Raw genomic sequence first — 112,340 nt, 5'->3', positions numbered from 1 at the left:
GCCCTGGCTCACCACGGCACACCCGGAGATCCTCCCGGTGACCGCCTCGGGTGAGACGGTGTGGCCGGGGGCGCGGCAGCACTGGCGTCCCACCTCACCGGTCTTCCGCGATCACGCGCTGCGTCTGGTGCGCACGATGGCGGGCCGGTACGCGGACCATCCGGCGCTGGTGGCCTGGCACGTCTCCAACGAGCTGGGCTGCCACAACGTCTACGACTACTCGGACGACGCCGCCCGCGCCTTCCGCGACTGGCTGCGCGCCCGCTACACCACGCTGGACGCGCTCAACCACGCCTGGGGCACGGCCTTCTGGTCGCAGAGGTACGGCGACTGGGAGCAGATCCTGCCGCCCCGGCTGGCCGCCTCCCACCCCAACCCGACCCAGCAGCTGGACTTCAAGCGCTTCTCCTCCGACGCGCTGAAGGAGTACCTGCGCGCGGAACGGGACGTGCTGCGCGAGTTGACCCCGGACGTGCCGGTCACCACGAACTTCATGGTGATGGGCGGCACCAAGGGCATGAACTACGCGGACTGGGCCGGTGAGATCGACTTCGTCTCCAACGACCACTACGTGGTGCCGGGCCCGCAGGACCGCGACGAGCTGTCCTTCTCCGCCAACCTGGTCAGCGGTATCGCCAAGGGCCGCCCCTGGTTCCTGATGGAGCACTCCACCAGCGCCGTCAACTGGCAGCCCGTCAACGTGGCGAAGCGGCCGGGCGAGCTGGCCCGCGACTCGCTGGTGCACGTCGCGCACGGCGCCGACGCCGTCTGCTTCTTCCAGTGGCGGCAGTCGGCGGCGGGCGCCGAAAAGTACCACTCGGCGATGGTGCCCCACGCCGGACCCGACAGCGAGCTCTTCCGCGCGGTGTGCGAACTCGGCCGCACCCTGCGGACGCTGGCGCCGGTCGCCGGCACCGAGCGCGAGCCCGCCCGGGTCGGGATCGTCTTCGACTGGGAGTCGTGGTGGGCGAGTGAGCAGGACTCCCACCCGACCTCCCGCCTCGACTACCGCCAGGAGGCCCTCGACTGGTACTCCGCCCTGCTCGCGCTCGGCGTCCGCGCCGATGTCGTCACCGCGCAGGCCGACCTGGACCGGTACGAGCTGCTGATCGCGCCCGTGCTGCACATGGTCCCCGCCGCGCTGGCCAAGGACCTCACCCGGTACGTCGAGCAGGGCGGCCACCTGGTCACCACGTACTTCTCCGGTGTCGTCGACGAGAACGACCACGTATGGCTCGGCGGCTACCCGGGCGCCCTGCGCGAGCTGCTCGGCATCCGGGTGGAGGAGTTCGGCCCGCTGCTGGACGGCGACACAGTCGACCTGGACCTGGACGGCGCCGCGACCGGCACCCTGTGGACCGACCGGATCACCGTCACCGAATCCGGCGTGGACGTGCTGGGCCACTACCGCAGCGGCCCGTACGCGGACCTGCCCGCCGTCACCCGCCGCACGGTGAACCGGGGTTCCGCCGCGTACGTGTCCACCCGGCTGGGCGTGGACGGCCTGACCGGGCTGCTGCCGAGACTGCTCGCTGCGGCCTCAGTCACCGCCGAACTCCCCGAGGGGGCACGGGGAGACGTCGAACTGATCGTGCGCCGCGACGCCGACAGCCGCTATCTGTTCCTGGTCAACCGGACCGACGAGACGGTCCCGCTGGCCGGACTCGCCGGGGACCTCCTGATCGGCCGGACGGACGCCGACGGCGCGCTCCTCCTGCCGCCCCGGGACGTCGCCGTCCTGCGCCGGCCCGCCCTTCGACACCCCTGAGTCGCGCCTGGTCCACGCCTGATCCACGCCTGATTCGAGGGTCACACCGTCGTGCCCCGTGACGGGGCACGACGGCCCACCGCAGCGACCGCAGACGAGTTGGGAGCACACGTTGGCACGCCGTACCCGCACACGACGGCTTCTGGGACCCCTCGGGGTCACCGCTCTGACCCTCGGGGCGACCCTGGTCACCGCACCACCGACGCACGCGGAGCCGGTGACCTCGGCCGTCACCGTCTCCCCCGACCCCTCGTACAAGGCGCCGAGCTTCGAGGGCTGGGGCACCAGCCTCGTCTGGTTCGCCAACGCCACCGGCGACTACCCGCCGGAGATCCGCGAGAAGCTCGCCGCCCTGCTCTTCGGGGACGACGGCCTCGCCCTCAACATCGCCCGCTACAACATAGGCGGCGGCAACGCCCCCGACGTCGAGGACTACCTCCGCGCGGGAGGGGCCGTCGAGGGCTGGTGGAAGGCTCCGGCGGGCACCACCCGCGAGGACACCGGCTGGTGGAGCGCCGAGGACGCGGCCGACTGGAACCCGCAGGCCGACGCCACGCAGCGCTGGTGGGTGGACCGCATCAAGAAGGACATCGACCACTGGGAGACGTTCAGCAACTCGCCCCCGTGGTTCATGACCGGAAGCGGGTACGTCTCCGGCGGTTTCGACGCCGACGCCGACCAGCTGAAAGCCGACTCCGTCGACGACTTCGCCGCGTATCTGGCGGGCGCGACCAAGCGGCTGGAGAAGGCACACGGCATCAAGGTCGACACCCTGGACCCGTTCAACGAACCCGGCACGGGTTACTGGAGCACGCGCCTGGGGGCCGACGGGCGGCCGGTCGGCGGTCGTCAGGAGGGCGCCCACATCGGTCCCGAACTCCAGCAGAAGGTGATCAAGGCGCTGGCCCCCGCCCTGCGGAGGGCGAAGACCGGCACGGAGATCTCCGCGATGGACGAGACCAACCCGAGCCTGTTCACGCAGAACTGGAACACCTACCCCGACGACGTGCGCGACCTCGTCGGGCAGATGAACGTCCACACCTACGGAACCGGCGGCCGTACCGGCGTCCGCGACCTGGCCAAGGCGGCGGACAAGCCGCTGTGGATGAGCGAGGTCGAGGGTGACTGGGGCGACGGGCAGAGTTTCACGGACATGCGGCCCGGACTCGGCCTCGCCCAGCAGATGGTCGACGACCTGCGGGAACTCGAACCCAGGGCCTGGGTGTTCTGGCAGCCCGTCGAGGACCACGACAACATGAAACCCGGCGGCGAGTCGGCCGAGGGCGGCAACTGGGGCAGCATCCAGCTCCCCTTCAGCTGTACGTCCGCGGACACTCTGGCGACCTGCCCGGTCCGCACGAACACGAAGTTCGACACCGCGCGCAACTTCACCCACTACATCAAGCCCGGAGACCGGCTGATCAAGACCGACGACACGTCGAGTGCCGCGGCGGTCACCAGGAAGGGCGACGCGGCGACGGTCGTCCACGTCAACAGGACCGCCGACGCCCGCGCGGTGACGCTCGACCTCTCCAGGTTCGGCCGCGTCGCACGCAACGCGACCGTGACACCCGTGGTGACGAGCGCCGGAGGCAAACTCGACCGAGGAGCCCCCGTCAGGGTCACCGGCGGGCGGGCCACCCTGACCGTGCCCGCCCAGTCCGTGACGTCCTTCCTCGTCAAGGGCGTGTCCGGCGTCGCGAGGGACGCCGCGCTCGCGCAGCCGGGTCACACCTACCGGCTGACCGGCGTGCAGAGCGGCAAGGCGCTCACGGTCGCGGAGGACGGCACCAGGCTCGTCATCAGGTCCGCGGGCACGGACACGGGCAGCGGCGGGCAGCAGTGGCAGCTGCGCCGCACCGGCCACGAGACCGGCAGCCTCCAGCGGTACGTCCTCACCAGCCCCGCGGAGGGCAAGCGGCTGGCCGTGCGCGACGGTGCCCCGGTCCTGGAGGCCGACGGCCGCCGGAGCGACAACGCGAGCCGCTGGATCCTGTCGACTACCGGTGACGGCACCTGGACCCTGGTCAACGCCGCCACCGGCCGGCTGCTCGAAGTGGGCGGCCAGGCCACCTCGGAAGGCGCCGCCGTCACGGTCTGGACCCCGAACTCCGGCTCCAACCAACGGTGGAGGATCTCCGACGTGACCGGCCGCACCAACTCGTAGACCCGGCGGAACCACCGCCCCGCATGCCTCCGCACCCGCGACGAACAGGGGGCGGAGGCATGCGTGACACCCCCACCGCCACCCGCGCCGCCCTTAATCGGTCGACAGAGGTGCGACGCGCCGGGCAGGGTGATTGATCGTGACGAGCAGCGAAGTGTGGAGCCGAGCGACCGCCGAACGCTACGACGCCGAGGAGGGCGAGCGGACCTCGGCCGCCTTTCTCGCCCCCGCCCTCGACTTCCTCGCCGAACTGGCGGGCGACGGACGGGCGCTGGAGTTCGCGATCGGAACCGGACGTGTGGGCGTCCCCCTCCGCGCACGCGGAATTCCGGTGGCGGGCATCGAGCTGTCCGAGCACATGACGGCGGTCCTGCGGCGCAAGGCCGACGAGGACACTCTTCCGGTCACCCTCGGGGACATGACCACGGCCCGCGTACCCGGCGAGTTCACCCTGGTCTACCTCGTCTACAACACCATCTCGAACCTGCTCACCCAGGACGAGCAGGTCGAGTGCTTCCAGAACGCCGCGCGCCACCTCGCCCCCGGCGGGCGTTTCGTCGTCGAACTGGGCGTACCCCCGCTGCGGTTCCTGCCGCCCGGGCAGACCGCGGTGCCCTTCGACGTCTCGGACGGCCACCTCGGCTTCGACACCTTCGACCTTGTCGAGCAGATCCTCGTCTCGCACCACTTCACCAGGGACGGCGACGACGGCCGCTATCGCCGCGACGCGTCCCGGCACCGGTACGCCTGGCCCGCCGAGCTCGACCTGATGGCCCGGATCGCGGGCCTCACGCCGGAACGCCGCGTCGCGGACTGGGACGGGTCGCCCTTCACCCAGGATTCACCGCAGCACATCTCGGTGTGGCGCAAGCCGTGAGTCCTTGCCGCGACGGCACACCCAGCCGCACGGTCCAGCACCACCGGCCCGCCCACTGACGGGAGCCGGGCACCGTACGGCAGCTCCTGGGGGCGGCGGACACGGCGCCCGACAGCTCGCCAGTGAAGGCCGCCATCCACGCGGTCAGCGGCTTCGAGGTGGAGCCGGTGGCCTCGATCCTGCCACCCGAGCCACCAGGGCTAACCGGGCTACCCGGGCTACCCGGGCTACCCGAGGAACGACAGCCGTACCTTCCGGTCGGTGTTGTCCTTGTTCGTGTCGACCAGGCACACCGACTGCCACGTCCCCAGCTCCAGCCGCCCGGCGATCACCGGCAGGGTGGCGTGCGGCGGGACGATGGCCGGGAGCACGTGGTCGCGGCCGTGGCCCGGGCTGCCGTGCCGGTGCTGCCAGCGGTCGTCGGCGGGCAGCAGCGTATGGAGGGCGGCGAGGAGGTCGTCGTCGCTGCCGGCGCCGGTCTCGATGACGGCGACGCCGGCGGTGGCGTGCGGGACGAAGACGTTCAGCAGGCCGTCACGGCCGGCCGCCACCTCGTTCAGGAAGGCCTCGCAGTCGCGGGTGAGATCGACGACGTTCTCGGCGGAGCCGGAGGCGATGTTCAGGACACGCGTGGTGAAGGCATCGGACATGACCCCATCCTGACCCACGGGCCGGGTTTCACACCCGACCTGCCGCCCGTCGGCTGATACACGGGGTCCATTCCGCGAGACACCATTGACCCCGCCCGCGCGCACTGGCTACTTTCTGCCGCATGTTGCGTTCAGCCCTGCTCACCACGCGCGGTCACATCGACCTGCTGCGGGTGGCCTCCGCCGCGTGTCGCCGCGGCTGCTGACGCCCTTTCACCCCGCTCCTCCCACGCCACCGCGCGCCGCCCACCCGCGCGACAGGTCACCCGTAGGTGCTCCGACCCGTTGATCTCCCGACGCGGCGGTGTTCCGACGCGCTGATTCCCTGACGCGGGCGGTGTCCCGGCACTCCCCCCGGTGGCGCCCTTCCGCAAACCCCTCACCGGTCGCCGGTCGCTCTCCCTCTCGTGGAGCACTCATGAGCATCAGCCATGCCCCGCCGGACTCAGCCGAGTCCGACATATCAGCCATAGCCAGGAATGGCACCGCCACGCACCACGCGGCGCCCGAACTCGAACCCCTCGTCCCCGCCTCCGCCCGCCGCACGCGCGTCCCCCGCTGGGTGCGTCGCACCTCCGGCCCGCTCCTGCTGCTCACCCTGTGGCAACTCCTCAGCAGCACGGGCGTGCTGACCGCCGACGTCCTGGCCTCGCCCGGCACCATCGCCCGGGTCGGAAGCGACCTGATCGCGGACGGCTCGCTGCCGAACGCCATGGGCGTCTCGCTCCAGCGCGTCGCCCTCGGCCTGCTCCTCGGCACCGTCGTCGGCACGGGACTCGCCCTGCTGTCCGGGCTGTTCCGGGTCGGCGAGGACCTGGTCGACGCCGGCGTCCAGATGCTGCGGACCGTGCCGTTCGTCGGTCTGATCCCGCTGTTCATCATCTGGTTCGGCATCGGTGAGACGCCGAAGATCGCGATCATCACGCTCGGCGTGTCCTTCCCGCTCTACCTCAATGTGTACGCGGGCATCCGAGGCGTGGACTCCCAGCTGATCGAGGCCGGGGAGTCTCTCGGACTGTCCCGGTGGGGGCTGGTACGCCATGTCGTCCTGCCCGGCGCCCTGCCCGGAGCGATGACCGGCCTGCGCTACTCCCTCGGCATCGCCTGGCTCGCGCTCGTCTTCGCCGAGCAGATCAACGCGGACGCCGGCATCGGCTTCCTCATGGTCCAGGCCCGCGACTTCCTGCGCACCGACGTGATCGTGGTGTGCCTGGTCGTCTACGCCTTCCTCGGCCTGTTCGCCGACTTCGTCGTCCGCTCCCTCGAAAGGCTGCTGCTGCAATGGCGACCGACGTTCACCGGCCGGTGAGTACCGACCAGACCGCACCCGCTCCCGTGTCGGCGGTACGCGTGGACGGGCTGACGCGTTCCTTCGACGGCCGCGCCGTCATCGACCGTCTGCATCTGGATGTCAGGCCGGGCGAGTTCGTGGCCCTGCTCGGCCGCAGCGGCTGCGGCAAGTCCACGCTGCTGCGCATCCTCGCCGGACTCGACCGGGACATCGAGGGCACCGTCCTCGTGCCGCGCCGCAAGGCCGTCGCGTTCCAGGCCCCCCGGCTGATGCCGTGGAAGAAGGTCTGGCGCAACGTGCTCCTCGGGCTGCCCGGCAAACCCGCACGCGCTGTCGCGGAACAGGCGTTGACGGAGGTCGGCCTCACCCACCGCTCGGACGCCTGGCCCAAGACCCTCTCCGGAGGTGAGGCCCAACGCGCCGCGCTGGCACGTGCGTTGGTCCGGGAGCCCGATCTGCTGCTGCTCGACGAGCCGTTCGGCGCGCTCGACGCCCTCACCCGCATCAAGGCGCAGCGGCTCGTCGGGCATCTGTGGCAGCGCCGTGGCTGCGCGGTCCTGCTGGTCACCCACGACGTCGAGGAAGCGGTGCTGCTCGCGGACCGCGTCCTGGTCATGGACGACGGGGTCATCGCGTACGAGACCCAGGTCGATCTGGACCGGCCACGCGACATCACCGACCCGCGGTTCGCCGAGCTGCGCGCCGAGCTTCTGCAACGGCTGGGCGTCGACACCGCCGCGGAAGCCGCCTGACCCTCCCCCGGGCTCCCTCGCGTGCGGGTGAGCCGAACACACCCTCCCCCGGATAAACCGGAAATCAACCGGAAATCAACCGAACGGAATCACCATGCGTCGTAGTCTCGCCCCGGCCGCTCTGCTCCTCCCCCTCGCCCTGCTGCTCGCCGCCTGCGGCGGAAACTCGGCGGCCGACACCGCGACCGGCGGCGGCACCGACGGCAAGGGCTCCCTCACGCTCGACGTCGGGGACCAGAAGGGCGGCTCGGAAGCCGTCCTGCGGGCCGCCGGGGAACTCAAGAACCTCGACTACAAGATCAAGTGGTCGACGTTCACGTCCGGTCCACCCCTGCTGGAGGCGGTCAACGCCAAAGCCGTCGACATCGGCGGCGTCGGCAACACCCCGCCCGTCTTCGCGGCGGGCGCCGGCTCGAAGATCAAAGTCGTGGCGGCCTGGCACGGCACGTCCAGGGGCGACACCATCCTCGTCCCGAACAACTCGTCACTGAAGAAGCCCGCGGAACTCAGGGGCAGGTCGATCGCGGTGGCGCAGGGCTCGTCCGCGCACTACCAGCTGATCGCCTCCCTCCGGAAGGCCGGACTGGAGCTGGGCGACGTCAAGGTGAAGTACCTGCAGCCCGCCGACGCACTGGCCGCCTTCACCAGCGGCAAGGTGGACGCGTGGGCGGTCTGGGACCCGTACACCTCTCAGGTGCTTCAGGCGAAGCAGGGGCGGGTCCTGACCGACGGCGACGGCGTGGTGAACGGCCTCACCTTCCAGGTGGCCGCGCCCGAGGCGCTGAAGGACACGAAGAAGGCGGCGGCCGTCAAGGACTACCTGGAGCGGCTGCGGCGCGCACAGGACTGGGTCTTCGCCCACCCCACGGCCTGGGCGAAGGTGTGGTCGAAGGACACCGGACTGCCGTACGAGGTCGCTCTCGCGTCGGTGAAGCGCACCAACGCCTCCCGCGTCCCGGTGGCCGTCGACGAGAAGGCCGTCGCCTCCGAGCAGGAGATCGTCGACACCTTCGCCGGCCTGAAGCTGATTCCGCGCAAGGTCGATTTCGGCGACTTCGTGGACACCCGGTTCAACGGTGATCTGCCGGCGTCGACCACCGCGCCCCGCGTCAGCAAGGAGTCGTGAGCACGGCCGGGCCGCTGGGAACCGTCGGCCGGGAAGACAACGGACCCCGGTCCGGTTGGCAGAGGCGTGAACAGCACCGGGGCAGCAGCACGCGAGGTCGACGTGGTCGTCATAGGCGCAGGGCAGGCGGGCCTGTCCAGCGCCTATCACCTGCGGCGCACCGGATCCGAGCCGAAGCGTGACCTCGTGGAGCACGACCTCGTGGAGCACGACCTCGTGGAGCACGACCTCGTGGAGCACGACCTCGTGGAGCACGACCTCGTGGAGCACGACCTCGTGGTGCTGGACCACGCACCGCAGGCCGGCGGTGCCTGGCAGTTCCGCTGGCCGTCGCTGACGTACGGCAAGGTGCACGGAATGCACTCCCTGCCGGGCCTGGAGCTGACGGACGCGGACCCCGACCGTCCGTCCTCCGAGGTCATCGCGGAGTACTTCGCCACCTACGAGCGCACGTTCGATCTACGGGTACGGCGGCCGGTCGACGTCCACGCGGTCCGCGAGGGCGCGGCCGGGCGGCTGCTTGTCGAGACGTCGGACGGTACGTGGTCGACGCGGGCGCTGATCAACGCGACGGGGACCTGGGACCGGCCGTTCTGGCCGCGCTGTCCGGGCCAGGAGACCTTCCGGGGGCGCCAGCTGCACACCGCGCAGTACCCGGGACCGGAGGAGTTCGCCGGACTGCGGGTCGTCGTCGTGGGCGGCGGAGCCTCCGGCACCCAGCACCTGATGGAGATCGCCCCGTACGCGGCCGGGACCACCTGGGTGACCCGGCGGCCCCCCGTCTTCCGGGAGGGCCCCTTCAGCGAGGACGTGGGCCGGGCCGCGGTCGCCCTCGTGGAGGAGCGGGTCCGGCGGGGGCTGCCGCCGCAAAGCGTGGTGTCGGTGACGGGACTGCCCCTGAACGACGCGATCCGGCAGGCTCGCGCGGACGGTGTCCTGGACCGGCTCCCCATGTTCGACCGGATCACCCCGGACGGCGTCGCCTGGGACGACGGGCGGCACGTGGACGCCGACGTCATCCTGTGGGCCACCGGGTTCCGGGCGGCGATCGACCACCTGGCTCCGCTGCGACTGCGTGAGCCGGGCGGCGGCATCCGGTTGGAGGGCACCCGGGCGGCTGCCGATCACCGTGTCCACCTGGTCGGCTACGGCCCTTCGGCCAGCACGATCGGCGCCAACCGGGCCGGTCGCTCGGCGGTACGGGACATCAGGAGGCTGCTGGCGGAGGTGCCGGCCACCGCGTGACGCCCCGTCGGCCCCTGGTGCGGACGGGCGCGACGTGCCGGCCGGTCAGTGCGCGGGCGAGGCACTCTTCCGGTTCCGGTTGAACTCGGCGACGTTCCTCCGGTGCTCCTCGTAGCCTGCCGTGAAACGGGTGTCGCCCGGCTTGACGGTGACGAAGTACAGCCAGTCGCCCGGGGTGGGGTTGATCGCCGCGCGCATCGCCTCCTCACCGGGGTTGGCGATGGGTGTCGGCGGCAGCCCCATGCGCTGGTACGAGTTGTACGGGTTGTCGAGCTTGGTGTCCTTCTCGGTGGTGGCCAGGGTGCTGCGGTTCAGCGCGTAGTTGACGGTGGAGTCCATCTGCAGCGGCATTCCGCGCTCCAGCCGGTTGAAGATGACCCGGGCCACCTTGCCCATGTCTTCCTTGGTGGCGGCCTCCGCCTGGATGATGCTCGCGATCGTGACCGCCTGATAGACGTTCATCGCGTTGCGCTGCGCTCCGGCCGTGATCTGGCCGCCGTTGAACTTCTTGTTCGCGGTGGCGACCATGTACGACAGCAGCGACTCCGGGGTGGCCTTCTTGTCGAGCGGATACGTGGCCGGGAAGAGATACCCCTCCGGGTTGCCTTCCGCTTCGTTCGGCAGCTTCAGGGCCGCCTTGCCCAGGGACTTCTTCGTACTGCCGGCCGGCAGTCGGAGCGCCTTGTCCACGGCGTCGTAGACCTGGCCCGCTCGCCAGCCCTCCGGGATCACCAGGGACGCGGGCCGCTCGTCCTCCCCCTCCGTGGTCAGCAGCGGCACCGCCACGGCGGTGGCCGCGACAACGGCTCCGGTCGCGATGAGGGCGATCCGGCCCCGGCGCGTCAGTCGAATCGTGCTCCGTGGCGGAGTGTTGGTCTGCATGGGGGCACGGTAACCCGCTAAAGCCTACAAACCCGACATATCTTTATCCTGTCGGCTCCAGTTGAGCGTCTCGGCGGACGAGGGCGGCATAGCGGCCGTCGCGCTTCAGCAGTTCTTCGTGCGTGCCCCGTTCGGCCGCGCGCCCGGAGTCCAGGACCACGATCTGGTCGGCGCCCCGGATGGTGGACAGCCGGTGCGCGATGGTGAGCGTGGTCCGGTTGGCCGACAGCGCGTCGATGGCTTCCTGGACGGCACGCTCGGTGCGGGTGTCCAGGGCGCTGGTCGCCTCGTCGAGGATGAGTACGGGCGGGTCGCGCAGAATCGTGCGGGCGATGGCCAGACGCTGCTTCTCACCCCCGGAGAACCGGTGCCCGCGCTCCCCCACGACGGTGTCGTACCCGTCGGGCAGGGAGGCGATGTGCTCGTGGATCTGGGCCGCCCGGGCCGCCGCGTACAGCTCCTCGTCGGTGGCGTCCGGCTTGGCGAAACGGAGGTTGTCGGCGACCGACGCGTGGAACAGGTACGTCTCCTGGGAGACGACGCCGACCGCGCGGGCGAGCGTGTCGAAGTCCAGGTCGCGCACGTCGACCCCGTCGAGGGTGACGCGCCCGCCCGTGACGTCGTACAGCCGCGGCACCAGATAGCTGAGCGTGGACTTACCGGATCCGGTGGGGCCGACGACCGCGAGACTGCCGCCCGCGGGGACGGTGATGTCGATGCCCTCGAGGACGGGGCCGCCCTTGCCGTCGTAGCGGAACTCGACGTCCTCGAAGCGGATCTCGCCCTTGACCTGGTCGAGGTGGACCGGCCGCTCGGGCTCCGTGATGTCGATGGGGAGGTCGAGGTACTCGAAGATGCGCTGGAACAGGGCGAGCGAGGTCTGGATCTGGACCCCCGTCGACAGCAGGCTCACCGTCGGCCGGAACAGGCCCTGCTGGAGCGAGACGAACGCGACGAGCGTGCCGATGGAGATGGCCGGGCCGCCGAACTGGAGGGCCATGCCCGCGGTCCAGTAGATGACGGCGGGCATGGCGGCCATGACGATCGTGATGACGGCCATGCGCCAGCGGCCCGCCATGTTCGACCTCACCTCGAGGTCGACCAGGCTCTCGGACTCGTCCGCGAAGGACCGCGTGAGCGAGTCGGCGCGGCCCATGGTGCGGCCGAGGAGGATGCCGCTGACGGACAGCGACTCGGTGACGGTGGCGGCCATCGTGGCCATCTGCTTCTGGCGCTGCGTCGCGATCTTCTTGCGCTCCCGGCCGACCCTGCGGCTGATCCAGACGAAGACCGGCAGCAGGAGCAGCGAGACGACGGTGAGCCGCCAGTCCAGCGCGATCATCGCGACGATCGTGGCGACGACGCTCGTGAGGTTGGATACCAGCGAGGTGGCGGTGGAGGTGACCGTCGCCTGCATGCCGCCGATGTCGTTGGCGATGCGGGACTGGACCTCTCCGGTGCGGGTGCGGGTGAAGAACGCGAGCGACATGTGCTGCAGCCGCCCGTAGACGGCGGTGCGCAGGTCGTGCATGACGCGCTGGCCGACCGTCGTGGAGATCAGCGTCTGCAGCACGCCGAAGACGCTGGTGACGACCGCGCTGAGGATCATGCCGAGCGCGAGCAGGCTCAGCAGGCCGGTGCGGCCCTCGGGGATCGCGACGTCCAGGATCTCCCGCAGCAGGAAGGGCGTGGCGACGGAGACCAGGGACGCGGCGCCGACCAGGAGGCCGACGACGGCGAGACGCCCGCGGTAGGGGCGGAACAGCTTCAGGATGCGGCGCACCTGACGCGGCTGTTCGGCCTCGGCGGGTGGCGGGGTCCAGGTGGGGTGATCGGGACGCATGGGCTCCTACGGGAGGTGAGGCGACGACGATTGACGGAGCATAGCTCATTGTTACCTATACTCACAATGAACGGCATCCTGATATTGTTCCCGCATGACCACCCCCGATGCCGACGGCCTGCTCGCCGAGCAGCTGCTGCGGCTGACCCGCCGCGTGCACCGCATCCAGAAGCGCCATCTGGAGCAGCGCGCCCTGGGGATCACGCCGGCCCAGTCGCGGCTGCTGCGCACCCTGGCGCACTACGGCTCGCCGCCCCGCATGGCCGATCTGGCCGAGCGCCTGGAAGTGGTGCCCCGCGCTGTGACGACCCTGGTCGACGGCCTGGAGGTGAACGGCAAAGTGCGCCGGGTGCCCGATCCCACCAACCGCCGGGTGATCCGGATCGAGGTCACGGACGAGGGGCGCAAGGCGCTGCGGGAGCTGCGCGGCGCGCGCCGCTCGGCGGCCGAGGAGATCCTGGCCCCGCTGACGGACGAGCAGCGCGAGGTGCTCGGCGGGCTGCTGGACACCCTGGTCGACGGCACGCCGATTCCGGAGCCGCCCTGCTGACCGCGCGCAGGGGGGCGGGCGTGGTCTGCGCGGCCCGTCCCGATGCGTGCGACCGGTGCCCGGGACGGGCCCCCCGGCTGTTCCGGGTCCGTCCCGATGCGATCGGCTGACACGCAGGGCGGCCCCTCGGCCGCTCTGCCACCGGTGCTCGGTCAGCAGCGGTGCCGGTCCTCGGTGAGCGTCCCCTGTACGGTGACCAGGCTGCGGTCGTGACATCCGTCCGAGCCGTACAGGCGGTAGCGTTCGCGCGTGGTGGCGACCGCGTGCCGCTGGTCGCGCGGGACGTTCGCCGTGTACGTCGCGTCGCCCGTGTAGGTGTCGTCCAGTCGGGCCCAGGCGGTTCGACGGCCCCCGCGCGACTCGTCGACCGACGCCCGGTCCCCGAGGGTCAGCACGGTCCGCAGCCGGTCGCCGTCGCCGAGCGTCGTCGTACCGTCCATCGTGTATGTGCGGTGCGTGCGCGTCACGGAGGCCGGCCCGCGCCCGTCGACGGTGACCTGCTCATCGTCCGTCCAGGTGGCCTCGAGGCCGTCCGCGTTCTCGCCGTCGGTCCAGCGGTGCACGGACGTGTTGGCCAGGGTGTGGACCACGGTGGTCGTGACGCGCCCGTGCGAGGTGTCGACGTATCCGGAGACCGTCAGCCGGTGGCCGCCCTCGGTGTCCAGCCGGTGCCGGGAACCCGGCGTGTACGTCACGGAGTCGGCGACCTCTCCCGCCCTCACCTCGGTGAGTGCGCCGGAGACCTGCGCCCGCTCGGCGTCCTGCCACACCAGCACGTTGACCGGGGTGCTCCAGCCGCTCCCGCCCTCGGGGACCCCGGTCACGGAGACGTCGACCCGGTGCGGTCGCCCGTCGTTGAGAAGTCCGGCGAACGGAGTCAGGTCGTACTCGATCGGCTTGATGTCGAAGGCACGCGGGCCCGGGACCACGTACCAGAGGAAGGGGTTGGACCAGCCGCCGGTCCACACGGTCGGGAACGGTGCCGCGATGCCGGCGAGCCGGCCGTCCACCATGATCTGCACCTCACGGTAGGGGCCACGGGCGGCCTTGCAGGAATAGGGCGCGGCGTCCGGGACCGTCAGGTACCAGTACTCCTCGCAGCCGCCGCCGGATCCGGTCGCGTACACCTCGGCGACGATCCGCTCGCTGTTGCGGGGCGTGGTGAGCGCGCCGTCCCGCAGGGTGAGCACGCGGTCGGGGGGCGGGGCGGAGCCGGCCGCTGACCTGACGCGGGCGGCGGGCTCAGCGGGCCGACCAGGCCCGTCCGGCGTGCCCGGCCCGGGCTTCCCGGCCGCGTAGAAGGTCAGCGCGACCTTGACGTCGATGACTCCCGTGTACGTGTCGTCGACCACGTTGCCGATGAGCATCTCGACGTCACTGCTTCGCCGGAACGTGTCGCGGTAGCGCGTCACGTCCTTCTCGACGGACCACGCGATCCCGTCGGGCGAGGGCTCCGGGGTCGACGTGCGGAAGATTTCGACCCCGCCGATGTGCAGGTACCCGAGGCGGTCGAACTGCCGCCCCTCGACGGTGCCGTCGAGCCTCAGCACCACCTTGCTCCAGCGGGCGCCGCAGCCGCTCGGCGGGGTGTACCTGCCGCGGTACGGCGTGAAGTCACGGAACCGCGCCTCGGCGACGGTGACCCGGCAGGCACGGGTTCCGGGCTTCACGACGGGAGGGGCGGCCGTCAGCGGATCGTGCCAGTCGGTGCCGAACTCGGCGGGCGGGTCCGCCCCTTCGACGCTCTCGGCGCCTACGGTGCTCTCGGCGGCTGCGGCACCGGTGGGCGGGACGGCCGCGGGAACCGCCGGAGCGGAACTCACCCGGTGGGCCGAGGTGATCGCCGCGGCCGGATGCGCTCCGAGGAGAGTGCTGGCCGCAAGGATCGCTCCGGCGAGCATGGACATGATGACCGGTCTTCTCATGTGCGGTGTTCTACGGGGGAGTTGCCCCGCCCGCAACGAGAACCCGCGACTTGGCTCCCGGACGCCCGGTCACCCGTGGACGTCGGCAGGCCCCGACCTGGCGCGGCCGCTAGGCCTTCAGGCCCGCCTTGTCCCCCATCACCACCACGGGATGCCGATCCGGGTCGAGCGTGCGCAACAGGTAGTTCATACCGGGCTCGGAGAGGCTCACACAGGCTGACGTACCGCTGCCGTGGTCCATGTGGAGCCAGATGCTCCCGCCCTTGGACTGGCCCTCGGGCCGGGTCGGGTCGTTCGGCGAGGTGCCCTTGACGCGGTTGTAGTCGATGGCGATGACGTAGTCGAAGTCGTGCCAGTGCGACTTGGCCCAGTAGTGCGGCGCCTGGAAGGACGCGGACCGCGTGTACGGAAGCCGGGCCCCCGGGTCCGCGAGGACACCGCCCGCGTCGCTGAGGGTGAACACGCCGACGGGGCTGCGCTTGTCGCCCTCGTGATGGTCGGTGGTCCAGCCCTTCTTGCCGTTGTGGCCCTTCCAGGTGCGGGTCCGGTCCCACGTGGCGCCGTGCTTCGTGTAGAGAACGACAGTCGAGTCGGCGGAGTCCTTGCCCTCGCCGTAGACCGCCACGACCTGGCGGGAGTTGGCGGGAATCTGCTTGTACAGCCGGTCGCCGACGTCCGGGATGCGCTTCAGATCGACGGTGCGCGCCTCGGCCCCACCGGCCTTGCGGGCGGACCCGCCGTCGCCCTTCGATCCGCTTCCCCCGTCCGAGCCACCACAGGCCGACAGGGACAACAGAAGAACACCGCAGGCCGCCGCAGCGACCCCCTTGCACATCGAACCGCTCGTACCGCCTGTTTGCATGCGGTACATGGTCGCACCACGCGTCGGCCCCCTGTCCCCGACCCCCTCGCTTCCCGGCCAAAAGCGGGCAGTTCGGGCCGATTCTTTGCCCTGCGGTGAAAAACCGTTTGCCTCCGACCACGCTCCGACGCGAACCTTTCACGGTTTGCTGTCGGCTTTCACGACCGGATCCCCGGCGGCCGTCCTGGCAGTCCGGTGCCCGTCCGCGCGGCCCGCCACCGGTCGGGGCCGGTGCCCACCCGGCCCGCGGGCCGGTCCGCCGTCGGCCCTCGCGCCCTCCACCCCCTGACACGAGCCACTGGGACACCATGCAGATCCAAGACCTTCCCTACCCCGACCCGGGAGTGCCGGACGCACGCTCGGGACCCCGATTCCTGTGGTGGCTCGGCCGCAATCAGCTGGGCGGACAGCTCAAGGCCCTCGCCTGGGGTCTGCTGCACTTCGTCGCCGTCTCCGGGCTGCCCTTCTGTGTGGGCCTGGCCGTCCAGGCCGTCGTCGACCGGTCCGGCACCCGGCTCGCCCTCACCGGCGGGCTGATGGTGCTCTGCGGCGCGGCCATCGCGCTCGGCGAGACGATGCTGCACCGCACCGCCGTCACCAACTGGATCACCGCCGCCGCCCGCGTCCAGCAGCTGCTGGCCCGCAGGACGGCCCAACTGGGCTCGGCGCTGACCCAGCGCGTGGCGGCCGGAGAGGTCGTCGCCGTCTCCACGGGCGACGTCGAGAAGATCGGCTGGTTCGTCGAGGCCCTGTCCCGGTTCGTGGCGGCCGCGCTCACCGTCGTGCTGGTCTGCATCGGTCTGGTCGTCTACCAACCCGCCCTCGGTGTCGTCGTGGCCGTCGGCGTGCCCGTCCTGGCACTCGCCGTGCTGCCTCTCCTGCCGCCCGCCACCCGCCGCGCCGACCAGCAGCGCGAGAAGGCGGGACGCGCCACCGAGCTGGCCTCCGACACGGTCGCGGGCCTGCGCGTGCTGCGCGGCATCGGCGGCGAGGAGCTCTTCCTCGACCGCTACCGGCGGGCCTCCCAGGAGGTCCGCCGGGCCGCCGTGCGCAGTGCCCGGATGTGGGCGCTGATCTCGGCGATCCAGGTGCTGCTGCCCGGCCTGCTGCTCGTCGCGGTCGTCTGGCACGGGGTACGGCTGGCCCGCGACGGGCGGATCTCGGTCGGCGAGCTCGTCACGGTGTACAGCGCGGTCATGCTCCTCACCTATCCGCTGAGGCACTTCGAGGAGATCGCCATGGCGTACTCCTTCTCGCGGCCCTCCGCCAAGCGAGCCGCTCACGTGCTGTCCCTGGAACGGGTCACGGACACCGCCGGCTCACGCGACGCCGTCGTGCCGGCCGGCGACCTGTACGACCCCGCGACCGGGCTGCTGGCGCCCTCCGGCCGGTTCACCGCCGTGGTGTGCGGCGACCCGGACGCGGCGGGCGTACTGGCGGAACGGCTCGGCGGGCATGCGACGGGCGAGGAGACCACCGTCTCCGCGCTGCTGGGCGGGGTGCCGCTGGACGAGCTGCCGCTCGACTCCGCCCGGACGGCCGTCCTGGTCCAGGACAAGGACCCCGTGCTCCTGTCGGGCTCGCTGCGCGAGCTGCTCGACGTGCCGTCGTCCGGTGCGGTGAGTGCCGCCGAGGCTCTCACCGCGGCGCAGTGCGGCGACGTCCTGGACGCGCTGACCCAGGGGTCACTGGACGCCGGTGATCCGATGGACGCACGGATCACCGAGCGCGGCCGGTCGCTGTCGGGCGGCCAGCGCCAGCGGCTGGCTCTCGCCCGGTCCCTGATCACGGACCCGGAGGTGCTGGTCCTGGACGAGCCCACGTCCGCCGTCGACTCGCACACGGAGGCACGGATCGCCGACGGTGTCCGCTCCCTGCGGGCCGGCCGTACCACGGTCGTCCTCACCTCCTCGCCCCTGCTCCTGGACCGGGCGGACCGGGTCGTGCTCGTCGACGGAGGCGGGGTCGCCGCGGTCGGCGTGCACCGCGACCTGGTGCACAGCGAGCCCCGGTACCGCGCCGTGGTGACACGGGAGACCGACGACGAGCCCGCATCCGGCACCGCCCGGCGGGACACGCACGCTCTGGACGACGCGCCCGGCGGCCGGTCCACGGGGCGCCCCGCTCCGGAAACGATCGACGCACTGGAAGAGATCGAGGAGACCGCATGATCGGCCTGGCGCCACCGGCGTACGACCCGGCGGCACCGACGACGGCGAACACGCTGCCCGTCGGAGCCCCCGAGACCGTCCGCGCCTACGTGACCGAGCTGTTCCGACGGCACCGCCGGCCCTTCCTGCTGCTCGTCACGGTCAACACGATCGCCGTCGTCGCCTCGATGGCCGGGCCCTACCTGCTCGGCTCGGTCGTCGAGGGGGTATCGGACGACGCCCGTGAACTGCATATGGAACGCACCGCGGCGCTGTTCGTCCTGGCCCTCGTCGTCCAGGTCTTCTTCGTCCACCAGGTCCGGCTGCGGGGAGCCGTGCTCGGTGAGCGGATGCTGGCCGACCTGCGCGAGGACTTCCTCGTACGGTCCGTGGGACTGCCGCCCGGAGTCCTCGAGCGGGCGGGCACCGGCGACCTGCTGTCCCGGATCACCACGGACGTCGACCGGCTGGCCAACGCGATGCGCGAGGCCGTGCCGCAGCTGTCCATCGGTGTGGTGTGGGTGGCGCTGCTGCTCGGCGGACTCGCCGTGACCGCTCCGCCGCTCGCCCCCGCCGTACTGGTCGCCGTGCCGCTCCTGGTCATCGGCTGCCGCTGGTACTTCGACCGAGCGCCCGCCGCCTACCGCTCGGAGGCCGCCGGCTACGCCGCGGTCGCGGCCGTCCTCGCCGAGACCGTGGACGCCGGGCGCACCATCGAGGCCCACCGCCTCAGCGAGCGCCGCATCGACCTGTCGGACCGCCGGGTCAAGGAGTGGACGGCGTGGGAGCGCTACACCCTCTGGCTGCGCTCGGTCCTCTTCCCCGTCATCAACGTCACGCACGTCACGGTCCTCTGCTCGGTCCTGATGATCGGCGGTGTCTTCGTCCTCCAGGGGTGGATCGGCGTCGGCCAGCTGACGACGGGCGCGCTCATCGCCCAGATGCTCGTCGATCCGGTGGGTCTGATCCTGCGGTGGTACGACGAGCTCCAGGTCGCGCAGGTGTCGCTGGCCCGGCTGGTGGGCGTGCGGGACATCGAGCCGGACGAGGGCGATCCGACGGTGGTCCCCGAGGGACGCGACGTGCACGCGGACCGGGTCCACTTCGGCTACCGCGCCGGCGTCGACGTCCTGCGCAAGGTCTCGCTGGAGGTCGCCCCAGGCACCCGGCTCGCCCTGGTCGGTCCGTCCGGCGCGGGCAAGTCCACGCTCGGCCGGCTCCTCGCCGGCATCTACGCGCCCCGCGACGGCCGGATCACCCTGGGCGGTGCCGAACTGTCCCGCATGCCCGCCGAGCAGGTGCGCTCCCACGTCGCCCTCGTCAACCAGGAGCACCACGTCTTCGTGGGTTCTCTGCGCGACAACCTGCTGCTCGCCCGGACGGCCGCCGACGACGTTGAGCTGTGGGCGGCGCTCGGCGCGGTCGACGCGGACGGGTGGGCACGGGCGCTGGACGACGGTCTGGACACCGAGGTCGGCTCCGGCGGGTTCGCGCTCACCCCGGCGCAGGCCCAGCAGGTCGCGCTGGCCCGCCTGGTGCTCGCGGACCCGCACACCCTGGTCCTGGACGAGGCCACCTCGCTCCTGGACCCGCGCGCGGCCCGCCACCTGGAACGCTCGCTGGCCCGCGTCCTCGACGGCCGCACCGTCGTCGCCATCGCGCACCGGCTGCACACCGCCCACGACGCCGACGTCATCGCCGTGGTCGAGAACGGCCGCATCAGCGAGCTGGGCAGCCACGACGAGCTGGTCACCGCGGACGGCGCGTACGCGGCACTGTGGCGGTCGTGGCACGGGTGAGCAACGGCGGCCAACACCGGAAGTCCGGTGGGCGCCCGGACGTCCACCGGCGGCCGGTACCGGTACTCCGGTGGGGGCGGGCCCGCCGAAGTACCGGTGGACCCGCCCCCACCGGCTCCGGTCGCCCCGGCGTCCGGGGGCGGTGACGTCCGTCTGCCACCACGTCCCGTTGCGCGCTGTCGATGTTGGGTGGAAGGCTGGAAACCGGCACCGGCTCGTGGAGTGCCCCTGAACCTTCCGGTTCGAGAGGGGCGCGGCCTGTGCCACGCGGTCCCCGCTCCGCCGTGCGGTACGGCGGGACCGGATCCGCCCCACCACCTGGAGGTACCCGTGGACAGCGCCGACGGATGGGGAGACGACGTCTACCAGCCCGACGGCTCCGAGGTGCAGGACGACGCGGGGCTGCTCGACGCCGAGGACACCCTGGAGACCGACGGCGTCGACGACCCTCTGGACCGGGGCTGGTCTCCGCCCGAGCGGCCCTGGGCGGTGGAACACACCGGTGTGACCGCCGAGGAACGCCGGCACGGCGAGACCCTCGACCAGCGCCTCGCGGAGGAGCTGCCCGACCTCGCAGTGGGTGACGGAGACGGCATCGGAGACTCCGACGACACCGACGGCGAGCCTTTGGACAACGAGGTGGGCGCCGCCCGCTCCGGCCGCCTGGTGGCACCCGACGAGGGTGCGCACGAGGACGAGGAGAGCGGGCTGATCGCCACTGACGTGGGCATCGACGGGGCCGCGGCCTCGGCCGAGGAGGCCGCGATGCACGTGGTCGACGAGGACACTCTCCCGGGCTGAGACCGCCGCCCCCTGCCTCACCCGCCCCGCCCCACCCGAGGAGCTGCCATGCAGCAGGACAAGCACCCCGACTACCATCTGGTCGTGTTCCGCGACCGCTCCGCCGGCTACGCCTTCCTCACCCGGTCGACGGCGGACAGCAGCCAGACCATCGACTGGGACGACGGGAACACGTACCCGGTCGTCGACGTGGAGATCTCCTCGGAGAGCCACCCCTTCTACACCGGCAAGGCACGGACCGTGGACTCGGAGGGCCGTGTGGCCGCGTTCGAGCGGCGGTACGGGGGCGCCGCCTCCGCGCCCGGCGACGCCGGCTGACCCCGCCTGCGGCCGGACCGGCATGGCAGTCCGCGTCGCCCACGGGTCCGGGCCGGGCGCGGGTCCGGTGCGGCCGGTTCCGCCTCGGAGCCGGTACGGGCGGATGCGGCTCAGATGAAGTTCAGCGCCGCCGCGCAGCCCACCCCGCCCAGGAGCATGAACGCCGGCATCAGCACCTTCAGCTCGACCCAGCTGCCGGCCCGGAACCGCATGACCTTCGGCGGACCGATCGGGTACCACCGCTTCCGTCCGACGGGGATGGGCCACAGGATCGGGCAGCCCGACACCGTCAGCGCGTCCCCGATGTCGTGCACGAGGGCCCCCAGCAGGATCGGCAGCCCCAGCCACAGGTACTCCTGGCCCGGTTCGGTGAACAGCCAGTCCGCGCCGTTGCCCGGCTTGTCCAGGATCCCGGCCAGGATCCAGGCACTGGTCGCGGCCAGCAGCCAGACCAGCACGTCGCTGCTCGACCCGCGGGCCGCGCGCCACAGCAGGCCCTCGATGGCCAGCACCAGATGGACGAACAGGATCGTCAGGACCGCCCAGCGTCCTCCGGTGACCGCGGCCGCCGAGCTGCCCGCGCCTATCAGCACCGCCCAGAGCCAGGTGTGCGTCAGCGTGCGGTGTCCGCCGGAACGACGCGGGTCGCCTTGCTTCCGAGTCGACTTGTAGACGGCGTAGGAGAGCTTGTCGACGATCTCGCACAGGCCTCGCGAGAGAGGTCCGAAGGCCCGCGAGATGGTCGCCGCCTTGTGGTCCAGGTCGGGCGCGAGCGCGCCACCGGCGCAGACCAGGGCACCGACCAGGAGGACCGGCCAGGGCATGGTGTGACCGGTCGCTGCCGCCGCCGCGCCGACGCCCAGCCAGGCCGCGGCCCCCGACAGTGAGTGTGCTGGTCCCATCATGGCCGTGCCCCGCCCTATTCCCGCTGTGCCGTCGTCGAGTTGCCCACGCGCGCTGCCGCTTCGTCGGCGCCACAGCGTAACGTTCGCGATCTTCGTACGGGCATCCGATTCCCTCATCGCGTCCGATGCCAGGCAAGATGGGGGCGTGACCCTCATCGATCAGCTGCCGCAGACCGCCGACCCGGACGCCCTCTACGAAGCCTTCGAGTCGTGGGCCGGGGAACGCGGCCTCACGCTCTATCCCCACCAGGAGGAGGCGCTGATCGAGGTGGTCTCCGGGGCGAACGTGATCGTCTCGACGCCCACCGGTTCGGGCAAGAGCATGATCGCGGCGGCGGCGCACTTCGCGGCGCTCGCCCGCGACGAGGTCACCTTCTACACCGCTCCGATCAAGGCGCTCGTCTCGGAGAAGTTCTTCGAGCTGTGCAAGATCTTCGGCACCGAGAACGTCGGCATGCTCACCGGTGACGCGTCCGTGAACGCGGACGCCCCCGTCATCTGCTGCACCGCCGAGGTGCTGGCCTCCATCGCGCTGCGTGACGGCAAGCACGCCGACGTCGGCCAGGTCGTGATGGACGAGTTCCACTTCTACGCGGAGGGCGACCGCGGCTGGGCCTGGCAGATCCCCATCCTGGAACTGCCTCAGGCCCAGTTCATCCTGATGTCGGCGACGCTCGGTGACGTCTCGATGTTCGAGAAGGACCTCACCCGGCGCACCGGCCGGCCCACGGCGGTGGTCCGCTCGGCGACGCGTCCCGTGCCGCTGTCCTACGAATACGTGCTGACTCCGCTGACGGAGACGCTCACGGAGCTGCTGGCGACGAAGCAGGCACCCGTCTACATCGTGCACTTCACCCAGGCGCAGGCCGTGGAGCGGGCGCAGGCGCTGATGAGCATCAACATGTGCACGCGGGAGGAGAAGGACCGGATCGCCGAGCTGATCGGCAACTTCCGCTTCACCACCAAGTTCGGCCGCAACCTCTCCCGGTACGTGCGGCACGGAATCGGCGTGCACCACGCCGGCATGCTGCCCAAGTACCGCCGGCTGGTCGAGAAGCTCGCCCAGGCCGGTCTGCTGAAGGTCATCTGCGGCACGGACACGCTCGGGGTCGGTGTCAACGTCCCCATCCGTACCGTCCTGTTCACCGCCCTGGCCAAGTACGACGGCACTCGCGTACGGACTCTGCGGGCCCGCGAGTTCCACCAGATCGCAGGACGGGCCGGACGGGCCGGATTCGACACGGCGGGTTTCGTGGTGGCGCAGGCACCCGAGCACGTCATCGAGAACGAGAAGGCTCTCTCGAAGGCGGGCGACGACCCGAAGAAGCGCCGCAAGGTCGTCCGCAAGAAGGCGCCCGAGGGGTTCGTCGGGTGGACGGAGAACACCTTCGAGAAGCTCATCACCTCCGAGCCCGAGCCCCTCACCTCCCGCTTCCGGGTGACCCACACGATGCTGCTGTCGGTGATCGCCCGCCCCGGGAACGCCTTCGAGGCGATGCGGCATCTGCTGGAGGACAACCACGAACCCCGCAAGCAGCAGCTCCGGCACATCCGGCGGGCCATCGCCATCTACCGCTCGCTCCTCGACGGCGGTGTCGTGGAGAAACTGGACGAGCCGGACGCCCAGGGGCGCATCGTGCGGCTCACCGTCGATCTGCAGCAGGACTTCGCCCTCAACCAGCCCCTGTCGACCTTCGCCCTCGCCTCCTTCGAGCTCCTGGACCCGGAGTCCCCGTCGTACGCCCTCGACATGGTGTCCGTCGTCGAGTCCACGCTGGACGATCCGCGGCAGATCCTCGCGGCCCAGCAGAACAAGGCCCGTGGTGAGGCCGTGGCGGCGATGAAGTCGGACGGAGTCGAGTACGAGGAGCGCATGGAGCGGCTCCAGGACGTCTCGTACCCCAAGCCGCTGGAGGAGCTGCTCTTCCACGCGTACGACACCTACCGCAAGAGTCACCCGTGGGTCGGCGACCATCCGCTGTCGCCGAAGTCCGTCATCCGTGACATGTACGAACGGGCGATGTCCTTCACCGAGTTCGTCTCCTTCTACGAACTCGCGCGCACCGAGGGCATCGTGCTGCGCTACCTCGCCAGTGCCTACAAGGCCCTCGACCACACCGTCCCGGACGACCTCAAGTCCGAGGACCTGGAGGACCTGATCGCCTGGCTCGGCGAGATGGTGCGCCAGGTGGACTCCAGCCTGCTGGACGAGTGGGAGCAGCTCGCCAATCCTGAGGTGATGACGGCCGAGGAGGCGCAGGAGAGGGCTGACCAGGTCAAACCGGTCACCTCGAACGCGCGCGCCTTCCGCGTTCTCGTCCGCAACGCCATGTTCCGCCGGGTCGAGCTGGCCGCCCTCGACCAGGTCAGGGAACTCGGCGAGATGGACGCGGACTCCGGGTGGGACGCCGACGCCTGGGGCGAGGCCATGGACAAGTACTGGGACGAGTACGAGGACCTCGGCACCGGACCCGACGCCCGCGGCCCCAAGCTGCTGCAGATCCAGGAGGAGCCGCAGCACGGCCTGTGGCGCGTCCGTCAGACCTTCGCCGATCCGAACGGCGACCACGACTGGGGTATCAGCGCCGAGGTGGACCTCGCGGCCTCCGACGCGGAGGGCCGGGCCATCGTCCGGGTCACCGACGTCGGTCAGCTCTGAACACGGGAGGATGCCACCCATGACGAACCCAGCCGAGAGCCTCGTCGATCTGCTCGACCTCGAACAGATCGAGGTCAACATCTTCCGTGGCCGCAGCCCACAGGAGTCCCTGCAGCGCGTCTTCGGCGGCCAGGTGGCCGGGCAGGCACTGGTCGCCGCCGGGCGCACCACGGAGGGCGACCGTCCGGTGCACTCGCTGCACGCGTACTTCCTGCGTCCCGGCCGGCCGGGCGTACCGATCGTGTACCAGGTCGAACGGGTCCGCGACGGCCGGTCTTTCACCACCCGGCGGGTCACGGCCGTGCAGCAGGGCCGTACGATCTTCAATCTGACCGCCTCCTTTCACAAACCTGAGGAAGGGAGCTTCGAGCACCAGCTGCCGCCGGCGCGCAAGGTGCCGGACCCCGAATCGCTGCCGACGGTGACGCAGGAGATCAGGGAGCATCTGGGGGCGCTGCCCGAGGCGTTGGAGCGCATGGCCCGGCGCCAGCCGTTCGACATCCGGTATGCGGACCGGCTGCGGTGGACCCCCGAGGAGATCAAGGACGCCGAGCCCCGCAGCGCGGTGTGGATGCGTGCGGTCGGCCCCCTGGGAGACGACCCGCTCGTGCACACGTGCGCGCTGACCTACGCGAGCGACATGACTCTCCTGGACGCGGTGCGTATCCCGGTGGAACCGCTGTGGGGGCCCCGTGGTTTCGACATGGCCTCCCTGGACCACGCCATGTGGTTCCACCGGCCCTTCCGCGCCGACGAGTGGTTCCTGTACGACCAGGAGTCGCCGATCGCGACGGGCGGACGCGGGCTGGCCCGCGGGCGCATCTACGACGTGGAGGGCCGCCTGCTCGTCTCCGTCGTGCAGGAGGGGCTCTTCCGGGCGCTGTAAGCGCTCTAGAGGAGCATCCGCCCCTCTCGGAGGGGCGCTGCCTTACGTCGGTGGCGTGCGCCGCCGGCCAGGGGGCCGGCGTGGCTCGTCACGGGTTTCTGCGCCGCAGCCATCCGAACAGACTGCGTGACCGCGGCGCCTTCCCGCTCGGGCGAGAAATTTCGACGGCGCTCGGCTCGGTCGGCGCCGGGGTCACGGGCGGTGGGGTCGTCAGGGCGGGCCGTGGAACCGGGCGGATTTCCCGTGCGTGGGCGACCGCCTGGGCCAGGTCCGCCCCGAGCCAGCTGATTTCGTCGGGATCCCCGGCCGTCATGATCCTCGCGGCGACCTGGGCGGCAGGCGAGTCGGGCGCCGTCCGCGCGGCCTGTTCGGGCCGGAAGCGGTTCAGGTGGGCGCGCTCGCAGGGGTCCCGTACGACTTCCGCGACCTGGTCCGGGTCGAGCAGCGATGCCACGATCGCGGCCTGCGCCCAGGGATCCTCGGTCCGGCGCAGCAAAAATCCCCTGTGCCTCCCTCGCCAGTTGCGGGGACGCAGGTCCAGTCCCCCGTCCAGCTGGTCACGCAGGCCCTCGGGAATGCGGCCGCTCAGCAGCGGGATGTTCTCCTCCTTGGCGGCGAACTGTCGCAGTTCCTCGGCCAGATAGAGCCAGACGACGGCTCGGTAGCGGTTCAGGTAGAAGCGCACCGGGACCACGAGGCCCAGGCGGGCGAGGCGCGTGAACCTGGCGGTCGTCACCCCCATCAGGGCGGCGCCCTCCTTGGTGCCCACGGTCCTCACCCGCTCCCGCAGGGCATCGGCTGAGCCGTCCGTCGCGCGAACCCGGTCGATCTCCGTCCGGGCCACCCGGAGTGTTCCGCCTCCCCCGTCGTCCGGGACCGTACGGACGCAGCCGAGCTGGACGGCGAGCTCGAACTCGCTGCGTTTGAGCCCCAGTTCCCGTGCGGCACGGCTCAGTGTCAACGACGGAAGCCGTGCTCCCGCGTCGGCAGGGGCGGCGGTGGACGTGACGGACTGCGTGATGGTGGTGCCGGACATGCGGTTCTCCCCCGTGCGGTGCTCGCGCCGACCTGCGCTCGCTTCGGGAAAAACCGTAGCCGGATCGCCGGATCGAGCGGGGAGCCTGTGGATAACCACCCTCCAGCAGGGCAGACACGCAGGTCAGAGGTCCGAGGTCGAGTTGTGTTCCGGCTGCCGGGCGGCCACGCGCAGGTGCTCGCCGACGCGGTTCACGAGCAGCGTCATCTCGTAGGCCACCTGGCCGATGTCGGCCTCGGCGCCACTGAGCACGCACAGACAGCTGCCGTCGCCGGCCGCGGTGACGAAGAGCACCGCGTCGTCGAACTCGATCATCGTCTGACGTACCCGGCCCGCGCCGAAGTGACGCCCCGATCCCTTGGCCAGGCTGTTCAGGCCGGACGCGACGGCCGCGAGATGTTCGGCGTCCTCGCGTCGCAGCCCCGTGCTCGCGCTCGTCACGAGTCCGTCGTTCGACAGGACCAGTGCGTGCCGGACGTGGTCGACGCGCTCGGTCAGATCGTCCAGCAGCCAGCCGAGTCCCGTGTTCTGCCCCATGGTCCGTACTCCCCGTGTCGGCTCTCCTCCCGGCGGAGGATTCGACAAGCCAGCCTTCCCCACAGCCGCCGCGTGGGCAAGCAGGAAGGGCGGCCGGCCACCGAAGATGACCGGCTACCGCTTCGTGGCCGATTGATACACCGGCCGGCCCCGGCCCGGACTGCCCGTCCACCTCATCCGACCGAGTCGAGCAGCCTGGCGGTGTGCACCCGGCCGGCGTACTCGACGAGCCGGATCAGCACCTCCTTCCCGGAGTCGCGGTCCCGGGCGTCGCACAGCACCACCGGAGTGCCCTGGTCGAGGTCCAGCGCACGGCACACGTCCTGGACGCCGTAGGAGCGCGCTCCTGTGAAGCAGTTGACTGCCACCAGGAAGGGGATGTGCCGGTGCTCGAAGTAGTCCACGGCGGGGAAACAGTCCTCCAGCCGCCGGGTGTCCGCGAGGACGACGGCGCCGAGGGCGCCCTGCGACAACTCGTCCCAGAGGAACCAGAATCGGTCCTGCCCGGGCGTGCCGAAGAGGTAGAGCGAGAGGCCGGACCGGATGGTGATGCGCCCGAAGTCCATGGCGACCGTCGTCGTGACCTTGTGGTCGACGCCGTCGGTGTCGTCCACCAACTGGCCCGCCTCGCTCAGCAGTTCCTCGGTGCGCAGCGGCCTGATCTCGCTGACCGCGCCCACCAGAGTCGTCTTGCCCACGCCGAACCCGCCGGCGACCAGGATCTTCAACGCCAGGGCGGCCGTGTCGCCTTCGGTGGCGTCGGAGTGCTCGGAGACCATGGATCACTTCTCTCGGGAGTGCCGGCTACGGTCGACGTGAGTACTTCGGGGCGGAGTCAGCATTCGGTGCGGAGTCAGCATCATGACAATCGCGCGTCCCGTGCGAGGCGTTGGACCGCAAGGGGACGGATCCGACCGACTCGGGTCCATTCGGTGTCCGGATGGATGCGCAAGCGTGTGTCCGACCGGTCGGCAGGGTTTCTGGTTCATGGTCTACAGCGCGCGCAGTCCCTCGATGACCTCGCGCAGAATGCGCTCGTCCGGCAGTTGTGCGGGCGGAACCGGGCGGCTGACGGTGACGCAGCCCAGTTCCAGCAGGTCCCCCAGGAGGACCCTCACCACGCCCACCGGCAGGTCGGCTCCCGCGGAGAGTTCGGCGACCGACTGCGTCTCGGGGCGGCACAGTTCGATGAGGGTCCGGTGTTCCGGACCGAGCGCGGTGTCGTCGACATGGCGCGCGCCTGCCGCGAGCGTGACGAGTGCGATCAGGTCGAAGCGCACTCCGGCGGGGCCGGGCCGGGTCCGGCCGCCCGTCATCGCGTACGGGCGGACGAGGGGTCCCGCCTCTCCGTCGTACCACTGGCTGCCCGGCTGGAGCGGGGTGCCTGGCATGTCCTCGGTCATCTGTGCGGGCCACCTCGGTCATGCGCCGACGGGCGGTCGTGCGGCGGCGCGTGGTGCCGTGCGGAGATGCTCCCCGACGCGTTTGACCAACCGCGCCATCTCGTACGCCACCAGCCCGATGTCCGCCGTGGCGGCGGTGAGGAGGGCGAGGCAGGAGCCGTCGCCCGCGGCGGCCACGAACAGGAAGCTGTCGTCCATCTCGACCATGGTCCGGCGCACGCCGCCGGCCCCGAAGTGGCGGCCCGTGCCCTTGGCCAGGCTGTGGAATCCCGAGGCGACGGCGGCCAGATGTTCCGCGTCCTCGCGCCCGAGGTCGGCGGACGAACCCACCGCGAGTCCGTCGTTCGACAGCACCACGGCGTGTCGCACTTCTCCGACGCGGAGCACCAGGTCGTCCAGCAGCCAGTCGAGTTCGCCCGTGCGCCGGGCTCTCATGGCCGGATCCTGAATCATGCGGAGTCTCCTTCGCTGCTGTCGCTGCCCGCCGGGTCAGCGGGGCGGCTGCCGAGGCCGGGCGGTCTGCCGCCGCCGCGAGCCCAGCCGTCGCGGTAGGCGGCCATACGGTCGCGGACCTGTTCGGGTGTGCGTTCGTCGTCGCCCGTCCGGGCCGGCGCGCGCACCGGCTCCTCCTGGCGCTGTTCGCGCAGTTGCGGGGCAAGATTCGCCTGCCGTACGCGCCGTGGAAGGTCGTCGGAGGTTTCGGACCCGTCCGGGGGCCGGTGCAGGCGCAAGGTGGTGACTCCGTGGGGCGGGTTGTCGGGTGATGCGTTCGCCGGCCTTTTGGCGGCGGCCCGCACCGGGGCGATGAGAGCGGGGATCTCCGTCGTCGCGTGGACGGAGTCCTCCTCGGGGGCGGCCGGCACACGTGTGTGCTCGTGCCCCGCCACCCGTTCGCGGCCGGCGGCCTCGGGGGAACGTTCCGCCGCGCCGCCTTGCAGGAGAGCCGTGGGCAACAGGACGACCGCGGTGGTACCGCCGTAGGGCGACGTGCGCAGATGCACCTTGATGCCGTGCCGTGCCGCGAGTCTGCTGACCACGAAGAGACCGAGTCGGTCGCTGTCGAAGAGGTCGAGGGCCTCCGACTGCTCGATGCGGCGATTGGCCTCGGCGAGGCTCTCCTTGCCCATGCCGAGGCCGCGGTCCTCCACCTCCACCGCATAACCGTTGCCGACCGGTTCACCGGTGATCCGCACCCGGGTGTGGGGCGGTGAGAACTGCGCCGCGTTCTCCACGAGCTCGGCCAGGAGGTGGGTGAGGTCCGCGACTGCGGCACCGGCGATCGACGTCTCGGACAACCGGCGCACCTCCACGCGCGCGTAGTCCTCCACTTCCGACACGGCGGCGCGGACCACGTTGGTCAGCGAGACCGGCATCCGCCAGGCCCGGCCCGGTGCGGCGCCGGAGAGGATGATCAGGCTCTCCGCGTGCCGCCGCATGCGTGTGGTGAGGTGATCGAGCCGGAACAGGTCGCTCAGTTCACCGGGGTCGTCCGATCTGCGCTCCATGCTGTCGAGCAGGTTCAGTTGACGGTGGACGAGGACCTGACTGCGACGGGCGAGATTGACGAAGACGCCGGAGATGCCGCTGGCGAGCTCGGCGCGTTCGACGGCGGCGCGCAGAGCGGCGCGGTGCACGATGCCCAGTGCCTCGGCGACCTGTCCGGTCTCGTCCTCGGACGGTGGCCCGGGTGGTGCCTCCGCGCGGACATCGATCTCTTCGCCCGCACGTAGCCTGCCCATGGCCTGCGGCAGTTTGCGGCGGGCGATTTCGAGAGCGTCGTTGCGCAGGCCGACGAGTTCGACGACCAGGCCACGCCCGATGCGTACGGAGATGACGAGCGAGGCGGCGACGGCGGCGAGGCCGAGCAGAACCGCCGCACCGGCCGGGGTGAGCAGACCGCGCCGGAACGGGTCCGCGCGGTCCGCGACCCCACGTCCGGCGGCCGACTCGATCGACCGCATGGCGTCCTGCACGCGCGAGTGTGCCGCGTTCCAGGCGGTTTCGGGCGCGGCGTCGATCCCCCTGGAGCCGGGCCGGCTGAGCAGCACCTTGTCCTCCACGGCGCGTACCTCGGCGTATGCGCTGCCGCCCGCGAGGTCGTGCCATGCCGCGCGCTCGGCCCCGCTGAGGTCGGCGACGGCGGATTCGGTGAGCACCCGGCGGGTCTCCAGGGCGCCGGTGAACAGCCGCAGCCGTTCACCCGTCAGCGTGCCCGCCAGCCGGGCACTCGACAGCACGGCGTCCTCCTGGGCCAGTGCCTCTCCCGCCCGGGAGAATTCGAGCAGCACGCGCGCGTCGGATCCGAGGCCCGCGTCCTGTACGCCGGTGAGAGCGCCGCCCACGGCGAAGGCGGTCGAGATGGTTTTCGTGTACCGCCCGTACGTCTCGTCCCAGCCGGTACGACGCTCCAGCAGCGCGCCACGGAGCGACCGCAGGTCCTCGGCTCCGGCGACGAACGCCTCGAGCCGTCCGGCCACTCCGGCAGGCAGGTCCGCCCCGTCGGCGACGGTGTTGCGGTCACCGAGTCGCAGCAAGGCCACGGCCCGGTCGGTGCGTGCCGCCAGCTCTTTGAGAGCCCCGGGCTGTTCTGCTGACGGGTCGGTCGCGTAGCGGACGGCGGCCGCCCGCTCGGCCTGCAGCGCGGCGACGGCGGCGTCGACGGGGGCCCGGACCGTCGCGTCCACACGCTGCAACTGCCGCAGGCGCGCCACGTCCTGGGCCGTGGTCACGGTGGCGTAGGCCCACAGTGCGAGCAGGGACATGACGGGCACCATGAGCAGGCACACGATCTTCGCCCGTACGGTGCGGGGGCGCAGGTGCCAGCGGCCCGCGCGCGTGGGTGCCGCCGACGGAGTGCCTGCGGGGACTTGGCCGGGGTCGGAGCGTTCGTCGGCCGGCGGGCCCGCGTGTGCGCGGCGACCTCGTACCGGCGGTTGTGGCGGCGGCTCCGCGCCGGCCCTGGGGGTCCTGCGGGGTGTACGCATGGCCTCCTCGCTCGGAGTGGTTCGGGGCTCGGTGTCCGGGGCGTTCCGGTTCCTGAACCGCCCCTAGGGGGTGACGTTCTCGACGGGTCGCTGGGCCGACGCGGACGCCTCCCGCTCGTCGGCCGTGGGCGACAGGGCGACGAACGCCGACGTCAGAAAGAGGTAGGACCCGAGGCCGACGGCGAGGGGGAAGATGAACTGCATCACCGTGGCCCCGGGCAGGACCTCGCCGGAGGGGGCGACACGCACACTGACCGCGATCATCCCCGTGTAGTGCATGCTGCTCACCGCCCCTCCCATCACGAGGGAGGACACGGCGACCGCCACGGGCGACTTGATGTTGAGGGCCGCCCAGAGAGCCGCGGTCGCCGCGACCACGGCGATCACCACGGAGAGCCCGACGAGCACGGGGTCGTAGGTCACCCTGCCGTGCAGCCGCAGCGCCGCCATGCCCAGGTAGTGCATGCTCGCCACCCCGACTCCGGTGGTGAGGCCGCCGAGGACGAGCGCGCGGCCCCGGTCGCGGCCGTAGCCGACGGCGAAGACCCCAGCCCCCACGACGACCATCGCGACGACCAGGCTGAGGATCGTGAGCGGTACGTCGTAGCGGATCTCGGTTCCGCCGACGCCGAAGCCGAGCATGGCGACGAAGTGCATCGTCCAGATGCCGGTGCCGATGGCGGACGCGGCGGTGAGCAGCCAGTTACGGCGTGATCGTCCTGCGGCGCCCAGCGCACGGACGGTGCAGCGCAGCCCCAGGGCGGCGCCGATGCAGGCCATCACGTACGACAGCACGGGGGTCAGCCAGCCGAAGGTGGCGTGGTCCAGGTGTCCCATGGCTCGGGGACGCTAGTCCTGCCCGGGGCGCACGAAGGGAGCGCATTTCGAAAGGTGTTGCAATATGACGCAGAGAGGTACCTGAACGATCGCGTGGCGCTCGAACGTGTGCGCCGCGCCCTCCTTCGTGTCGGTGAGAGACCATGCGGAGCATGAGCGACGACCACACACACGTCCAGGAGTTCTTCACGGCACGGGCGGCGGACTGGGACGCCCGGTTCCCCGACGACGGGCCCGCCTACGCGGCCGCGGTGGCCGAGCTCGGGCTGCGCGAAGGGGACCGCGTGCTCGACGCGGGCTGCGGCACCGGGCGGGCCCTGCCCCCGCTCCGGGCTGCCGTGGGGACCTCCGGCGTCGTCATCGGAGCCGATCTGACCTCCGCCATGCTCGAAGCCGCCGTACAGGCCGGACGGGACCGGGACGGACGGCTGCTGCTCGCCGACGTCGCCGCTCTGCCGGTCCGGACCGAGTCCCTGGACGCCGTGTTCGGCGCCGGCCTGATCTCGCACCTCCCCCACCCCGGCGAAGACCTGCGGGAGCTGGCAAGGGTGGTGCGACCCGGCGGAGTCCTCGCACTGTTCCACCCCATCGGGAGGGCGGCACTCGCGGCGCGGCAGGGGCGCCGCGTCACCCCGGACGACCTGCGCGCCGAAGGCAGCCTCCGCTCCCTGCTGGCGGGCTCCGGCTGGCGCATGACGTCCTATGTCGACGAGGACGCCCGCTTCCTCGCGCTGGCCGTACGCCTGGCCTGACCTCACTCCGTGCCGGCCGTCTGGGCCGCGGTCCCGCCTTCGAGGAAGCACCCACGGGCGACGTCTGCTCACTCGAGGCGAGCGGCCTCCGACGTCCCGGCACGGCGGACGGGGCAGCCGCGCAGCCCGGGGGTCGGTCGGGTGCCGAGCTCCGCGACACGGTAGCCGTCCGGGTAGCCCTTGATCTCCCAGTTCTGCCGTGCGTAGTGGGGAGCACGGCGCGGGGGCAGCAGGCGGACCAGACGTCCGCGCGCGCGGACCGCGCGACGAACCCACGCGCGCGTGGCCTCGCCCGGCAGCTCGTACCGGAAGGCGCGCAGCAGCGAGTCGTCGAGCAGTGCGAGCGTCGAGGTGCGCAGGAGGGGAGCCAGGGGGCGCGGGTACCAGGACGCCATCAGGTCCAGCGTCGCGTCGGAGACCCGGCGGGCACCTTCGTCCCATCCGAAATGTGCCTGTTCGTAGGCGTCGAGGCAGGACTCGAACTCCTCGTAGGTCGCGGGGATGTCCTTGATGCCCATGTGCCGTCCCAGGGTGCGGTAGTGGACGGTGGAGGCGACGATCTCGTGGCGCGACATCCTGCGCCACCCGTAGGCGTCGATCCACCGTTTGGGCACCACCACGAACGTGCAGAGCACGTAGCGCATGTCCTCGTTGCTGATGTCGTAGCTGCGGTGCATCTGATTGATGCGGCGCATCGCCGTACGCCCCTCTTCACCGTCGAAGCCGTGTTCGACGACGGCGTCCAGGAGCAGGGCGGTGTCGTCGTAGCGCTGCTGCGTGCGGTCCGTGAGCTCCGCGGTCTCGGCCAGCAGGCGCCCGATGCTGGGGACGGCGTACGTGCGGTAGAGAGCCAGCTCCAGCGCCCGCGTGAAGTCCCAGGGGAACTCGTAGACCGCGGTGAGGCGGTAGATCTCCAGCGCGTCCTTGTACGGATCCATCCGCCGGATCTGCTCCAGCCGTTCGAAGCGCTTCACGCGGCCTCCCCCTCTGTCGCCGGGACGCCAACTCTACGCGGAGTAGCGGCAGATGGACGATCAGCTACGTCATCCTCGGCCGGGAGCGGGTGGAGTCACCGCGGACGGTGGCGGGGTCACCGCCGGGTCTGCCGGCCGTCCGGTCCGGGTGGGCCGGCGGTCGATTCGCCCCTGTCCAGCCGGATAACTGCAGCTCCGCGTGTTGCTTCCTCCTCGTGACAACCGGTCGGCCGTCGCATTAAGGTGCGCCGACGGACGAAGCGATGGGGAGGCTGGGATGGCCGGGACGGGCGAGGACGCCGTCGCCGCCGAGGACGACGACGCGCTCTACGTGCTGACAGCGGTGCTGCTGACGCCCGCGCAGTTTCCCAGCGTGCTGGGCGACGACTATCCGGAGGCCTGCGCGGCGCTCGATCTCACGCCGCTCGCCGACGGGTACGGCCTTGTGCTGGGGCAGGACGGTGACGGCGCGCGGTGGACGGTCGTGGTCGACGACGTCTCACTGGTGGCGGTGGCCATCGCCTCGTGGGACTGCGGCATCGAGTACGAACTGTCGCCCGACGAGCGCTCGGTCGTCGCCGCGCTGCCCGGCTGGCCGCTCGCGGTGGCCGTGGCGGCCCCCGGTGTGCCCGCCCCGCACGATCCCGCGGCGGAGATCGCGGAGCGGGCTGCGCTGACGCCGCCGGACACCAGTACCTGGGGTCCCGCCCAGCGGCGTCTCGGCGCCGACGAGATCGCTCTGCAGTGGGCTGTCTGGCGCGAACAGATTCCCGAGGGGCAGTTCGTGGACCCGGGCGGCGCGGAGGCGTCCGGCGGGGCTCCCGAGGCGGAGGCGGAGGCGGCTGGCGACGGAGCTGAGAGTGGAGCCCGCAAGGGCATCCGGCGCGTCCTTGCCGAGGCGCACGCGTACGTGGAGACGCCGCCGCCGCTCGGCCGGGTCCGGTCGTCCTTCGCTCCGGGTGACGCCCGTACGCTGCGGGCCGACGGCCCGGGCTGGTCCATGGTGGCGAGGACCGACGACATCGCGTTCGTCCTTCTCGACGAGGAACCCGGGGAGGTGCTGCCGGTCGGCCGCGGTGCGCAGCTGCCCGGGCTTCTTGAGGCCCTGGACAAGATGGCGGTACGCCCGGCCTGAGCGCAGCGGCGGGAGCCCGGTGCGGCGCCGGGCGGCCGGAGCCCGCGTGTGCGGAGCGACCCGTCGTGGACGCGGCAGGAGTCTCTTCTGAGCTGCGTCCTGAGCCCCCACACTGAGTGCGCAACCCATGTGGTCCCCGCCCATGGTCGGCCGTCGGGCGAGATCGCAGCATGGGGCAGCCCCAGCTCCCGTCCCCAGGAGGCCGGTCATGCGCCCGTCCCGTCGTGTTCCCCTGTTCGCCGCCGCTGCGATGGCGCTGGCCCTCTCCGGTCCCGCGCCGGCGGATGCCGCGACGACCGCCGGCACACGCTGCGAGCGGCATGTGCCGGTACGTGTACCCACAGCCGCGTACCAGCAGCGCGCGTGTCTGGCGGACCTGACCACCGCCGGGCTCGCCGGAACCCCGTACACGGACCTGTCCGACCAGGCGGGGCTCACGGCGAAGGGCACGAAGAACCCCACGGGGGTGCCTGGAATGCAGATCGACGGCTACTTCCCGGACGGCTCGCGGTTCAATGCCACCCACGGCTGGCGTCACGACGCGCAGTTCGTGATCCGCCTCCCGGACCGCTGGAACGGCGGCCTCGTCGTCACGGGCGCCCCGGGCACGCGCAGGCAGTACGCCACGGACACGGCCATCTCCGACCAGGTACTGGCGCAGGGATACGCGTACGCGGCCACCGACAAGGGCAACAGCGGGCCCGACTTCTACCGTGACGGCAGCCGACCGGGGGACGCCGTCGCGGAGTGGAACCGGCGGACCACCCAGCTCACACGCGCCGCCCGAAAGGCGGTGGCGCAGCGCTACGGCCACGCCCCTCACCGTACGTACATGACCGGGATCTCCAACGGCGGTTATCTCACGCGGTGGCAGCTGGAGAATCACCCGGAGCTGTACGACGGCGGAGTCGACTGGGAGGGGGCGCTGTGGACGACCGCGGGCCCGAGCCTCCTCACGTCGCTGCCGACCGCGGTGGCCAGAACTCTCGGCGCCGCGGATGACGACGCCATGGAGACGGTGGGCTTCGCGCCGGGCTCGGCCTTCCTGTGGCCGTACCACGAGAAGGCCTACTGGGGCGTGACGCAGAAGATCTACCGCGCGGAGTTCGACCCTTCGTACGACGCCGGGTGCCCGGGCGCGTCCGCGGGATCCACCGCCGAGCAGATCCTGGCGCCCTGCCCCTCCGACGCCACGTACGACTACGCGTCGCGCCCCGCGTCCGTGCACCGGGCCGTCGCGCGGGTGGCCCTGACCGGGCGGATCGGCCGCCCGCTGATCACCCTGCACGGTGATCTCGACGCGCTGCTGCCCCGGACCGCGGACTCGGACGTGTACGCGCGCATGATCGACGACAGCGACCGGGGCGACCGGCACCGCTACTACACCGTGGAGGGCGGGACGCATGTCGACGGGCTGTACGACACCTATCCCGACCGCCTGCGGCCGATCCTGCCCTGCTACCGCTCCGCGTTCCTCGCGCTGACCGCGTGGGTCGAGCGCGGGACGCAGCCGCCCGCGGACCGGACCATCGGTCGGCCCGCGAACGGCGACGTGATCAACTCCTGCGCGCTGGAGCCGGCCCCATCCCTTCGGTAGTGCCTCAGCGGCCGAGCTCCTTGCGGCCGGCGCGGCGCAGTCTGCGCCGCTGCGAGGGGTCGAGTGTCAGATAGGCGGCGGTGGGGATGCCCAGCACGATCAGGAAAGCGATCCACCAGGGCACTCCCACCGCGGGCAGCAGGATCAGCAGGACGATGCCGATCCCCACGCCCCCCGCGACGACCTTCGCGTTCTTCGACATGTGTGTCGCCTCCTTCGCGGCCACCGGCCGCTCTCAGTCGTGGAAACGGATCGGCGATCCCCGCGGTTCCGGAACGCGACCCTGATACATCCCTGAGCCGTGACCCGGAGTCTCCCCTGAGCGCGAGGGCCGGCGCACCGGGGGTCCGGCCCAGGGCACCGAGGGGGCTGCCCGGAGCAGGGATACGCAAAGTGACGTACGCCACCGACACACCCTCTCAGCACCGAGCCCGAGTCCTGTACCCTCGGCGACCCGACCCCACTAGTCAAATTTGAGGAACGCGTCATCGCCGAGCAGTCGATTCCTGCAGCAACTCCCTCCGAGGTTCTGGAACTGTCCCGCTGCTGCGCCGTTTTCGTCCCTGGGGAGCCGGCCCGTACCGGGCACGTCGCCTTCTGGCGGCACGACGGCGACGCCCCACCGGTTGTCGCGTCCGGAGCCCTCGAGGACCTCACGATCGCCGTGCCCGGCACGGAGCGGGCCGAGTTGGTGACCGTGCCCGCCGCCCTGCTGCCGGTGCGCGCCGCCCTCCCGGTGCTCACACGCGCGCGTGCCGTCCCGCAGGCACACCGGGCGACCGCGTTCTGGGGCGCGGCCTCGGTGTTCGCCCTCCAGCTCACGGCGCGCGGCCTGCTGCTGCCCGGTCTGACTGCGGACGATCATGACGCATGGCGCGCGGGCCCGCTCCGCGCGCAGGACTTGGCGCGGGCGCGGGACCTGGCCGCCGCCATGCCGCCGGACGCACACGCGGTCCCGGTGGACGAGTGCGAGCCGCTGCGACTGCCGGACCCGGAGCTGCTGCTGCGCTCCTTCCTCGACGCCGTCGCCGACGCCCTCCCGCGGTCCCCCGCGGCGCAGCTCGCGGCAGGCGGACCCGCCTTCGCGGCGCGGGAGCCCCAGCGCGTGCCGGAGCAACGCGCCTGGGCCACCGTCGTGGCCGCCGGGCACGACGCCGGAGTGAGGATCTCGCTGCGCCTGGAGGTGCCCGGCCTCACCTCCGCCGTGCAGGACGCGGCCCGCCTGCCCTTCCGCGCCGTGCTCCAGGTGCACAGTGCGAGCGACCCGGCGCTCGTCGCGGACGCCCCCGCCATCTGGGCCGGTTCCGAGTCGTTCGGCCCACGCGCGCGGATGGACACCCTGCTCGCCCTGCGCCGAGCCGCCCGGGCCTGGCCCCCGCTGGCCCCCCTGCTCTCGGCGGCCGTGCCCCACACCGTGGAACTGGCCGACGAGGAGGTCACGGAACTCCTGGGCGAGGGTGCCCGTCTGCTGGCGGCCGCCGGGGTCGACGTGCACTGGCCGAAGGAGCCGGCGCGCAGACTCACCGCCCGCGCGGTCATCGGCCCGTCCGAGGAGGACGGCGGCCGGACCGAGTCGGACATGCCGTCCCTCCTGTCCGCCGACGCGCTGCTCACCTTCAACTGGCGGTTCTCGCTCGGGGATCAGCACCTCACCCGGCAGGAACTGGACCTGCTGGCCGAGGCGAGCCGACCGGTGGTGCGACTGCGCGACCAGTGGGTCCTGGTCGACCCGCAGGAGGTCCGCCGCGCCGGCTCGCGACAGGACCGCAAGATCACGCCCGTCGACGCGCTGAGCGCCGCCCTGACGGGCTCCGCGGAGGTCGACGGCCGCCGGGTCGAGGTCACGGCCACCGGCTGGCTGGCGACGCTGCGGGAAGGGCTCGCGGACCCGGGGGCGCAGGACCCGGTCGGTCAGCCCGCCGCACTCGCCGCGACGCTGCGGGACTATCAGCTCAGGGGTCTGAACTGGCTCGCCCGGATGACGTCACTGGGCCTCGGCTGCTGTCTGGCCGACGACATGGGACTGGGCAAGACGATCACGCTGATCGCCCTGCATCTGCATCGGCAGACCGACAAATCGACGGCGGGGCCCACACTCGTCGTCTGTCCGACGTCCCTGATGGGCAACTGGCAGCGCGAGATCGAGAGGTTCGCGCCCGGAATGCCGGTCCGCCGCTCCCACGGCTCCCGCCGCGACCTCGTCGACCTGGCGGACGGGGAGTTCGTCCTCACCACGTACGGCACGATGCGGCTCGACGCACCGCGGCTCGCCGCGACACCGTGGGGCATGGTCGTCGCGGACGAGGCGCAGCACGTGAAGAACCCCTACTCGGCGACGGCACGCGCGCTGCGCACCATCAGCGCACGCGCACGCGTGGCGCTCACCGGGACTCCTGTGGAGAACAACCTGTCGGAGCTGTGGGCGATCCTCGACTGGACGACTCCGGGGCTCCTCGGCCGGCTCGGCACCTTCCGCACCCGGTACGCGCACGCGGTGGAGGGCGGTCAGGACCCCGCGGCGGGTGAGCGACTCGGCCGCCTCGTACGGCCGTTCCTGCTGCGTCGCCGGAAGTCGGACCCGGGCATCGCGGCGGAGCTCCCGCCCAAGACCGAGACCGACCACGCCGTGTCCCTCACCAAGGAACAGACGGGGCTGTACGAGGCCGTGGTGCGGGAGACGCTGGCAGAGATCTCCGGCGCCGACAGCATGGTGCGGCGCGGTCTGATCGTGAAGCTGCTGACCGGTCTGAAGCAGATCTGCAATCACCCGGCGCAGTTCCTCAAGGAGGAAGAGCCGACGATCGCGGGCCGGTCCGGAAAACTGGAACTGCTGGACGAGTTGCTCGACATCATCCTCTCCGAGGGGGCGAGCGTTCTGGTCTTCACCCAGTACGTACGGATGGCGCGCCTCATCGAGCGGCATCTGTCGGCGCGCGGTGTGCCCTCACAGTTCCTGCACGGCGGCACACACGTCGACGAGCGAGAGCGGATGGTGCAGCGCTTCCAGCGGGGTGAGTCCCCGGTCTTCCTGCTGTCGTTGAAGGCAGCGGGCACGGGCCTCAACCTGACGAGGGCGGAGCACGTCGTGCACTACGACCGCTGGTGGAACCCCGCCGTCGAGGCCCAGGCCACCGACCGCGCGTACCGCATCGGCCAGACCCGGCCGGTACAGGTGCACCGGCTCGTCGTCGAGGGGACCATCGAGGACCGCATCGCCGAGATGCTCCTGCGCAAGCGCGAGCTGGCAGACGCGGTGCTCGGCTCCGGCGAGTCCGCGCTGACGGAACTGACCGACACCGAACTGGCCGACCTGGTGGAACTGCGAGGGGGCACGCGATGACCGATCACGATATAGAGCGTACGTTCGAAGCGTTGCCGCCGGCTTCGGGTCGGGCCTTCGCCGAAACCTGGTGGGGCCGGGCCTGGCTGAAGGCGCTGGAGGACGCGGCACTGGACCCGGTCCAGGTGAAGGCGGGACGCGGACTCGTGCGCGCGGGCGCTGTCGCAGCCGTGTCGGTACGCCCGGGACGCATCACCGCGGTGGTCCAGGACCGCGACCGCACCACGCACCGCGCGGACGTCCTGTTGCGGGAGCTGTCCGAGGAACAGTGGGGCCGCCTCCTCGGCATCGCCGTCGAACGGGCCGGTCACGTCGCCGCGTTGCTCGACCGGGTGATGCCACTGGATCTGGTGGAGGACGGTGCGGCGGCCGGGATCGAACTCCTGCCGGGTCTCGGCGATCTGGAGGCGGAGTGCGACTGCGGCGCCTGGGACCACTGCCGGCACACGGCGGCCCTGTGCTACCAGATGGCGAGGCTGCTGGACCAGGATCCGTTCGTGCTGCTGTTGCTGCGGGGGCGCGGCGAGCGCGCGCTGCTGGACGAGCTCCAGGCGCGCACGCCCCGGCCGGACGACGGACCTTCGTCGCACCAGGCCGCTCCGGAGGGCGTGGACGCTGCGGAGGCCTATGCCGCCGGTGACATCCTGCCGCCCCTGCCCGGCCTTCCAGAGCTTTTGGAGCAGCCCGGCGGACCGCCCTCCCTGGACACCGAGGTGCCCCCCGCGCCGGGCGTGCAGGCCGCCTCCCTCGAGTTCCTCGCCGCGCAGGCCGCCGGGGAGGCGCTGAGTCTCCTCCTGGACGCGGCCGGCCCCGGCCACCGGGAAAGGGCGATCAGCCGGGAACTGACGCTTTCCCAGGACGCCGTGCGGCTGGCCGCGGGCGGTCCGGAGGAGGAGATCGCCGTCCGGCTCGCCGACGGGTCGGGGCGGGACCGGGAAGGGCTGGCACTCGCCGTCCGCGCCTGGAGGCACGGCGGCGTGGCGGCGCTGTCCGTCCTCGAGGACGGATGGGCCGTGGGTCCCGAGTCGCTCGCACGCGCGTGTGCCGCACTGGAGGCCGCCTGGGACGAGGGCGAGCGGCCGCGGCTGCACCGCTCGGGGAACCGCTGGACGGTGGCCGGGACACCCGCCCAGTTGCGTCTGGGGCGGGACGGCCGGTGGTGGCCCTACCGCGAGGAGAAGGGACGCTGGGCCCCGGCCGGCGCGGCGTCCACGGACCCGGCAACCGCGTTGCAAGCCGTTCTGGGCGGCGACTGACAGACCCGCCGCCGAAGACGACGGGGTGGGCGGCGCCGATGCGGACGCACTCGGGCATCGCGACGACCGCCTCCGGGATCCTGACTGCCCCGGCCGGCCGGCGTTTCCCAAGAAGACGGGACGTACGCGCGCGTGGAGGTCGAAGTGCGGCCCACGCGCGCGTGCGGTCACCTCAACGGCCGGTCAGTGGCCCTTCTTGAGCAAGTAGGACGGCACTTCGTCGCCCGCCGGGACCGCGAAAAGCGATTCGAGGTCACTCGGCAGCCCGCTGGGAAGGCCAGTCGGCAGCTCGCTCGGCAGCCCGCTGGGAAGGCCAGTCGGCAGTTCGCTGGGCAGCCCGGACGGCAGGTTCGACGGCAGACCCGAAGGCAGCCCGGTGGGCAACTTCGACGGCAGACTCAGCGAAGGGGTGGGCACACGGCTCGTGTTCCTGCCGTTCTCGGTGGGGGACTTCTCGTCCGACGAGCCGCCTCCCGCGTTGACCACGAGGAGGACGGCCACAAGGACGCCCAGGGCCACCACCACGGCGACCACGAGAAGGAGCGTATGACGGCGCGGGCCCTGCCCGCCGGGCGGACCGGGAGGCGGCAGAGGCGACACGCCCTCACCGCCGCCCTGCCCGGACGTCCAGTTCCCGCTGCCCGGCGGCGGGCCGTAGCCGCCGTACCCTTCCCCTCCGGGCAGGGTCCCGGGAGCCTGCGGAGGCGGACCGAAGCCTCCGGGCGGCGGAGCGGATCCGGCGTTGCCCCGAGACGGCGTGCCGTCCGGCGGCTGGGACGGTAAGGGTGGCATGGCCATACCGCCCAGCGTCGCCTCGCACCGGCCACAGCGCGACCCCCGCGCGGGAGTTGATACGCACTCATGCCACGGACGGCACGGTTCCGGCGAATTCCCCACCCAGGCGGAGGGCAGGACCGACCCGCGCGGACGCGGGCCGGCTCAAGCTCCGGAGACGGTCAGCCCCGCGCCCCCAGCAGGTGGTCCATGGCCAGCTGGTCGAGTCGCTCGAAGGCCATCCCGCGTGCGGCGGCCGCCTCCACGTCGAAGTCCTCGAAGGACGCCCGGTCGGCGAGGAGCCCGGTCAGACCGTCCGCGGCGGTGGGCTGCGCCAGCTCGTCCAGCCGCGACGCCCGCAGTGCCTCCTGGACCTCGGGGTCGGCCCTGAAGGCGGCCGCCCGGTCGCGCAGGATGAGGTAGTTGCGCATGCAGCCGGCGGCGGAGGCCCACACACCGTCGAAGTCCTCGGTCCGCGGCGGCTTGAAGTCGAAGTGCTTCGGCCCTTCGTAACCGGCGGTCTCCAGGAGGTCCACCAGCCAGAAAGCGGACCGCAGATCGCCCGCTCCGAAGCGCAGGTCCTGGTCGTACTTGATGCCGGACTGACCGTTCAGGTCGATGTGGAAGAGCTTGCCCGCCCACAGGGCCTGGGCAATGCCGTGCGCGAAGTTCAGGCCGGCCATCTGCTCGTGGCCCACCTCGGGGTTGACGCCGTACAGCTCCGGACGCTCCAGGCGCTCGATGAAGGCCAGCGCGTGCCCGACGGTGGGGAGCAGGATGTCTCCGCGCGGCTCGTTCGGCTTGGGCTCGATCGCGAAGCGCAGGTCGTACCCCTGCGAGGTCACGTACTCACCCAGGAGGTCGAAGGCCTCCTTCATCCGGTCCAGGGCGACGCGCACGTCCTTGGCCGCTCCCGACTCGGCACCCTCCCGGCCGCCCCAGGCGACGTAGGTCTGTGCTCCGAGCTCGACCGCCAGATCGACGTTGCGGATGGTCTTGCGCAGGGCGTAGCGGCGCACGTCACGGTCGTTGGCCGTGAAGGCCCCGTCCTTGAAGACGGGGTGCGTGAAGAGATTGGTGGTGGCCATCGGCACGGTCAGGCCCGTCGCGTCGAGGGCCTGACGGAAGCGCTTGATGTGCGAACCGCGATCGGTGTCCGAAGACCCGAAGGGGATCAGGTCGTCGTCGTGGAAGGTGACTCCGTAGGCACCGAGCTCGGCCAGGCGCTGCACCGACTCGACCGGGTCCAGGGCACGCCGGGTGGCGTCGCCGAACGGGTCCCTTCCCTGCCAGCCGACGGTCCACAGGCCGAAGGTGAACCTGTCCTCGGGGGTGGGCTGGTAGTTCATGCCGCGGCTCCTCGCTGTGCTCCGACTATTTCGTCATGGCGCTTAACAAATTAGTATGCGAACGCATCTCTGGGAAGAGACGAATCGCGAAACCCGGTCACAGAGGTCCGGGGAGCCCCGCCCACAGGACAGATTCCGCGGAGCCGCGGAAGAGGGAGAAGCCCGATGTCAGCAGCCGAGGGTCCGCTCGTCGTGGGGGTGGACACGTCCACCCAGTCCACCAAAGCCCTGGTGGTCGACGCATCCACCGGACAGGTGGTGTCGAGCGGGCAGGCGCCGCACACCGTCTCCACCGGAGCGGGCCGCGAAAGCGACCCCAGGCAGTGGTGGGACGCGCTGAGGGAAGCGCTCCACCAGTGCGGGGACGCAGCGCACGAGGCGGCGGCGGTGTCGATCGGCGGACAGCAGCACGGCCTGGTCACCCTGGACGCAGCGGGCGACCCGGTGCGTCCGGCCCTCCTGTGGAACGACGTGCGCTCGGCACCGCAGGCCCGCCGCCTGGTCGAGGAGCTGGGCGGTCCGAAGGCCTGGGCCGAGCGGGCCGGAAGCGTTCCGGGGCCCTCCTTCACAGCGACGAAATGGGCTTGGCTCGCCGAGCACGAGCCCGAGGCGGTCCGCGCGACGGCGGCCGTGCGGCTGCCGCACGACTACCTCACCGAACGCCTCACCGGCGACGGCACGACGGATCGTGGCGACGCCTCCGGCACCGGGTGGTGGGCTTCCGCGACGGAGTCGTACGACGCGGAGGTCCTCGCACACATCGGACTGGATCCGGCACTGCTCCCCCGTGTGGTACGCCCCGGCGAGGTGGCCGGAACCGTGCGTGAGACCGCCGACCTGCCCTTCTCCAGGGGCACCCTGGTCGCGGCCGGCACCGGCGACAACGCGGCCGCCGCGCTGGGACTCGGACTGCGCCCCGGTACGGCCGTACTCAGTCTCGGCACGTCCGGCACGGTGTACGCCGTCTCCACCCACCGCCCCGCCGACCCGACCGGCACCGTGGCGGGCTTCGCCGACGCACGCGGGGACTGGCTCCCCCTGGCCTGCACCCTCAACTGCACGCTCGCCGTCGACCGTGTCGCCGCCCTGCTCGGGCTGGACCGCGAGGCCGTCGAACCCGGTACGAGCGTGACGCTGCTGCCGTACCTGGACGGGGAGCGCACACCGGACCTGCCGCATGCTTCGGGCCTCCTGCACGGGCTGCGGCACGACACGACGGGTGGTCAGCTGCTGCAGGCCGCGTACGACGGCGCGGTCCACTCGCTCCTCGGGGCACTCGATCTGGTCCTCGACGCGGAAGCCGACCGTTCGGCGCCGCTGCTGCTCATCGGCGGAGGTGCGCGAGGGAAGGCCTGGCAGGAGACGGTGCGCCGGCTGTCGGGACGGCCCGTCCAGGTGCCCGAGGCCAGGGAACTGGTCGCGCTCGGTGCCGCGGCGCAGGCGGCCGGACTGCTGACCGGCGAGGATCCGGCGGCCGTGGCCCGGCGCTGGAACACCGCCCGCGGTCCCGTGCTCGACGCCGTGGAACGGGACGAGGCGGCGCTGGCCAGGATCACCGGGGTACTCTCCGACGCGGCCCCGCTGCTGGAGCGGGAAGCCGACAAGCGCTGACGAGCGTCGGCCTGACCAGGGCAGCCCCGCGGGGACCGGCCGGACGAGGACTGACGGAGGCATGACCGCACCGCTGCACGAAGCCCATCCGGCCGGCCGGCGGTTCCCCGACACCCAGCAGGGGATGCGCCGCCGCAACCTCGCCCGCGTCATGCACACCGTGAGCGCCGAGGGACCGCTGTCCCGGGCAGCCGTCGCCTCACGCATCGGGCTGACCCGTGCGGCGGTGTCGACACTGGTGGACGAACTGATCCGTTCCGGGCTCCTGGAGGAACTGGGCCCGGAACGCCCGGGACGTGTCGGGCGTCCCGGCTCCGCCCTGGCCGTGAGCGGTCACGGTCCCGCCGGCCTCGGGGCGGAGATCGGCGTCGACCATCTCGCGGTCTGCGCGGTGGATCTGCGCGGCGAGGTGCGGGCACGGGCCGTGCGGCACGGGGTGAACCGCGGCCGGTCGCCCGAGTCGGTGACCGGGGAACTGGGCGAGCTGGTACGCCAGGTCGTCGCCCGGGCCGACAGCGAAGGACTGTGGCCCGCGGGCCTCGCGGTCGCCGTGCCGGGGCTGGTGGCCCGCGACGCCCGGACCGTGGTCCGTGCCCCCAACCTCGACTGGCACGACACGGACCTCGGCACTCTGCTGCCCGAAGATCTGCCGCTGACCGTGGACAACGAGGCCAACTTCGGCGCCCTCGCCGAACTCTGGCTCGGCGACGGAACCCCGCAGGACTTCCTCCACGTGTCGGCCGAGATCGGCATCGGCGGGGCGGTGGTCGTGGACGGGCGGCTGCTGCGCGGGACACGCGGCTTCGCCGGCGAGCTGGGACATGTACCGGTCCGCCCGGAGGGCCCGGAATGCGTCTGCGGCGGGCGCGGCTGCCTGGAGCAGTACGCGGGTGAGGACGCCGTGCTGCGCGCGGCGGGCCTCGCTCCCGTCGAGGACCGTGTCGGACTGCTGGCCGGACGCGCCACCGAGGGCGACGAGGAAGTACGGCGAGCCCTGCGCGGAGCCGGAACCGCGCTCGGCATCGCGCTGACCGGCGCCGTCAACCTCCTCGACCCGCAAACCGTGGTGCTGGGCGGCGCCCTGGCCCGGCTGGCACCCTGGCTGCTGCCCTCGCTGGAAGACGAGCTGACGCGGCGCACGACGGGCCCCGCCTGTGCGGTCACCGTCTCCCGCCTGGGGCCCGAAGGGCCTCTGCTCGGCGCCGCGCACTCGGTGGTACGGGCGGTGCTGGACGATCCGGCGGGTGCGGCGGCCCGCACGTAGCGGGTCCGGGCGCCCACCCGCAGCGGGGTCGACTCAGGTCGGTCCGCGCCGGACAGCCCGGCGTGCCGCCGACTGTGCGGCGGGACGCCGGGCTGTCGGGCGTTGCGGCGGCTCCGTCCGTGGCGTGGCCGGCGGTCGGGCATCCAGCGGGGGCGCCCGCTCCCTCCGTGGCGTGGCCGGCCGTCGGGCATCCAGCGGGGGCCCGCTCCCTCCGTGGCGTGGCCGGCCGTCGGGCCTTTCGGCAACTGCCGCGGCTCCCTCCCCGGCGGTGGCGGACCGAGCGCCGAGGTGGGCCGCGGGACCGCCGTGGTCGACGAATCGGGCGATATCCGTGGCCCGGTTGGCGCCCTACTCCCCCCTTCTGGGTGACGGAGTTGTCCACAGCCGCGGAGTTGTCCACCGACGGACGCCGCTCTCTTCCTGCCCAACCGGCGGGCGCCGTACCGTGATTCACGCGAGGCGCAGCCGTCCTGACGACGGCTGTGCGAGCGTCACGACGGATCGGGGGGGTCACATGTACCGCAGGCGCGAGTCGTTCTCGCCGGTACGGCAGTTTCTGTTTCCCGTGCTGGGTATCGCCGTCTTCGTGCCGATGCTGCTTACGCCGAAGGGCGTGCTGCCGGTCCTCGACTTCGTGTCCGAGCTGACCGCACCCGTGTCGTACGCGGGTCCGGTCGCCGGTGTCTGGATGATGACGGGAGTGTTGCTGAGCGTCCTCGTGCGGCGCCGATCGGAACGCATGGCCGAACCGGCCCGTGCCCGTCTCGACGCGAGTCTGCCGTCCTACTCCTTTGGCCTTCCCACGAACGGAGCTGTGCAGCCATGAGCGATCCGCGGATCCTGACAGTGCGGCCCCGGGCGGGCGAGTACGCGTGGACGTTCGGCGGCGCACCGCCCGTGGCACGCGTCGCTCCGGGCACCGTCCTCGACCTGTACACGGAGGACTGCTTCGCGGGCCGGGTGAGGTCCGAGAAGGATCTCGTGTCGGAAGTGTGCGAGTTCCCGTTCCTGAATCCGCAGACCGGGCCCTTTCACGTGGAAGGGGCGGAGCCCGGCGACACGGTCGCCGTGCACTTCGTGTCGATCGAGCCGGCCCGGGACTGGGCGGCGTCCACGACGGTTCCGCTGTTCGGTGCGCTCACCTCCACGCACAGCACGGCCACGTTGCAGCCCCCGCTGCCGGAGACCGTCTGGATCTGGCAGCTCGACCGGGAGCGGCGCACAGCCCTGTTCACCGCACGCGACAGTGACATCGAGATCGAACTGCCCATGGACCCGATGCACGGCACCGTGGGGGTGGCTCCCGCCAATCTCGAAGTGCGTTCCGCCCTGGTCCCCGACGCGCACGGGGGAAACATGGACACCCCGGAGATGCGGGCGGGCGTCACCTGCTTCCTCGGGGTGAACGTCGAGGGTGCGCTGCTGAGTCTTGGTGACGGGCACGCCCGGCAGGGGGAGGGCGAGACCTGCGGTGTCGCCGTGGAGTGCGCGATGCACACCGTCGTGATCGTGGAGCTGTTGAAAGGGATGGTCACCCCGTGGCCGCGCATCGAGTCCGACACCCACATCATCTCGACCGGTTCCGCGCGTCCGTTGGAGGACGCGTTCCGAATATCCCAGCTCGATCTCGTGCAATGGCTGGTGCGTGACTACGGGTTCAGCGAGCTGGACGCCTACCAGTTCGCGACCCAGGCGGTCGAGTCGCCGCTGGCCAATGTCTGCGACACCAACTACACGTGCGTCGCCAAGCTTCGCAAGAAGTGGCTGCCCGAGCGGGAGACTCACCGCGGACTGCATGCGCGACTGCGCGATACGGCGACCACGCTCCTGAGCTGAGCCGGGCGCCCCGCCCCGGTTCACCCCGATCAGCACAACCGGCCCCGGCCTCACCCGCGTCGGCCTCCCCCAGCACTACCGGCCCCAGCTCCCGGTCGGCGCTGCCGGACCGGACGCACCAGTGCCGACTACCGGTCGGCAAAGCCCCACCTCACCCCGACCCGCCCCCACCTGGAAAGGCAGGCACCGATGGAGCGAGCCAGACCGTTTCTCAGTCGCCGAAGGCTGCTGACGGGCGCAGCCCTCGCCACCGTCCCCTACGCGTTAGTACCCGGCACGCAGGCCGGAGCAGAGGCCCAGGCCGTCGACTACCCGTCGGCCGAGTGGGTGCCGGCGAGCACGTCCAACCGCACCTCGTCCAGCCGCCCCGCCAGCTACCCGCTCAACTACGTGATCATCCACGTCACACAGGAGACGTACCCCGACACGCTGTCCATCTTCAAGAACCCGCAGAAGAAGGTGTCCGCCCACTACGTCGTCCGGTCGGCCGACGGCCATGTCGCGCAATGCGTCCGCGAACACGACATCGCCTGGCACGCCGGCAACTGGGACTACAACACGCGCAGCATCGGCATCGAGCATGAGGGCTGGGACGACCAGCCTGCCTACTTCACCAACGCCCTGTACGAGCAGTCGGCGAAACTGACCGCGTCCATCTGCACCAGGTACGGCATCCCGAAGGACCGATCGCACATCCTGGGCCATTACCAGGTGCCGGGCAGCGACCACACCGATCCGGGGCCGAACTGGGACTGGACCCGCTACATAAGGCTGGTCAACTTCGCCTGATCCGGGTTCCACGCGCGCTCGCCGTACGTCCCGTCCGAAGACCGCCGCGAGGAGCACGGTCACGAAGCTTGTCGGGGCACGCACCGGGAGTGACGATGTGCTGAGCCGCATCGCCTTCCGGGAGGCCGAGTTGACCGATCCATGGGTGGCTCTGGAACGGGGTGCCGACCCCGTCGAGCGGATCCGGGCGCTGCACCGCGCCCATGAGATGTTCACGAAGGCGGGGACGGTGCCGCGGCCGGTGCGTTCCGTGGTCGCCGACTCGTGGCGGCGTTCGGTGCGGGCCGGGGTGGGTCCCGACGGCACCGCGAGCGTGGAGCTCACCGGCGGTGATCTCGGTGCGCACCGGGCGGAGCATCCGCTGGCGCCGGTGATGCCGGTGATCCGCGAGTTGGTGGGCACCTTCGCCGCGGACGGCGAGCATCTGCTGGCGGTGTGCGACGCGCAGGGCAGGCTGCTGTGGGTAGAGGGCCATCCGTCGACGCGCCGGGAGGCGGACAGGATGAACTTCGTGCCTGGCGCGCGTTGGGCGGAGACCGCGGTCGGGACGAACGCGCCGGGCACGGCCGTTGCCGTCGACCGGCCGGTGCAGGTGTTCACGGCCGAGCACTTCATCCGCCGGGTGCAACCCTGGACATGTGCGGCCGCACCGGTGCACGATCCGCGTACCGGCCGGGTGCTGGGCGCGGTGGACATCACCGGCGGCGACGGGCTCGCGCATCCGCACAGTCTCGGGTTCGTCCAGGCGGTGGCACGTGCGGCCGAGTCCCAACTGGCGCTGCTCGCGCCGGTGCCGGGCGCTGCCGACGCACTCGAGCTGTCCGCGCTGGGCCGGGACGAGGCGCTGCTGGTCCTGCCGGGCCGCCGCAGGATCAGGCTCAGCCGGCGGCACAGCGAGATCATGGTCCTGCTGTCCCGGCACCCGGAGGGCCTGACGGGCGACGAATTGCTCTGCGCGCTGTACGAGGACGAGTCGGTGCCGCCGGTGACGCTGCGCGCCGAACTGGCCCGGCTGCGACGCTTGCTGGGGCCGGGCGTGCTGGACTCCCGGCCCTACCGGCTCTCGCCGCCGGTCGAGTCCGATGCCGCTGTCGTCGAGCGTCGGCTGGGCGCGGGGGCGGTTGCTGCGGCGGCGGCCGCGTACACCGGCCCGCTGTTGCCGGCGTCGCAGGCACCTGCGGTGGCCCGGATGAGGCGGCGGCTCGCCGACAGGTTGCGTGGCGCGCTGATAGCGCGCCGCGACCCCGATCTGCTGGCGGACTGGGCGCACGCACCCTGGGGTGAGGACGATCTCGTCGTGTGGCGGGCGCTGGCGGCGGCGCGGCCGACGGTGACGGTGCGTTCGCGTCTGGCCGAGCTGGACGCCGAGCTGTCGGCACAGGGGCCGGCCGCGGGACGCGCAACGTGGTCGCAACGTTCCGGTTCCTACCCTCACGGCGAGAGCTGCCCAACGGCGGGCAGTGCTGCTCCGGGAGGCAGACCAGCATGACCCGTTACACGGCGCCCGGCACCGACGGCGCGATCGTCTCCTACCAGGCGCGTTACGACCACTTCATCGGCGGCGAGTACGTGGCGCCGGTCCGAGGGCAGTACTTCGAGAACCCGAGCCCGGTGAACGGTCAGCCGTTCACGGAGGTCGCCCGGGGCACGGCGGAGGACGTGGAGCGCGCGCTGGACGCGGCTCACGCGGCCGCTCCGGCCTGGGGGCGCACGTCGGTGACCGAGCGCTCCGGCATCCTCCTCAGGATCGCCGACCGGATGGAGGCGAATCTGGAGAAGCTGGCGGTCGCCGAGAGCTGGGAGAACGGCAAGCCGGTGCGCGAGACCCTGGCGGCCGACATCCCCCTGGCGATCGATCACTTCCGCTACTTCGCGGGGGCGGTCCGCGCCCAGGAGGGCTCGCTCGGTGAGGTCGACGACGACACGGTCGCGTACCACTTCCATGAGCCGCTGGGCGTGGTGGCGCAGATCATTCCGTGGAATTTCCCGATCCTGATGGCCGTGTGGAAGCTGGCCCCGGCGCTCGCGGCGGGCAACGCGGTCGTCATCAAGCCCGCCGAGCAGACCCCGGCGTCCATCCACTACTGGATGAGCCTGATCGCCGACCTGCTTCCGCCAGGGGTCGTGAACATAGTCAACGGGTTCGGTGTGGAGGCCGGCAAACCGCTCGCGTCCAGTCCGCGGGTGGCGAAGGTGGCGTTCACCGGTGAAACCACGACGGGGCGGTTGATCATGCAGTACGCCTCGGAGAACATCAAACCGGTCACGCTGGAGCTGGGCGGCAAGTCGCCGAACATCTTCTTCGACGACGTGTGGGACAAGGACGACGACTTCCGCGACAAGGCGCTCGAAGGCTTCACGATGTTCGCGCTCAACCAGGGCGAGGTGTGCACGTGTCCCTCGCGGGCACTGGTGCAGCGCGGTCACTACCGGGAGTTCCTGGAAGCGGCCGTCGCCCGCACCGAACTCATCACGTCGGGCCATCCGCTCGACACCGGCACGATGATCGGCGCTCAGGCGTCCAACGACCAGCTGGAGAAGATCCTTTCCTACTTCGACATCGGCCGGCAGGAGGGCGCCAAGGTCCTCACGGGCGGCGAGCGCATCGAGCACGACGGGGAGCTCAAGGGCGGGTACTACGTCCAGCCGACGATCTTCGAAGGTGACAACCGGATGCGGATCTTCCAGGAGGAGATCTTCGGGCCGGTCGTCTCGGTGACGTCCTTCGACGACTTCGACGACGCCATCGAGACCGCCAACGACACGCTGTACGGACTCGGCGCGGGTGTGTGGACGCGGGACATCAACACCGCCTACCGCGCGGGCCGGTCGATCCAGGCGGGCCGGGTCTGGACGAACTGCTACCACGCGTATCCCGCGCACGCGGCGTTCGGCGGCTACAAGCAGTCGGGCATCGGCCGCGAGAACCACAAGATGATGCTGGAGCACTACCAGCAGACGAAGAACATTCTTTGTTCTTACAGTCCTCAGAAGCTTGGCTTCTTCTAGAGCCTGAAGTCGGGTCGCCTGGAGGCATCATTGCGCTCCAGGCAGCCCGACACACGGCAGGTCCCCACTCGCCCTGGGGTCGGGTCTCTCAATTCGATCGCATCTGCAGTGCAGTGCAGTGCAGTGCAGTGCAGGCGACGGTACGGTCCTCGGCATGGCTCGCACCTGCATCTTCTGTGGCGCCACTCCACTGACAGTCAAGATCGTTTGCGCGTCCTGCAACAACGTGTGGATGAACGGACTCGAAAACGAGGTGCGTCCGTTCCTGCCCAACTTGACAAACTTGATCAACGGACGAGCGGTCGAGCTGACCCCAGAGGACCAGAAAGCACTGGCCTCTTTATCCCTCAAGACCATATTCATGTTCTCAGGACAGAACAAGCATCCCAGGTTGGAGATGCTGCCTTGGAGGACTGCACCTCCTTCTATCGCGATCGTGAGCCCAGCCGCTTCATGATCTCCAGAATCGGCGCCATGGACCCCTGGGAAGACGACGAGGGTTCAGCCATGGTCGAATTCGTCTGCCCTCAGTACAGCTGGCCAGCCCCTACCGCCAACCTGACGTATGTCTCGACGCTGAGGATCGGCTGGTTGTTAATTCAGCTGGTCCGGGCCGGGTCCCTCAATGACGATCAGGTCCTTACGCCTTTCGATCCTCATCCCATGTTCCATCCACTGTGGCCTGTCGGCGCTACGCTGGCATGGCCACCGCCGAGGCCGTTGCCAGCAGCCCAAATGGCGGCCATCGCCTGCCCACCCACTCTGCCGATTCAGGTGGCGCGTCCTCAGCGCAAACGGATCGCACGTAACCCGTCGCGTTTGCAGGACAGGCGCGGCTACCGTCCTGGCAGGGAGGGGATCGCGCAGCGGATGGTGCCCAAGGTCGGCCCGGATGCCTGGGCGGTCGATGACGTGTCGTTCCCCAAGGACGGGAAGATGTCGGTGACGGTCGCCCACCAGTACTGCGGAGCCCTGGGCAAGCAGTCCGACTGTCAGGTCGCGGTGAGCGTGCACGCGGTCTCCGACACCGTCTCCTGCCCGCTGCAGTGGCGGCTGTTCGTCCCGAAGACCGGGCCTACAACAGGTGCCGGCATCGATGTATCCAACCGCGCGGGCCATGTGCACCAGCGCCTCCCGCATCAGCTGCCGGCGCTGTGCGCGGCCCATGGCCGGGGCTACAGTAATGGTGCCGGCCATCTGGGAATTGGGGCCGCTGCCGGTGGAGCCGATCGTCGGCGACCCGGCAAGGTCGCGGTGGGCCGCCCAGCGAACGCCGCGACATCCTTGGCGAGTTCCTCGACCGCCTTGGGGTCCGACAGCTGATACGGGCCACTCTTGGCGTCGAGCCACTGAGTCTCGCGCAGTCCGAGCAGGGAGGCCGGTTCATGGCCATCCAGCGCGACCAGCGCGTTCCTTAGATCCTTCACCACCCCCGCAGTATCCACCGGTGCTTCGGTCGCGCGCCGTCAGATCCACAAGTTCACCGGCCCACGCTGTCGGCGTACGCTTCAAAGTGCACCGGGTGGTACGCGCGAACGTGTACCACGTGTCATGGCCGATCTTCCTGAACTGTCACGGAGTGGCGTTGCTGCCTCGGTCGAGATCTGTGAGGAACTGTCGTTGGTCGTCCAGGAATCCGTCCGCGAAGAGCGAGCGGGGCGAGAAGAGCGCAGTGAGCGTGATCTTGAGGTCCGACTGCTCGATGGACCGCTTGATGAATGAATGGGTCGCGTCCGGGTAGCGCATGGCCGTGAATGCACCGCCTGCGTCCAGCACCTCGCGGTAGATGCGCTCCGTGTCGGCGGTGTCCACGTTGATGTCATGACCCGCGAGGGCCAGCAGCACCGGTATGCCGCGCAGGGCGCGAAGGTCTTGCGTAGCGTCCGCGGTGTGGTTCTTAGAGATGAAGCCCCAGCGATCGGCGGTCATGCCGTCCGCCTCGCCCCCCATGGCCTTGACGTACTCCTCGAAGGTCGCGTGGCGTTCCAGCAGCCGTCGGGTGGTGTCGCTCTTGGCGATTGCCGCGTTGGTACGGGCTGCTGACGCGCCGTCGGCGCGCAGCTCGGCGAGGAGGTTGTAGCGGCCCTGCCGGAGCCAGTTGATCGCGGGCGAGACGGCGATGACGAAGCTCACGGGCGTCTTGGCGGCGACCTTCGGCAGGACCCAGCCCGCCTGGCTGACGCCCCAGAGGCCGATCCGGTCGCCGTCGATGTCCGGACGGGCGCGCGCCCAGGCGATGGCGGCGGCTGCCTCGCCGGCCCGGTCGTCCATGGACTGGCCGAGCCAGTTCCCGGGCGCGCCCGCGACGCCGGGCTTGTCCCAGGACAGGGAGGCGTAGCCGGCCTTGGCGTTCGCTTCCCACATGGGCTTGTAGCCGTCGTCATGGGTGGCGTCGACGGGGCCGTCGCCGTGGATGTACACGACCAGGCCGTGGCGTTTGCGGCCGTCCTTGGGCGTGGCCAGTACTCCGTTGAGGGTATGGCCGCCGTGGCGGATCGATACCCGCTGCTCGTCCATGTCGTAGGCGTTCTGCCACAGCGCCACGCCGACGAGACCCGCAGCTGCGACCAGGACCGTGACGAGTGACCAAACGGCTGTGCGGAACCTGCGACGCCGTTTGGGCTGGATCTTCGGGTCCATGGGATCTGACCGCCTCGGTTCGGATGTCGGTTCGGATGTGGCGCATGGCGAGGTTTATCTATCAATCCAAACACGGTCGTCAGAAAAATGATAGTTTTTGGTTCGGCTCACAGCGCGAAGGAGGGGATCGGGATGGGACTAGACGCGACGGACACCGGTACTGGGCCGGTGACGGTCCGGCGGGGCCTTCCGGCCGGCGCCGAGCGGCGGGCGGCCGAGCTGTACTGGGAGGCGTTCGGCCGTAAACTCGACCCCGCGCTGAACCCGTCGGACAAGGCGGTGCCCTTCATCGCCGCCCACCTGAACGCTGATCGCGCGGTGTGCGCGCTCCTCGACGGGCAGCTCGTCGGCCTCGCCGGCTACCAGCTCGGCGGCCGTGCCCTCACCGGGGGATCGGCCTCCGCCGTGCTGCGCGTGTACGGACACCTGCGAGGACTGCACAGGCTCCTGCTCCTCGCCCTGTTCGAACGCCACCCGGCCCCCGGACAGCTCGTCATGGACGGCATCGCCGTGGACCCGGGCATACGCGGGCGTGGCGTCGGGGGGCTGCTCATCGAGGAAGTGGCCGCCGTGGCGGCGGAGCACCACTGCCGGGAGATCAGACTGGATGTGATTGACACCAATCCGCGCGCCAGGGCCCTGTACGAGCGGCGCGGCTTCACGGCCGTGCGGACCGAGCGCACGCCCTACCTGCGTAGGCCGCTGGGATTCGGCGCGGTGACGACCATGCGTCGCGCCGTCGCAACGAGAGGGGCAGGAGAACTGTGAGCGCCGAGGCGGACCACGTCGAGGTCCCCACCCGCATGCTCGTCCACGCGCTAATCCGCGAGGACGGCACCGTCAGCGCGGACGAGCTCTACACCGTCGCCAACACCCTGGGCATGAGCGACCAGCAGGTGCGGCTGTGCGTCAAACGCCTCGTGACAGAGGGCCGGTTCACCCACGAGGGCCGTGGCCGCAAGGCGGAACTGCACGCGACCGCGGACACCACGCGTGCCCTGGCTCCCAACGCGGACTTCCTCCGGCACGCGTTCCAGCAAGACGCCGGGCTCGCGCCCTGGGACGGTGTCTGGCACCTGGCCGCCTTCGCGGTACCCGAATCTGCACGCACCGCCCGGGACGCCCTGCGCGAAACCCTCGTCCGCCTCGGCGGCGCCCCGCTCCAGGGCGGACTGTACGTCTGCGCCAACGCCTGGGAACCGTACGTCGAAGAAGCGGCCCACCGCCTCGGCGCCCATGGCGCGCTCGCCCTCCTCACCACGAGGGATCTACGCAAGGGCGACACCCAAGGGCCTGTCGAACTCGCCCGCAGCCTGTGGTCCCTGCAAGAGATCGCCGACCGCTACCACCACCTCAGCCGCATCGCCCAGCCCCGCCTCGCCCGGCTCACCGGCCCTGCCGAGCTTCCCCCGTCCGCACTCCTCACCATCGCGGTAGAGCTGGCCGCCGAACTCACCCGCGCCATGGAGCCCGACCCGCTGTTGCCGCCTCAGCTCCTACCCCAGCCCTGGCCCGGCACCCAGGCCCGGGAACTCATCGGCCAGTGCTGGGCGGCCCTGCACGAACGAGAAAGCGGCGAAGCCCGCCCAGCCCTCTTCCGCCTCTACGCCGACATCACCCGAGAAGCTGCAGACCGGGCCGCGCGCTGAAGATGGGCTTCGGGTTCCAGCCCTCGTCCACGGCCTTCCACTCGGGGTGGGCCTCCAGCGCACCCGGGCGCCGGAATTGGACAGCCACTGCCCCCGGGCCGGTCCAGGGCCGTGGCGGAGCGGGGCGCGCACAGCGTCGAGTGCTTCTCGTAGTACGCCTCGGCGGCCTCCAGGTTCTCCTGGAATCGCTCATCCGCTGCCGACCACACCATGCCGAGCTGCTCGAGTCGGCGGGCGCGCAGCCCGCTCATCTCCCCGACCGAGTGCGCGCGCAGCTGCTCCGCCACCCAATACTCGAGGGGTGTCGCGCCTTTCCGGTGTGTGTAGGGCACTCTGGCGTTCCCGACCCGCTCGACGTACGCCTTCAGCGACGGACTGTCACGAAAAATCGAGGCTAATCGCATTGCCTACATGGATGGCTTGTCGGAGGCGATGATGAGGCGCTTATTGCCGCCGCCGGTGCTGTCGCCAGGTACGGGCGGGGCAGTGTCGTAGACGCCGATAGGGGTCCACTTGACCTGGTCGTTTGGCTGCCAGTAATCCTGAAAGACGTAGTAGAGATGAAATTTTTGCGGGCGGCAAGGTTCACTAGGTGGACAGGTAATGCCGTCCTTATAGACTCTGATGCTCTTCCCGATCTCGTCTGGGCCGACCCAGGGAACCCGAATGGCGCTGGTTTTTGTGCTGTGGGCGTCGATTGGACCGAACCAGGAGTCAGTCTCTCCGATATAAAGCCATGCTGGATAGCCCATTGCGTTCTGCACTTCCGTGATGACGGTGACATTCGCCCTGGCCCTGGTCACGGATTTGGTGCCGTGCAGGGATCCGGGCGTGGCGGCGTCGGCGGACGGAAGGGCGGTGAACGCGCCGCCAACCGCAAGGGCCCCTGCTACGACGGTGCGGAGGGTACGGGAGATTCGCATTGCCAGCCTTTACTTTCCGAGTCATGCAAGCTCTACGCAGAGTAAAGGAATGGATACCCGGAGTCAACGGGTGCTGGCTCCGGGACCGTGGAAGCCTGGCGTAGCCGCAGCGACACATGAAGATCCCACCCGGCACCGGCCGGGAAAAACGGATGAACCAATCATCTCAACTGACAGTAATCACGCCTGAAGGGCCGGGCTCGCCTCGTCCTGATGGGGTGAGCCCTTTGGCGCGCTTGTGTGTGCGACATGTATTTCACTGTCGACGAGGCCGCCGGCCTTGAAGCCGGGCACGATGTGCACAGCCCCCGCGGGCGGTGACAACATCCCGCCTATGTGACAACTATCGTGCTTCGGCTCAACAGAATTGTGTGGTCATGCTTTTCGATCCTAGTCAGTAATCCAGGTCCAGGTAATCAATGTCATTGATTTCCACGTCCGACAATCCCTGAGCGCGGGCGCCGCCGTCCTGGAAATACACTTCCTTGAATCCTTCGGCGATGATTCCGCGCATCTGCTGGTCGCTGGCTCCCGCGGCGCGGGCGTCGAACAGGCGCTGCGCGTACTCCGGCGGGAGGTGCACGGTGAGCCTGCGGAAGCGGCAGTCGTCGGTCGTGCCGACTGGCGCGGTGTAGCCGAACCGGGCCCTCGTTTCCACGGTGATCCCGCCCGTCGCCGCGGCCTGGCGCTGTCGGCGCCTGCGCACCAGCGGCTGCCACCGCTGCCGTAAGGCGTCATTGATCTTCGCGGCAACGTCGGTGCGGGCGTGCTTGCGGGCGCCGCGCCGGTATCTGTTGACGGAGTCGGCGGTGACTCCTAGCTCCTGCGCGACGGCCTTCGCGCTGCCGAGCTGCTTGATCAGGTACCCGATCTGGCCGTTGAGGGTCTTGGGCGGCTCTTTGGTGAACGCCTCGCGGTCGGCGCGCTCGATGGCGTCTTCGATCTCCCCCACGAGAACCATACGAAGGGCTCGCCCTGTCCCGCAGACAACGTAGGGAAGGTTGAGCGGCTGGTGAGAACAGAGCTGGCAAGGTGTCGAATCTCGGTTTCTGCGGGCTCGATGGGGTCGCATACGGACGAGCTGGGCTACTTTCCCCCCGGTGATGGCGTCGGTCTGGTGCAGGTGGAACTGTCGAGGCACGGGACAGGGCTGTATCCCTTGGGCAAGGCCCCCGCAGGACGTGCACTCCCCTGGCGTCGGGGTGAGTTCAGGTGTAGTCGAGGGCCGCGTCGCCTCGGTGGCGTGCTCCACAGCACGCCGGTCACGGTTGCTGCGCGGTGCACACCTTTGCCTTCTAAGCAGTCGCGGTGGCACCGCCGGGCCCATGCCTCCGGGGGTTCCGATCTACGCGCAGGCCGAGGGCGGCATCGTCGTAGCCTTCGTGTCGTAGCCTGGTGGCCGAGGCTAGGGGGAGCCGGTTGTGAATCAAGTCCTGGCCCAGCGTTACGAGTTGGTGGAGCGCATCGGATCGGGCGGCATGGGTGTCGTATGGCGCGCGCATGATCGCACCCTGCACCGCACCGTCGCCGTCAAGGTCATCGCCGGACCCGGCGTCAGCGCAGAGGCCGTATCCCGGTTGGAGCGAGAGGCTCGCGCGGCGGCGGGCCTCTCCCAGAACCGGCACGTCGTCACTGTCCACGATTTCGGGCACGAGGTCGCGGGTGACGGCAGCGGCGACTGCGCGTACGTCGTGATGGAACTCGTCGACGGCCGCACCCTCGACAGAGTCCTCGGGCAGGACGGCCTTCCGGGCCCGGCCCGTGCCGTGGAGTGGGCGCGGCAGGTGTGCGTCGCTCTCGAAGCCGCGCACGCGATCGGCGTTGTGCACCGTGACATCAAGCCCTCCAACGTCATCCTCGGGCCGGACGGCGTCATCCAGGTCCTGGATTTCGGACTGGCCTGGTTTCATCCGGAGCTGGGTCTCGGCAGGCTCAGCCGGAGCGATGCCGTGATGGGAAGCGCACCGTGGATGTCCCCTGAGCAGGCGCAGGGGAAGACCGTCGATCACCGGTCGGACCTGTATTCGCTGGGCTGCCTGCTCTTCGAACTTCTCACCGGTGCACCGCCGTTCGGTGGCCGTGATTCGCTGGCGCAGCTCGTCGCCCATGTGATGGAGGAACCTCGCGCCCCGAGCGGCATCGGCGAAAGTTCTATCGGGACGTACATCCCTCCCCGGCTCGACCGCCTGGTTCTCGATCTGCTCGCCAAGTCCCCAGACGACAGACCTTTTTCGGCGTCCTTAGTGGCCGCACGGCTCGGTGGAATAGGGGAGGGCCTCGGTGAGGTGTCCACGGAGGCCGTGCAGCCGCTGCCGTCTCTGCCCGAGAACGTCTCGTCCGCGGCATCGCCACCGGTTCCGCTGGCGGAGGTACGAGACAAGCGGATCCGCCCCAGCCGTCGTCAGTTCCTGGTCATCGCCGTGGGTGTGGTGGTCACGTCGACGGCGGTGGTCGTGCCGTACCTACTGCCAGACTCGGACTCCAACAACGGGGCAGGCACCGATGGCGGCTCAGGCGACGGAGGTAACGGCAAGGGCGAGAAGTCTTCGCCGCCCCGGCACCTCTGGGACATCCCCCTCGCTCCGTCGGCCGACTTGCCCGAGGCTGCCGAGGGGCCGGTCGTCGTGGTGGACCTGGCCGGGGACAAGGAGTCCGTGGGGTTCCAGGTCCGGGACGCCCGGAGCGGAGACGTCCGGTGGACTTTCAACTCCGTGAGGGACTCTGATGGTGACACGGAGCCGTTCGGCGTCGACCTCGACCCAGGGGGTACCACGGCGTACATCACCCTGCCCGGCAAGGTGGTCGCCCGGGACGCCACGACCGGACGCACAAAATGGATTTACAAGCCAGGCGGCGGCGTCACGACGGGCACGCCCTCACTGGCCTTCGCCGAAGGGGTCGTCTACGTCACGGACGCAGGGCGAGTGGCTGCGGTCACGTCGGGCGACGGCAGCAAACTGTGGACCGTACCCCTCGACGACGTGACCAGCACCACGGTGCTCGTCGGCCGGGTGCTGCTGGTCCGCGCCATGCTGCACCTGTACGCAGTCAGCGTGGACGCAAAGAGAATCATCTGGCAGAAGCGCACCGAGATGGGCGAAATGCACATCGGTAACGGAATCGTCTTCGTCACGCCGCCCGACACCGGCGCCGGCGAGACAGCGCCCGCCACACTGGCGATCGGCATCGACGACGGAACCGAGCGCTGGTCCGACGCCTCCGCTCCTCATGCCGTCCTGGCGGCGCGCAACCTGGTGGTGTACGTGAGCAAGGACGGCGAGCTCCTGCGCGCACGGTCGCTCGACACCGGGAAGAAGCTGTACGAGAAGGCCATTCCGCGTTCTGCGAGGAACCCCCCACAGCTCGTGGGAGACATACTCGTCTCACCCGTTCGCAGGGGCGAGGAGGAAGACCTGACCGGCATCGGGCTTGACCACGGCACGGTCCGTTGGCGCAAACCCTCGGGCAACATCCAGAACCTCGACGGAACGCCCTACGGAAAGGTGCTCGTCACCGACCCGACCAACAAGTCGCTCAGGGCACTGGACCTCACCACGGGCGAGGCCCGATGGACTGTGACTCCCAACGACAAGCGGATGGTTCTGCAAGCAAACCTTTTGGGAAACCTCCTGTTCATCATCACCGGCGAGTTTCCCCTGGAAGGCCCTTTGAAGGCCGAACGCCTGTACTGCCTGGAGCTGCCGGACGCCACGTAGCACTACCAGCCCGCAGATGGCTGTCCATTTTCGGGTTCTCCTGGGGCTCGCATCACTCGCGTCTTGTGCCCGGCGCAGACTAAACGTCAGCCAATCGGTGAGCCGCAGTCCTTCGGTGTTCCGCTTCCTTGCCGTTGGCTCCGTCGTTACGGGGTTCGCTCGTAGTAGCACCACAGCGGCACCCCGTGCATCACTCGGCTCTGCCCGTCCGGTTCCGCGTGAACCGTCGCTCAACCTTCAATCCGACTCCAAGGCGTGGCGCCCGTGCTGCTCCTCGAACTGGATGATCTGGGAGGCGCCGAACAGGGCGACCTCGGAACCCCTGCCGCCCTTGTCGGCGTTGCCGCCGGTCGCGGTCTGCTGGATGGTGCGGGCGTACCGGTCCGCCTCCAGGGCGGGGTTGCGCTGGAAGGTGCGGGCGACGGCGGTCAGGTGCCGCCACGCGTTCGCGGTCGCCTGGGTGGCGACGAAGACGCCGGGGAACAAGGGATCTCCTCACGGAAGAACGAGTACGTCATGGGGCGGGGCCGGTGGCCGCTGGGGGCCTTCGCCGGCCCCCAGACCCTCGCTCCCGCGGCACCGACCGGCGCGGACTGGAAGTGGGGGGTGTCGCTGGGTGCGCGCCGGACGGCACCGCGGCCTGTGTCGTCCGGCGGGCGTGATCGGGCGTCAGAGTGGGAGATGGGCGACGTCCTCAGGCCGATCCCCATGTCGATCACTTGTCGAGCCAGATGAGGGTGACTGCGGCGTGGTAGCGGTCGTAGCGGGTGGCGATGCCGCGCCATTGCTTGAGGCGGTGGAAGCAGCGTTCGACGACGTTGCGTCGCCGGTAGACGGCCTTGTCGGAACGGCATGGCCGCTCGCGACGCCTGGCCCGGCCGGCGAGATGGCCGACCCGTTCGGGGATCGTGGCGTGGATGCCGCGCCTTCGGAGGTAGGCGCGGAAGGTCCGGGACGAGTAGCCCTTGTCCGCGATGACCCGCTCGGGTCGCACCCGCGGACGTCCGGGACCGCCATTCGCGACGTGGATCAGGCTGATCACGGTCTCGGCCTGTGTGCAGTAGTTGCGGGTGCCAGCCGTGAGCACGAATGCCAGGGGCCGGCCGCGGCCGTCGCAGGCCAGGTGGATTTTGCTGGTCAGCCCGCCGCGGGAGCGTCCGAGGGCCCGTTCGTCGAGCCCCCTTTGGCGGTGGTGCGCTGGTGGGCCCGCACGATTGCGGAGTCGATCGATACCAGCCAGTCCACTTCACCTCGAGTCGGGGCGCGGCCAGGAGACGGGCGAAGGTTCCGTCGGCGGCCCAGCGGGCGAACCGTCCGTGGACGGTCTGCCATGGCCCGAACCGCTCGGGCAGGTCCCGCCAGGGCACGCCGGTGCGGAACTTGAACACGACGCCTTCCAGCACCTGACGGGGATCACGCCACCGCCCGCGGGCACGGCCCGCCGGTGGCGACAACGGTCCGATCACCGCCCACGCGGCATCAGACAACTCGGCTTCCTTCACCACCGGACCAACGATCCGATGATTCGGAAAGACACCCCCTAGGGCCGGGCCTCTGCATCTTCCCCTGGCTCCCGACTGGAGGCCGTCCCCTGCTACCGATCCGTCACGTCAGCGTGTTGTTGTCACTGCATTCGCCACTGCACCGCCTCGGTGCCACCGTGCCCCCCTGCCCCTCCGGCCCGGCCAGACGGGCCGCGCGCGTGCGCGGACGCTACGCGATCCGCCTTCTACAACTGCGCCTCCCAGCTCAATCGAAACCAAGATCCGGACCATCACCGGGCCAATACCCGACGCATAACGGACCGCCCTTCGTTTCTGCTGGTCAGGACGTTATAGGTGATGTACCACCAGCAGACGAAGAACCTGCTGGTGAGCTACTCACCGAAGAAGCTGGGCTTCTTCTAGACCTGCAAACAGAGCGCCTGACAGGCAGGATGCCCGTCGGGCGCCCTTCGCTGCGCCCATCGGTGCCCCCACGGGACAGCTGGGGCCCCGTGGGTGCCTTCCTTCTGCCACGACCACACCCATTTCGAAACCTACGGCGCGCGGCAGGTCGCCGGACTCGTCGCCGGCCTTCATTCCGGTGCGCACGTTCGTCTCGTGCTCCGACTCCAGTCGGCGGAGCGTTGTCAGTGCTGGGTGGCAGCATCGGGCACATGACGGACATCAAGGCATTCGACTGGCGGCCCTTCCTGCTCGAGTGGAGCGCCGAATGGGCGGACTCCCTCCCGGACGACGAGATGCGGAGCACGGAGGACGAGGCCGCGTTGCGGGCACGGTGGCTGGGGTTCCCGCCCGCTTCGGAGGAGCGGATCGTGGCCATGGAGGAGCGTCTCGGTCGGCGAATGCCCCCGTCTTACCGGGAGTTCCTGGAGGTCAGCGACGGGTGGCGGCACGCGGGCGCATTCGTGTGGCTGCTGGCCGGGACCGCGGACGCGCACTGGCACCGCAACGAGTCGGGGCTCGCGGACATGTACGAGGAGTACCTGGACGAGGACGCCGGGCCCGAGGAGCGTCGCGAGGCGGACGTCTGGCGGCGCGGGCTGCAGCTCGACGTGGAATCCGACATCACCCACGTCCTCCTGGATCCCGAAGACGTGGACGAGGACGGCGAGTGGGCCGTCTACACCTGGGCGAGCTGGCGTGCCGAGCCACCCGAGCGGCACGCGAACTTCCTCGCGTTCATGCGGGACATGCACCGCGAGTTCCACAGCCTGCGGGCCCACCGGAGTGACGGGGAGACGGTGTTCGCCAACGACACGACGCGAAGGCTGGACGCCCAGGTGGAGGAGGCTCGGCTGGAGGCGCTGCGCGGCGGCTGGGAGCGAGCCGGGAAAGCGCTGGCAGAAGCCAAGGAGTACGGCAGGCCGCGGGCCGCCGGGCTGGGTGACCAGATCCGCCGCCTGCTCGAAGAGACCCACGCGGTCGATTTCGACGGCCTGGTGACGGACCCGCGGTACGCGCCCGAGCTGTTGCCACCGCTGGTCGCCGAGCACGCGGCGCACTCGTACCGGGACGACTCGACGCTGACGTTCGATCTGCGGGGCGCCGATGACCATGTGGTGTCGCTGGCCCACGCGACTCTGGATCAGCTGCGGAACGGCACGTACTGGTACGCGGCGGCCGGACCGTTCGGAGAGGCGGTCGAGCGGGCTCGGGAGTTGGCACGGTGGGGGGACACCGACGCGGCATGGCAGACGCTGCGGGACGCGCTGCCCCTGTGGGAACCGCTGGGACCGGACCACTTGGCGCCCCTGGGATGGGTGGCCGATCCCGTACTCGGGCCGCTGCTGACCCCGGAGCGTGGCCGCGAGCTGCTGTCCACCCCGCGGGGTGGGCAGACGGGTGAGGCCCCGCGGCCGACGGCCGGACTCGACCCGGGTGACCTGGCCTGGCTCGCGGAGCCGGACCCGGGCAACAACCGTACGTCCTACCGGTTCGTCCTGGTGGAGGGTGTGGAGCCGCAGGAGCTGCCCGGGCGCCTCACGGACGGGGTCGGCACCGTGCTGAACGCACCTGCGACCGCCTGGGAGGCACGCGAAGGGGCACTGCGCAACCGGCGGGAGGGCTCGTCCTACGACGACAGGGCTCTCATGGCGGTCGGCCGGGCGGGCACCGGTTGGAGCTTCGCCTTCGACGGCGACCCCGCCCCGTTCAACCCATGGCGGTTCGTCTCACCGGCCGCCGCCGTCAGCGCGGGCACCCGCGTCGTGGTGGTGTGGAGCGGCTTGAGGGCATGGCACGGTGAACCGTTCTTCCACCTTTCGGTGGCCCGGGACGGTGCGGAGGAGTACGCGTTCACGTACACGGACGGCGAGGTCCGGACGAGCGGGGAGATACCGCGGGCGCTGGACCCGGACCGGTTCTTCGGTGACGCGGAGGGCGGCGCCGAGGCGGAACGGCCGTTGCTGGAGGCGGTGACCGAGGAGTTCGGTGTCCGTCTTCCGCGGCACGCCCTCGTGAGGGGACGGCTGCACACGTTCACCACCCGCTCCTGGACGCGGCCGCCCGGGGACGGGGAGACCTACACGGTGATACGCATAGGGGAAACCGCGGGCTCCGGGGACGGAACCGTCGCGCCGGGTTCCGGCTCGTAACCGCCGTCGACCTACAGCCGTTGTCCGACGGCCGATCGCCGATGGCTGATAGCCGACGGCCATTGTCCGAAGGTCGACGGCCGATAGGCGACTCAAGCCCGGACGGTGGCCGTTGCGGTGGCCGCGCCGCGCAACGTCCGTGCAACGTGCCGGGGAGTTGGCTGAACCCGGCCACGGGACGGGACCGTGGCGCGCCCGACATCCCGAGGACGGGAGCCACCGCAGTGGACACGACTCCGCGCGTCGAACTGACTCCGGCCGCCGCCACGCTGCTGGCCCGGCTGCGTGCCCTCCACGGACCGCTGATGTTCCACCAGTCCGGCGGCTGCTGTGACGGCAGCGCCCCCATGTGCTTTCCGGCCGGCGAGTTCCGCACCGGCGCCTCCGACACCCTCCTCGCCGAGCTGGAGGTGGACGGGGCCGGGGAACCGGTCACGTTCTGGATGTCAAGGAGCCAGTACGAGCTGTGGCGCCACACCCGGCTGATCGTCGACGTCGTGCCGGGACGGGGCAGCGGCTTCTCGCTGGAGGCACCCGAAGGGGTGCGTTTTCTGATCCGTTCCCGCGTCGTCGGCACGTAGCCGCCGGCGCGGCCCCGCCGTCTGGTGCACTCCCCTGAAGTCCTGGGACAGTTGACGAGACATCAGGGGGGACTGTGACGCGTCGCACCGCACGGTTCAAGACGGTACTGACGGCTCTGGCGGCGTGGAGCGCGCTGGCCGGAGCGGCTCTGGCGACGGCGGCGCCGGCCGGCGCGGCGGACGACGGCACGGAGATCGCGCCGGGCGTGCGCTACACGGAGTTCGACGTGCAGGCGGCCAAGGGCGTGACGCACGCCCATCTGCTGACCGTCGACCTGCGCAACTCCCGCACGAGCGTGGGTCTGCTGTACCCCGGCGTCGTGGCGTCCCGGGCTCCCGTCTCACAGCTCGCCGATTCCCTGGGCGCCGTCGCGGGCGTCAACGGTGACTTCTTCAACATCACCGAGACCCAGCATCCCGGGGTCGAGGCCACGGGCGCACCCGTCGGCCCGGCGATCGCGAACCGGCGGGTGCTGAAGGCCGCGGTCCCGGACGGACAGCGTTTCGGCCCCGCGCTGCCGCCCGGCACCACCACGAAGGACGTCCTCGGCGTGGGCGTCGACGGCAGGGCCAGAGTGGACGGCATGGCGCTCGCCGGCTCCGTGCGCACCCGCGACGGACAGTTCGCGCTCGGCGGGCTCAACCAGTACGCGCTGCCCCAGGGTTCGGTCGGGGCGTTCACCTCGGACTGGGGCGGCGTCTCGCGGGCCCGGGCCGTGTGCGGCACGGACACCGACCGTGCCGCGCCCTGCAGTGCGGACACCTACGAGGTGACGGTCAGGGACGGCAGGGTCGTCTCGGCCGCCGACACGCCCGGCACCGGTCCCATCGGCGCGGACACCACCGTCCTGGTCGGCCGGGAGGCGGGGGCACAGTGGTTGCGCAAGCTGTCGACGGGTGAGGCTGTCCGGGTGCGGCACCGTCTGGTGGCAGCGCGCTCCCGAGTCGCGTACCGCTTCGCGCTTGGCGGCTGTCCGGTCCTCACCGGCGGCCGGCCGCTGCCCGGTCTGGACGACACGACGTCGGCCGTACGGACCGCGGTCGGCGTCGCGGAGGGCGGGCGCCGCCTGTTCCTGTTCGCCGTCGACGGGGCACCCGCGTACCGCAGCGGTCTGACCGTCGCCGAAGTGGCGCACACTTTGCGCGGGTTGGGCTCCGAGGACGCCTTCAGTCTGGACGGCGGCGGCTCCACCACGCTGGTGGCCCGGGATCCCGGGGACGCCGCCGTCACCGTACGCAATCACCCCAGCGGTGGGGCGGAGCGGCCGGTGCCCAACGGCATCGGTGTGTTCGCGCGGTCCTGACGTCAGGGGTTCAGGCTGCTCACGATGTTCGCGGTGGCCGTGAGCCCCTCGTTGATGGTCGGCGCCATGCTCGTGCTCGCCAGGTAGAACCCCAGCAGGATGCAGACCACGGCGTGGGAGAGCTTCAGCGCGCCGTTGCGCACGAAGACCACCGCCAGGATCAGCAGCAGCACCACCACAGAGATGGAAATGGCCATCGTCAACCTCCTCCGCCACGTCGGCGCCGCGGCGTTCGGCCGCAAGTGTCGCGTAGCGGAGGGTTCTTCCGGGCGGCTGACGTGTCCTCCGAACGTGTGGTGTTCTACGGCCTGTCGTGAGCGTCGAGGAATGCCTGGAGCCCGGCCAGGTCGTCCGTGTTGAGGTGGTCGACGCCGGCGGCGAGGAGTTCGCCCCACAGGGCGTCACGCGCCGGTCCCGGCAGGTCGGGGGTGGCCCAGAACCGCACCCGCTGCCCGCGGGCGTGCGCCGAGGCGGTGATGCCGTGCAGCCTCTGCCGCTGGGTTTCGGGGAACGGGCCGACACCCTGCCAGGTGAAGTTGAGTGTCCAGTTGTCGCTGATCAGCGGGACGAAGGAGGCGGGTGCCGCACTGCCCAGGTCGGCGAGGCGGCCGTCGTAGAAGGCATGCCGCACGCTCTGTGCCTCCATGGGGGCGCGGGCCGCCCGGTCGCCGGAGATCACCGCGGTCACGGCCCCCGGGTGCACCCGCCCGTGCGCGTACGTGGTGAACAGGTGCCGGTAGCGGCGCAGCCGGCGGTCGAGTTCGAGGTATGTCGAGGCACCCTCGGTCTTGAGGTCGATGAGCAGTTGCAGGGGCCTGCGGTGCCCCCGGTACACCGAGCCGTGCTGGGCCCGGACGCGGGCGGCGAGGGGGTCCAGGTAGAGGGCTTCGAGGGTGCGGGCCGGGTCCAGGTCGGCCGGGTCGTGCGCGACGAGGAGTTGGTCGCCCACCAGGTAGATGTCGGCCTCGACGCTGCCGAAGCGGTGGTCGAGGGCGTCGAGGAGGGGCCTCGGATGTTCGTAGTCGTTGTGCGCGTGGGCGTGCCACAGGGGACGCGGGCGGTGCCGGCGCTCGCCTGCCCGCGCGAGCGCGGGGGGCAGCGCGACGGTGCCCGCGAGGGCGGCGCCGAGGGTGGTGAGGGCTCTGCGGCGGGTGGTGAGGGCCATGCTCTGCCTCCCTGGAGGTGCCCTGCGGGGCAGGCGGGAGCACCGCCCCTTCGAGCGAAGTCGGGTCGGGGAGAGTATGCGGTCCCCCGGCCCTCAAGGAGCAGGGCTGTGCGGGGAGTTGGCCGGACTGCCGTCGCGGGTTCACTTCCTCGGCGCAGCACACAGGCATGGCCCGCCCCGGAGGGCGGGCCATGCGGCGGAAGGCTTGCCGGGCGTCAGGGCGCGCGCAGGTCGATCAGTTCGGCCAGTTCCTCCCGCTGTCTGCCGGCCGTGCCGTAGGCGAGGGAGTCGGCCTTCGCCCGCTTCAGGTAGAGGTGGACCGGGTGTTCCCAGGTCATGCCGATGCCGCCGTGCAGCTGGAGGGCCTCCTCGGCGGCGTGCACGGCGACCGGCGCCGCGTAGGCCCCGGCGACGGCCACGGCCACCGCCGTGTCCGCACTGCCGGTGGCGAGCGCGTCGGCGGCGTTGCGGGCGGCGGCGCGCAGGTTGACGACTTCCAGCCACACCTGCGCGAGCCGGTGCTTGAGCGCCTGGAAGCCGCCGACGGGCCGGTTGAACTGCTTGCGTTCCTTCAGGTAGCGGACCGTCTCGGTCAGGCACCAGTCGGCGAGTCCGAGTTGCTCGGAGGCGAGCAGGCCGGCGCCGGACCGCAGGGCGCGGGTGATCGCCGGCGCGGCGTCGGGGCTCACCGGACGCGCCGGTGCCCCGTCGAGGACGACCGTGGCGAGGGGCCGGGTGAGGTCGAGGGAGACCTGGGGGGTGAGGGTGACGGCGTCCGCGTCCACGGCGTACAGCGCGCCGTCCTCGGCGGGGACGAGCAGGACGTCGGCGGCCGCCGCGTCCGCGATGCCGGTCAACTCCCCGTGCAGGGAACCGTTTTCGTGGCGTACGGCCTTGGGGGTGCCGCCCGGGGCGACGGACAGCGCGACGGCGAGCACGCCGATCGTCCGGCCGGACGCCAGGGCGGCCAGCAGGGTGGTGGCCTCGTCGCTCTCGCAGGCCAGCAGCGCCTCCGTGGCGACGACCGCACTGGTCAGATAGGGCACGGGCGCAACGGCGCGGCCCAACTCCTCCAGGACGACGGCGGCTTCGCGATGGGTGGCGCCCTGGCCGCCCCGCTCCTCGGGGACGAGGAGGCCGGCGAGGCCCATGCTCTCGGTGAGCGCCTTCCACAGGGCGCGGTCGTGCGGGGCGTCGCTCTCGGTGCGGGTGATGACGCCTGCCGCGTCGCAGTGGTCGGCGAGGAGACCGCGGACGGCGGCGCGCAGCGCCTCTTCCTCCTCCGAGTACAGCAGATCGCTCATCGGGCCAGGTCCTTCCAGGCGACGTCCTTGTCGGTGCGCGGCTCGGAGGGGAGACCCAGCACGCGTTCGGCGACGATGTTCAGCAGGACCTCGGTGGTCCCGCCCTCGATGCTGTTGCCCTTGGAGCGGAGGTAGCGGTAGCCGGCGTCACGGCCGGTGAAGTCCACCTTCTCGGGCCGCCGCATCGTCCAGTCCTCGTACAACAGGCCTTCCTCGCCGAGGAGTTCGACCTCCAGGCCGCTGATCTCCTGGTTGAGGCGGGCGAATCCGAGCTTCATGGCGGAGCCCTCGTGGCCGGGCTGGCCGGCGACGAGCTGCTGGCGCAGCCGCTCCCCGGAGAGCCGGGCGACCTCGGCGTCGACCCACAGTCTCAGCAGTCGCTGGTGCAGGTCGTGGGTGCGCAGCTCGGGGCGCTCGCGCCAGGTCTTCGAGACTGGCCCGATCATGCCGCCCTCGCGCGGGATGCGCATGCCGCCGATGGAGACGCGCTCGTTCATGAGCGTGGTCTGCGCGACCCGCCAGCCGTCCCCGACCTCGCCGAGGCGGTGTGCGTCGGGGATGCGCACGTCGGTGAGGAAGACCTCGTTGAACTCGGCCTCGCCGGTGATCTGGCGCAGTGGCCGCACCTCGACACCCGGGTCGCTCATGTCGCAGACGAAGTAGGTGATTCCGCGGTGCTTGGGCGCGTCGGGGTCGGTGCGGGCGATGAGGATCGCCCAGCGGGCCACGTGGGCGCTGGACGTCCAGACCTTCTGCCCGTTGACCACCCAGGTGTCGCCCTCTCGGACGGCGCGGGTGCCGAGCGCGGCGAGGTCGGACCCGGCGCCGGGCTCGCTGAAGAGCTGGCACCAGACCTCCTCGCCGACCCACAGGGGGCGCAGGAAGCGCCGCTTCTGCTCCTCCGTGCCGTAGCGGAGGATCGTCGGGGCGGCCATGCCGAGGCCGATGCCGATGCGCCGGGGGTCGTTGTCCGGGGCGCCCGCGGCCTCCAGCTCGGTGTCCACGACGGCCTGGAGGGTGCGCGGCACGCCAAGACCGCCGAGTCCCTCGGGAAAGTGCACCCAGGCGAGCCCTGCGTCGAAGCGGGCCCTGAGGAAGTCGAGGCGGTCCGTGCTCGCCGGCGGGTGCGCGGCCAGCAGCTCCTGGGTGCGGCGGCGCAGGCCGGCGGCGTCGAGCGCGCCGCCCTCGCGTGTGGCGTCGGTCATGCGTCTGCTCCGTTCTCCGGCGAGGGGACCACGGCGACGCGTCCCGTCGTGGTCCCGTCGGCGACGCGCTGCACTGCCGCCGCGGCGCCGCTCAGTGGTACGCGCTCGCTGATCAGCGGCTTCACGGCGCCCCGTGCGGCCAGCTCGGTGAGCTGCTCGTGGCAGTGCTGGACCAGCTTCGGGTTCTTGGTGTTGTACAGGCCCCAGTGCAGGCCGAGGATCGCGTAGTTCTTGACCAGCGCGTGGTTCAGGCCGGGGCTGGGGATGGTCCCGCTCGCGAAGCCGACGACGACGATCCGGCCCTCGAAGGCGACGACCTTCGTGGACTGGGTGTACGCCTCGCCGCCGACGGGGTCGTAGATCACGTCGGCGCCCCGGCCGCCGGTGGCCTCCTTCACGGCGCCGATGACGTCCTCGGCGCGTCGGTCGACGACGACGTCGCAGCCGAGTTCACGGGCGACGGCGGCCTTGTCGGCCCCGCCCACCACGCCGATGACGGTGGCGCCGGCGGCCTTGCCGAGCTGGACCGCGGCGCTGCCGACCCCTCCGGCGGCGGCGTGGACGAGCAGCGTCTCCCCCGCCTCCAGGCGAGCGCGCCGGTGCAGACCGAACCAGCCCGTCTGGTAGCCGATGTGCAGGGCGGCCGCCTCGGCGTCGTCGAGGGCGTCGGGCGCGGGCAGGACGGCGGCCGCGTCCGCGACGGCGTACTCGGCGAAACCCCCGTACGGCAGCGCGGGGTTGGCGAGGACGCGGCGCCCGTCCCCGGTCTCGCCGCAGATCTCGACACCGGGGGTGAACGGCAGCGGCGGCCGGACCTGGTACTGCCCGCGGCACATCAGCGCGTCCGGGAAGTTGATGTTCGCCGCGCGCACCTTGAGCAGCAGTTGGCCCTCACCGGGCACCGGCCGCTCCACGTCCACGAGGCGCATCACCTCGCTCGGCTCGCCGTTCTGGTGCACTTGCCATGCCTGCATGCGGGGCCTCCACGGGACTGCTTCGTCTGACCGGGCTCGTCGCATACTAAGCGGTCGCTTGCCGATCAGGGAACAGTCGCGTCCGTCACGGAGCGGACGCCCTGGTGGGCCGCGCCCTGACGTGCATGCGTTCCCCCTGGGGACCGAAGAGACTCAGGAACTCGACCGGTCCTTCCCCCGTGGAGCCGAACCAATGCGGGACACGGGTGTCGAACTCGGCGGCCTCCCCGGGACCGAGCACCACGTCGTGCTCGCCGAGGACGAGCCGCAGCCGCCCGGAGAGCACGTACAGCCACTCGTAGCCCTCGTGGGTCCGCGGGTCGGGCTCCTGCCGGCGCACCGGTTCGAGGACCTTGAAGGCCTGGAGTCCGCCGGGCTGTCGGGTGAGCGGCCAGTGGGTACGGCCGTTGCGCTGGATCGGCTTGGCACGCACGCGCGGATCGTCGACCGGCGGGGCGCCGACCAGCTCGTCGAGTGCGACCCCGTGGGCGCGGGCGATCGGCAGCAGCAGCTCCAGGCTCGGCTTGCGCAGCCCGGACTCCAGGCGCGACAGCGTGCTCACGGAGATGCCGGTCGCCTCGGACAGGCCCGCGAGTGTGGCTCCCCGCTCCTTGCGGATCCGCCGCAGCCGTGGACCGACGCCGGCCAGGACCGCGTCCGCACCCGTCCCGTCCGTCGGTTCTCCGCCTGCACCTGTGCCTGAGTCGCTCATGAACGTATTGCAGATTCAGCAAAGGCGTTTGTCAAGACGGCGGCTGCCGGGCGACTGTCGGGGCGGAGGTGGTCACCATGACCGAGAGGTACGAGGCAGTCGTCGTCGGGGGCGGTACGGCCGGACTGTCGGCGGGGCTGGTACTCGGCCGTGCCCGGCGCAGGACACTCGTCGTCGACGCCGGTGAGCCGCGCAACGCGCCCGCCGCGCACATGCAGGGATACCTGTCCCGCGACGGCATGCCGCCGGCCGAGTTCCTCGCCGAGGGACGGCGGGAGATCGAGCGGTACGGCGTCGAGCTGGTCCGGGACCTGGCCGTTGACGTGTCCCGGGACGAGGCGGGCGAGTTCGACGTGACGCTCGCCGCCGGGGGCACGGTGCACGCCCGCCGGCTGGTCGTCGCCACCGGGCTGGCCGACGAGCTGCCGCCGGTACCGGGCGTCGCCGAGCGCTGGGGACGGGACGTGCTGCACTGCCCCTACTGCCACGGCTGGGAGGTCCGGGACGAGCCCTTCGGGGTGCTGGCCACCGGCCCGATGAGCGTCCACCAGGCGCTGATCGTCAGCCACTGGTCGAAGGACGTGCGGCTGTTCCTGCACACGGTCGACGAGAACACGCTCCCGGACGAGGACCTGCGCAGGCTCGCCGCCGCCGGGGTCGACGTGGTGCCGGGCGAGGTCGCCGCTCTCGTGACCGCCGACGACCGGCTCACCGGGATCCGCCTCGCGGACGGTACGGTCCACGACCGCGCCGTGCTCTTCGTCGCGGCCCGCCTGTCGCCGCGCACGGAGCTGCTGGAAAAGCTGGGCGCCGAGTTCCACGAGACCGCGTTCGGCACGTACCCGGTGGTCGACGAGACCGGCCGCACGACCGTGCCCGGCGTCTGGGCGGCGGGCAACGCGACCAGCCACGCCGAACAGGTCGTGAACGCGGCGAGCGCCGGATACCGGGCGGCGGCCGCCCTCAACGGCGACCTGGTGTTCGGCGACATCGACGCGGCGATCGCCCGCCGCTGATCACCCGGCACGGCGACGCGGCAGGCGACCGACGACCGACGGCAGCACCGCCGCACCGCCGCACCGGCCGCACCGGCCGCACCGGCAACTGATCATCGGACTCCGGCCGGCGCCGGGGGTCCCTTGAGAGTGTGCGCGGGGCGGCGCCGTTGCACCATGGCTGCATGCTGCTGAGCCGGCTCGCCCACGTGTCCCAGGAGGTCGCCGCCACCTCGGCGCGGTCCCGGAAGATCGCTCTGCTCGCCGAGCTGTTCCGGGACGCGGACGCCGACGACGTGCCGATCGTCATCCCGTACCTGGCCGGGCGGCTGCCCCAGGGCCGGCTCGGTGTCGGCTGGAAGCTCCTCGGCACACCGGTCCCGCCCGCCGCCGAAGCCACGCTGACCGTGCGCGAGGTGGACGCCCGCCTGACGGGGCTCGGCGCGGTCACCGGCACCGGTTCCCAGGCCGGACGCAGGCACCTGATGACCGAACTGCTGGCGGCGGCCACCGAGGCGGAGCAGCGCTTCCTGTCCGGGCTGCTGACCGGCGAGGTGCGGCAGGGCGCGCTGGACGCCGTCGCCGTCGAAGGGCTGGCCGTGGCGACGGGAGCGCCCCCCGCCGACGTACGGCGGGCCGTGATGCTCGCCGGATCGCTGCAGACCGTGGCGCAGGCCCTGCTCGCGGACGGCCCCGGCGCCCTGGACCGTTTCCGCCTCACCGTGGGGCGGCCGGTCCTGCCGATGCTGGCGCACACCGCCGCGTCCGTCACCGAGGCGGTCGGCAGACTGGGCCCGTGCGCCGTCGAGGAGAAGCTCGACGGCATCCGCGTACAGGTCCACCGGGACGGCGACCGGGTGCGCGTCTACACCCGCACGCTCGACGACATCACCGGCCGGCTGCCCGAGCTGACCTCGGCGGCGCTGGAGCTGGACGGGGAGCGTTTCATCCTGGACGGCGAGGTCATCGCGCTCGACCAGGGTGGCCGTCCCCGCTCCTTCCAGGAGATCGCCGGGCGCGTCGGTTCACGCCTGGACGTGGCGACGGCCGCCGCCGCGGTGCCCGTCTCCCCCGTCTTCTTCGACGCGCTGTCGGTCGACGGCCGGGACCTGCTGGACCTGCCGTTCGCCGAGCGGCACGCCGAGCTGGCGCGGCTGGTGCCGGAGCCGATGCGGGTGCGGCGCACCCTCGTGCCGGGTGCCGAGGGGGCCGGCGCCGCCGAGACGTTCCTCGCGGACACGCTCGCCCGTGGACACGAGGGCGTCGTGGCCAAGGCGCTGGACGCTCCCTACAGCGCGGGCCGGCGCGGCGCGTCCTGGCTGAAGGTCAAGCCCGTGCACACGCTCGACCTGGTGGTGCTGGCCGCCGAGTGGGGCCACGGGCGGCGCACCGGCAAGCTCTCCAACCTGCATCTGGGCGCCCGCGGCGAGGACGGGGGCTTCGTGATGCTGGGGAAGACGTTCAAGGGGATGACGGACGCGATGCTGGCCTGGCAGACCGAGCGGCTGCGGGAGCTCGCCGTCGACGACAACGGCCACGTGGTGACCGTACGCCCCGAACTCGTCGTCGAGATCGCCTACGACGGCCTCCAGCGGTCCACCCGCTATCCGGCCGGCGTCACGCTCCGCTTCGCCCGGGTGGTCCGCTACCGCGAGGACAAGACCCCGGCCGGCGCCGACACCGTCGCGACCCTCCTGGCGGCCCACCCGGAGGTGGCGAAGTGACGGTGCGACGGAGTGCGGGCCTGCTGCTGTACCGGCGCGCCGACGACGGGATCGAGGTGCTCCTCGGCCATATGGGCGGCCCGTTCTTCGCCCGGCGCGACGCCGGCGCGTGGACCGTGCCCAAGGGCGAGTACGAGCCGGACGAGCCCGCGTGGGACGCGGCGCGCCGCGAGTTCGAGGAGGAGCTGGGGCTGCCGCCGCCCGAGGGCGCGGCGACACCGCTCGGGGAGGTCCGGCAGTCCAACGGCAAGATCGTGACGGCCTGGGCGATCGAGGCCGATCTCGACCCGGCCGCGGTGGTCCCGGGCACCTTCGAGATGGAGTGGCCGCCGAAGTCCGGGCGCGTGCAGGAGTTCCCCGAGCTCGACCGGGTGCAGTGGTGCGGCCTGGAGCGGGCCCGGGCGGTGATCGTGCCGGCGCAGGCGGCGTTTCTCGACCGGCTCATGGAGCACTCGGACTGAGAGTCGGCGTCCGCAAGGCGGCACCGGTTCCCCGAAGAGCCCTCCGCGTTGCGGTGTACCGCGCGGCGCGGGAGGGTCACAGAACAGCCCCGCTCCCAGGAGGTCGGCCATGCCCATCGCGACGGTGAACCCGGCGAACGGCGAGACGCTCAAGACGTACGACGCCCTCGGCACCGAGGAGATCGAGCGCAGGCTCGCCACCGCCGCGGCCACGTTCCGCACCTATCGCACCACGTCCCTCACCGAGCGCGCGCGGCTGCTGCACCGGGCCGCCGGCCTCCTGGACGAGGACCAGGACGAGATCGGGCGGATCATGACCACCGAGATGGGCAAGCCACTCAAGCAGGCCCGCGCCGAGGCGGCGAAGTGCGCCAAGGCGATGCGCTGGTACGCCGACCACGCCGGGGAACTCCTCGCGGACGAGGAGCCGGGCGAGTCGGCGGCCCGCGACTCCGGTGCCTCCCGGGTGATCGTGCGCTACCGGCCGCTCGGCCCGGTCCTGGCCGTCATGCCGTGGAACTTCCCGCTGTGGCAGGTCGTCCGGTTTGCCGCGCCCGCGCTGATGGCGGGCAACGTGGGCCTGCTCAAGCACGCCTCGAACGTGCCGCAGACCGCCCTCTACCTGGAGGACCTGTTCCGCCGGGCGGGCTTCCCCGACGGGTGTTTCCAGACGCTGCTCATCGGCTCCGGCGCGATCGAGGACATTCTGCGCGACCCGCGGATCAAGGCTGCCACCCTCACCGGAAGCGAACCGGCGGGCCGCGCGGTCGCCTCCGTCGCCGCGGACGAGATCAAGAAGACGGTCCTGGAGCTGGGCGGCAGCGACCCGTACGTCGTCATGCCGTCGGCCGACCTCGACCAGGCCGCGAAGACCGCGGTGACGGCGCGTGTCCAGAACAACGGGCAGTCGTGCATCGCGGCCAAGCGGTTCATCGTCCACACGGACGTGTTCGACGCCTTCGCCGAACGCTTCACGGCGGCGATGGGGCGGCTCACGGTGGGCGACCCGATGGACGAGGGCACGGACGTGGGACCGCTCGCCACCGAGCAGGGCCGCAGTGACCTGGAGGAACTCGTCGACGACGCGGTGGAGAGCGGTGCGACGGTCCTGTGCGGCGGCGAGCGCCCCGACGGTCCGGGCTGGTACTACGCCCCGACGATCCTGGCCGACATCACCCCCGAGATGCGCATCCACCACGAGGAGGCCTTCGGACCGGTGGCCACGCTCTACCGGGCCGCCGACCTCGACGAGGCGGTCGCGATCGCCAATGACACGCCTTTTGGCTTGAGTTCGAATGTCTGGACGCGCGACGAGGCCGAGGTGGACCGGTTCGTCCGGGACCTGGAGGCGGGCGGCGTGTTCGTCAACGGGATGACGGCCTCCCATCCGGCCTTCCCGTTCGGCGGGGTCAAGCGGTCCGGCTACGGACGTGAGCTGTCGGAGCACGGAATCCGAGAGTTCTGCAACATCACCACGGTGTGGCACGGAGCGTGAGCGTCCGGCAGCTACGATCCCCCCTGTGAACCGCGAAGTGACCCTCCCTCTGATCGTCGACGACCGCGGCACGCTGCAGGTCTCGGCCGCCGACGTCAGCAAACTGCTGCGCACGGTGGGCGGCCGGTGGCTGCATCTGGTGGAGGCCGGCCAGGACGGTCTCGACGAGGACACGGTCGCGACGCTCACCATCGAACTGGCCAAGCTCGCCGACCGGATCGACGTCGCCTGCATCGCGCACAGCAGCGGGACCACGACGAACTGACGGTGCGTCGGCCGGCCCCCGGACCGGCCGGCCCCGGCCAGTGCTCCTTGCTGGTCGCGCTCCCACAGGGCGTGCCGGAACCGGCTCTCGCAGCCCCGCAGGAGGCGGCCGTACCGAAGGGGGCCGTCTCCTCGCCGAGCCGCCCGGCGTCGAGCGCCTCCTGGACTGCGTCGAGCGCCCGCCGCCCCAGCTCTGGGCGTGGAGTTCGACCCCGTCCTGGCCGAGCTGATGCGGGAGGGCCCGGTCACCCGCATCCAGCTGCCGGACGGTGAGGGCTGGGCGTGGCTGCTGACGCGACACGACGACGTGCGCGCGGTCACCGACGACCCCCGCTTCAGCCGCGCGGCGGTCGTGGGACGGCAGGTCACCCGGCCCGCCCCGCACTTCCACCCGGCGGCGGGCGCGGTGGGCTTCGCCGACCCGCCCGACCACACCCGGCTGCGCCGCTCGGTGGCCGCGGCCTTCACGGCCCGCGGAGTGAAACGGCTGCGCGACGGCGCCCGCGGCATACTGGACGGGCTGGTCGCGGAGATGCTCGGGGACGGTCCGCCCGCGGACCTCACCGAGGCGGTCCTGAGCCCCTTCCCCGTCGCGGTCGTCTGCGAGCTGATGGTGGACGCGCTGCTCGACCGGGTGCCCGGGCTGCGGCTCGCCGTGCCGGCGGACAAGGTCCCCTTCAGGCGCGACGCGCTGATCCGCGGTCCCGAGGCCCTGCCCGTCACCTCGTGACCGGCCCATGACGGGCGCTGACCCCGCTGCTCGTGCCGCCCGGTCACAGCCGTACGGTGCGCACCCCGCCGGCGCTTCGGCACGGGAAACGGGATCGTGCGGGCCGCCCCGGGCACGGTGATCGTCGTGCCGCCTGGGTGCCCGCACGCCTTCGCGAACCCCACGGACGTACCCGTGGAGAATTCAGCGGATCGGCATCCCCGACAGGGTGCGGGCGATCACCAGGCGCTGGATCTCACTCGTGCCCTCGAAGATCGTGTAGATCGCCGCGTCGCGGTGCATCCGCTCCACCGGGTACTCCCGGGTGAACCCGTTGCCGCCGAGGATCTGCACCGCCTGGGCGGTGACCTTCTTGGCGGTCTCGCTGGCGAAGAGCTTCGACATGGAGCCCTCGGCCGCGGTGAACGGCTTGCCGTTCACCGCCATCCAGGAGGCGCGCCACACCAGCAGGCGGGCCGCGTCGATCGACGTGCGCATGTCGGCGAGCTGGAAGGCGACACCCTGGTTGTCGATGATCGGGCGGCCGAACTGCTCCCGGGTCTTGGCGTACTCCAGCGCCTCCTCGTACGCCGCGCGGGCGGTGCCGACGGCCATGGCGCCGACCGCCGGGCGGGACGCCTCGAACGTCGCCATCGCGGCGTTCTTCACCCGCTCCCCGCCCTTCCTGGCGCGCTCACGGGCCCGCGCGAAACGCTCGTCGAGCTTCTCCTTGCCGCCGAGCAGGCAGGAACCGGGGACGCGGACGTTCTCCAGGACGACCTCGGCGGTGTGCGACGCGCGGATGCCGTGCTTCTTGAACTTCTGGCCCTGGGACAGACCGGGCGTGTTCGGCGGGACGATGAAGGAGGCGTGGCCCTTGGAGCCGAGCTCGGGGTCGACGACCGCGACCACGACGTGGACGTTGGCGATGCCGCCGTTGGTCGCCCAGGTCTTGGTGCCGTTGAGGACCCACTCGTCCTTGGCCTCGTCGTAGACGGCACGGGTACGCATGGAGGCCACGTCGGAGCCGGCGTCGGGCTCGGAGGAGCAGAAGGCGGCGACCTTGACATCGTTGGCATCGCCGTACATCTGGGGGATCCAGGTGCCGATCTGCTCCTCGGTGCCGTTGGCGAGGACACCCACGGCGGCGAGGCCGGTGCCGACGATCGACAGGGCGATGCCCGCGTCGCCCCAGAACAGCTCCTCCATCGCCATCGGGATGCCGAGGCCGGTGGCGTCGAAGTACTGCTGGGCGTAGAAGTCGAGGGAGTAGATGCCGACCTTCGCGGCCTCCTGGATGACCGGCCAGGGAGTCTCCTCACGCTCGTCCCATTCGGCGGCGGCGGGACGGATCACGTCGGCGGCGAAGCCGTGCAGCCAGTCCCGGACCTCCTTCTGTTCGTCGTTGAGCTCCATGGTGAACTCGGCCATGTCCCCTCCAGCGTTGCCTGCGCGTGTTACTTGCGGTAACGGGAGTCTGTTACCGGCGGGTAGTAAAAGTCAACTCCCCGATTCCACTCGGTAGCCCGTTCGATAGGGCGTTGCCCGTGAGTGTTAGTTTGCGCAGGCGTCACCGAATCAGCACAGGTGGGGAGAGCACATGGAGACCACGCAGCGGACCGAGCAGCAGAGGTCCGCCGACCGACGCCGGCGCGAGCTGCTGGAGGCAGCCGACCGGGTGGTGCTCCGCGACGGCCCGGGCGCCTCGATGAACGCCATCGCCGCCGAGGCGGGCATCACCAAGCCGATCCTCTACCGGCACTTCGGCGACAAGGGCGGACTCTACGCCGCCCTCGCCAAGCGGCACACGGACGCCCTCCTCGAAGCCCTGCGGGCCGCACTGGACGCCCCGGCCGGGCGCAGGCAGCGGGTGGAGGCGACGCTGGACACCTATCTCTCGGCCATCGAGGCCCGACCGCAGGTGTACCGCTTCCTGATGCATCCGGCGGAGGCAGGCCAGCCGGGCGACATGGGCTTCGACGTCGGTCTGCACTCCGCCCCGCTGCTGCGCCGCATGGGCGAGGAGCTCGCCCAGGTCATAGAGGAGCGCGTCGACCTCGGCCCCGGCAGCCAGCAGCTCGCCCGGGTGTGGGGACACGGCATCGTCGGGATGATGCACGCGGCCGGCGACTGGTGGCTCGGCGAACGTCCCTGCCCGCGCGCCGAGTTGGTGCGGAGCCTGGCCGACCTGCTGTGGGGCCGGCTGGCGGCGGCCGGCGACAGGGCGGGCGGGCCCGGCTTCTGACCTTGCGTCGGCAGAGGCCCCGTGCCCGCAGGCGCTCGTCGCGTGGGCGGGACTCAGTGCGCCCAGGAGGCCCGCGCCGCCCGGCGCAGGACCCGGCGGCGCCGGACGCCGGTGACCCGGTCCGGGTACACCAGGCCGTCGAGGTGGTCGCACTCGTGCTGCAGACACCGGGCGAACCAGCCGGTGCCGCGCACCCGCAGCGGTTCGCCGGTCACCGTGAAGCCCTCGACGAGCGCCTGGTCGTACCGCTCGGTGCCCGCTTCCAGGCCCGGCAGCGACAGACAGCCCTCCGGGCCGCGCAGCACCACCCCGTCCGCCTCGACGAGCCGCGGGTTCACCAGGTGTCCCACATGACGGACGTCCTCGTCGTCCGGGCAGTCGTACACGAAGACCCGCAGCCCTTGCCCGATCTGGTTCGCGGCGAGGCCCACGCCCCGGGCGGCGTACATCGTCGCGAACATGTCCTCGACGAGTCCGGCCAGTTGGGGACCGAAGTCCGTGACGTCCTCGCACGGCGTGTGCAGCACGGGATCACCGAGCAGGGTGAGGGGCCGGACTCGCCCTCGGGCGCCCGGGATGGAGCGTTGTCGCATGGCGGCAAGGGTACGGTCCTCAATGTCGCGCGAATGTCGCGCGGGCACCGTGACGGTGCCGCGATTCGGGCACGTGAGTGGATCTCGATAGGCTGAGGGCCACACGGTGCCGGGGGCAGAGGCGCGGCGCGTACGCAAGGAGGATCGAGAACGATGTCAGGCAACTCGGACCCGCTGACGCCGCGGGCCAAGCTGGCCGTGACGGCGGGCAAGGCGGCCGCGGCCGTCTCGCGTGCCGCTGGACGCGGCAGCGGATCGGTGATCGGCGGCCGGGTGGCACTCAGGCTCGACCCCGATCTGCTGGCCCGGCTCGCCACACACCTGGACGTCATCCTGGTGTCGGCCACGAACGGCAAGACCACCACCACCCGGCTGATCGCGGAGGCGCTGCGCGCCGCGGGCCCGGTCGTCTCGAACGCGCTGGGCGCGAACATGCCCGCCGGCATCACCTCGGCGCTGGCCGGCGGTTCCGAGGCCAAGTTCGCGGTCATCGAGGTCGACGAGAAGTACCTGGCCGGAGTCGCGCGCGACACCGACCCGAAGGCCATCGCGCTGCTGAACCTCTCGCGCGACCAGCTCGACCGCGCCGCCGAGACCCGCATGCTCGCCGAGCACTGGCGGGAGGGCCTGGCCGGCACCAAGTCCGTCGTGATCGCCAACGCGGACGACCCGCTGGTCGTGTGGGCCGCCTCCTCCTCGCCGAACGTGGTGTGGGTGGCCGCGGGCCAGATGTGGAAGGACGACGCCTGGTCCTGCCCGTCCTGCGGCGGTGTGATGCAGCGGCCCGGTGACGACTGGTTCTGCAACGAGTGCGGCTTCCGGCGCCCGACGCCCAGTTGGGCGCTCTCCGGGGACTACGTCCTCGATCCGCACGGCTCCAGCTGGCCGATCCACCTCCAGCTGCCCGGCCGCGCCAACAAGGCGAACGCCGCCTCCTCCGCCGCCGTCGCCGCCGTCTTCGGGGTGCCGCCCCAGGTAGCCCTGGAGCGCATGTACCAGGTGCAGGCGGTGGCCGGACGCTACGACGTCGTGCAGTTCATGCAGCGCGACCTGCGCCTGCTGCTCGCCAAGAACCCGGCGGGCTGGCTGGAGACGTTCTCGCTGATCGACCCGCCGCCGACCCCGGTCATCCTGTCGGTGAACGCGCGCGGCGCCGACGGCACCGACACCTCCTGGTTGTGGGACGTCGACTACACGCGGCTGACCGGCCACCCGATCTTCGTCGTCGGCGACCGGAAGCTGGACCTCGCGGTGCGCCTGGAGGTCGCCAACCAGCACTTCGAGGTCTGCGAGAACCTCGACCAGGCCGTGCAGAAGGCGCCGCCCGGACGGATCGAGGTCATCGCGAACTACACCGCGTTCCAGGACCTGCGCCGCCGCGTCGGAAACTGACCCAAGAGGATGACCATGACTGACAACCAACTGCGGCTGGTGTGGATCTACCCGGACCTGCTCAGCACCTACGGCGACCAGGGCAACGCCCTCGTCGTCGAGCGCCGGGCCCGTCAGCGCGGACTCGACGTGGCCCGCGTGGACGTGCGCAGCGACCAGCCGATCCCGACCTCCGGCGACATCTACCTGATCGGCGGCGGCGAGGACCGGCCGCAGCGGCTGGCGGCCGAGCGGCTGCGCCGCGACGGCGGCCTGCACCGCGCGGTCGGCAATGGGGCGATCGTCTTCTCCGTCTGCGCCGGCTACCAGATCCTCGGCCACGAGTTCATCAACGACCTCGGCCAGCGCGAGCCCGGCCTCGGCCTGCTCGACGTGGTCTCCACCCGCGGCGAGGGCGAGCGGTGCGTCGGCGACGTGCTCGGCGACATCGACGCCCGCCTCGGCCTGCCGCCCCTGACCGGCTTCGAGAACCACCAGGGCATCACCCACCTCGGCCCCTCCGCGCGCCCGTTCGCGAACGTGCGGCTCGGCAAGGGCAACGGCACGGGTGACGGCACCGAGGGCGCGTACAACGACACCGTCTTCGGCACCTACATGCACGGTCCCGTGCTGGCCCGCAACCCGCTGATCGCGGACCTGCTGCTGAAGCTGGCGCTCGACGTGAACGCGCTGCCGCCGATCGACGACCGGTGGTACGAGGCGCTGCGTTCCGAGCGGATCGCGGCGGCTCAGCAGCCCGCCTGAGACTACGCGCGCCGTCCGCCCACGGCCCCCGAGAAACGGTTCGGCAGAGCCCGTCTGACACGGGTTCCGCTCAGCTGTGCGGGGGCGTCCAGCAGGCGGACGCCCGGTGCGGCCCCGCCCCCTCCCGCCGGTAGGGTGGCGGGGATTCCAGCCGGACAACGTGGTCCGGTCCCCGGCCCACGCGGAGAAGGTATTTCGGGCTATGCGCATTGGTGTCCTCACCTCCGGCGGCGACTGCCCCGGCCTGAACGCCGTCATCCGGTCCGTCGTGCATCGTGCCGTCGTCGACCACGGCGACGAGGTCATCGGCTTCCGGGACGGCTGGAAAGGCCTTCTGGAGTGCGACTACCTCAAGCTCGACCTCGACGCGGTGAGCGGCATCCTCGCCCGCGGCGGCACGATGCTGGGCTCGTCCCGGGTCCAGCCGGCGCACCTGCGTGACGGTGTGGAGCGGGCCAGGGGGCACGTCCAGGAGCTCGGTCTCGACGCGATCATCCCGATCGGCGGGGAGGGCACCCTCAAGGCCGCCCGGCTGCTGTCCGACAGCGGTCTGCCAATCGTCGGCGTGCCGAAGACCATCGACAACGACATCGCCGCCACGGACGTGACCTTCGGCTTCGACACGGCCGTGGGCGTCGCCACCGAGGCGCTGGACCGGCTGAAGACCACCGCCGAGTCCCACCAGCGCGTGCTGATCGTGGAGGTCATGGGCCGCCACACCGGCTGGATCGCGCTGCACTCCGGCATGGCGGCCGGTGCGCACGCCATCGTCGTGCCGGAACGCCCCTTCGACATCGCGGAGCTGGCCGCCAGGGTCGGCGAGCGCTTCGAGGCGGGCAAGCGGTTCGCCATCGTCGTGGCCGCCGAGGGCGCCAAGCCGCGCGAGGGCACCATGAGCTTCGACGAGGGCGCCAAGGACATCTACGGACACGAGCGCTTCGCCGGCATCGCCCGCCAGCTCTCCCTGGAGCTGGAGGAGCGGCTCGGCAAGGAGGCCCGTCCGGTGATCCTCGGGCACGTCCAGCGCGGCGGCACCCCGACGGCGTACGACCGCGTGCTGGCGACGCGGTTCGGCTGGCACGCCGTGGAGGCCGTGCACCGCGGCGAGTTCGGGAACATGACCGCGCTGCGCGGTACCGACATCGTGATGGTGCCGCTCGCGGACGCGGTCGAGACGCTGAAGACGGTCCCCGAGGAGCGGTACGCCGAGGCGGAAGTGGTCCTCTAGTCCGCCGCGGACCGTCCGGTCCGACGCCGCCCGTCCCGAAGCCCCGCCCCCGGTCGCAGCCGCGACCGGGGGCGGTTCTACTCTGGACCCGGACAGACAGCCCACACCCTCCCCCAGTGGCGTAAAAGGGCCCGGGAGGCACCCCCACGAATCAGGAGCCGGCGGATGGATCACAGCGGGCACGGCATGACCACGGAGCTGCCGCCGTTCACGCTGGGACGAGGTCTCGAGTGGTCCACGGACCCGTTCTTCCTCGTCGCCTGTCTGGCGGGGCTCGGCCTGTACGGCTGGGGGGTCGTGCGTCTCGCGCGGCGCGGTGACGCCTGGTCGGCCGGCCGGACCGCGTCCTTCGTCATCGGCGTGCTGACCGTCCTGCTCATGATGTGCACCCGGCTGAACGACTACGGCATGGTCATGTTCAGCGTGCACATGGTCCAGCACATGGTGATCAGCATGCTCTCGCCGATCCTTGTCCTGCTCGGGGCGCCGATCACCCTGGCGCTGCGGGCGTTGCCGGTGGCCGGCACCCGGGGGCAGAAGGGCCCGCGCGAGCTGCTGCTGATGTTCCTGCACAGCCGCTACATGCGGATCGTCACGCACCCGGCATTCACCATCCCGCTGTTCATCGCGAGCCTCTACGCCCTCTACTTCTCGCCGGTCTTCGACTTCCTGATGGGGTCGAGGGCCGGTCACATCGCGATGATGTGCCACTTCCTCGCCGTGGGACTGGTCTTCTTCTGGCCGATCATGGGCGTGGACCCCGGCCCGCACCGGCCCGGCTATCTGATGCGGATGCTGGAGCTGTTCGCGGGCATGCCGTTCCACGCCTTCTTCGGCATCGCGCTGATGATGGCGTCCGCGCCGATGGTTCAGACGTACGAGAACCCGCCCGCCTCGCTCGGCATCGACGCGCTAGCCGACCAGAACGCGGCGGGCGGCATCGCCTGGGCGTTCAGCGAGATCCCCACGGTGCTGGTGCTCCTGGCGCTGCTGTTCCAGTGGTACGGCTCCGAGCAGCGGCAGGCCCGCCGCACCGACCGGGCCGCCGACCGCGACGGCGAGAAGGAGCTGGCGGCGTACAACGCCTACCTGGCATCCCTGGACGCCCGCGGCCGCTGAACCGGCCCCACGGGCCGCAGCGCGGAAACAGGCCCCTCACGTCCCAGGTGGACCGTTCCGAGCCGGATCGGGGCACCATGGAGGAGGACGAACCATGAGGAGGGTGTTGCGATGCCCGGTTCCACGAAGACGATGGGGGTGCTCACCATAGGTGGGCTCGTCGCGGTGACGGCCTACACGGTGGCCCTGGGGAGCAACGGCTGGCTGTGGTTCGGCTGGGTCGTGCTCGGTCTGATCACGCTGGGAATGGTGGCCACCCGCACCACCTGACGCCCCCTGCCCCGGGGCGGCAGCCGGTCGCCCCGGGGAGTCAGTCCCGGGGCAGCCGTCCCGCCGAGTGCACGCCCGGCTGGTACTTCGGCAACCGGGTCGTGATCTTCATGCCCGCTCCCACCGCCGTCTCGATGACCAGCCCGTGGTCGTCCCCGTACACCTGGCGCAGCCGCTCGTCGACGTTCGACAGGCCGATGCCGCCCGAGGGGCTGACCTCCCCGGCGAGGATGCGGCGCAGCAGCACGGGGTCCATGCCTGCGCCGTCGTCCTCGATGACGACCAGCGCCTCGGCACCGGCGTCCTGGGCGGTGATGCTGATGCGGCTCTTGTCGGTCCTGCCCTCCAGGCCGTGCTTGACGGCGTTCTCCACCAGGGGCTGGAGGCAGAGGAAGGGCAGCGCGACCGGCAGCACCTCGGGGGCGATCTGCAGGGTGACCGCGAGCCGGTCGCCGAAGCGGGCGCGGACGAGGGCCAGGTAGTGGTCGATGGCGTGCAGCTCGTCGGCGAGGGTGGTGAAGTCGCCGTGCCTGCGGAACGAGTAGCGGGTGAAGTCGGCGAACTCCAGGAGCAGTTCGCGGGCGCGCTCGGGGTCGGTGCGCACGAACGAGGCGATCACCGCGAGCGAGTTGAAGATGAAGTGCGGGGATATCTGCGCACGCAGGGCCTTGATCTCCGCCTCGATCAGGCGGGTGCGCGACCGGTCCAGGTCGGCGAGTTCCAGCTGGACCGAGACCCAGCGGGCGACCTCGCCCGCGGCCCGGACGAGGACGGCGGACTCGCGGGGCGCGCAGACGACCAGCGCTCCGTGCACCCGGTCGTCGACCGTGAGCGGGGCGACGACGGCCCAGCGCAGCGGGCAGTCGGGGGTGTCGCAGACGAGCCGGAAGGCCTCACCGCGGCCGGACTCCAGGGGGCCGCCGAGCCGCTCCATGATCTCGGCGCGGTGGTGCTCCCCCGCGCCGTCCCAGGCGAGGACCGTCTTGTGGTCGGTGAGACAGAGGGCGTCCGTGCCGAGCAGGGTGCGCAGCCGGCGGGCGGATCTGCGGGCCGTCTCCTCGGTGAGCCCGGCGCGCAGCGGGGGCGCGGCGAGGGAGGCGGTGTGCAGGGTCTGGAAGGTGGCGTGCTCTACGGGGGTGCCGAGGCCGCCGAGGCTGCGGGGCCTGGAGGTGCGCCGGCCGAGCCAGAAGCCCGCGGCCAGCAGGGGGAGCACGGCGACGCACAGCCCGGCGAGGAATCCGCTCACGCCCGTACCCCCCGGCAGGCGTCCGGTCCGCCGGAACCCCGCGTACCGCTCACGCCCCGGCCTCCTTCGGGTGCGCTGCCGCGGTGCGTCTCGGCTCGTCGGACAGCTCCTCCGGCAGGTGGAACCGGGCCAGGATCGTCGCGGTCCGCGGGGGCACCCGGCCCGGCGTGGCCAGGGACACCAGCACCATGGTGAGGAAGCCGAGCGGCACGGACCACAGCGCGGGCCAGGCGAGCAGCGCGTGCAGGGTGCCGGTGCCGGGCCAGCCGGCCATGGTCGCGGCCACGGCGGCGAAGGCCGCGCCGCCCCCGACCAGCATGCCGGCCGCCGCGCCGGGCGGGGTCAGCCGCCGCCACCAGATGCCGAGGACGAGCAGCGGGCAGAAGGAGGACGCGGACACGGCGAAGGCGAGGCCCACCGCGTCGGCGACGGGCAGCCCGCCGACCAGCATGCTCGCCGCCAGCGGCACGGCCATCGCCAGGACCGTCCCGAGGCGGAAGTGCCGTACCCCGCGGGAGGGCAGCACGTCCTGGGTGAGGACGCCGGCCACCGCCATGGTCAGTCCGGAGGCCGTGGACAGGAACGCGGCGAAGGCTCCGCCCGCCACCAGTGCCCCGAGCAGGTCGCCGCCGAGGCCGCCGATCATGCGGTCGGGCAGCAGCAGTACGGCGGCGTCGGCGTTGCCGGTGACGGTGAGCTCGGGGGCGTAGAGCCTGCCCAGCGCGCCGTAGACCGGGGGCAGCAGATAGAAGGTGCCGATGAGTCCGAGCACCGCGACGGTGGTGCGGCGGGCGGCGACCCCGTGCGGGCTGGTGTAGAAGCGGACCACCACGTGCGGGAGTCCCATCGTGCCGAGGAAGGTGGCGAGGATCAGTCCGTACGTGGCGTACAGGGGGCGTTCCTCGCGGCCTGCCGCCAGGGACGTCGACATGCCGCCGCCGTCCGCCCGGTCGGCGGCGGGGACCGGGGCGCCCTCGGCGAAGACCAGCCGGGTGCCGCGCGCGATGTGGTGAGCGCCGGCCGGCAGGCGCAGCCGGTCCCCCGTGTACCGGTGGCCGTCGACCGTGCCGCTCACCGTGACGCCGAGCGGCGCGGCGAGTTCCAGGTCGAGGCTGTCGTCGACGCGGACGACCCGCTGTTCGCGGAAGACGGCCGGTTCGTCGAAGGCGTGCCGCGGGGCGCCGTCGTCCTGCCAGGCGAGGACCAGGAACAGGGCGGGGACCAGCAGCGCGGTGAGCTTCAGCCAGTACTGGAAGGTCTGCACGAAGGTGATGCTGCGCATGCCGCCCGCGGCGACCGTCGCGACCACCACGAGGGCGACGAGCACGCCGCCGAACCGGTCGGGCGCGTCGGTGAGCACGGCCAGCGTGAGGCCCGCGCCCTGCAGCTGGGGCAGCAGGTACAGCCAGCCGACCCCGACCACGAAGGCGCCGGCCAGTCGGCGCAGCGGCTGCGAGGCGAGCCGCGCCTCGGCGAAGTCGGGCAGCGTGTAGGCCCCGGAGCGGCGCAGCGGGGCGGCCACGAAGAGCAGCAGCACCAGGTAGCCCGCGGTGTAGCCGACCGGGTACCAGAGCATGTCGGGGCCCTGGACCAGGACGAGTCCCGCGATGCCGAGGAAGGAGGCCGCGGACAGGTACTCGCCGCTGATCGCGGCCGCGTTGAGCCGGGGGCCCACGGTGCGCGAGGCGACGTAGAAGTCGGAGGTGGTCCGGGAGATGCGCAGTCCGAACGCGCCGACCAGGACGGTCGCGAGGACGACCAGGGCGACCGCGGAGACGGCGTAGCTCTGGTTCACGGCGTGCTGCCCGCCCTCGTCACGCGGGGCGGACCGGCCGCCTTCGTACAGGCCCGCCCGGCTGTCACCCTGCCGACCGGACCGGCCGCCTTCGCGCGGGGCGGACCGGCCGCCTTCGCACGGGCCCGCCCGGCCCTCATCGTGTAGGCCCGCCCGGCCGCCCTCGCGAGGGCCATCTCAGCGGTCCTCGACGAGGCGCACGAAGTCCTTCTCGTTGCGTTCCGCGCGGCGCACGTACCAGCGGGCCAGCAGGACCAGCGGCGGGTACAGGCCGAAGCCGAGCACCGCCCACTGCGGGCCCGTGCCGTCGGGCAGCGCGGCGAAGACGAGGGGCAGGGGCCCGACGAGGAGGACAAGGACGGCGAACACCGTGAGACCCGCCCGCAGTTGGCTGCGCATGAGGGAACGCACGTAGGTGTGACCCAGCGTGGTCTGTTCGTCGATCTCGGTCCTCGGCCGGTAGTAGCCGGACGCGCCGCGGGTGCGCCGGGGCACCCCGGTGACGACGACGCGGCGGTCGGCCGGATCCTGCGGCACGCCGTCCCCCTCAGCCCGCGGTCCGGCGCAGCAGCAGATCGCGCAGCTCGCGGGCGTGCCGACGGCTGACCTGGAGTTCGACGGCGCCGACCTGGACGCTGACGGTGCCCGCGTCCAGGCGGAGTTCGTCGACGTGGCGCAGGGCGACGAGGTGGCGCCGGTGGATGCGGACGAAGCCGCGCCGGCGCCAGCGCTCCTCCAGGGTGGAGAGCGGGATGCGGACGAGGTGGCTGCCCTGGGCGGTGTGCAGGCGCGCGTAGTCGCCGTGGGCCTCGACGTGGGTGATGTCCTCGACGGCCACGAAGCGGGTGACTCCGCCGAGCTCGACGGATATGTGGTCCGGGTCGGGCTCGTGCACCGGGATGAGCGGGGTGGCGTCCCTGAGCTGGACTGCGCGTCGGACGGCCTCCGCGAGCCGTTCCCTGCGTACGGGTTTGAGCACGTAGTCGACGGCCTTGAGGTCGAAGGCCTGGACGGCGAAGCCCTCGTGGGCGGTGACGAACACGACGAGCGGCGGCTGGGCGAACCCGGTGAGCAGCCGGGCCATGTCCAGCCCGTCGAGCCCGGGCATGTGGATGTCGAGGAACACCACGTCGATCGCCTCCGGCCCGTCGGGCCCGGATTCGAGTGCGCGGTTGATCCGGCGCAGCGCCTCGGTCGCACCGCTCGCGCCCTCGGCACTGCCGACCCGTGGATCGGCGTTCAGCAGATAGAGGAGTTCCTCGAGGGAGGGCCGTTCGTCGTCGACGGCGAGCGCGCGCAGCATGAGGGTGGAGTGTAGGAGCAATCCGTACGCGTGGACACGTGCGGGGCGGTGGCTCCGGCGCCGCACGGGGCACGGACGCCGACCGGCACTCTGCCGCCGACGCGCTGGACACGGCGCCGCCGACGCGCTGGACACGGCGCCGCCGACGCGCTGGACACGGCGCCGCCGACGCGCTGGATACAGTGCCGCCATGAACAGCAAGCCCGCGATGTTCGACGACCTCGACCGCAAGATCATCACGGCTCTGATGGCGAACGCCCGGGCCACCTTAGCGGAGATCGGCGCGTCGATCGGTCTGTCGGCCACCGCGGTCAAGCGCCGCGTCGACCGGTTGCGCGAGACCGGGGTGATCACCGGTTTCACGGCCACGGTGAAGCCGACGGCGCTCGGCTGGCGCACCGAGGCGTACGTCGAGGTGTACTGCGAGGGTGCGGCACCGCCCCGGCGCCTGGCCGAGGTGGTCCGCAACCATCCGGAGATCACCGCGGCGATGACGGTGACCGGCGGCGCGGACGCGCTGCTGCACGTGCGGGCCACGGACGTGGAGCACTTCGAGGAGGTGCTGGAGCGGATCAGGACCGAGCCGTTCATCCGCAAGACGATCAGCTACATGGTGCTGTCCCACCTGCTGCCGGAGGCTCCGGAGGCCGGTGCGACCCACGCCGCACCGGACGACGCAGCAAACATGCGCTGACAGTCGCGAGCACGCAGCAAAGCTGCGCACACGCGCAGCCCTCCACACTTGTCGCCCGTATCCCCTCATTCCTACCGTGGAGGCATCCCAGCCGACACCGCAGGAAGCGGAGGAACCCGTCCGTGCCCGAGAGCCGTGTGCCGCGCCCCCGGCGCTTCCTCGTCTGCGAACCCAGACACTTCGCCGTGCAGTACGCGATCAATCCCTGGATGCACCCCGGCCTTCACGTCGACGTCGATCTCGCCCGCGAACAGTGGCGGGAGCTGGTCCGCGCCTATCGCGCCCACGGCCACACCGTCGACTCCGTCGACCCCGTCTCCGACCTGCCCGACATGGTGTTCGCCGCGAACTGCGCCCTCGTCCTCGCGGGCCGGGTCTTCGGCTCGTACTTCCACGCCCCGCAGCGCCGCCCCGAGTCCCTGGCGTACGAGACCTGGTTCCAGACGGCCGGTTTCGACGTGTACCGCTCCGAGTCGGTGTGCGAGGGCGAGGGCGATCTGGTCCCGGTCGGCCGGTACGTCCTCGCGGGCACCGGTTTCCGCACCACCCGCGAGGCCCACCGGGAGGTGCAGGAGTTCTTCGGCGTCCCGGTGGTCAGCCTCCAGCTGGTGGACCCGCGCTTCTACCATCTGGACACCGCCCTGTTCGTGCTGGACGACGGGAGCGACGGGGGCGCGGCGAACATCGCGTACTACCCGGAGGCCTTCTCGCCCGGCAGCCGCGAGGTGCTGGCGCGGCTCTTCCCGGACGCGGTGATCGCCACCCGCGAGGACGCGATGACGTTCGGCCTCAACTCCGTCTCCGACGGCCGCCACGTGTTCATCTCGCCGCGCGCCGCGGCCCTCGCCGACCAGCTCGACCGCCACGGCTACGCCCCCGTCCCCGTCGACCTCTCGGAGTTCCACAAGGCCGGCGGCGGCATCAAGTGCTGCACCCAGGAGATCCGCTCATGACCGCTCCCGCCCGTACGCGCAGCTCCGCCGACGTCATCCGTGCCGAAGCCCCCGTCGTCGCGCACAACTACCATCCGTTGCCCGTCGTCGTCGCCCGCGCCGAGGGCACCTGGGTGGAGGACGTCGAGGGGCGCCGCTACCTGGACATGCTGGCCGGCTACTCGGCCCTCAACTTCGGCCACCGGCACCCCGCCCTGATAGAGGCCGCGCACCGCCAGCTCGACCACCTGACCCTGACCTCCCGCGCCTTCCACAACGACCGGCTCGCCCGGTTCGCCGAGTCGCTGGCCGACCTGACCGGCCTGGACATGGTGCTGCCGATGAACACGGGCGCCGAGGCGGTGGAGAGCGCCGTCAAGGTGGCCCGCAAATGGGCGTACGAGGTGAAGGGCGTCCCGGCCGGCCGGGCGACGATCGTCGTGGCCGCCGGGAACTTCCACGGCCGGACGACCACCATCGTCAGCTTCTCCACCGACGAGACGGCCCGCGCCGGCTTCGGCCCGTTCACCCCGGGCTTCCGCGTGGTGCCGTACAACGACCTCGCCGCGCTGGAGGCGGCCGTGGACGAGACCACGGCGGCCGTGCTCGTCGAACCCATCCAGGGCGAGGCAGGCGTCATCATCCCGGACGAGGGCTATCTCACCGGCGTCCGCGAGCTGACGCGGCGCGCCGGATGCCTGTTCGTCGCGGACGAGATCCAGTCGGGGCTCGGGCGCACCGGCCGCACGCTGGCCGTCGACCACGAGGGCGTCGTGCCGGACCTGCTCCTCCTCGGCAAGGCGCTGGGCGGCGGCATCGTGCCGGTCTCCGCGGTGGTCGGCCGTCGTGAGGTGCTCGGGGTGCTGCGTCCCGGCGAGCACGGGTCCACGTTCGGCGGCAACCCGCTGTCGGCGGCGGTCGGTTCGGCGGTCGTGGAGCTGCTGGAGACGGGTGAGTTCCAGCGCCGGGCCACCGAACTGGGCGTCGTCCTGCGGGGCGGCCTCACGCACCTGGTGGGCCGGGGCGTCGTCGGGTTCCGGGCCCGGGGACTGTGGGCGGGCGTGGACGTCGACCCCGCCATCGGCACGGGTCGCGAGATCAGTGAACGCCTCGTGCGGGAGGGGGTTCTGGTCAAGGACACCCACGGCTCCACGATCCGGCTCGCCCCTCCGCTGACCATCAGCGGTGACGAACTCCGGTCCGCTCTCGGGGCCCTGGAGAAGGTTCTGACGCAGGGGGGCTGATACCGGCCACGTGGGGGAAAGGGCGTGCCTGCCAGATGGTTACGCCCGGCGACGCCCGTGCCTACACTGATCGTTCCCGCGGGGGTACGAAGGAGCGGCAGAGTGTTTTATTACGTGCTCAAATACGTGCTTCTGGGTCCGCTGCTGCGGCTGGTGTTCCGGCCGCGGATCGAGGGCCTGGAGCACGTGCCGTCGTCGGGCGCGGCCATCATCGCGGGCAATCACCTCTCGTTCTCGGACCACTTCCTGATGCCCGCCATCCTGAAGCGGCGCATCACCTTCCTGGCGAAGGCCGAGTACTTCACCGGCCCCGGCATCAAGGGCCGGCTGACCGCCTTCTTCTTCCGCAGTGCCGGACAGATCCCGGTGGACCGGTCGGGCAAGGACGCCGGGCAGGCCGCCATCCGCGAGGGACTGTGCGTCCTGCGCAAGGACGAGCTGCTCGGCATCTACCCGGAAGGCACCCGCTCGCACGACGGCCGGCTCTACAAGGGCAAGGTCGGGGTCGCCGTGATGGCCCTCAAGGCGGGCGTGCCGGTGATCCCCTGCGCGATGATCGGCACGTTCGAGGCGCAGCCGCCGGGCAAGAAGATCCCGCGCGTCCGTCCCGTCGCGATCCGCTTCGGCACCCCGCTCGACTTCTCGCGCTACGCCGGGATGGAGAACGAGAAGACCATCCTGCGCGCGGTCACCGACGAGATCATGTACGCCGTCCTCACGCTCTCCGGGCAGGAGTACGTCGACGAGTACGCGGCCGCCGTCAAGGCGAAGGAGGCCGCGGCACAGGCGCGAGGGGCGCGCAGGTTCCCGCGGCTGCCGACGAGGTGACGGCGCCGGACGGACGGCGAAGGGGGCGGCCGGAAGACCGGCCGCCCCCTCGGTGTGTCGCCGGGCCGGACTACGGCTTGGGCGTGGCGTGCGGGGTGCACGTCACGTCGGCCGCGTCCGTGCCGCCCGTGAGCAGGTAGGTGTCCACCCGCTCGTTGATGCACGGGTTGACCAGACCGGTCACGCCGTGCGAGCCCGCGTCCTTCTCGGTGATCAGGCGGGAGCCCTTGAAGCGCTTGTGCAGTTCGACGGCGCCCTCGTACGGGGTGGCGGCGTCATCGGTGGACTGCACGATCAGGACGGCCGGCAGACCCTTGCCGGTCTTCACCTTGACCGGGGTCTGCTGCTTGGCCGGCCAGGTGGCGCAGGGCAGGTTCATCCACGCGTTGGCCCACGTCATGAACGGGTAGTCCTTGTGGAGCCGCGTGTTGTCCCGGTCCCACTTCTTCCAGCTGGTGGGCCACTTGGCGTCGGTGCACTCGACCGCGGTGTAGACGGCGTTGCTGTTCTCGGAGGCCTTGTTGCCCGCGAGGTCCGCCGGGTCCGGGGCGGCCGCGTCGACGAGTGCCTGGGTGTCACCGGCGACGTACTTGCTGAACGCCGTCGCGACCGGCACCCACGAGGAGTCGTAGTACGGGGCGCTCTGGAAGAAGCCGATCAGCTCGGCCGGTCCGACGACGCCACCGAGCGGGCTCTTCTTGGCGGTGGCCCGGAGCTTGAGCCACTGGGCCTGGACCTCGGCCCGGGTGGCACCGAGGTGGAAGGTCGCGTCGTTCTTCGCGACCCAGTCCTCCCAGTCCTTCCAGCGTCCCTCGAAGGCGATGTCCTGGTCGAGGTTGGCCTCGTACCAGATCTTCTCCCGCGAGGGGTTGACCACGCTGTCGACGACCATGCGGCGGACGTGTCCCGGGAAGAGCGTGCCGTAGACGGCGCCCAGGTAGGTGCCGTAGGAGACGCCCAGGTAGTTGAGCTTCCTCTCGCCGAGGGCGGCCCGGACGACGTCCAGGTCGCGCGCGGTGTTCGGCGTGGTCATCTGCGGCAGCATCTCGCCGCTGCGCTCGGCACAGCCGTCCGCGTACTCGGCGGCGAGCTTGCGCTGGGCGCGCTTGTCGGCCTCGGAGTCCGGGACCGGGTCGGCCTTCGGCGCCTTGACGAACTCCTGCGGGTCGATGCAGGAGATGGGTGCCGAGTGACCGACACCGCGCGGGTCGAAGCCCACGAAGTCGTACGCCTTCGCGGCGTTCGCCCAGACCGGGTTCTTGTTGACGACCCGGGTCGGGAAACGCATGCCCGAACCGCCGGGGCCGCCCGGGTTGTAGACGAGGGCGCCCTGGCGCTCCGCCTTGGTCCCGGTGTTTCCGATGCGGTCGACGGCGATCTTGATCTGCTTGCCGTTCGGACGCGCGTAGTCGAGCGGCACCGTGACCCACCCGCACTGGATCGGCTTGGCGAAGCCCCAGTCGGCCGGACAGTCCTTCCAGTCGATCCCGGCCTTGGCGGCCCTGGCCGCCGCGATCGCGGCACCCCGGGCCTGTCGGTCCTGTCCGTGCCGCGCGTCAGCGGCTGCCGACGGCGCCGCGACGGCTCCGGCTATCAGGGTCGCTGTGACGAGCGCTCCGGCCGAGCCGAGCGCTGCCACCCGCCTCGTCGGTCTGATACCACTCAAGTGGGGCCTCCGCGTACATCGTTGCGATTGGTACGGGGATCCTTTCTGCTGCGGGGCCCCTGAGAACAGAGGCACCCCGGCTTCTTTACTAATCCGATAACCGGTGCGCGTTGCTCCGTTGAGCGGAGTGGGTAGGTCAGTCCAGTGCGCGCAACGCCTCGTCGAGCGTCCGCCGCAGCCGCAGCGCGTCCGGCGCGAGGGCGGTCACCAGGACGGCGGGACCGGCGAGCGGGGTGAGTGCGGCGCCCTCCCCGAACAGCCGTGGCGCCATCGATTCCCGCTCGAACTCCGGCCTTACGACGACGAGTTGCCCCAGGGCGCGAAATCCCCCCAGGACGGCGGGGCCGTCCCAGCCGCCGGATGCTCCGGGCCCGCAGGACAGTTCCTGGTCCAGCACCGGCTTCCCGTCGACGCGCACGGTGAGACGGCTCCTGAGCCGTCCCGGTTCCTCGCCGGCCCGCCCGAGCACCTGCTCCTCCCGGAAGACGAGCCGGGCGCCGGCCGCCACGTCGACGCGGGACGACACGTACAGATCGCTTCCCCGGACGGAGATCAACTGCTCCGGCATCCAGCGCAGTTCAGCCCCGGCGGCCACGCCGAGCCGGATGTCGTAGCGCGCCTCTCCCCCGGCCTGGCCCGGCAGGGCGATGGTCGCGGCGGCCGAGCCGACGTGGAGCCGGGCCCCGTCGCCCGCCTTCGCCTCGACGCCGAAGTGGTCCCCGCCGAGCGGGCCGCTCATCGCGCCGACGATCATCACGCGCGCCTCGGACCCGTGCGCCCGGGTACGGCGCAGTGCCAGCGGGCCTTCACTTTCCAGCACCGGCAGAAAGGTACCGCCGCTGCCGTCGCCGCGCGCCGCGATCCGCGCGGTGGCCCGTACCCCTGCCGTCATGCCGTCCACGCCGCGTGGCGCGCGCGCACCCAGTCGGCGACCTCACCGACCCCGGCCTCGGTCCGCAGCGACTGGAAGACGACGGGCAGCCGGGCCCGCTGCGCCTCGGCGTCGGCGGCCATCCGCCCGAGGTCGGAGCCGACGTACGGTGCGAGGTCCGTCTTGTTCACCACCAGCAGGTCGGCGGTGGTCACCCCCGGGCCGCCCTTGCGGGGGATGTCGTCACCGCCGGCGACGTCGATCACGAAGATCTGCGCGTCGACGAGTCCCTTGGAGAAGGTTGCCGTCAGGTTGTCTCCCCCGGACTCGATCAGCACGAGGTCCAGGGCCCCCAGCTCGTCCTCCAGTTCCTCGACCGCTTCCAGGTTGGCGGAGATGTCGTCGCGGATCGCGGTGTGCGGGCAGGCCCCGGTCTCCACGGCGGTGATCCGCTCGGGCGGCAGCACGGCCTCCCGCAGCAGGAACTCGGCGTCCTCCCGCGTGTAGATGTCGTTCGTCACGACGGCGAGGGACAACTCCTCGCGCAGCGCCCGGCAGAGCGCGGCGACCGTCGCGGTCTTGCCCGACCCGACGGGCCCGCCGAGCCCGATCCGCAGCGCCCGCCGACGGCCGTCGCCCCGGTGGACGTCGGCCCCCACGGCCGAGGGCCCGTCATGGAGGTGGGTGTGGTCGAGATGCATGATGCGGCTCCAGGTTTCAGCCCGTCCGGCGTTCGAGGACGAGGCCGCAGGACGGTACGGGGGTCCGGGGACGGAACCCCTCGGGACAGGAAGGGAAAGGGCGGAGGGGGCGAGCTCTCCCGCGGAACGGAGGGCGAACTCCCGCCCGGAACGGAGGGCGAACTCCCGCCCGGAACGGAGGGCGAACTCCCGCCCGGAACAGGGCGCGAAGTCCTCCCCGGAACATCAGGAGGCGAACAGCCTCACGGACCAGGCGGCATGCGCCTCCGCCGCGATCTCCAGCAGCGGAGCGGAGGCGGCCGGCAGCACGTCGACCCCGTCCACGAGCGCGCGCCGGGCGGCGTCCGCCGCGGCCCGGGCCACGAGGTCCAGTTCGGGCGCGAGCCGCGCCAGCACGCCGGTCGCCTCGAACGGGTCGAGGCTGAGCAGCCGTACCGTCGCCGTCGCCGGGCCGCTCACGCTCTCGTACACGGAGCAGTACGCGGCGTCGTCCGGCGCCAGTCCGGCGGCTCCGGCTGCCAGCCCGAGGACGACGGGCTGGTGCGCTCCCTTCGGGAACCGCCGTGCCAGGTCGTCCAGTTGGGGGCTCGGCCACGCCGCTCGGGCGGCCCGCACGAGCTGCCGCCCGAGCCGCCGGGCGGCGGCTCGCAGCGCGGGCGACGGCGTGCGGGCGTCGGCGGCCGCGTCCAGTTCACCCGGGTCGGCTCCGCTCGCCGCCGCCGCAGCCAGGGCGGCCGCGACCAGGCCGGTGGTGTGCAGCCGCCCCCGGCAGAACTCCTCGAGACTCGCCGCGCCGGTGATCCGCCCGGCCTTGACGGCCGCCTCGGCCCCGCCGGAGTGGGCGTGTCCCCCGGCGGGGAAGCGGCCGTCGGCCAGGACGAGCAGTGCTGCGCGCGCCATCAGAAGAGGAAGTAACGCTGGGCCATGGGCAGTTCGGCCGCCGGTGTCGCCTCGACCAGTTCCCCGTCGATGTGGACGGCGAAGCTGTCGGGGTCGACCCGCACCTGCGGGCGCGCGTCGTTCTCCCGCATGTCGGCCTTGGTCACCGTCCGCGTGGACTCGATGGGCACGAACCGCTTGCCGAGCGCGAGGCGTTCGGGCAGCCCGTCCTCGATCGCCGGCGGAGCCACGAAGTTGAACGAGTTGGCGGCGGGGGCCCGTCCGATCGCCCCGAACATGGGCCGGGGCAGAATCGGCTGCGGGGTGGGGATGGAGGCGTTCGCGTCGCCCATCTGCGCGTAGGCGATCTGCCCGCCCTTGATGACGAGGTGCGGTTTGACGCCGAAGAAGGCGGGCTCCCACAGCACGAGGTCGGCGAGCTTGCCGGTCTCCACGGAGCCGACCTCGCGGGCGAGTCCCTGCGCCACGGCCGGGTTGATCGTGTATTTGGCGACATAGCGACGTACCCGCCGGTTGTCCGCGCATCCGTCGCCGGGCAGCGCCCCGCGCCTGCGCTTCATCACGTGCGCCGTCTGCCAGGTCCGCATGACCACCTCGCCGACCCGGCCCATCGCCTGCGAGTCGGAGGAGATGATCGAGATGGCGCCCAGGTCGTGCAGGATGTCCTCCGCGCCGATGGTGGACGGCCGGATCCGGGACTCGGCGAAGGCCAGGTCCTCGGGGACGGACGGGTTGAGGTGGTGGCAGACCATCAGCATGTCGAGGTGTTCCTCGGCGGTGTTGACGGTGAAGGGCCGGGTCGGGTTGGTGGAGCTGGGCAGCACGTGCGGCTCGGAGACCACGGTCATGATGTCCGGCGCGTGACCGCCGCCCGCACCCTCGGTGTGGTACGCGTGGATCGTGCGGCCGGCGATGGCGGCGAGGGTGTCGCCCACGAAGCCGGCCTCGTTGAGGGTGTCCGTGTGGATGGCGATCTGGACGCCGGTCTGCTCGGCGACGGTGAGCGAGGCGTCGATGACGGCCGGGGTGGAGCCCCAGTCCTCGTGAAGCTTCAGTCCGAGGGCGCCGCCGCGGATCTGGGACAGCATCGCCTCGTGCGAGACGGTGTTGCCCTTGCCGAGCAGGCCGATGTTGAGCGGGTAGCGCTCCATCGCCTCCAGCATCCGGGCCAGGTGCCAGGGGCCGGGGGTGACGGTGGTCGCCTTGGAGCCCTCGGCCGGTCCGGTGCCGCCGCCGACCAGTGTGGTGATACCGGCCGCCAGTGCCTCGTCGGCGATCTGCGGGCAGATGAAATGGACGTGCGCGTCGATGGCGCCGGCCGTGAGGATCCGCCCGTTGCCCGCGACGATCTCGGTCTCGGGGCCGATGACGAGGTCCGGGTGGACGCCGTCCATCGTGTCGGGGTTGCCCGCCTTGCCGATGCCGGTGATCCGGCCGTCGCGGATGCCGACGTCGGCCTTGACGACGCCCCAGTGGTCGATGATCACGGCTCCCGTGATCACGGTGTCCGGGGTGCCGTCCGCGCGCGTGGCGCGCGCCTGGCCCATGGACTCGCGGATGACCTTGCCTCCACCGAACACCGCCTCGTCGCCGGCGCGGCCGGGACCGCCGCAGCGGTCCTCCTCGATCTCGACGAGCAGATCGGTGTCGGCGAGCCGGATCCGGTCGCCGGTGGTGGGGCCGAACAGATCGGCGTACGCCGCACGCGAGATCTCAGGCATCGAGGGCACCTCCGGTCTCACCGCGCAGTCCGGGCACCACACGGGCACCGGCGAGCGGAACGAGTTCGACGTCGACGGGGATACCTGGCTCGAAGCGCACGGCGGTGCCCGCGGCCACGTTCAGCCGCCTGCCTCGGGCGGCGTCGCGGTCGAAGTCCAGACCCGGGTTGGCCTCGGCGAAGTGGTAGTGGGAGCCGACCTGGACGGGGCGGTCGGCGGAGTTGAGGACGGTCAGCCGGGTGACCTCGCGGCTCTCGTTGAAGGCGACGGGTCCGTCGGCGAACAGGATCTCTCCGGGGATCATCGGGCCGCTCCCCCGTCAGACGATCGGGTCGTGGACGGTGACGAGCTTGGTGCCGTCCGGGAAGGTCGCCTCCACCTGGACGTCGTGGATCATCTCGGGGATGCCCTCCATGACGTCGTCCCGGGTGAGGAGCCTGCGCCCGGACGCCATGAGTTCGGCGACGGTACGGCCGTCACGGGCGCCTTCCAGGAGGTGCGACGTGATGAGGGCGACGGCCTCGGGGTGGTTCAGTCTCAGCCCGCGGGCCCGGCGCTTCTCGGCGACGTCGGCGGCCACGTGGATCAGCAGCCTCTCTTGCTCGTGCGGGGTCAGTTGCACGGCGTCCCACCTCACAGTCCTCGCCCGGACCGTGCGGGGTCCGGTTGCCGCAGCCACCGCGACGGGATAGATGTAGCACACAGACAGATTGGGCGATCAGGCTCAATCCGGATACGGAAACCCCTGGTGGCGTGGATCGGCAGGCTAGTTGGACGGAGTTTCAACTACGTTAACCAGCCCTTGATCCACTCATGACCGCCGGCTGGGCTGTTCCATACCCGTCGGGCACCGCAGAGCCCCTCCGCGCCCCCCTGCCGCCCGGACGCGGGAACGGTCCAAGCTCACCGAGGCACCGCGAGGCCCACCGGTACGCCGGCGCGGCCACGGGGGGCCGCCGCCGCGGTCCGGACCGTATACGCACCAGGGGCGGCGCGGCCCCCGGCCGGCGCGCCCGCGCTCACTCCGATGCACCAACGGGACGGGAGCGAAGTTCACCCGCCGCCCCTGGCACGGACCGTGCGGGTCCGCGGGGGCGAACGACGGGCCGCCCGCGTCGCCTTGCCACCCAAGGCGGACATCCGAGTGCCGTGGCCCCGGGCCGACGGGCGCCGACTTCGCGCGACGTCCGGCCCGGGACACAAACGCACCAAACGGCGTACCCCCCAACGGTGTAGACGCACCCCCGGTCATGAGCCCCCTCAACTTGCGCAACGCGTGGAGAGCCGAGGCGGAATGAAGGGTTCCGTCGCAGGTGCGGGCTTGGTCGGCACCCTCAACTTCCGTTCGAAACAGGGGGTGTCCACCCGAACGGGTGAGTGGTGAGTAACCCCACAAATCTCCGATTCCGTTCGGATTTTCTGACTTCCATGAGTGAAGATCCCTGCGACGACAAGCCCCCGCCGAAGCGGCGGGGCGATCCGGGCGGACGCCGAGTCCTGCCGCCGCCCGGGTGACCGGTCGACAGAAGTGGATCGGCAGGAGTGGAGGACCCAGCACGACGGGCCGCCGGAGAGATCCGGGCGGTCCTTGGGGTGAAGCCGCACATCGCGGCCGGGCTACTTCGCCAGCCCGAATCCGACAGGTCATCCTTCACAGGCGGCTGACGAAGGGTTGCGCATGACTGCGCTCAATCGTGTCCCGTCGCTGTGGACCCGGGCCGGTATGGCCTCGGCCCTCACCATCGCCGCCGTCGGCGGCAGCCTCGTGGTCCCCGGCGCCGCATCCGACGCCGCCGCGGCCACATCGGCGACGAAGGCGCTTCAGATCGCGGCCTCCAAGAAAGGTGCCCCGTACAAGTACGGCGCGACGGGGCCGCGCCGCTTCGACTGCTCCGGGCTCACGCTCTACTCGTACAAGAAGGCCGGCAAGAGGCTGCCTCGTACGGCCGCGGCGCAGTACAACAAGACCAACCACGTCTCCGCCTCGCACCGCAGGGCGGGAGACCTCGTGTTCTTCCATTCGGGCCGGAACGTGTACCACGTCGGCATCTACGCCGGGAAGGGACGGATCTGGCACTCCCCGAAGACCGGAGAGGTCGTGAAGCTCACGAAGATCTGGACGAAGAGCGTCTGGTACGGCCGGGTCGGCTGACCGGCTCCCCGGGGGCGGCGGCGGGCGCCGTCGCCCCCGGAGGGCGTGACCATGGCGCGAAACGGATACTCGTCCGCCCATGGACGACCGACACCCTCACTCCGCGCGGAACGAGACGCCCCCGGAGCGCGCCGACCGCAACTTCGCCGAGCTGCTCCAGGAGCTGCGCGTCGTCCAGACCGGCGTGCAGATCCTCTTCGCCTTCCTGCTGACCCTGGCGTTCACCCAGCGGTTCCCGACCCTCGACACCGTGCAGCGCGTCACGTACGTCACCACGCTGCTGCTCGCCGTGCTGGCCGCCGCCCTCTTCGTGGCCCCGGCCGCCCTGCACCGGTCGCTGTTCCAGCAGAACGCCAAGGCCACCGTCGTGCGGGTCTCCTCCCATCTGGCCGCGGCCGGGCTGTGCGTCCTGACGCTGGCGTTCACCGGCTCCGTCCTGCTCGTCGTCGACGTGGCCCTGGGCCGGGGCGGCGGAATCGCCGCGGCGGCCGGCACGCTGGTCGTCTGCGCGGCGCTGTGGGGCGTCCTGCCCCGGCTCGTGCGGCGCGCACTCCGGGCGAAAGGGGCTTCCTCGGGTGCTCGGGAGCACGAAGGCCCGGGCCGGCGCCCATGAGGGCCGCCAGGGCCCTGGCGGCGGCTGCCGGGTCGCGGCGTCAGGGTTCCTGCCCCGGCGTCACCGGCCGGGCCGGGAGCGACCACGGCAGCTCGATCACGACCGTCTTGCCGCCCTCGCGGGTGGGCCGCACGCTCAGCCTGCCGCCGCACTCGGCGGTCAGCCAGCGAATGATGACCAGTCCCCGGCCGTTGTCCTGCTGGACGGCGGCGGGCAGGCGCTTCGGGAACCGCGGGTGGCTGTCGGTGACTCCGATGCGCAGCTGTTCGTCACGCTCGAGCGCGACGTCGACGGTGAAGGTCGGAGACTGCCCGAGAGTGTGCTGGACGGCGTTGGTGGCGAGCTCGGACACGATCAGGCGTACGGTCTCGGCGGCCTCCGTGCCACTCGGCAGGCCCCAGTCGGCGAGGACGCCGATGACGTAGGTCCGAGCCGCGGAGACCGATGCGGGATCGCTCGGGAGAGTGACGGATGCTTCCTGGTGATCTGCCATGGCGACGTCGTCCCTTTCCCACGGGACCCGTAGTCCGACACGGAGCGGATGATTCGAGTACGGTCCCGGACCGGTGCTTCGCGCCAGACTGCCATCGCCGCATCCCTCACGGGCGCGATCCACCGGGATATGCATATATCTGTCGCTCGATGCGGTGAACTCTGCGCCGAGCGAGCCCATTCGGCCAGGCACCGGGCGCATCCTCTACCGTCGCCGGGAACGCCGCTCACCGGGCGGAAGGAGGCGGCCATGCGACACGGTCCTGCGGTGCGGCGCCGCAAGCTCGGCGGCGAACTGCGCGCCCTGCGCGGCCGGGCGGGGCTCACCAGCGGCGAGGCGGCCCGGCTGGTCGGCTGGCACCAGTCGAAGGTGAGCCGGATCGAGACCGGCACCAGCGGCGCGAAGCCGCCCGACGTACGGCGGCTCCTCGACGCGTACGGCGTCCGGAGCCCCGATCTGCGCGAACTGCTCGTCGGCCTGGCCGGCCCCGACGGCGACGGGCGCCACTGGTGGCACGCCTACCGCGGCGTGCTCCCTCCGACGTACCGCGACTTCATCAGCCTGGAGTCCCAGGCGAGTGCCATGCGCACGCTGGAGACCTGCGTGGTGCCGGGCCTGCTGCAGACGCCGGAGTACGCCCGTGCGGTCACCCGGGCCGCCGTGGAGGGCCTGGAGGACGGCAAGCTGAACGCGCTGGTGGAGGTGCGGCTGGCCCGGCAGGACGTGCTGCGTTCGCGTCCGCCCCTGGAACTGAGCGCCGTGCTGGACGAGGCCGTGCTGCGGCGGGCCGTCGGCGGACGCGCGGTGATGCAGCGGCAGTTGGAACGGCTCCTGGAGGCGGCGCGCCTTCCTCACGTACGGCTCCAGGTGCTGCCGTTCGCGTCCGGGGCCCACGTCGGGATCAGCGGACCTTTCGTTGTCTTCTCATTCCCGAACACATCTGATCTGGATGTGGTTGTTCTTGACCACATGACGAGTAGCCTCCACCTCGAACGGAAAGAAGACCTCCAGGCCTACACCGAGGCCTTCAACACCCTTCGGGCCCACGCTCTTTCGCCCGAGGACTCCGTGGACTACATCGCCGCGCTACGTGACGGCGCGTGAGGAGGCATCATGTCGGCACCGCCTCGGTCCGTACGTTCCAGTACGTCCCTGCACGGAGTGCGGTGGCTGCGCAGCAGCCGCAGCACCGGAATGAACAACTGCGTCGAGACCGCGCGACCGGGGCCGGGCACGTGGGCCGGGCTCGTGGCCGTCCGCGACTCGAAGAACCCCGCGGGACCCGCCCTGCTCCTCGCCCCCGCCGCGTGGGAGGAATTCATCGCCGCACTGGGCTGATCCCCCATAGGGGACGGCCCCCGGCGTGTTCACCTCGTCCGGCTGATCACCCGTACGGCGTGCTCGATCTGGTCCTCCGTGAGATCGGCACGGGCGGTCAGCCGCAGCCGCGAGATGCCGTCGGGCACGGACGGCGGGCGGAAGCAGCCGACGGCGAGACCCGCCTCCCGGCAGTCGGCCGCCCAGGCCACCGCCCGCTTGGGGGACGGCGCCCGCACGGACACCACCGCCGCGTCCGGCCGGACCGCCTCGAGGCCCTCGGCCGTCAGGCGGGTGTGCAGGGTCGTCGCCACCCGGCGGGCCCGCGCGGCCCGGTCCGGCTCGCGGCGCAGCAGGCGCAGCGCCGCGAGGGCCGCACCCGCCGCCGCCGGTGCGAGGCCGGTGTCGAAGATGAACGTCCGGGCCGTGTTGACCAGGTGGTCGATGACCGGTCCGGGCCCGAGCACCGCGCCGCCCTGGCTGCCGAACGACTTGGAGAGCGTGACGGTCACGACGACGTCGGGCGCGCCCGCGAGGCCGGACGCCCGTGCGGCGCCCCGGCCGCCGTCGCCGAGCACGCCGAGGCCGTGCGCGTCGTCGAGGACGAGTCCCGCGCCGTGCTCCCGGCAGGCGGCGGCGAGCCCGGCCAGCGGTGCCGCGTCCCCGTCCACCGAGAAGACGGTGTCGGAGACGGCGACGGCGGGCCCTTCGTGGGTGCCGAGGGCCTTGCGGACGGCCTCCGGGTCGGTGTGCGCGACGACCTGTGTCGTCCCGCGGGCCAGCCGGCAGCCGTCGATCAGCGACGCGTGGTTGCCCGCGTCGGAGACGATGAGGGAGCCGTGCGGCGCGAGCGCGGTGACGGCGGCGAGGTTCGCGGCGTAGCCCGAGGAGAAGACCAGGGCGGACTCGAAGCCGCAGAAGGCGGCCAGCTCGCGCTCGAGTTCACCGTGCAGCTCCGTCGTTCCCGTGACCAGCCGGGAACCCGTGGCGCCGCCGCCCCAGCGCCGCGCGGCCTCCGCCGCGGCCTCGGTGATCTCCGGATGCCGTGCCAGCCCGAGGTAGTCGTTGCTCGCGAGGTCGAGGAGCGGCGACTCGGCGGGGCGCGGGCGCAGCGTGCGGACCAGACCCGCCCGGCGGCGCCGGTGCGCCTGCTCGTCGATCCATGCGAACGGCGATCCGGCCATGCTGGAGCCTCCGGGCCCTGTCGTTTTGTAGGCAGTGGACAGACCCTAGCCGCCGGGCCCGCCGCCCAGGATGTGGCAATACCCACACCTCGAACGGTCTCTGTTGTGCAAACTCTCCTTGGCCCCGGGCGGTCGCATAGGCCAGGATCGACCCTCATGGACCTGCTGAACACGCTGGTGGACAAGGGGCTTCGGCGCGAGCTGCCGACCCGGGACGAAGCTCTGGCCGTGCTGGCCACGTCCGACGACGACCTGCTCGATGTGGTGGCGGCGGCGGGCAAGGTGCGCCGGCACTGGTTCGGCCGACGGGTGAAACTCAACTATCTGGTCAACCTGAAGTCGGGGCTGTGCCCCGAGGACTGCTCGTACTGTTCGCAGCGGCTGGGGTCGAAGGCCGAGATCCTGAAGTACACCTGGCTCAAGCCGGACGAGGCCTCGCAGGCCGCGGCGGCGGGCCTGGCGGGGGGCGCCAAGCGCGTCTGTCTGGTGGCGAGCGGGCGCGGTCCGACGGACCGTGACGTCGACCGGGTCTCCGACACCATCAAGGCGATCAAGGACCAGAACGAGAGCGTCGAGGTGTGCGCCTGCCTCGGGCTGCTCTCCGACGGGCAGGCCGAGCGGCTGCGCGAGGCGGGCGCGGACGCCTACAACCACAACCTGAACACGTCCGAGGGGACGTACGGGGAGATCACGACCACGCACACGTACGCCGACCGGGTGGACACGGTGCACAAGGCGCACGCGGCCGGACTGTCCGCCTGCTCCGGTCTGATCGCGGGCATGGGCGAGAGCGACGAGGACCTGGTCGACGTCGTCTACGCGCTGCGCGATCTCGACCCCGACTCCGTGCCGGTGAACTTCCTGATCCCCTTCGAGGGCACTCCGCTCGCCAAGGAGTGGAACCTGAGCCCGCAGCGCTGCCTGCGCATCCTCGCGATGGTCCGCTTCGTCTGCCCCGACGTCGAGGTCCGCATCGCGGGCGGCCGCGAGGTCCATCTGCGCACGATGCAGCCGCTCGCGCTGCACCTGGCCAACTCGATCTTCCTCGGCGACTACCTCACCAGTGAGGGCCAGGCGGGCAAGGCCGACCTGGAGATGATCGCGGACGCCGGGTTCGAGGTGGAGGGCGCGGGTGAGGTCACGCTCCCCGAGCACCGGGCCGCGGCCGGCGGGTGCGGGTCCGCGGAGGGCGCGGGCTGCGGCTCGCACGGGTCCGCGGGCTGCGGATCCCACGAGGCGGCGGGCTGCGGCGCGCACGAGGGGGGCGGGGTCTGCGGGTCCGCGCCCGCACCGCAGGCGGGCGAGGCGCGGACGGACCTCGTCGCGGTACGCCGGCGGGGCGCCGGAACGGACCTCGCGCCCAATGCCTGAGCTGTCCGTGCCGGAACTGATCGAACTGGACCGCCGGCACGTCTGGCACCCCTACGGACCGATGCCGGGCCGGCAGGAGCCACTCGTCGTGGAGGCGGCGAGCGGCGTGCGGCTGAAGATGGCCGACGGGTCCGGTGAGCTGATCGACGGGATGTCGTCCTGGTGGGCGGCGATCCACGGCTACAACCACCCGGTGCTGAACGACGCGGTCCGCGGCCAGCTGGAGCGCATGAGCCACGTCATGTTCGGCGGGCTCACCCACGAGCCGGCCGTACGGCTGGCGAAGCGACTTGTCGACATGTCCCCCGAGGGCCTGGAGCACGTCTTCCTCGCCGACTCCGGTTCGGTCTCGGTCGAGGTCGCCGTCAAGATGTGTCTCCAGCACTGGCGTTCACTCGGCCGCCCCGGCAAACAGCGGATGCTGACCTGGCGCGGCGGTTACCACGGCGACACCTGGCAGCCGATGTCCGTGTGCGACCCCGACGGCGGGATGCACGGGCTGTGGCAGGGCGTGCTCCAGCGGCAGGTGTTCGCGGACGCTCCGCCGGTGGCGTACGAGGAGTCGTACGCGGATCATCTGCGGGACCTGATCGAGCGGCACGCGGACGAGCTGGCCGCGGTGATCGTGGAACCGGTGGTGCAGGGCGCGGGCGGGATGCGGTTCCACTCCCCCGCGTACCTGCGGGTGCTGCGCGAGGCGTGCGACGCGCACGACGTGCTGCTCGTCTTCGACGAGATCGCGACCGCGTTCGGCCGCACGGGCACGCTGTTCGCGGCGGAGCACGCCGGTGTGACACCCGACGTGATGTGCGTCGGCAAGGCGCTGACCGGCGGCTATCTGACGATGGCGGCGACGCTGTGCACGGCCCGGGTGGCCGACGGCATCTCGCGGGGCGAGGTCCCGGTGCTCGCCCACGGGCCCACGTTCATGGGGAACCCGCTGGCGGCGGCCGTGGCCTGCGCCTCCATCGACCTGCTGCTCGGGCAGGACTGGCAGAGCGAGGTCAAGCGCGTCGAGAGCGGGCTGCGGGAGGGACTCGCTCCCGCGGCGGAGCTGCCGGGCGTGCGGGACGTCCGGGTGCTCGGCGCCATCGGCGTGATCCAGCTCGACCACGCCGTCGACATGGAGGCGGCGACCCGGGCGGCCGTGCGCGAGGGTGTGTGGCTGCGGCCGTTCCGGGACCTCATCTACACGATGCCGCCGTACGTCACGAGCGACACGGATCTGGCACGCATCACCCGCGCGGTGTGCGCGGCGGCACGGGAGGGATGACATGCGGGACACACCGGTACTGGTGATCACGGGAACCGGCACGGAGGTCGGCAAGACCGTCACGACCGCCGCCGTCGCCGCGGCCGCGGTCGCGGCCGGGCGGTCGGTGGCGGTGCTCAAGCCCGCCCAGACGGGGGTGGGGCCGGACGAGCGTGGGGACGCCGACGAGGTGGCCCGGCTGGCCGGGCTGGTGACGACCCTCGAACTCGCCCGCTATCCGGAGCCGTTGGCGCCCGCGACGGCGGCCCGCCGGGCCGGCCTCGCGCCGGTGCGGCCCAAGGAGGTCGCGGACGCGGCCGCCGAACTGGCCGCGGATCACGACCTCGTCCTGGTCGAGGGCGCGGGCGGGCTGCTCGTACGGTTCGACGAGGCGGGCGGCACGCTGGCGGACGCGGCGCGGCTGATGGGCGCGCCGGTGCTGGTCGTCGCCTCGGCCGGTCTCGGCACCCTGAACACGACCGAGCTAACCGCCCACGAGCTGCGCGGTCGCGGGATCGACTTCGCCGGCGTCGTGATCGGCAGCTGGCCCGACTCCCCCGATCTGGCGTGCCGTTGCAACCTGGCCGACCTTCCTGAGGTGTCCGGGGCCCCGCTGCTCGGAGCGGTGCCGGCCGGAGCCGGCTCGCTGACCCCGGCCGACTTCCGTACCGGGGCGCCGGGTTGGCTTTCACCTCGCCTGGGCGGCACCTGGGACGCGGACGCGTTCACGGCCGGCGAGGCACCGTAGCCCCCCCCCGGCCCAGGGGCCCGGGGGGCTCACAGGCTCCACTGGCGCAGTTCGCGCTCGATGTCCTGGACCGAGGCCTCGCCGCTCTTCACCAGGCGGGCGAGGTCGCGGACCTGCTCGGGCGAGATGACGACCTTGATGCCGTCGGCGACGAGATAGGCGTACGCGACGGCGGAGGCGAACAGCGCGTTGGACCGCTCCAGGGCCGGTACGTGCAGCAGGAGTTGGAGCAGCGCCGCGGCGCGGGCGTGCGGGCTGTCGTAGACGGGGGTGCCGAATATCTCCGCCTCGTGCCGGCTCACGGCTGCGACGAGGTCGCCCCAGTCGGTGACCTGGGGATCTCCGGGCGTCTTCTGTTCGGCGATCATGAGGAGCCAGGCGAGATCGATTCTGAGGTGGCTCAACGGATCAACGACGACCTTCGCGCTTGCCCTCACGCTCCGCGCCGAACTCCTCGGCGAAGACGGTCTCGTACTGCTTCATGAAGTCGGCCGCGGCGTCCACGAAGGTGTGGCCCGCCTCTCCGGTGTCCTGTCTGACCAGCTCTTCGATGTAGCGATTCACGCTCATGCCGCGCTCCAGGGCACGCTCACGGGCGGCACGGGCGGTACCCTCGTCCACCCGTACGTTCAACTGGGTCTTCGCCATACCTCGAAGCTAGCGCCGAAGCGCTAGCACCGGCAAGGGCGCGCGGCGTCCACCCGGAGGTGGAAAGTGCCCCTTACACGAGTGTCGGGGGCCAGACCTGGGGCGGAGGGCGTCCGGCACTTCGGGAGGATACCGGGCGGGCTCCCGGTCGCCCTACGCTCGGCCGGGACGAAGGAGTCGGCACGTCGATGACCCGGGAGGCGGCCTTGTCCATACCCGCAGCGGAGCGTGCCGCCGGGCCGGCGGACGCCGAAGGGACGGCGGCCCGCGCCCGCGCACTGACCAAGGCGTACGGCTCCGGCGAGACGACCGTGCTCGCTCTCGACTCGGTCGACGTGGACATCGCGCGCGGCCGGTTCACCGCCGTCATGGGCCCCTCGGGTTCGGGAAAGTCGACGCTCATGCACTGCCTGGCCGGGCTCGACACCGTCTCGGCCGGTCAGGTGTGGCTCGGGGACACCGAGATCACCGGCCTGAAGGAACGCGAACTGACCCGGTTGCGGAGGGACCGGATCGGCTTCATGTTCCAGTCGTTCAACCTGATCCCGACGCTCAACGCGGCCGAGAACATCACCCTGCCCATGGACATCGCCGGGCGGACGCCGGACCAGAAGTGGCTGGACCAGGTCATCGACACGCTGGGCCTGCGCGACCGGCTGAAGCACCGTCCCGCACAGCTGTCCGGCGGACAGCAGCAGCGCGTCGCCTGCGCCCGCGCGCTCGCCTCCCGCCCCGAGCTGATCTTCGCGGACGAGCCCACCGGCAATCTCGACTCGCGCGCCGGACTCGAGGTGCTCGGGTTCCTGCGCGAGGCGGTGGACGACCTCGGGCAGACGGTGGTCATGGTCACGCACGATCCCGGCGCCGCCGCCCACTCCGACCTCGTGCTCTTCCTGGGCGACGGGCGGATCGTGGACGAGATGGCACGGCCGACTGCGGAGGCCGTGCTGGAGCGCATGAAGCGCTTCGACTCGGCTCGCGCCGGCTTCACCGACGGGACGGGCGGCGCACCCGGGGTGGCGGCGCCGCGGAACTCCGGCGCGGAGTCCGCCCGCCATGACAGGCTTCCCGGCGGCGGTTCCGCCGACGTGACCCCCGACAAGGACTGAGGCGGTCGTGCTCAAGGCGACACTGCGGAGCTTTCTCGCACACAAGGGGCGGCTGCTGCTCTCGGCACTGGCCGTCGTGCTGTCCGTCGCGTTCGTCGCGGGCAGTCTGATCTTCTCGGACACCGTCACCCGCACGTTCGACCGGCTCTTCGCCTCTACGTCGGCCGACGTGACCGTGTCCCCCAGGGAGGATCTCGAGTCGCAGATCCCGTCCGGGGCGACCGCCACCGTGCCGGCCTCGCTCGCCGACCGGGTGGCGGAGATCGACGGCGTGGCGAGCACGCACGGCGACGTGTCCGTGGAGAACATCACCGTCGTCGACAGCGAGAACGAGTCCGTCGGACCGACCACGGGCGCGCCCACCATCGCCACCGACTGGTTCGTCACCGACCGCAGCCCGGTGAAACTGACGTCGGGGCACGCGCCGCGGGGTCCGCAGGAGGCGCTGCTCGACGCGGACACCGCGAAGAACAAGCACGTGAGGATCGGCGACACGCTGACCGTGCTCGCCCGGCCCGGGTCGTTCAAGGTGCGGGTCGTCGGAATCGCCACCTTCACCACCACCAACCCCGGGGCCGCACTGGTCTATCTGGACACACCCACCGCACAGTCCGAACTGCTCGGCCGGGCCGGCGTGGTCACCAGCGTCTCCGTGATCGCCTCACCGGGGGTGGGCGACGCCGCGCTCAAGCAGCGCATCGCCGCCGAACTCGGCACCGACGCCTACGAGTTGCAAACGGCTGACGAGGAGGCCGAGTCGGCGGCGGCCAAGCTCGGCGGCTTCCTCGACGTGATCAAGTACGTGATGCTCGGCTTCGCCGGGATCGCGGTTCTCGTCGGGGTCTTCCTGATCGTCAACACGTTCTCCATGCTCATCGCCCAACGTACGCGCGAACTGGGCCTGTTGCGGGCTCTCGGAGCCGACCGGCGGCAGGTGCGGCGGTCCGTGCTGACCGAGGCGGCGCTGCTCGGCCTGGTCGGTTCGACAGTCGGACTCGCCGCCGGGATCGGTCTGGCGGCCGGACTGATCGAACTGATGGGCGTGTTCGGCATGAACCTGAAGTCCACCGAGATGGTGATCGGGTGGGTGACTCCCGTCTCGGCATACGCCGTCGGGGTGGGCGTCACCTTCCTGGCCGCGTATCTCCCGGCCCGCCGCGCGGCGGGCGTCTCGCCGATGGCGGCCCTGGCCGACGCCGAGATCGCCGGGGTGGGGCGGCCGTTGCGGACGCGCGCGGTCGTCGGGACGGTCGTCGGGGTGGCGGGCGCCGCCGCCCTCGTGGGCTGCGTGACGGCGACCAAGACCTCGTCGGCGGCGTCCCTGCTCGCCCTCGGCGTCGTCCTCACCCTCGTCGCGACCGTGATCGCCGGTCCGCTGCTCGTGCGGCCCGTGATCCGGGTGCTGGGCGCGGCCTTCCCCGCCCTTTTCGGGTCCGTCGGCCGGATGAGCCAGCGCAACGCGCTGCGCAACCCCCGGCGCACCGGGGCCACGGCCGCCGCCCTGATGGTGGGTCTCGCCCTGGTCGGCGGGATGTCGGTGGCCAGCGCCTCCATGAGCAAGTCGTTCGACCAGCAGATCGACAAGACACTGGGCGCCGACTTCGTGGTGCAGAACAGCAACTTCCTGCCGTTCCCGCAGGAGATCACCGGGAAGGTCCGTGCCACCGACGGCGCCGGGCTCGTCGTACGGCAGCGGTTCACGCCGGTGGCGGTGCGGCTGCCGGACGGCAAGCGCGTCGAGACCACCGCCGCGGCCTACGAGTCCCGGCTGGACGACGTCGCCAACGTCAACTACGCCCGGGGTGACACCGCGGCCGCCCTGGCCGACGGCCACCTCGCGATGGACGCCGAGTTCGCGAAGGACCACGGCGTGCGGATCGGCAGCAGAATCCCCGTGGAGTTCCCGGGCGGGCGCAGAACCGAACTGGAGGCGGCCGCCTTCACCGACCAGGACTCCGCCGAGGGCTTCGGCGTGCAGGGCGGCCTGTACTTCGGCTTCGCCACGATCGAGAAGTACGTGCCCGACGGCCAGGACTCCGCGCTGTACGTGAACGCGGCGGCCGGCACCGACGCGGACGGACTGCGCTCCGGCCTGGAGACGA

102 protein-coding genes, 4 pseudogenes and 1 riboswitch (2 of these 107 only partly in view) are annotated in these 112,340 nt (G+C 71.5%); of the genes and pseudogenes, 60 read left to right on the top strand and 46 right to left on the bottom strand.

Going from position 1 to position 112,340, the window contains the following annotated elements; all coding sequences use genetic code 11:
- From AC0ZLC_RS06330 to AC0ZLC_RS06320, 3 genes are all read left to right on the top strand, one after another.
- Positions 1–1,768 carry the 3' portion of a beta-galactosidase gene (locus AC0ZLC_RS06330; protein ID WP_476750885.1) on the top strand. Its footprint begins 293 nt before the window's first position, so the window shows 1,768 of its 2,061 coding nt (coding positions 294–2,061); its start codon lies beyond the left edge, outside the window; the stop codon is at positions 1,766–1,768.
- A gap of 112 nt (positions 1,769–1,880) precedes the next feature.
- A complete protein-coding gene (locus AC0ZLC_RS06325; RefSeq protein ID WP_476750884.1) occupies positions 1,881–3,935 on the top strand; it encodes an RICIN domain-containing protein in 2,055 nt (684 codons plus the stop codon).
- A gap of 139 nt (positions 3,936–4,074) precedes the next feature.
- Positions 4,075–4,812: a class I SAM-dependent DNA methyltransferase gene (locus AC0ZLC_RS06320; RefSeq protein WP_476750883.1), complete on the top strand. Its 738-nt coding sequence runs from the start codon at positions 4,075–4,077 to the stop codon at positions 4,810–4,812.
- Between the two features lie 227 nt (positions 4,813–5,039).
- Here AC0ZLC_RS06320 and AC0ZLC_RS06315 read toward each other — a convergent pair whose 3' ends face one another.
- Positions 5,040–5,462, bottom strand: a complete 423-nt coding sequence (locus AC0ZLC_RS06315; RefSeq protein WP_476750882.1) for a secondary thiamine-phosphate synthase enzyme YjbQ — start codon at positions 5,460–5,462, stop codon at positions 5,040–5,042.
- 122 nt (positions 5,463–5,584) lie between these two features.
- On the opposite strand from AC0ZLC_RS06315, the gene AC0ZLC_RS06310 reads away from it, so the two are divergent.
- The 5 genes from AC0ZLC_RS06310 (at position 5,585) to AC0ZLC_RS06290 (ending at position 9,876) form a co-directional block, all read left to right on the top strand.
- Entirely contained in the window at positions 5,585–5,668 is an 84-nt protein-coding gene (locus AC0ZLC_RS06310; protein ID WP_349817350.1) for a putative leader peptide, read from the top strand.
- A gap of 212 nt (positions 5,669–5,880) precedes the next feature.
- Positions 5,881–6,771 carry an ABC transporter permease gene (locus AC0ZLC_RS06305; protein ID WP_476750881.1) on the top strand — a complete coding sequence of 297 codons (891 nt, stop codon included), beginning with the start codon at positions 5,881–5,883 and terminating at the stop codon, positions 6,769–6,771.
- Positions 6,744–7,505 (top strand): ABC transporter ATP-binding protein, encoded by a 762-nt coding sequence (locus tag AC0ZLC_RS06300; RefSeq protein WP_476750880.1) that lies wholly within the window; start codon positions 6,744–6,746, stop codon positions 7,503–7,505. The genes AC0ZLC_RS06305 and AC0ZLC_RS06300 overlap by 28 nt, the downstream gene beginning before the upstream one ends.
- 94 nt (positions 7,506–7,599) lie before the next feature.
- Complete coding sequence (locus AC0ZLC_RS06295) at positions 7,600–8,631, top strand: ABC transporter substrate-binding protein (RefSeq protein WP_476750879.1); 1,032 nt, start codon at positions 7,600–7,602, stop codon at positions 8,629–8,631.
- A gap of 66 nt (positions 8,632–8,697) precedes the next feature.
- Positions 8,698–9,876 (top strand): NAD(P)-binding domain-containing protein, encoded by a 1,179-nt coding sequence (locus tag AC0ZLC_RS06290; protein WP_476750878.1) that lies wholly within the window; start codon positions 8,698–8,700, stop codon positions 9,874–9,876.
- Positions 9,877–9,921: 45 nt separating this feature from the next.
- Here the strand turns inward: AC0ZLC_RS06290 and mltG are convergent, their stop codons facing one another.
- Together mltG and AC0ZLC_RS06280 are read right to left on the bottom strand one after the other, a co-directional pair.
- Positions 9,922–10,758 carry an endolytic transglycosylase MltG gene (gene mltG, locus AC0ZLC_RS06285; RefSeq protein WP_476750877.1) on the bottom strand — a complete coding sequence of 279 codons (837 nt, stop codon included), beginning with the start codon at positions 10,756–10,758 and terminating at the stop codon, positions 9,922–9,924.
- A 43-nt stretch (positions 10,759–10,801) separates the two neighbouring features.
- The gene (locus tag AC0ZLC_RS06280) at positions 10,802–12,601 is read right to left on the bottom strand and encodes an ABC transporter ATP-binding protein (RefSeq protein WP_476750876.1); all 1,800 of its coding nucleotides are present in this window, start codon (positions 12,599–12,601) and stop codon (positions 10,802–10,804) included.
- A gap of 94 nt (positions 12,602–12,695) precedes the next feature.
- Between AC0ZLC_RS06280 and AC0ZLC_RS06275 the strand changes: the two genes are divergently transcribed.
- Positions 12,696–13,151: a MarR family winged helix-turn-helix transcriptional regulator gene (locus AC0ZLC_RS06275; RefSeq protein ID WP_476750875.1), complete on the top strand. Its 456-nt coding sequence runs from the start codon at positions 12,696–12,698 to the stop codon at positions 13,149–13,151.
- A gap of 152 nt (positions 13,152–13,303) precedes the next feature.
- Here the strand turns inward: AC0ZLC_RS06275 and AC0ZLC_RS06270 are convergent, their stop codons facing one another.
- Positions 13,304–15,076, bottom strand: a complete 1,773-nt coding sequence (locus AC0ZLC_RS06270; RefSeq protein WP_476750874.1) for a peptide-N4-asparagine amidase — start codon at positions 15,074–15,076, stop codon at positions 13,304–13,306.
- A gap of 109 nt (positions 15,077–15,185) precedes the next feature.
- On the bottom strand, positions 15,186–15,938 hold the full coding sequence (locus AC0ZLC_RS06265) for a hypothetical protein (RefSeq protein ID WP_476750873.1): 753 nt from the start codon (positions 15,936–15,938) through the stop codon (positions 15,186–15,188).
- A 308-nt stretch (positions 15,939–16,246) separates the two neighbouring features.
- Between AC0ZLC_RS06265 and AC0ZLC_RS06260 the strand changes: the two genes are divergently transcribed.
- From AC0ZLC_RS06260 to AC0ZLC_RS06245, 4 genes are all read left to right on the top strand, one after another.
- Positions 16,247–18,109 carry an ABC transporter transmembrane domain-containing protein gene (locus AC0ZLC_RS06260; protein ID WP_476750872.1) on the top strand — a complete coding sequence of 621 codons (1,863 nt, stop codon included), beginning with the start codon at positions 16,247–16,249 and terminating at the stop codon, positions 18,107–18,109.
- Entirely contained in the window at positions 18,106–19,887 is a 1,782-nt protein-coding gene (locus AC0ZLC_RS06255) for an ABC transporter ATP-binding protein (protein ID WP_476750871.1), read from the top strand. The genes AC0ZLC_RS06260 and AC0ZLC_RS06255 overlap by 4 nt, the downstream gene beginning before the upstream one ends.
- Positions 19,888–20,217: 330 nt before the next feature.
- On the top strand, positions 20,218–20,688 hold the full coding sequence (locus tag AC0ZLC_RS06250; protein ID WP_476750870.1) for a DUF5709 domain-containing protein: 471 nt from the start codon (positions 20,218–20,220) through the stop codon (positions 20,686–20,688).
- A gap of 48 nt (positions 20,689–20,736) precedes the next feature.
- Positions 20,737–21,006 (top strand): type B 50S ribosomal protein L31, encoded by a 270-nt coding sequence (locus tag AC0ZLC_RS06245; RefSeq protein WP_358851187.1) that lies wholly within the window; start codon positions 20,737–20,739, stop codon positions 21,004–21,006.
- A gap of 110 nt (positions 21,007–21,116) precedes the next feature.
- On the opposite strand, the gene AC0ZLC_RS06240 is transcribed toward AC0ZLC_RS06245, so the two are convergent.
- On the bottom strand, positions 21,117–21,911 hold the full coding sequence (locus AC0ZLC_RS06240) for a metal-dependent hydrolase (protein WP_476750869.1): 795 nt from the start codon (positions 21,909–21,911) through the stop codon (positions 21,117–21,119).
- A gap of 145 nt (positions 21,912–22,056) precedes the next feature.
- On the opposite strand from AC0ZLC_RS06240, the gene AC0ZLC_RS06235 reads away from it, so the two are divergent.
- Together AC0ZLC_RS06235 and AC0ZLC_RS06230 are read left to right on the top strand one after the other, a co-directional pair.
- On the top strand, positions 22,057–24,570 hold the full coding sequence (locus AC0ZLC_RS06235; protein ID WP_476750868.1) for a DEAD/DEAH box helicase: 2,514 nt from the start codon (positions 22,057–22,059) through the stop codon (positions 24,568–24,570).
- A 19-nt stretch (positions 24,571–24,589) separates the two neighbouring features.
- A complete protein-coding gene (locus AC0ZLC_RS06230; protein ID WP_476750867.1) occupies positions 24,590–25,456 on the top strand; it encodes an acyl-CoA thioesterase in 867 nt (288 codons plus the stop codon).
- 88 nt (positions 25,457–25,544) lie between these two features.
- Here the strand turns inward: AC0ZLC_RS06230 and AC0ZLC_RS06225 are convergent, their stop codons facing one another.
- From AC0ZLC_RS06225 to AC0ZLC_RS06195, 7 genes are all read right to left on the bottom strand, one after another.
- Positions 25,545–26,492 (bottom strand): DUF6397 family protein, encoded by a 948-nt coding sequence (locus AC0ZLC_RS06225; protein ID WP_476750866.1) that lies wholly within the window; start codon positions 26,490–26,492, stop codon positions 25,545–25,547.
- 123 nt (positions 26,493–26,615) lie between these two features.
- On the bottom strand, positions 26,616–27,029 hold the full coding sequence (locus AC0ZLC_RS06220) for a roadblock/LC7 domain-containing protein (RefSeq protein ID WP_476750865.1): 414 nt from the start codon (positions 27,027–27,029) through the stop codon (positions 26,616–26,618).
- Between the two features lie 173 nt (positions 27,030–27,202).
- The gene (locus AC0ZLC_RS06215; protein ID WP_476750864.1) at positions 27,203–27,808 is read right to left on the bottom strand and encodes a GTP-binding protein; all 606 of its coding nucleotides are present in this window, start codon (positions 27,806–27,808) and stop codon (positions 27,203–27,205) included.
- Between the two features lie 213 nt (positions 27,809–28,021).
- Positions 28,022–28,432 carry a DUF742 domain-containing protein gene (locus tag AC0ZLC_RS06210; RefSeq protein WP_476750863.1) on the bottom strand — a complete coding sequence of 137 codons (411 nt, stop codon included), beginning with the start codon at positions 28,430–28,432 and terminating at the stop codon, positions 28,022–28,024.
- A gap of 18 nt (positions 28,433–28,450) precedes the next feature.
- Positions 28,451–28,885: a roadblock/LC7 domain-containing protein gene (locus tag AC0ZLC_RS06205; RefSeq protein WP_476750862.1), complete on the bottom strand. Its 435-nt coding sequence runs from the start codon at positions 28,883–28,885 to the stop codon at positions 28,451–28,453.
- On the bottom strand, positions 28,882–31,416 hold the full coding sequence (locus AC0ZLC_RS06200; RefSeq protein ID WP_476750861.1) for a sensor histidine kinase: 2,535 nt from the start codon (positions 31,414–31,416) through the stop codon (positions 28,882–28,884). The genes AC0ZLC_RS06205 and AC0ZLC_RS06200 overlap by 4 nt, the downstream gene beginning before the upstream one ends.
- Before the next feature lie 63 nt (positions 31,417–31,479).
- On the bottom strand, positions 31,480–32,253 hold the full coding sequence (locus tag AC0ZLC_RS06195) for an MHYT domain-containing protein (protein WP_476750860.1): 774 nt from the start codon (positions 32,251–32,253) through the stop codon (positions 31,480–31,482).
- A gap of 152 nt (positions 32,254–32,405) precedes the next feature.
- Here AC0ZLC_RS06195 and AC0ZLC_RS06190 point away from each other — a divergent pair, with 152 nt between their 5' ends.
- On the top strand, positions 32,406–33,005 hold the full coding sequence (locus AC0ZLC_RS06190; protein ID WP_476750859.1) for a class I SAM-dependent methyltransferase: 600 nt from the start codon (positions 32,406–32,408) through the stop codon (positions 33,003–33,005).
- Between the two features lie 68 nt (positions 33,006–33,073).
- On the opposite strand, the gene AC0ZLC_RS06185 is transcribed toward AC0ZLC_RS06190, so the two are convergent.
- Entirely contained in the window at positions 33,074–33,979 is a 906-nt protein-coding gene (locus AC0ZLC_RS06185; RefSeq protein ID WP_476750858.1) for an oxygenase MpaB family protein, read from the bottom strand.
- A 277-nt stretch (positions 33,980–34,256) separates the two neighbouring features.
- On the opposite strand from AC0ZLC_RS06185, the gene AC0ZLC_RS06180 reads away from it, so the two are divergent.
- Complete coding sequence (locus AC0ZLC_RS06180) at positions 34,257–35,114, top strand: hypothetical protein (RefSeq protein WP_476750857.1); 858 nt, start codon at positions 34,257–34,259, stop codon at positions 35,112–35,114.
- 208 nt (positions 35,115–35,322) lie between these two features.
- Complete coding sequence (locus AC0ZLC_RS06175) at positions 35,323–36,711, top strand: tannase/feruloyl esterase family alpha/beta hydrolase (RefSeq protein WP_476750856.1); 1,389 nt, start codon at positions 35,323–35,325, stop codon at positions 36,709–36,711.
- 4 nt (positions 36,712–36,715) lie between these two features.
- Here AC0ZLC_RS06175 and AC0ZLC_RS06170 read toward each other — a convergent pair whose 3' ends face one another.
- Positions 36,716–36,913, bottom strand: coding sequence for a hypothetical protein (locus AC0ZLC_RS06170; RefSeq protein WP_355782941.1), 198 nt, complete (start codon positions 36,911–36,913; stop codon positions 36,716–36,718).
- A 300-nt stretch (positions 36,914–37,213) separates the two neighbouring features.
- Between AC0ZLC_RS06170 and AC0ZLC_RS06165 the strand changes: the two genes are divergently transcribed.
- Both AC0ZLC_RS06165 and AC0ZLC_RS06160 read left to right on the top strand, forming a co-directional pair.
- Positions 37,214–40,051, top strand: coding sequence for a DEAD/DEAH box helicase (locus AC0ZLC_RS06165; RefSeq protein ID WP_476751190.1), 2,838 nt, complete (start codon positions 37,214–37,216; stop codon positions 40,049–40,051).
- A complete protein-coding gene (locus AC0ZLC_RS06160) occupies positions 40,048–41,307 on the top strand; it encodes an SWF or SNF family helicase (RefSeq protein WP_476750855.1) in 1,260 nt (419 codons plus the stop codon). Before AC0ZLC_RS06165 ends, AC0ZLC_RS06160 begins: the two co-directional genes overlap by 4 nt.
- 183 nt (positions 41,308–41,490) lie before the next feature.
- Here AC0ZLC_RS06160 and AC0ZLC_RS06155 read toward each other — a convergent pair whose 3' ends face one another.
- Complete coding sequence (locus AC0ZLC_RS06155; RefSeq protein ID WP_476750854.1) at positions 41,491–41,841, bottom strand: hypothetical protein; 351 nt, start codon at positions 41,839–41,841, stop codon at positions 41,491–41,493.
- A 422-nt stretch (positions 41,842–42,263) separates the two neighbouring features.
- Positions 42,264–43,430 carry a xylose isomerase gene (gene xylA, locus AC0ZLC_RS06150; RefSeq protein ID WP_476750853.1) on the bottom strand — a complete coding sequence of 389 codons (1,167 nt, stop codon included), beginning with the start codon at positions 43,428–43,430 and terminating at the stop codon, positions 42,264–42,266.
- 165 nt (positions 43,431–43,595) lie between these two features.
- Here xylA and xylB point away from each other — a divergent pair, with 165 nt between their 5' ends.
- From xylB to AC0ZLC_RS06110, 8 genes and pseudogenes are all read left to right on the top strand, one after another.
- Positions 43,596–45,041: a xylulokinase gene (xylB, locus tag AC0ZLC_RS06145; protein WP_476750852.1), complete on the top strand. Its 1,446-nt coding sequence runs from the start codon at positions 43,596–43,598 to the stop codon at positions 45,039–45,041.
- 61 nt (positions 45,042–45,102) lie between these two features.
- On the top strand, positions 45,103–46,305 hold the full coding sequence (locus AC0ZLC_RS06140; protein WP_476750851.1) for an ROK family protein: 1,203 nt from the start codon (positions 45,103–45,105) through the stop codon (positions 46,303–46,305).
- Between the two features lie 514 nt (positions 46,306–46,819).
- Positions 46,820–47,131, top strand: coding sequence for a hypothetical protein (locus tag AC0ZLC_RS06135; protein ID WP_476750850.1), 312 nt, complete (start codon positions 46,820–46,822; stop codon positions 47,129–47,131).
- Positions 47,128–48,141 carry an acetamidase/formamidase family protein gene (locus tag AC0ZLC_RS06130; protein ID WP_476750849.1) on the top strand — a complete coding sequence of 338 codons (1,014 nt, stop codon included), beginning with the start codon at positions 47,128–47,130 and terminating at the stop codon, positions 48,139–48,141. The genes AC0ZLC_RS06135 and AC0ZLC_RS06130 overlap by 4 nt, the downstream gene beginning before the upstream one ends.
- Positions 48,142–48,330: 189 nt before the next feature.
- A complete protein-coding gene (locus tag AC0ZLC_RS06125; RefSeq protein ID WP_476750848.1) occupies positions 48,331–48,930 on the top strand; it encodes an N-acetylmuramoyl-L-alanine amidase in 600 nt (199 codons plus the stop codon).
- 130 nt (positions 48,931–49,060) lie between these two features.
- Positions 49,061–50,419: a GAF domain-containing protein gene (locus tag AC0ZLC_RS06120; protein WP_476751189.1), complete on the top strand. Its 1,359-nt coding sequence runs from the start codon at positions 49,061–49,063 to the stop codon at positions 50,417–50,419.
- Positions 50,416–51,939 (top strand): acetaldehyde dehydrogenase ExaC, encoded by a 1,524-nt coding sequence (exaC, locus tag AC0ZLC_RS06115; protein WP_476750847.1) that lies wholly within the window; start codon positions 50,416–50,418, stop codon positions 51,937–51,939. The genes AC0ZLC_RS06120 and exaC overlap by 4 nt, the downstream gene beginning before the upstream one ends.
- Positions 51,940–52,782: 843 nt before the next feature.
- Positions 52,783–53,007 (top strand): annotated as a pseudogene (locus AC0ZLC_RS06110) (transposase); the annotation flags it as partial.
- A 504-nt stretch (positions 53,008–53,511) separates the two neighbouring features.
- Here the strand turns inward: AC0ZLC_RS06110 and AC0ZLC_RS06105 are convergent.
- On the bottom strand, positions 53,512–54,579 hold the full coding sequence (locus tag AC0ZLC_RS06105; RefSeq protein WP_476750846.1) for an alpha/beta hydrolase family protein: 1,068 nt from the start codon (positions 54,577–54,579) through the stop codon (positions 53,512–53,514).
- A gap of 132 nt (positions 54,580–54,711) precedes the next feature.
- Between AC0ZLC_RS06105 and AC0ZLC_RS06100 the strand changes: the two genes are divergently transcribed.
- Positions 54,712–55,347 carry a GNAT family N-acetyltransferase gene (locus tag AC0ZLC_RS06100; RefSeq protein WP_476750845.1) on the top strand — a complete coding sequence of 212 codons (636 nt, stop codon included), beginning with the start codon at positions 54,712–54,714 and terminating at the stop codon, positions 55,345–55,347.
- 35 nt (positions 55,348–55,382) lie between these two features.
- Positions 55,383–56,228: a PaaX family transcriptional regulator C-terminal domain-containing protein gene (locus AC0ZLC_RS06095; RefSeq protein ID WP_476751188.1), complete on the top strand. Its 846-nt coding sequence runs from the start codon at positions 55,383–55,385 to the stop codon at positions 56,226–56,228.
- Here the strand turns inward: AC0ZLC_RS06095 and AC0ZLC_RS06090 are convergent.
- The 3 genes from AC0ZLC_RS06090 to tpg all read right to left on the bottom strand — a co-directional run bounded on the left by AC0ZLC_RS06090 (position 56,183) and on the right by tpg (position 58,103).
- Positions 56,183–56,632 (bottom strand): Helicase associated domain protein, encoded by a 450-nt coding sequence (locus AC0ZLC_RS06090; protein WP_476750844.1) that lies wholly within the window; start codon positions 56,630–56,632, stop codon positions 56,183–56,185. The two genes, AC0ZLC_RS06095 and AC0ZLC_RS06090, sit on opposite strands and share 46 nt — an antisense overlap.
- Positions 56,633–56,635: 3 nt before the next feature.
- Positions 56,636–57,151: a hypothetical protein gene (locus AC0ZLC_RS06085; RefSeq protein ID WP_476750843.1), complete on the bottom strand. Its 516-nt coding sequence runs from the start codon at positions 57,149–57,151 to the stop codon at positions 56,636–56,638.
- A gap of 394 nt (positions 57,152–57,545) precedes the next feature.
- Positions 57,546–58,103: a telomere-protecting terminal protein Tpg gene (tpg, locus tag AC0ZLC_RS06080; protein ID WP_476750842.1), complete on the bottom strand. Its 558-nt coding sequence runs from the start codon at positions 58,101–58,103 to the stop codon at positions 57,546–57,548.
- Between the two features lie 469 nt (positions 58,104–58,572).
- On the opposite strand from tpg, the gene AC0ZLC_RS06075 reads away from it, so the two are divergent.
- Positions 58,573–60,867 carry a protein kinase domain-containing protein gene (locus AC0ZLC_RS06075; RefSeq protein WP_476750841.1) on the top strand — a complete coding sequence of 765 codons (2,295 nt, stop codon included), beginning with the start codon at positions 58,573–58,575 and terminating at the stop codon, positions 60,865–60,867.
- Positions 60,868–61,104: 237 nt separating this feature from the next.
- Here AC0ZLC_RS06075 and AC0ZLC_RS06070 read toward each other — a convergent pair whose 3' ends face one another.
- Together AC0ZLC_RS06070 and AC0ZLC_RS06065 are read right to left on the bottom strand one after the other, a co-directional pair.
- Positions 61,105–61,353: a hypothetical protein gene (locus AC0ZLC_RS06070; RefSeq protein ID WP_476750840.1), complete on the bottom strand. Its 249-nt coding sequence runs from the start codon at positions 61,351–61,353 to the stop codon at positions 61,105–61,107.
- 229 nt (positions 61,354–61,582) lie between these two features.
- Positions 61,583–62,372: pseudogene (locus AC0ZLC_RS06065) on the bottom strand (IS5 family transposase).
- Positions 62,373–63,025: 653 nt separating this feature from the next.
- Between AC0ZLC_RS06065 and AC0ZLC_RS06060 the strand changes: the two are divergent.
- The 3 genes from AC0ZLC_RS06060 to AC0ZLC_RS06050 all read left to right on the top strand — a co-directional run bounded on the left by AC0ZLC_RS06060 (position 63,026) and on the right by AC0ZLC_RS06050 (position 66,851).
- Entirely contained in the window at positions 63,026–64,966 is a 1,941-nt protein-coding gene (locus tag AC0ZLC_RS06060) for an SMI1/KNR4 family protein (protein WP_476750839.1), read from the top strand.
- 224 nt (positions 64,967–65,190) lie between these two features.
- On the top strand, positions 65,191–65,547 hold the full coding sequence (locus tag AC0ZLC_RS06055) for a DUF779 domain-containing protein (protein ID WP_476750838.1): 357 nt from the start codon (positions 65,191–65,193) through the stop codon (positions 65,545–65,547).
- A 74-nt stretch (positions 65,548–65,621) separates the two neighbouring features.
- The gene (locus AC0ZLC_RS06050; RefSeq protein WP_476750837.1) at positions 65,622–66,851 is read left to right on the top strand and encodes a phosphodiester glycosidase family protein; all 1,230 of its coding nucleotides are present in this window, start codon (positions 65,622–65,624) and stop codon (positions 66,849–66,851) included.
- Positions 66,852–66,853: 2 nt separating this feature from the next.
- Here the strand turns inward: AC0ZLC_RS06050 and AC0ZLC_RS06045 are convergent, their stop codons facing one another.
- The 6 genes from AC0ZLC_RS06045 to AC0ZLC_RS06020 all read right to left on the bottom strand — a co-directional run bounded on the left by AC0ZLC_RS06045 (position 66,854) and on the right by AC0ZLC_RS06020 (position 72,211).
- The gene (locus AC0ZLC_RS06045; RefSeq protein ID WP_476750836.1) at positions 66,854–67,048 is read right to left on the bottom strand and encodes a hypothetical protein; all 195 of its coding nucleotides are present in this window, start codon (positions 67,046–67,048) and stop codon (positions 66,854–66,856) included.
- Positions 67,049–67,152: 104 nt separating this feature from the next.
- Positions 67,153–68,016 (bottom strand): phosphatidylinositol-specific phospholipase C/glycerophosphodiester phosphodiesterase family protein, encoded by an 864-nt coding sequence (locus AC0ZLC_RS06040; protein ID WP_476750835.1) that lies wholly within the window; start codon positions 68,014–68,016, stop codon positions 67,153–67,155.
- A gap of 215 nt (positions 68,017–68,231) precedes the next feature.
- Positions 68,232–69,320 carry an acyl-CoA dehydrogenase family protein gene (locus tag AC0ZLC_RS06035; protein ID WP_476750834.1) on the bottom strand — a complete coding sequence of 363 codons (1,089 nt, stop codon included), beginning with the start codon at positions 69,318–69,320 and terminating at the stop codon, positions 68,232–68,234.
- Positions 69,317–70,525, bottom strand: a complete 1,209-nt coding sequence (locus tag AC0ZLC_RS06030) for an acyl-CoA dehydrogenase family protein (protein WP_476750833.1) — start codon at positions 70,523–70,525, stop codon at positions 69,317–69,319. Before AC0ZLC_RS06030 ends, AC0ZLC_RS06035 begins: the two co-directional genes overlap by 4 nt.
- Positions 70,522–71,499, bottom strand: coding sequence for an NADPH:quinone oxidoreductase family protein (locus tag AC0ZLC_RS06025; protein ID WP_476750832.1), 978 nt, complete (start codon positions 71,497–71,499; stop codon positions 70,522–70,524). The genes AC0ZLC_RS06030 and AC0ZLC_RS06025 overlap by 4 nt, the downstream gene beginning before the upstream one ends.
- Positions 71,500–71,584: 85 nt before the next feature.
- Positions 71,585–72,211, bottom strand: coding sequence for a helix-turn-helix domain-containing protein (locus AC0ZLC_RS06020; protein ID WP_476750831.1), 627 nt, complete (start codon positions 72,209–72,211; stop codon positions 71,585–71,587).
- Positions 72,212–72,288: 77 nt separating this feature from the next.
- Here AC0ZLC_RS06020 and AC0ZLC_RS06015 point away from each other — a divergent pair, with 77 nt between their 5' ends.
- The 7 genes and pseudogenes from AC0ZLC_RS06015 to AC0ZLC_RS05985 all read left to right on the top strand — a co-directional run.
- Positions 72,289–73,227, top strand: a complete 939-nt coding sequence (locus AC0ZLC_RS06015; protein ID WP_476750830.1) for an NAD(P)/FAD-dependent oxidoreductase — start codon at positions 72,289–72,291, stop codon at positions 73,225–73,227.
- Between the two features lie 164 nt (positions 73,228–73,391).
- Positions 73,392–74,930: an ATP-dependent DNA ligase gene (locus tag AC0ZLC_RS06010; RefSeq protein ID WP_476750829.1), complete on the top strand. Its 1,539-nt coding sequence runs from the start codon at positions 73,392–73,394 to the stop codon at positions 74,928–74,930.
- Positions 74,931–74,932: 2 nt separating this feature from the next.
- Positions 74,933–75,391 carry an NUDIX hydrolase gene (locus AC0ZLC_RS06005; RefSeq protein ID WP_476751187.1) on the top strand — a complete coding sequence of 153 codons (459 nt, stop codon included), beginning with the start codon at positions 74,933–74,935 and terminating at the stop codon, positions 75,389–75,391.
- Positions 75,392–75,500: 109 nt separating this feature from the next.
- On the top strand, positions 75,501–76,886 hold the full coding sequence (locus tag AC0ZLC_RS06000) for an NADP-dependent succinic semialdehyde dehydrogenase (protein WP_476750828.1): 1,386 nt from the start codon (positions 75,501–75,503) through the stop codon (positions 76,884–76,886).
- Between the two features lie 25 nt (positions 76,887–76,911).
- Positions 76,912–77,151 (top strand): DUF6213 family protein, encoded by a 240-nt coding sequence (locus AC0ZLC_RS05995; RefSeq protein ID WP_358851145.1) that lies wholly within the window; start codon positions 76,912–76,914, stop codon positions 77,149–77,151.
- A gap of 165 nt (positions 77,152–77,316) precedes the next feature.
- A pseudogene (locus tag AC0ZLC_RS05990) lies at positions 77,317–77,784 on the top strand (cytochrome P450 family protein); the annotation flags it as partial.
- A gap of 177 nt (positions 77,785–77,961) precedes the next feature.
- A pseudogene (locus tag AC0ZLC_RS05985) lies at positions 77,962–78,060 on the top strand (cupin domain-containing protein); the annotation flags it as partial.
- A gap of 3 nt (positions 78,061–78,063) precedes the next feature.
- On the opposite strand, the gene AC0ZLC_RS05980 reads toward AC0ZLC_RS05985, so the two are convergent.
- A complete protein-coding gene (locus AC0ZLC_RS05980; protein WP_358853747.1) occupies positions 78,064–79,290 on the bottom strand; it encodes an acyl-CoA dehydrogenase family protein in 1,227 nt (408 codons plus the stop codon).
- 169 nt (positions 79,291–79,459) lie between these two features.
- Here AC0ZLC_RS05980 and AC0ZLC_RS05975 point away from each other — a divergent pair, with 169 nt between their 5' ends.
- The gene (locus AC0ZLC_RS05975; protein WP_476750827.1) at positions 79,460–80,104 is read left to right on the top strand and encodes a TetR/AcrR family transcriptional regulator; all 645 of its coding nucleotides are present in this window, start codon (positions 79,460–79,462) and stop codon (positions 80,102–80,104) included.
- Positions 80,105–80,157: 53 nt separating this feature from the next.
- Here AC0ZLC_RS05975 and def read toward each other — a convergent pair whose 3' ends face one another.
- On the bottom strand, positions 80,158–80,697 hold the full coding sequence (gene def, locus AC0ZLC_RS05970) for a peptide deformylase (protein WP_476750826.1): 540 nt from the start codon (positions 80,695–80,697) through the stop codon (positions 80,158–80,160).
- A gap of 153 nt (positions 80,698–80,850) precedes the next feature.
- Here def and AC0ZLC_RS05965 point away from each other — a divergent pair, with 153 nt between their 5' ends.
- The 5 genes from AC0ZLC_RS05965 to AC0ZLC_RS05945 all read left to right on the top strand — a co-directional run bounded on the left by AC0ZLC_RS05965 (position 80,851) and on the right by AC0ZLC_RS05945 (position 85,450).
- Entirely contained in the window at positions 80,851–82,089 is a 1,239-nt protein-coding gene (locus tag AC0ZLC_RS05965) for a DUF1727 domain-containing protein (protein WP_476750825.1), read from the top strand.
- Positions 82,090–82,104: 15 nt separating this feature from the next.
- On the top strand, positions 82,105–82,833 hold the full coding sequence (locus AC0ZLC_RS05960; RefSeq protein ID WP_358853751.1) for a type 1 glutamine amidotransferase: 729 nt from the start codon (positions 82,105–82,107) through the stop codon (positions 82,831–82,833).
- Between the two features lie 202 nt (positions 82,834–83,035).
- Complete coding sequence (locus AC0ZLC_RS05955; protein ID WP_476750824.1) at positions 83,036–84,061, top strand: 6-phosphofructokinase; 1,026 nt, start codon at positions 83,036–83,038, stop codon at positions 84,059–84,061.
- Positions 84,062–84,226: 165 nt separating this feature from the next.
- On the top strand, positions 84,227–85,180 hold the full coding sequence (locus AC0ZLC_RS05950) for a cytochrome c oxidase assembly protein (RefSeq protein WP_476750823.1): 954 nt from the start codon (positions 84,227–84,229) through the stop codon (positions 85,178–85,180).
- 111 nt (positions 85,181–85,291) lie between these two features.
- On the top strand, positions 85,292–85,450 hold the full coding sequence (locus AC0ZLC_RS05945) for a hypothetical protein (protein WP_356164609.1): 159 nt from the start codon (positions 85,292–85,294) through the stop codon (positions 85,448–85,450).
- A gap of 40 nt (positions 85,451–85,490) precedes the next feature.
- Here AC0ZLC_RS05945 and AC0ZLC_RS05940 read toward each other — a convergent pair whose 3' ends face one another.
- The 4 genes from AC0ZLC_RS05940 to AC0ZLC_RS05925 all read right to left on the bottom strand — a co-directional run bounded on the left by AC0ZLC_RS05940 (position 85,491) and on the right by AC0ZLC_RS05925 (position 89,794).
- On the bottom strand, positions 85,491–86,696 hold the full coding sequence (locus AC0ZLC_RS05940) for a sensor histidine kinase (protein WP_476750822.1): 1,206 nt from the start codon (positions 86,694–86,696) through the stop codon (positions 85,491–85,493).
- Between the two features lie 49 nt (positions 86,697–86,745).
- Complete coding sequence (locus tag AC0ZLC_RS05935; protein WP_476750821.1) at positions 86,746–88,491, bottom strand: sodium/solute symporter; 1,746 nt, start codon at positions 88,489–88,491, stop codon at positions 86,746–86,748.
- A 177-nt stretch (positions 88,492–88,668) separates the two neighbouring features.
- On the bottom strand, positions 88,669–89,028 hold the full coding sequence (locus tag AC0ZLC_RS05930; protein WP_476750820.1) for a hypothetical protein: 360 nt from the start codon (positions 89,026–89,028) through the stop codon (positions 88,669–88,671).
- Positions 89,029–89,038: 10 nt separating this feature from the next.
- Positions 89,039–89,794 (bottom strand): LytR/AlgR family response regulator transcription factor, encoded by a 756-nt coding sequence (locus tag AC0ZLC_RS05925; protein WP_476750819.1) that lies wholly within the window; start codon positions 89,792–89,794, stop codon positions 89,039–89,041.
- Between the two features lie 190 nt (positions 89,795–89,984).
- Between AC0ZLC_RS05925 and AC0ZLC_RS05920 the strand changes: the two genes are divergently transcribed.
- From AC0ZLC_RS05920 to AC0ZLC_RS05905, 4 genes are all read left to right on the top strand, one after another.
- Complete coding sequence (locus AC0ZLC_RS05920; protein ID WP_476750818.1) at positions 89,985–90,488, top strand: Lrp/AsnC family transcriptional regulator; 504 nt, start codon at positions 89,985–89,987, stop codon at positions 90,486–90,488.
- Between the two features lie 122 nt (positions 90,489–90,610).
- The gene (gene ddaH, locus AC0ZLC_RS05915) at positions 90,611–91,441 is read left to right on the top strand and encodes a dimethylargininase (RefSeq protein ID WP_476750817.1); all 831 of its coding nucleotides are present in this window, start codon (positions 90,611–90,613) and stop codon (positions 91,439–91,441) included.
- Positions 91,438–92,664 (top strand): ornithine--oxo-acid transaminase, encoded by a 1,227-nt coding sequence (gene rocD, locus AC0ZLC_RS05910; RefSeq protein WP_476750816.1) that lies wholly within the window; start codon positions 91,438–91,440, stop codon positions 92,662–92,664. The genes ddaH and rocD overlap by 4 nt, the downstream gene beginning before the upstream one ends.
- Before the next feature lie 102 nt (positions 92,665–92,766).
- Complete coding sequence (locus tag AC0ZLC_RS05905; RefSeq protein ID WP_476750815.1) at positions 92,767–93,492, top strand: lysophospholipid acyltransferase family protein; 726 nt, start codon at positions 92,767–92,769, stop codon at positions 93,490–93,492.
- Positions 93,493–93,562: 70 nt separating this feature from the next.
- Here AC0ZLC_RS05905 and AC0ZLC_RS05900 read toward each other — a convergent pair whose 3' ends face one another.
- From AC0ZLC_RS05900 to AC0ZLC_RS05870, 7 genes are all read right to left on the bottom strand, one after another.
- Positions 93,563–95,158: an alpha/beta hydrolase gene (locus tag AC0ZLC_RS05900; protein WP_476750814.1), complete on the bottom strand. Its 1,596-nt coding sequence runs from the start codon at positions 95,156–95,158 to the stop codon at positions 93,563–93,565.
- A gap of 136 nt (positions 95,159–95,294) precedes the next feature.
- Positions 95,295–96,050 (bottom strand): urease accessory protein UreD, encoded by a 756-nt coding sequence (locus AC0ZLC_RS05895; RefSeq protein ID WP_476750813.1) that lies wholly within the window; start codon positions 96,048–96,050, stop codon positions 95,295–95,297.
- Positions 96,047–96,730 carry an urease accessory protein UreG gene (gene ureG, locus AC0ZLC_RS05890; protein WP_476750812.1) on the bottom strand — a complete coding sequence of 228 codons (684 nt, stop codon included), beginning with the start codon at positions 96,728–96,730 and terminating at the stop codon, positions 96,047–96,049. The genes AC0ZLC_RS05895 and ureG overlap by 4 nt, the downstream gene beginning before the upstream one ends.
- 225 nt (positions 96,731–96,955) lie before the next feature.
- The gene (locus AC0ZLC_RS05885; protein ID WP_476750811.1) at positions 96,956–97,630 is read right to left on the bottom strand and encodes an urease accessory protein UreF; all 675 of its coding nucleotides are present in this window, start codon (positions 97,628–97,630) and stop codon (positions 96,956–96,958) included.
- A complete protein-coding gene (locus AC0ZLC_RS05880) occupies positions 97,630–99,351 on the bottom strand; it encodes an urease subunit alpha (protein ID WP_476750810.1) in 1,722 nt (573 codons plus the stop codon). The genes AC0ZLC_RS05885 and AC0ZLC_RS05880 overlap by 1 nt, the downstream gene beginning before the upstream one ends.
- Positions 99,344–99,655 carry an urease subunit beta gene (locus AC0ZLC_RS05875; protein ID WP_476750809.1) on the bottom strand — a complete coding sequence of 104 codons (312 nt, stop codon included), beginning with the start codon at positions 99,653–99,655 and terminating at the stop codon, positions 99,344–99,346. Before AC0ZLC_RS05875 ends, AC0ZLC_RS05880 begins: the two co-directional genes overlap by 8 nt.
- A 15-nt stretch (positions 99,656–99,670) precedes the next feature.
- On the bottom strand, positions 99,671–99,973 hold the full coding sequence (locus AC0ZLC_RS05870) for an urease subunit gamma (protein WP_358853768.1): 303 nt from the start codon (positions 99,971–99,973) through the stop codon (positions 99,671–99,673).
- An 888-nt stretch (positions 99,974–100,861) separates the two neighbouring features.
- A riboswitch (cyclic di-AMP (ydaO/yuaA leader) is annotated at positions 100,862–101,026 on the top strand.
- 3 nt (positions 101,027–101,029) lie between these two features.
- Here AC0ZLC_RS05870 and AC0ZLC_RS05865 point away from each other — a divergent pair.
- Both AC0ZLC_RS05865 and AC0ZLC_RS05860 read left to right on the top strand, forming a co-directional pair.
- Positions 101,030–101,503 (top strand): C40 family peptidase, encoded by a 474-nt coding sequence (locus AC0ZLC_RS05865; RefSeq protein WP_476750808.1) that lies wholly within the window; start codon positions 101,030–101,032, stop codon positions 101,501–101,503.
- A 79-nt stretch (positions 101,504–101,582) separates the two neighbouring features.
- Complete coding sequence (locus AC0ZLC_RS05860) at positions 101,583–102,116, top strand: DUF6328 family protein (RefSeq protein WP_476750807.1); 534 nt, start codon at positions 101,583–101,585, stop codon at positions 102,114–102,116.
- A 40-nt stretch (positions 102,117–102,156) separates the two neighbouring features.
- Here AC0ZLC_RS05860 and AC0ZLC_RS05855 read toward each other — a convergent pair whose 3' ends face one another.
- The gene (locus AC0ZLC_RS05855; protein ID WP_476750806.1) at positions 102,157–102,609 is read right to left on the bottom strand and encodes an ATP-binding protein; all 453 of its coding nucleotides are present in this window, start codon (positions 102,607–102,609) and stop codon (positions 102,157–102,159) included.
- Positions 102,610–102,858: 249 nt separating this feature from the next.
- Here AC0ZLC_RS05855 and AC0ZLC_RS05850 point away from each other — a divergent pair, with 249 nt between their 5' ends.
- A complete protein-coding gene (locus AC0ZLC_RS05850; protein ID WP_476750805.1) occupies positions 102,859–103,713 on the top strand; it encodes a helix-turn-helix domain-containing protein in 855 nt (284 codons plus the stop codon).
- A 9-nt stretch (positions 103,714–103,722) separates the two neighbouring features.
- Entirely contained in the window at positions 103,723–103,947 is a 225-nt protein-coding gene (locus AC0ZLC_RS05845; RefSeq protein ID WP_476750804.1) for a DUF397 domain-containing protein, read from the top strand.
- Positions 103,948–103,976: 29 nt separating this feature from the next.
- On the opposite strand, the gene AC0ZLC_RS05840 is transcribed toward AC0ZLC_RS05845, so the two are convergent.
- A complete protein-coding gene (locus AC0ZLC_RS05840; RefSeq protein ID WP_476750803.1) occupies positions 103,977–105,110 on the bottom strand; it encodes an 8-amino-7-oxononanoate synthase in 1,134 nt (377 codons plus the stop codon).
- Between the two features lie 156 nt (positions 105,111–105,266).
- Here AC0ZLC_RS05840 and bioB point away from each other — a divergent pair, with 156 nt between their 5' ends.
- The 3 genes from bioB to bioD are packed head-to-tail and all read left to right on the top strand — an operon-like array spanning position 105,267 to position 108,481.
- Entirely contained in the window at positions 105,267–106,481 is a 1,215-nt protein-coding gene (bioB, locus tag AC0ZLC_RS05835; RefSeq protein ID WP_476750802.1) for a biotin synthase BioB, read from the top strand.
- Positions 106,474–107,754: an adenosylmethionine--8-amino-7-oxononanoate transaminase gene (locus AC0ZLC_RS05830; protein WP_476750801.1), complete on the top strand. Its 1,281-nt coding sequence runs from the start codon at positions 106,474–106,476 to the stop codon at positions 107,752–107,754. Before bioB ends, AC0ZLC_RS05830 begins: the two co-directional genes overlap by 8 nt.
- A 1-nt stretch (position 107,755) precedes the next feature.
- Positions 107,756–108,481: a dethiobiotin synthase gene (gene bioD, locus AC0ZLC_RS05825; RefSeq protein ID WP_476750800.1), complete on the top strand. Its 726-nt coding sequence runs from the start codon at positions 107,756–107,758 to the stop codon at positions 108,479–108,481.
- Between the two features lie 29 nt (positions 108,482–108,510).
- Here bioD and AC0ZLC_RS05820 read toward each other — a convergent pair whose 3' ends face one another.
- A complete protein-coding gene (locus tag AC0ZLC_RS05820; RefSeq protein ID WP_476750799.1) occupies positions 108,511–108,885 on the bottom strand; it encodes a fic family toxin-antitoxin system, toxin component in 375 nt (124 codons plus the stop codon).
- Positions 108,886–108,889: 4 nt separating this feature from the next.
- Entirely contained in the window at positions 108,890–109,129 is a 240-nt protein-coding gene (locus tag AC0ZLC_RS05815; protein ID WP_355780445.1) for a toxin-antitoxin system HicB family antitoxin, read from the bottom strand.
- A gap of 206 nt (positions 109,130–109,335) precedes the next feature.
- Between AC0ZLC_RS05815 and AC0ZLC_RS05810 the strand changes: the two genes are divergently transcribed.
- Together AC0ZLC_RS05810 and AC0ZLC_RS05805 are read left to right on the top strand one after the other, a co-directional pair.
- Positions 109,336–110,238, top strand: coding sequence for an ABC transporter ATP-binding protein (locus tag AC0ZLC_RS05810; protein WP_476750798.1), 903 nt, complete (start codon positions 109,336–109,338; stop codon positions 110,236–110,238).
- Positions 110,239–110,245: 7 nt separating this feature from the next.
- A protein-coding gene (locus tag AC0ZLC_RS05805; protein WP_476750797.1) for an ABC transporter permease crosses the window boundary here: on the top strand, positions 110,246–112,340 show its 5' portion. It continues 473 nt past the right edge of the window; only the first 2,095 of its 2,568 coding nucleotides appear in the window; its start codon is at positions 110,246–110,248; the stop codon falls past the right edge of the window.

It is taken from the genome of Streptomyces sp. GLSS-08, from assembly GCF_056387915.1.
Note: the sequence above shows the minus strand (reverse complement) of the source record. Positions and strands in the feature narration are given on the sequence as shown.

Excerpts from the sequence above, each read along its gene's own strand:
- AC0ZLC_RS06315 (WP_476750882.1), bottom strand. The coding sequence starts at position 5,462 with ATGTCCGATGCCTTCACCACGCGTGTCCTGAACATCGCCTCCGGCTCC.
- AC0ZLC_RS06310 (WP_349817350.1), top strand. The coding sequence starts at position 5,585 with ATGTTGCGTTCAGCCCTGCTCACCACGCGCGGTCACATCGACCTGCTG.
- AC0ZLC_RS06305 (WP_476750881.1), top strand. The coding sequence starts at position 5,881 with ATGAGCATCAGCCATGCCCCGCCGGACTCAGCCGAGTCCGACATATCA.
- AC0ZLC_RS06300 (WP_476750880.1), top strand. The coding sequence starts at position 6,744 with ATGGCGACCGACGTTCACCGGCCGGTGAGTACCGACCAGACCGCACCC.
- AC0ZLC_RS06295 (WP_476750879.1), top strand. The coding sequence starts at position 7,600 with ATGCGTCGTAGTCTCGCCCCGGCCGCTCTGCTCCTCCCCCTCGCCCTG.
- mltG (WP_476750877.1), bottom strand. The coding sequence starts at position 10,758 with ATGCAGACCAACACTCCGCCACGGAGCACGATTCGACTGACGCGCCGG.
- AC0ZLC_RS06280 (WP_476750876.1), bottom strand. The coding sequence starts at position 12,601 with ATGCGTCCCGATCACCCCACCTGGACCCCGCCACCCGCCGAGGCCGAA.
- AC0ZLC_RS06275 (WP_476750875.1), top strand. The coding sequence starts at position 12,696 with ATGACCACCCCCGATGCCGACGGCCTGCTCGCCGAGCAGCTGCTGCGG.
- AC0ZLC_RS06270 (WP_476750874.1), bottom strand. The coding sequence starts at position 15,076 with ATGAGAAGACCGGTCATCATGTCCATGCTCGCCGGAGCGATCCTTGCG.
- AC0ZLC_RS06265 (WP_476750873.1), bottom strand. The coding sequence starts at position 15,938 with ATGCAAACAGGCGGTACGAGCGGTTCGATGTGCAAGGGGGTCGCTGCG.
- AC0ZLC_RS06260 (WP_476750872.1), top strand. The coding sequence starts at position 16,247 with ATGCAGATCCAAGACCTTCCCTACCCCGACCCGGGAGTGCCGGACGCA.
- AC0ZLC_RS06255 (WP_476750871.1), top strand. The coding sequence starts at position 18,106 with ATGATCGGCCTGGCGCCACCGGCGTACGACCCGGCGGCACCGACGACG.
- AC0ZLC_RS06245 (WP_358851187.1), top strand. The coding sequence starts at position 20,737 with ATGCAGCAGGACAAGCACCCCGACTACCATCTGGTCGTGTTCCGCGAC.
- AC0ZLC_RS06240 (WP_476750869.1), bottom strand. The coding sequence starts at position 21,911 with ATGATGGGACCAGCACACTCACTGTCGGGGGCCGCGGCCTGGCTGGGC.
- AC0ZLC_RS06230 (WP_476750867.1), top strand. The coding sequence starts at position 24,590 with ATGACGAACCCAGCCGAGAGCCTCGTCGATCTGCTCGACCTCGAACAG.
- AC0ZLC_RS06225 (WP_476750866.1), bottom strand. The coding sequence starts at position 26,492 with ATGTCCGGCACCACCATCACGCAGTCCGTCACGTCCACCGCCGCCCCT.
- AC0ZLC_RS06220 (WP_476750865.1), bottom strand. The coding sequence starts at position 27,029 with ATGGGGCAGAACACGGGACTCGGCTGGCTGCTGGACGATCTGACCGAG.
- AC0ZLC_RS06215 (WP_476750864.1), bottom strand. The coding sequence starts at position 27,808 with ATGGTCTCCGAGCACTCCGACGCCACCGAAGGCGACACGGCCGCCCTG.
- AC0ZLC_RS06210 (WP_476750863.1), bottom strand. The coding sequence starts at position 28,432 with ATGACCGAGGACATGCCAGGCACCCCGCTCCAGCCGGGCAGCCAGTGG.
- AC0ZLC_RS06205 (WP_476750862.1), bottom strand. The coding sequence starts at position 28,885 with ATGATTCAGGATCCGGCCATGAGAGCCCGGCGCACGGGCGAACTCGAC.
- AC0ZLC_RS06200 (WP_476750861.1), bottom strand. The coding sequence starts at position 31,416 with ATGCGTACACCCCGCAGGACCCCCAGGGCCGGCGCGGAGCCGCCGCCA.
- AC0ZLC_RS06195 (WP_476750860.1), bottom strand. The coding sequence starts at position 32,253 with ATGGGACACCTGGACCACGCCACCTTCGGCTGGCTGACCCCCGTGCTG.
- AC0ZLC_RS06190 (WP_476750859.1), top strand. The coding sequence starts at position 32,406 with ATGAGCGACGACCACACACACGTCCAGGAGTTCTTCACGGCACGGGCG.
- AC0ZLC_RS06180 (WP_476750857.1), top strand. The coding sequence starts at position 34,257 with ATGGCCGGGACGGGCGAGGACGCCGTCGCCGCCGAGGACGACGACGCG.
- AC0ZLC_RS06175 (WP_476750856.1), top strand. The coding sequence starts at position 35,323 with ATGCGCCCGTCCCGTCGTGTTCCCCTGTTCGCCGCCGCTGCGATGGCG.
- AC0ZLC_RS06170 (WP_355782941.1), bottom strand. The coding sequence starts at position 36,913 with ATGTCGAAGAACGCGAAGGTCGTCGCGGGGGGCGTGGGGATCGGCATC.
- AC0ZLC_RS06160 (WP_476750855.1), top strand. The coding sequence starts at position 40,048 with ATGACCGATCACGATATAGAGCGTACGTTCGAAGCGTTGCCGCCGGCT.
- xylA (WP_476750853.1), bottom strand. The coding sequence starts at position 43,430 with ATGAACTACCAGCCCACCCCCGAGGACAGGTTCACCTTCGGCCTGTGG.
- xylB (WP_476750852.1), top strand. The coding sequence starts at position 43,596 with ATGTCAGCAGCCGAGGGTCCGCTCGTCGTGGGGGTGGACACGTCCACC.
- AC0ZLC_RS06140 (WP_476750851.1), top strand. The coding sequence starts at position 45,103 with ATGACCGCACCGCTGCACGAAGCCCATCCGGCCGGCCGGCGGTTCCCC.
- AC0ZLC_RS06135 (WP_476750850.1), top strand. The coding sequence starts at position 46,820 with ATGTACCGCAGGCGCGAGTCGTTCTCGCCGGTACGGCAGTTTCTGTTT.
- AC0ZLC_RS06130 (WP_476750849.1), top strand. The coding sequence starts at position 47,128 with ATGAGCGATCCGCGGATCCTGACAGTGCGGCCCCGGGCGGGCGAGTAC.
- AC0ZLC_RS06125 (WP_476750848.1), top strand. The coding sequence starts at position 48,331 with ATGGAGCGAGCCAGACCGTTTCTCAGTCGCCGAAGGCTGCTGACGGGC.
- exaC (WP_476750847.1), top strand. The coding sequence starts at position 50,416 with ATGACCCGTTACACGGCGCCCGGCACCGACGGCGCGATCGTCTCCTAC.
- AC0ZLC_RS06105 (WP_476750846.1), bottom strand. The coding sequence starts at position 54,579 with ATGGACCCGAAGATCCAGCCCAAACGGCGTCGCAGGTTCCGCACAGCC.
- AC0ZLC_RS06100 (WP_476750845.1), top strand. The coding sequence starts at position 54,712 with ATGGGACTAGACGCGACGGACACCGGTACTGGGCCGGTGACGGTCCGG.
- AC0ZLC_RS06095 (WP_476751188.1), top strand. The coding sequence starts at position 55,383 with ATGCTCGTCCACGCGCTAATCCGCGAGGACGGCACCGTCAGCGCGGAC.
- AC0ZLC_RS06090 (WP_476750844.1), bottom strand. The coding sequence starts at position 56,632 with ATGCGATTAGCCTCGATTTTTCGTGACAGTCCGTCGCTGAAGGCGTAC.
- AC0ZLC_RS06085 (WP_476750843.1), bottom strand. The coding sequence starts at position 57,151 with ATGCGAATCTCCCGTACCCTCCGCACCGTCGTAGCAGGGGCCCTTGCG.
- AC0ZLC_RS06060 (WP_476750839.1), top strand. The coding sequence starts at position 63,026 with ATGACGGACATCAAGGCATTCGACTGGCGGCCCTTCCTGCTCGAGTGG.
- AC0ZLC_RS06045 (WP_476750836.1), bottom strand. The coding sequence starts at position 67,048 with ATGGCCATTTCCATCTCTGTGGTGGTGCTGCTGCTGATCCTGGCGGTG.
- AC0ZLC_RS06040 (WP_476750835.1), bottom strand. The coding sequence starts at position 68,016 with ATGGCCCTCACCACCCGCCGCAGAGCCCTCACCACCCTCGGCGCCGCC.
- AC0ZLC_RS06035 (WP_476750834.1), bottom strand. The coding sequence starts at position 69,320 with ATGAGCGATCTGCTGTACTCGGAGGAGGAAGAGGCGCTGCGCGCCGCC.
- AC0ZLC_RS06030 (WP_476750833.1), bottom strand. The coding sequence starts at position 70,525 with ATGACCGACGCCACACGCGAGGGCGGCGCGCTCGACGCCGCCGGCCTG.
- AC0ZLC_RS06025 (WP_476750832.1), bottom strand. The coding sequence starts at position 71,499 with ATGCAGGCATGGCAAGTGCACCAGAACGGCGAGCCGAGCGAGGTGATG.
- AC0ZLC_RS06020 (WP_476750831.1), bottom strand. The coding sequence starts at position 72,211 with ATGAGCGACTCAGGCACAGGTGCAGGCGGAGAACCGACGGACGGGACG.
- AC0ZLC_RS06015 (WP_476750830.1), top strand. The coding sequence starts at position 72,289 with ATGACCGAGAGGTACGAGGCAGTCGTCGTCGGGGGCGGTACGGCCGGA.
- AC0ZLC_RS06010 (WP_476750829.1), top strand. The coding sequence starts at position 73,392 with ATGCTGCTGAGCCGGCTCGCCCACGTGTCCCAGGAGGTCGCCGCCACC.
- AC0ZLC_RS06000 (WP_476750828.1), top strand. The coding sequence starts at position 75,501 with ATGCCCATCGCGACGGTGAACCCGGCGAACGGCGAGACGCTCAAGACG.
- AC0ZLC_RS05980 (WP_358853747.1), bottom strand. The coding sequence starts at position 79,290 with ATGGCCGAGTTCACCATGGAGCTCAACGACGAACAGAAGGAGGTCCGG.
- AC0ZLC_RS05975 (WP_476750827.1), top strand. The coding sequence starts at position 79,460 with ATGGAGACCACGCAGCGGACCGAGCAGCAGAGGTCCGCCGACCGACGC.
- def (WP_476750826.1), bottom strand. The coding sequence starts at position 80,697 with ATGCGACAACGCTCCATCCCGGGCGCCCGAGGGCGAGTCCGGCCCCTC.
- AC0ZLC_RS05965 (WP_476750825.1), top strand. The coding sequence starts at position 80,851 with ATGTCAGGCAACTCGGACCCGCTGACGCCGCGGGCCAAGCTGGCCGTG.
- AC0ZLC_RS05960 (WP_358853751.1), top strand. The coding sequence starts at position 82,105 with ATGACTGACAACCAACTGCGGCTGGTGTGGATCTACCCGGACCTGCTC.
- AC0ZLC_RS05955 (WP_476750824.1), top strand. The coding sequence starts at position 83,036 with ATGCGCATTGGTGTCCTCACCTCCGGCGGCGACTGCCCCGGCCTGAAC.
- AC0ZLC_RS05950 (WP_476750823.1), top strand. The coding sequence starts at position 84,227 with ATGGATCACAGCGGGCACGGCATGACCACGGAGCTGCCGCCGTTCACG.
- AC0ZLC_RS05945 (WP_356164609.1), top strand. The coding sequence starts at position 85,292 with ATGCCCGGTTCCACGAAGACGATGGGGGTGCTCACCATAGGTGGGCTC.
- AC0ZLC_RS05925 (WP_476750819.1), bottom strand. The coding sequence starts at position 89,794 with ATGCTGCGCGCGCTCGCCGTCGACGACGAACGGCCCTCCCTCGAGGAA.
- AC0ZLC_RS05920 (WP_476750818.1), top strand. The coding sequence starts at position 89,985 with ATGAACAGCAAGCCCGCGATGTTCGACGACCTCGACCGCAAGATCATC.
- rocD (WP_476750816.1), top strand. The coding sequence starts at position 91,438 with ATGACCGCTCCCGCCCGTACGCGCAGCTCCGCCGACGTCATCCGTGCC.
- AC0ZLC_RS05895 (WP_476750813.1), bottom strand. The coding sequence starts at position 96,050 with ATGACGGCAGGGGTACGGGCCACCGCGCGGATCGCGGCGCGCGGCGAC.
- ureG (WP_476750812.1), bottom strand. The coding sequence starts at position 96,730 with ATGCATCTCGACCACACCCACCTCCATGACGGGCCCTCGGCCGTGGGG.
- AC0ZLC_RS05885 (WP_476750811.1), bottom strand. The coding sequence starts at position 97,630 with ATGGCGCGCGCAGCACTGCTCGTCCTGGCCGACGGCCGCTTCCCCGCC.
- AC0ZLC_RS05880 (WP_476750810.1), bottom strand. The coding sequence starts at position 99,351 with ATGCCTGAGATCTCGCGTGCGGCGTACGCCGATCTGTTCGGCCCCACC.
- AC0ZLC_RS05875 (WP_476750809.1), bottom strand. The coding sequence starts at position 99,655 with ATGATCCCCGGAGAGATCCTGTTCGCCGACGGACCCGTCGCCTTCAAC.
- AC0ZLC_RS05865 (WP_476750808.1), top strand. The coding sequence starts at position 101,030 with ATGACTGCGCTCAATCGTGTCCCGTCGCTGTGGACCCGGGCCGGTATG.
- AC0ZLC_RS05860 (WP_476750807.1), top strand. The coding sequence starts at position 101,583 with ATGGACGACCGACACCCTCACTCCGCGCGGAACGAGACGCCCCCGGAG.
- AC0ZLC_RS05855 (WP_476750806.1), bottom strand. The coding sequence starts at position 102,609 with ATGGCAGATCACCAGGAAGCATCCGTCACTCTCCCGAGCGATCCCGCA.
- AC0ZLC_RS05850 (WP_476750805.1), top strand. The coding sequence starts at position 102,859 with ATGCGACACGGTCCTGCGGTGCGGCGCCGCAAGCTCGGCGGCGAACTG.
- AC0ZLC_RS05845 (WP_476750804.1), top strand. The coding sequence starts at position 103,723 with ATGTCGGCACCGCCTCGGTCCGTACGTTCCAGTACGTCCCTGCACGGA.
- AC0ZLC_RS05840 (WP_476750803.1), bottom strand. The coding sequence starts at position 105,110 with ATGGCCGGATCGCCGTTCGCATGGATCGACGAGCAGGCGCACCGGCGC.
- bioB (WP_476750802.1), top strand. The coding sequence starts at position 105,267 with ATGGACCTGCTGAACACGCTGGTGGACAAGGGGCTTCGGCGCGAGCTG.
- AC0ZLC_RS05830 (WP_476750801.1), top strand. The coding sequence starts at position 106,474 with ATGCCTGAGCTGTCCGTGCCGGAACTGATCGAACTGGACCGCCGGCAC.
- bioD (WP_476750800.1), top strand. The coding sequence starts at position 107,756 with ATGCGGGACACACCGGTACTGGTGATCACGGGAACCGGCACGGAGGTC.
- AC0ZLC_RS05815 (WP_355780445.1), bottom strand. The coding sequence starts at position 109,129 with ATGGCGAAGACCCAGTTGAACGTACGGGTGGACGAGGGTACCGCCCGT.